The organism is Pseudomonas sp. Tof1, from assembly GCF_055390395.1.
The window spans coordinates 1-111,972 of record NZ_AP024344.1 but is presented as its reverse complement, the minus strand read 5'-3'; the positions used below and the strand labels follow the sequence as shown (position 1 = coordinate 111,972).

Here is a 111,972-nt window from a genome sequence, read left to right as displayed (position 1 = left end):
ACCTGCTGGCCGAGGCCAACCAGAACTGGGTCAGCCGCTGGGGCCACAGCATGCTGCGCCTGGTGATCTGCGCCCCCGGCCGGCCACGCGGGCCGGATTGCCGGCTGGACCTGGACCAGCACCTGGTGCTGTCCTACCGTGCCTTCGTCAACGATGTGCAGCTCTCGACCTGGGGCGGCCTGACCGGCGCCTACCCGTCGCGCCTGTTCGTGCTGCCGCTGGCCCAGGTCATCGACGAGTATACCAAGACCGAGCTGCGCAGCCTGGCCTCGGTACCGCTGAAACTGTCGCGCCGGGAAATCGAGGAAGTGGTCGAACATGCCGCCGAGATGCACTGGAGCTACGACGGCAACTACTACTTCGTGACCAACAACTGTGCGGTCGAGACCCTCAAGCTGTTGCGCAGCGGCACCGACAACGCCCAGCTCAAGGGCCTGGACAGCATCATGCCCAACGGCCTGCTGGAAGTGCTCAAGGGCAGGGGGCTGGCCGACACCAGCGTGCTCGACGACCCGCGCGAGGCCCTGCGCCTGGGCTATCGCTTCGACTCCTACCGGGACCGCTACCAGGCAATGTTCGAGGTGCTGAAACAGCATCTGCCGATCCAGCAGGAAACCGTCGAGGACTGGCTGACCCTGCGCCCGGCGGAACGCCGCCCCTGGTTCGCCCAGGCCGACCTGCGCACCAGCGCCGCCTTGCTGCTGCTGGAGCAGGCGGGTTACCGGCGGCAGTTGCTGCTGGCCCAGGACGAGGTCAAGCAGAAGTACCTCGGCGGGCGCGAGATCAAGGACGGCGGCATGGACCAGGCCAACCGCACGCTGCAGGCGATCCTCGCCAACAGCGGCTTCCTCAGCCGGCCGGCGGAGCTGCTGGGCAGCAGCGGCTATGGTCTGCCACAGCCGGGCGAATGGCAGCGCCTGGAGGCCGAGAGCGCCCAGCGCCAGCAACAGTTGCAGCGCCTGACCGGCGACCTCGACAAGGAAGTGCGCAAGCTGCTCGACCCCGCGCGCGAAGCCGAGATCGAGGCCAGCGAAGCCAACCTGAAGATGGTCGGCGAACACCTGCGCAGCCTGCACAAGGCGGCGGGTGGCCTGGAGTTACCTTAAAAGCTAGACCATCGCTATACGATCAAACCAATATCGCGTGCCTTGATGTCGTTGATGACAGATACCGACGTGGGCTCAAATCCCAGCGTTTTGACGAGAGATTTCATTTCTTTTTTCAACGCATCATTCAAGCCAGGCAGCTTCTCCTTGGGAGCACCAAGAATTATTAGCACAAGTTTGAAACCACACGAACCAATGTCTAATTCCTTCAGAGCCACCGGTAGTTCGGCAGCCGCGTCACCATGACGCCCAAGACATGAGGCGATGGTGAGCTGCACTGCATTCGTCAACTTCTGACGAATCTCCCCCATGAACATCGTAAAATCGCGCGGAATACTTGACTTCGCCTCCACAACCCAGGCTTCTTCCGCCCCCTTCGAAGAGGTCCTTACCAATACAAACTCGGCAATTTTCACCCCTTCTCCGGATTTTCTATAAACAGAGCTGCGTTCTATAGGGAAAAACTTGTCCTCGTCATAGGGGCCAAATCGCATACCAGACTCATCGAATAAAATACTCATCCCAGAGTGAGCTCCAGTTCTTGCTCGTAAAGCCTGATGGACTCGTCAATGATCGGGTTATCAGGAAGACCTGCCTGCAGATCATCGGACACCCAACGATCGCCAAGTGACGATAGGACAGGGATGGAGACATTGTTTCTTTGTGCTGCGAGGTACAACGCTTTCACAACAAAATAGGAATGGCTAGCGATAAAAAACTGAATGCCTCGCCCAGCAAGACTGACAATGATTTCTATCAATTTGCTAATAGCGACAGGGTGCAAAGCGGATTCAGGCTCGTCGATGAAGACCACCGAGTCAACTGAGAGGTAGCGGTTACCCAGTAATGTATCAAGAATCGAAATTTTCTTGATTCCCTCAGCCGTCGCACCAATCTGAAATTTTTGATTACCTTTCTTGAATTGCCAGCGGCTCGAACCACTGTCAAATTCAACCTTACCACCCAATATCTCTTCCAGGTTCTTTCGAGCTCTCGCAAACTGCGCGAAATTTCTACCGCTCGTAGGCGACAGACGGAGCGCTTTGGCCAAGTCGTAATAGGTATCATCGAAACCAAAGTCTTTATCGACTTCACGGCTTTTCAAGATAATATGCTGGAGAGAAAGTACTTCTTTCGGAGGCAAGAACACAGAGTTGCTTTCTCGCGGAGCAACATGATTTTCCAAAGAGTTGATGTTTTTCGTTGTATCCTTACCAAACCCATAACGAAATAAATTATCATCGACCTTAACTTTGCAAGACAGTGGACTATCTGAATTTTTTGCAACCAGATCACCAATTTTATCTGTCTGAAAAGTCCAATATAATTTGTCGGCCAGAATTTCCGCGGCACTACGCTGCTCATTTCCGCGCTGATACTCTTCGATAGTGCGCATAGTGCAATACAGGGCTTTGAGCAAGAAAGTTTTACCGCTGCCATTAGCACCAATAACCAGGTTGATATTAGAAAGATCACCCCAACTAATATCCTGCAAAGGTCCAAAATTTTTTAACTCAATGCTATTGAGCATCGGCTGAAGCTCCTCTCTAGCCCAGAACCAGAAAATGAGATTATCACTGCTGTCCTCTTACGGCCATCGTGCCCCAAAAGCAGCACCAGGATAAGTCTCACAAAACATTGCTATAGAGCTGGCTTGACCCTCCACACCTATCTACATATGCTCCCATTTGTCACGACACATTCGTGATCGGATTTGACGGTCCGGCTTCTAACGAGAGACGACGTACCCCTTGTACAGCCGCGTGGGCACCTTTGTGCCTGTAGTATGGCTTTATGGCGGCTGTGCGTGGGGCACCTTCGGGTGCGCCGGGTTTCTCGTTTCCGGTCCGTCAACCCGCGTACAGTTGCCACCCATTCGTTTGACGGCGTCTGGTGGCAGCCCAAAACGAGAGTCTGAATGATGAAAAACCCCACCAGCCACAAAGTCCTTTTCGGTCGCTACAGCGACACTGACGCCACACTTTTTAGCGTCAACACCGGTACTCCCCTAATAAATTTGCTTGAAAACGCGTCTATCGCCCTAGACTGCTCTTGCGCGCTAAACGAAGAGTTGGCCTGCGGAGACAGCGCCCATCGTCGTTCCTTGCAATGGGCGGCTCTGCAGTTGGACGAAATGGCCAAGGCCCTGATCGACGCAGCGGTGCTTGGAATACTTGCTGAGCAATCCGGGAGAGTTGAACGAACGCAATGATTACCACAAGCGCCAAGAGTCGGTCGTATCTCTGCAATACGACCTGAGCTCATCCAGCTTTCAGCCCCGAAAGCTGGCTGAAAGCTTCCCCCATTAGCATCGCCTCACCGCCGGCACCAGACCGGTCGGCCGGGACGTGCCCCACAGGCGCGCCCACGGCCCAATCAACAACAACAATGGTGATACCGATGTCCGCTACGACCCGCCTGTTCGCTGCAAATCCGCCCGTAACGCTCGCGATAGCCCCGCGCTGATCCCCCCAGCCGCTTCGCCTTTCCCTAGCCGCGTTACGTCCGGAGTACTCCCATGCTGACTTTCCTTGGCTTCGCCATGGTCATTACCTTCATGTACCTGATCATGACCAAGCGCCTGTCCGCGCTGATCGCCCTGATCATCGTGCCGATCCTCTTCGCCCTGTTCGGCGGTTTCGGGGGCACCATCGGCAAGATGATGATCGAAGGCATCACCAAACTCGCGCCGACCGGCGTGATGCTGATGTTCGCCATTCTCTATTTCGCCCTGATGATCGACTCCGGCCTGTTCGACCCGGCCGTGCGCAAGATTCTCAAGCTGGTCAAGGGCGACCCGCTGAAAGTTTCGGTCGGCACCGCGGTGCTGGCCCTGGTGGTCTCGCTCGACGGTGACGGCGCCACCACCTACATGATCTGCGTTGCCGCCATGCTGCCGCTGTACAGCCGCATCGGCATGAGCCCGCGGATCATGGCCGGGCTGATCATTCTCGCCGGCGGCGTGATGAACATGACCCCCTGGGGTGGCCCGACCGCCCGTGCCGCCAGTGCGCTGCACGTCGACCCGTCGGACATCTTCGTACCGATGATCCCGGCGATGTGCGCCGGCGTGCTGGCGATCCTGGTGATCGCCTACTTCTACGGCAAGCGCGAACGGGCCCGCCTGGGCGAGTTGCACATCCTCGGCGATGACATCGACCACAGCGAAATCAGCGTCTCGCAATTCCCCGAGGCGCGCCGGCCGAAACTGATCTGGTTCAACGGCGCCCTGACCCTGGGCCTGATGTGCGCACTGATCGCCGGCCTGCTGCCACTGCCGGTGCTGTTCATGGTCGCGTTCAGTATCGCCATGATCGTCAACTACCCTTGCCTGCAGCAGCAGAAGGATCGCATCGCCGCCCACGCCGGCAGCGTCCTGGCGGTGGTCGGGCTGATCTTCGCCGCGGGCATCTTCACCGGCATCCTGTCCGGTACCGGCATGGTCGACGCCATGTCCAAGAGCCTGCTGGCGGTGATCCCACCGGCACTCGGCCCGTACCTGGCGGTGATCACCGCACTGGCGAGCATGCCGTTCACCTTTTTCATGTCCAACGATGCGTTCTATTATGGCGTGCTGCCGGTACTGGCCGAAGCCGCCAGCCATTACGGCATCAGCGCCGTGGAAATGGCACGCGCCTCGATCGTCGGTCAGCCCGTCCACCTGTTGAGCCCACTGGTGCCGTCGACCTACCTGTTGGTGGCACTGGCCGGCATCGAATTCGGCGATCACCAGCGCTTCACCCTGAAATGGGCTGTACTGGTGTGTCTGTGCATACTGGTGGGCGCACTGCTGCTGGGGACATTCCCGCTCTTCGGCAGTCTATAACGACAACGATTCACCGCCAGCCCGGCGAGCGCCGCAGGGCTGGCCCAACACACGAGCAAAGGAACACACATGGATTGGCTGACCAACCCGGAAATCTGGGTGGCCTTCTTCACCCTGACCGCCCTGGAGATCGTCCTGGGCATCGACAACATCATCATGATCTCGATCCTGGTCAGCCGCATGCCCAAGCATATGCAGCAGCGCACCCGGATCTTCGGCCTGGCCCTGGCGATGATCACGCGGATCATGCTGCTGCTGTCGATCACCTGGGTCATGCGCCTGACCGCCGACCTGTTCGTGGTCTTCGGCCAGGGCATCTCCGGACGCGACCTGATCCTGTTCTTCGGCGGCCTGTTCCTGCTGTGGAAAAGCTCCCAGGAGATCTACCACGGCCTGGAAGGTGAGGACGAGACCGCCGACGACGAGCCCAAGGGCAAGGGCGGCAACTTCCTCTACACCATCATCCAGATCGCGATCATCGACATCGTGTTCTCCCTGGACTCGGTGATCACCGCCGTCGGCATGGTTTCCCATGTGCCGGTGATGGTCGCGGCCATCGTGGTGGCGGTGCTGGTGATGATGCTGGCCTCCAAGTCCATCGGCGACTTCATCGACAAGCATCCGTCGCTGAAGATGCTCGCGCTGTCGTTCCTGATCGTGGTCGGTACCGTGCTGATCGCCGAGGCCTTCGAAGTGCACGTACCCAAAGGCTATGTCTACTTCGCCATGGCGTTCTCGCTGGCCGTGGAGGCGATCAACATCAAGATGCGCACCGCGATGGCGAAAAAGAAGGCACAGAAGGATCCGGTGAAACTGCGCAAGGACATTCCGGGTCAATAAACCCGCAGCGCACCGAAGAAACAGGAAAGGGGCCCATGCATGGCCCCTTTCTTGCTTTTCATTCATGACAGTTTTGTTTCAGAAATGGCGACAGCCATGCGATGCTGGCGCTTGTCCCGATAGCCGGCTACAGCTTAAGGACAAGACGTAGAAAGGCACGCGATACCTTCAACTTGCCCCTCTGGGGCACCGGCATCCCAGGGGGCCCGACATGCTGACCCTGCTCAATCTGCTTTCCGCCGTGACCCTGCTGATCTGGGGCACGCACATCGTCCGCACCGGCATCCTGCGGGTCTACGGCTCCAACCTGCGCCAGGTGATCGGCCAGAACATGGCCAGGCGCCCGCTGGCCTTCGTCGCCGGCATTCTGGTCACCGCCCTGGTGCAGAGCAGCAACGCCACGGCGATGCTGGTGACCTCCTTCGTCGGCCAGGGCCTGATGGCATTGACCCCGGCCCTGGCAACCATGCTCGGTGCCGACGTCGGTACCGCGCTGATGGCCCGGGTGCTGACCTTCGACCTGTCCTGGCTGTCGCCGCTGCTGATCTTCCTGGGGGTGATCTTCTTCCTCTCGCGCAAGCAGACCCGCGCCGGTCAGCTCGGCCGTGTCGGCATCGGCCTGGGGCTGATCATCCTCGCCCTGCAACTGATCGTCGAAGCCGCCGCACCGATCACCCACGCCCAGGGCGTGAAGGTGGTGTTCGCTTCACTGACCGGCGATATCCTGCTCGATGCCCTGGTCGGCGCGCTGTTCGCGATGATTTCCTACTCCAGCCTCGCCGCCGTGCTACTCACCGCGACCCTGGCCGGTGCCGGGGTGATCGGCCTGCCGGTGGCCATCGGCCTGGTGATCGGCGCCAACATCGGCAGCGGCGTGCTGGCCTTCCTCAGTACCAGCATGCAGAACGCCGCCGGCCGCCAGGTCGCGCTCGGCAGCCTGCTGTACAAGCTGATCGGCCTGCTGCTGATCATTCCCGTGCTGACCCCGCTGGTGAACTGGCTCGACGGCCTGGACTTCAGCCCGCAGGAAACGGTGATCGGCTTTCATCTGCTCTACAACACCGTGCGCTGCCTGATCCTGCTGCCCAGCGTCGGACCGATGGCGCGGCTGTGCGCCTGGCTGCTGCCGGAACAACCGGAAACCAACGGCAAGCTCAAGCCCCGCCATCTCGACCTGGCGGCCCTCGCCACCCCCGGCCTGGCGCTGTCCAACGCCGCCCGCGAAACCCTGCGCATCGGCGACCTGATCGACAGCATGCTCGCCGCCATGCTCGACGTGCTGCGCGGCAAGCAGACCGCCGTGGCCATCGAGATGCGCCGCCTGAGCGATGACGTCGAAGTGCTCTACAGTGCGGTCAAGCTCTACCTGGCGCAGATGCCGCGCGAGGACCTGGGCGAACAGGACAGCCGGCGCTGGGCGGAGATCATCGAGCTGGCAATCAACCTTAAACTGGCAGCCGACCTGATCGAACGCATGCTGCGCAAGGTCCAGCAACAGAAGACCGCCAAGCGCCGCTCGTTTTCCGAGGATGGCCTGGAGGAACTGGCCGGCCTGCACAGCCAACTGATCGACAACCTGCGCCTGGGCCTGTCGGTGTTCCTCAGTTCCGACCCGGAAAGCGCCCGGCAACTGCTGCGGGAAAAACGCCGGTTCCGCGCCCAGGAGCGACGCCTGGCCCACGCCCACGTCAGCCGCCTGCAACGAAAGATCGTACAGAGTATCGAGACCAGTTCCCTGCATCTGGAGCTGATTGCCGACATGAAGCGTTTGAATTCGTTATTCTGCAGCAGCGCCTACGTGGTCCTGGAAACCTCCGAGACCGGGGCGCTGGCCTCGGAAGAAACAGCCGATATCACCCACTCGCCCTGAACGTCCACGGTTCGACCGTTGTCTGTGCGTAGGAACCCGTCCGCGGAAATTGGTTATGCGTTGCCTGCTGTTCGTTTGCCTGCTGTTCACGCTGATCCCCGCCCAGGCCCTTGATCGCTTCCAGGTCGAGGGCTACCAGTTACCCAACGGCCTGCAACTGCTGCTCAAACCGGGCAGCGAGCGTGGGCACGTGTCGATCCGGTTGGTGGTGGGCGTCGGTTTCGACGATTTCGCCTGTGCCGACAAGGAACTGCCGCACCTGCTCGAACACCTGCTGTTCAGCGGTATCGACGCCAGCGGCGAAGGCGGCCTGGAAGAACGCATGCAGGCCCTGGGCGGCGAATGGAACGCCTATACCAGTGACGCCGACACCACCTTCGTGATCGAGGCGCCGGCCGCCAACCAGCGCAGGATTCTCGACCTGCTGCTCGCCGTGCTGACCAGAACCCGCTTCAGCGATGCCGATATCGCCGCCGCCAAGCAAGTGGTCGAGCGCGAGGACGGCGGGCATTACTCGCACCTGCAACGCTGGCTGGACATTCAGCAGACCGGCCATCGCAGCAGCGAGCAGCTGGCCGTGGAGCTCGGGCTGAAATGCCGCGAGCGGGCAGGGGTCGCGGACCTCACCCGGGAACAGCTGGAGGCGCTGCGCAAGAACTGGTACGCACCGAACAACATGACCCTGATCATGGTCGGCGAGCTTGACCGCCTGCTGCCGGCCTATCTGGATCGGACCTTCGGCGCACTGGAGCCGGTGGAGCCCAACGATCACCTGCCGCTGCCGCAGATCCTGCACCATGCCGCCGCCGAGCGGGACCTGATCCGTGGCTGGGTCGGCAACGGCGCGAAGATCCATTGGCTGTTTCCCGAACCGGCACTGGAAGACCAGCCCGACGCGGCCGTCGACCTGCTCAAGGACTACCTGGACTGGGCGCTGTATCGCCAGTTACGCCTGGCCCACAGCCTGTCCTACGGGCCCTGGAGCGAGCGCGAAGTGCTCGGTGGCGTCGGTTTCTTCAGCCTCAATGCCGATGTCGAGCGGGACAATCTGGGCCAGGCCAGACAGGTGCTGGCCGACCTGAAGGCGCAGTTGCTCAGGGACGGCCTCGACCCGGCCACCTTCGCCCGCCTGCAGCAGGCCGCGATCGCCCGCCAGGCCTGGGCGGTGCAGGGCAACAGTGCGTTGGCCGACTATTACTGGGGCGCCCTGGGCGATTACGAGGACGGCCACTTCAGCAACCCGGCCAAGGCCCTGCAGGCGGTGACTCTCAAGCAGGCCAACCAGGCCCTGCGCAAACTGTTCGAACAACCGGGCTACCTGCGGGTCGAGAAGCCGCTGCTCAGCTATGACCAACTGATGTGGCTGGGTGCCAGCCTGCTGGCATTGCTGGTGCTGATTCCCCTGGGATGGCGGGCCTGGCGCCGGCGCTAGCCGCACCCCTGGCAGGAGCGGGCGTGTCCGCGAAAGCGCCCCCGAGGCCGCCAAGGGCTTCGCGGGCAAGTCCGCTCCCACCAAAGGGGCCTCCAGGGGTGCTGTCAGGCAGCGGGATCGCTCCCATCCCTGGCACTAAAACTGTATTGTGTCGGGCCATTTCGCACCCCAGTCCAGTGAACCACCGCATGACCAAGCTGACCCTTCTCATCCAGCGCGTCCTCGAACTGATGAAGCGTTACCCGGGAGCCATCGCCGCCTTCGGCTTCTGCTCGGGGATCGCCAGCTTCATCCTGGTCGACCGCCAGCAGAGCAAGGCCAGCCTGATCGCCATCGTGCTGTTGCTGAGCTGGGTCTGGCTGATGCTGGAAAACACCCTGACCCAACTGTTCAGCCGCCTGTTCAAGCGCGAAATCCCCGAACCGCTGCTGCGCTACGCCACGCAACTGATCCACCAGGAAAGCCTGTTCTTCGTCCTGCCGTTCTTCTTCATCACCACCACCTGGAACAGCGGCCAACTGATCTTCACCAGCCTGCTCGGCGCCGCGGCACTGGTGTCGATCACCGACCCGCTGTATTACAAATGGCTGGCGCCCAAGCGCTGGCTGCTGCTCGGCCTGCACACCCTGACGCTGTTCGCCGCCATGCTCACGGCGCTGCCGATCATCCTTCACCTGACCACCGCCGAAAGCTACAAGCTGGCCCTGGGTACCGCGCTGCTGCTGTCGATTCCGAGCCTGGCGGTGAGCCTGCCGCTGCGCAACCTGCGCGGCTGGCTGATGCTGGTCTGCGTGACCCTGGCCATCGGCGGTGCCGGCTGGCTGCTGCGCTCCTGGGTGCCACCGGCGACCCTGTGGATGACCGAAGTCGCGGTGACCCCGCAACTGCAGGACCGCACCCCCGGCGCCAGCCTGGAGCAGGTGGACGCCGCCCAGGTGCGCAGCGCCGGCCTCTATGCCTACACCTCGATCAACGCGCCACGGGGGCTGGATGAGCGGATCTACCATGTCTGGGAGTTCAACGGCCGTGAAGTCGACCGGATCGCCCTGGACATCCATGGCGGGCGCAAGGAGGGCTACCGGGCCTGGACCCACAAGCAGAACTTCCCCGCCGATCCCAGCGGCAGCTGGCTGGTACGGGTGCTGACCGAGGACGGGCAGATGCTCGGCGTGCTGCGTTTCGAGATCACCGGTCCGGCAAAGACCGCACAAGGGTCCTAGTGATGGATCAGGCTATCGTGCTATTACAGTGGTTTGCGTAAACGCCTGTTAAGCCCGGAAGCCCATGATCATCAGCACGACGGCCGGCAACGCCCAGCTGGACACCTCGACGAGCCCCGCACGGCTGCGGATCAGCGGTGACTGGACGCTGGCCCACTACAGCGTCCTGAAACGCCGCAGCGCCGAGCTGCTCGGCCACTATGACGCGAGCACCACCGTCGACCTGGACCAGTTGAGCGCCCTCGACACCGCCGGCGCCTCGCTGCTGGTGGAGCTGCTGGGCGCCCAGCGCCTCGGGCAACTGGCCGAGCACAGCGAACACCTGTCCGCCGCCGACCGCGCGCTGTTGCAGACCGTCTACTGCTCGCTGACCGACTTCTGCGTCCCGGTCAGGGAGCCGGAACAGGCCGCCGGCATGCAACTGCTCGAACGGATCGGCCGGGCCGTCGACCAGGTCTGGCAGGACACCCGGCAACTGCTCGGTTTCATCGGCCTGATCCTCGAAACCCTCGCTCGCGGTCTGCTGCGACCCTCGCGCTGGCGGCTCACGCCGATGGTCGCGCATATCGAGCAGACCGGCCTCGACGCCGCCCCGATCATCGCCCTGCTGACCTTCCTGGTCGGTGCCGTGGTGGCGTTTCTCGGCGCGACGGTGCTGGCCAGTTTCGGCGCCAGCATCTTTACCGTGGACCTGGTGGCGTTCTCCTTCCTGCGTGAATTCGGCGTACTGCTGACCGCGATCCTGATGGCCGGCCGTACCGCCAGCGCCTTTACCGCCCAGATCGGCTCGATGAAAGCCAACGAGGAGATCGACGCCATTCGCACCCTCGGCCTGGACCCCATGGAACTGCTGGTGCTGCCACGGGTGCTGGCACTGCTGATCGCCCTGCCGATGCTGACGTTCCTCGCCATGCTCTGCGGGATCGTCGGCGGAGGCGTGGTCTGCGCGCTGTCGCTGGGGATTTCGCCGGCGATGTTCCTGTCCCTGCTGCAGGCCGACATCGGCCTCCAGCATTTCCTGGTCGGCCTGGTGAAGGCTCCGTTCTTCGCCTTCCTGATCGCCGCGGTGGGTTGCCTGGAGGGCTTCAAGGTCAGCGGCAGCGCCGAATCGGTCGGGGCCCACACCACCTCCAGCGTGGTCCAGTCGATCTTCATCGTGATCGTGCTCGACGCCGTCGCCGCGCTGTTTTTCATGGAGATGGGCTGGTGAGCCGGGTAGCAAGGCCGCCCAGCGAGGCGGTGATCCAGGTTCGCGGGCTGTGCAACCGCTTCGGTGCGCAGAGCGTCCACGAAAATCTCGATCTCGACCTGTACAAGGGCGAGATCATGGCGGTGGTCGGCGGCTCCGGCACCGGCAAGTCGGTGCTGATGCGCAGCATCATCGGCCTGCGCCGGCCCAGCGACGGCCAGGTACGGGTGTTCGGCCAGGACCTGCCGAGTCTGCCGGAACAGGCCCGTTCGCAGGTCGAGCGGCGCTTTGGCGTGCTGTTCCAGCAGGGTGCGCTGTTTTCCTCGCTGACCGTGGTGGAAAACGTCGCCCTGCCACTGATCGAACACGCCGGCCTCAGCCGCGCCGACGCCGAACACCTGGCCTGCGTGAAACTGGCGCTGTCCGGCCTGCCGCTGTCGGCCGCCAACAAATACCCGGCGTCGCTGTCCGGTGGCATGATCAAGCGTGCCGCCCTGGCTCGCGCACTGGCCCTGGACCCGGACATCCTGTTCCTCGACGAGCCCACCGCCGGCCTCGACCCGATCGGTGCCGCCGCCTTCGACCAGTTGATCCTGACCCTGCGCGACGCCCTCGGCCTGAGCGTGTTCCTCATCACCCATGACCTGGACACCCTCTACACCATCACCGACCGGGTCGCAGTGCTGGCGCAGAAACGCGTGCTGGTGGCCGACGCCATCGACCGGGTCGCCGAAACCGACGACCCCTGGATTCACGAATACTTCCACGGCCCGCGGGGCCGCGCCGCCTTTGACGCGGCCACACCGCTCAAGGAGGGATGAGATGGAAACCCGTGCCCATCATGTGATGATCGGCCTGTTCAGCGTACTGGTGGTGCTCGGCGCGCTGCTCTTCGGCCTGTGGCTGGCCAAGTCCAGCGTCGACACCGCGTTCAAGGACTACGAAGTGGTCTTCAACGAGGCGGTCAGCGGCCTGTCCCGCGGCAGCCCGGTGCAGTACAGCGGGATCAAGGTCGGCGACGTGCTGCAACTGAGCCTCGACCCGAAAGATCCGCGGCGGGTACTGGCGCGCATCCGCCTGGTCGGCGACACCCCGATCAAGGAAGACACCCGGGCCAAGCTGGCGTTGACCGGGATCACCGGTACCTCGCTGATCCAGCTCAGCGGCGGTACCCCGCAGAGCCCCGAACTCAAGGGCAAGGACGGCAGGCTGCCGGAGATCATCGCCACACCGTCGCCGATTTCCCGCCTGCTCAGCGACAGCAGCGACCTGATGAGCGGCATCAACGTGCTGCTGCACAATGCCAATGAGCTGTTCTCCCAGCAGAACGTCGAGAACGTCAGCAAGACCCTGGACAACCTGCAACAGACCACCGGTGCCATCGCCGGCCAGCGCGACGACATCCGCCAGGTGCTGCAGCAGATGACCCAGGTCGGCAAGCAGGTCAGCGGTACCCTGGAGCAGACTTCGCAACTGATGCGCAACGCCAACAACCTGCTCGACAAGCAGGGCACCCAGGCCCTGGGCAGCGCCGAGCGGGCCATGCAGTCGCTGGAACGCAGCAGCGCGACCCTCGACAAACTGCTCGCCAGCAACCAGGACTCGGTCAACAGCGGCCTGCAAGGGCTCAACGAACTGGCGCCGGCGATCCGCGAGCTGCGTGAAACCCTGAGCAGCCTGCGCACCGTCTCGCAGCGCCTGAACGCCAACCCCAGCGGCTACCTGCTGGGCCGTGACAAGAACAAGGAATTCACTCCATGAGGCTTGCCCGTCGTGCCCTGAGTTACCTGACCCTGATCGCCGGCCTGACCCTGGGCAGCGCCTGCTCGATCCTGCCCGAAGCCGAGCCGGTGGACGTCTATCGGCTGCCGACCGCGCAGGGCAGCCAGGCGGCGTCTGCCGTCCAACCGGTCGAGTGGTCGTTGCGGATCGCCAAGCCGATTGCCGGCGAGGCCCTGAACAGCCCGAATATCGCCGTGGTGCCCCAGGGTGACCTGCTCAGCCACTACAAGGCCTCGCGCTGGAGCGACCCGGCCCCGGTGCTGCTGCGCAACCGCCTGCTCGACGCCTTCCAGCGTGATGGCCGGGTGCGCCTGCTGAGCACCGACGACAGCAACCTGCGCGCGGATTTCGAGCTGGGCGGTGAGTTGCAGGCATTCCAGACCGAGTATCACGGGCAGGACGCCGAGGTGGTGATCCGTTTCGATGCCCGGCTGGTGCGCGACAGCGACCAGCGGATTCTCGCCAGCCGGCGCTTCGAGGTGCGCCAGCCGCTGGGCGACAAGCAGGTACCCGCCGTGGTGGCCGGCTTTGGTCAGGCCGGGGACAAGCTGACGGGGCAGGTGATCGGCTGGGCGGTGCAGCAGGGCGGGATTTCAGCCAGACACTAGAAATTGCTTCGCGGGCTTGCCCGCGGACAGGGCTTCAGCCTCAGCCAAAGAACCAGTAGCAAACCCCGATCGCCGCCACCACCCCGGCCAGCTCTGCCAGCAGGGCACAGCCCACCGCATGACGGGCGCGCTGGATGTTCACCGCGCCGAAGTACACCGCCAGCACATAGAAGGTGGTCTCGGTGCTGCCCTGGATGGTCGCCGCCGCCAGCGCCGGGAAGCTGTCCACGCCCTGGGTCTTCATGGTTTCGATCAGCATCGCCCGGGCGGCACTGCCGGAGAACGGCTTGACCATCGCCGTCGGCAGCGCATCGACGAAACGCGTGTCCCAACCGGCCCACTGCACCAGGTGGCGAATGCCGTCGAGGCCGAAATCCAGCGCACCGGAGGCCCGCAGCACACCGATGGCGCAGAGCATCGCCACCAGGTACGGCAGCAGATTCTTCGCCACGTCGAAACCTTCCTTCGCGCCCTCGACGAAGGCCTCGTAGACCTTCACCTTGCGCAAGGCACCGATCACCAGGAACAGCATGATCAGGCCAAACAGCGTCAGGTTGCCAAGAATCGACGACAGGCTCGCCAGCGCCGTGGCCGACAACCCGGCCAGCACCGCCATGAAACCGCCGAGGAGCAACGCCCCGGCACCAGGTAGGCCAGCACCACCGGGTCCCACAGGCGCAGGCGCTGCACCAGCGCCACCGACAGCAGGCCGACCAGGGTCGAGGCACTGGTCGCCAGCAGGATCGGCAGGAACACCAGGGTCGGGTCCGGTGCGCCCTGCTGGGCGCGGTACATGAAGATGGTCACCGGCAGCAGGGTCAGCGACGAAGCGTTGAGCACCAGGAACAGGATCTGCGCATTGCTCGCCACGGTCTGGCTCGGGTTGAGCTCCTGCAGCGCGCGCATGGCCTTGAGCCCGATGGGCGTGGCGGCGTTGTCCAGGCCCAGGCCGTTGGCGGCGAAGTTGAGGGTGATCAGGCCGATGGCCGGGTGGCCGCGCGGCACTTCCGGCATCAGCCGGCTGAACAGCGGCCCGAGGGCCTTGGCCAGCCAGTCGACGATCCCGGCCTTTTCGGCGATGCGCAGGAAGCCGAGCCAGAGCGTCAGGGTGCCGAACAGCAGGACCATGACCTCCACCGACAGCTTGGCCATGGCGAAGATGCTTTCAACCATGCTGGCGAAGATCGCGTGATTGTCACCCACCAGCCATTGCGCCAGCGCCGAAACGGTCGCCACCACGAAAAAGCCAAGCCACAGGCCATTGAGCATCGGGAAAACTCCTTGAAGATGCGGCGAATGATAGCGGTCGGGCCAGAAACAACAAACCCCGGAAAGTCCGGGGTTCGTTGTTCGGTGAGGTGTTCCCACGCGGAGCGTGGGAACAATCGGGGGGTCAGGCCTTGCTGCGCCAGTGCGGCAGCGAGTTCCAGTAGCGCTCGCCCTTGGCCTCGTCATACAGACCTTCCCAACGGGCGATGACCAGGGCGGCCAGGGCGTTGCCGATCACGTTCAGGGCGGTACGCGCCATGTCCATGATGCGGTCGACACCGGCGATGAAGGCCAGGCCCTCCAGCGGAATGCCGACGCTGCCCAGGGTCGCCAGCAGCACCACGAAGGACACGCCCGGTACGCCGGCGATGCCCTTGGAGGTGACCATGAGGGTCACCACCAGCAACAGTTGCTGGCCGACGGACATGTCGATGCCGTAGAGCTGGGCGATGAAGATCGCCGCGATGCTCTGGTACAGGGTCGAACCGTCGAGGTTGAACGAGTAGCCGGTCGGCACCACGAAGCTGCAGATGGCCTTTGGCGCACCATAGGCTTCCATCTTCTCGATGATCCGCGGCAGGGCGGTTTCCGAGCTGGCGGTGGAATAGGCCAGGATCAGCTCGTCCTTGAAGATGCGCATCAGCCGGATCACCGAGAAACCGAACAGGCGGGCGATCAGGCCGAGCACCACGAAGGCGAACAGGAGGACGGCGACGTAGACCAGCACCACCAGCTTGGCCAGTGGCAGCAGCGAGGCGAAGCCGAAATTGGCCACGGTCACGGCGATCAGGGCGAACACACCGATCGGCGCGTAGTTCATGATCATGTGGGTGACCTTGAACATGGTTTCCGACACACCCTGGAACATTTTCACCAGCGGGTCGCGCAGCTCGGCCTGCAGGCTCGACAGACCGAGGCCGAAAATCACCGAGAAGAAGATGATCGGCAGCATCTCGCCACGGGCCATGGCCGCGATGATGTTCGACGGGATCAGGTTGAGGATGGTCTCGATGAACGCATGCTCGTGCTGTACTTCGGCGACAGTGGCCTTGTACTTGGAGATGTCCACGGTGCCCAGGGTGCTCATGTCGATGCCGGCGCCCGGGTGGACCACGTTGGCCAGCACCAGGCCGACGAGAATGGCGATGGTGGTGACGACCTCGAAGTAGATGATGGTCTTGAGGCCGATACGCCCCAGCTGCTTGGCGTCACCGACGCCGGCGATGCCGACCACCAGCGAGGAAATGACGATCGGGATCACGATCATCTTGATCAGGCGGATGAAGATATCGCCTGCCGGTTGCAGCACGTTACTGATCCACCAGGCCTTTTCCGCACTGAAATGGTTGAGCAGCGCACCGAGTGCAATCCCCAGTACCAGACCGATGAGGATCTGCCAGGCGAGGCTGAGCTTTGCCTTCTTCATCTTGTTACCCTTACTTCAAGTGGACTCGGGCCAATGCGTCCTGCCCGCACGCCCAGGCATGCGGGAAGTCCCCATCTGCCCCCCATGGAAGGTCACCGCCAGCAGGCCGGGAAGCTCGCTGGCTGGCAAAAAAGGGCGCAACTATTGCGGCGCGGGGATGGCACGTCTAATGCCGTAACCGTCTACCCCATGCCGAATCGGCATAACTTTTGTCCGACAATAGCTCATATCAAGGGGAGGCAAACAGGTCATTTCCGCCGCCATGATGGCCGTAATCCGGCCATCGCAGAGCGATTAGTATCGCTCGGCAAATGAGTAGGACAGCCTGGGAGTTTTCGAAAAACCCTACAGAATCGGGATTTGACCGGTACGACGGAAAAGGTTTTTCTGGATGTACGGTCAAGACTGGATTGGATCCGATACTAATCCGCACTTCATGTCCAAACGACATAAGACGACAGCAGTGGCAAACCGCAGGGACCGCCCCACGGCTTGCCGACTGCCGCCTTCGCCTGACCCGGCCCTTGCGCAGGTACTCCCTGTACCCGTAGGTCGCTCCGATCCTCAAGCAATCAGAGCATCCCGGCCCCCTGGTCATGCATTCGCCGTCCTCGGGCGATGCAGGGGTAGAAGCCCTCGACGGGCTCCTGCTCTTTCACTCTCTCGAACTCAGTACCAGTTCGGGTCCTTCTTCAGTTGCTCCCTCAACAGCCCCTGCATGCCTTCGTCCGGCTTGCCGAGGAAGCGATAGTCGGCATGGCGGGTTGGCGACTTGTCGGCCGGCAGGCCCGCAGGCACTTCCACCAGCATCGCGTAGGCGTGCTTCCTGTCGAAGCTGAAGGCGACGATCAGGCGCTTGTTGCGGCAACTGTCCGCGGTCTCGCAGAGCGGGCCGACCAGATACTGGTCGCCATCCTCTTCAACCGCAGTCATCTGTTCGGAACTGCCCGACAGGTTCATCACCCACTCGGGCAGGCGTTCCTCCTTGCGCACGACGTCCTGCCAGGCTTCGCGGTACTCGGGCGACGAACTCAGCAGTTCGTTGACCCGCGCCTGGCCGTCGTTGGCCGCCAGCGCCATGGCGCTGCTGCCCAGCAGCAGGGCAGCGGCCATGGTTTTCAGGGTTGGCTTGAACATGTTCAGCCTCGACCGCGACGACCGAACAGGAACGAAGCGATGAACATCACCAGGAACACGACAAAGAGAATCTTGGCGATACCTGTGGCGGTGCCGGCGATACCACCGAAGCCCAGTACCGCGGCGACAATGGCAATGATCAGGAATGTGATTGCCCAACTCAGCATGATGACTCTCCTTACCTTGGTCCTGCGATGTGTGGCTGTTGCCTTTACTGCGGGTTGTCACGCCAGGCCCGATGGCCGGCGCGTCCTGCCTAGAACACCCAACGATCCTGCCGTGGCAGCTCGTCCAGCGGTTCGGCCTGCTCCACCGGCGTCAGGCGGTAGGCGACCGGGTCGCTCGACGCACTGCCGATGGCGCTGAAATGGGTTTGCACGGGAGCCTGGAAAAACACCCGCGGGTGCTCGACAGTCGGCTGGGTCCAGCGCATGAACGCCTGGCCGACGACCAACGTGATCAGCAGCGCGAGGACAGCGAACAGCCCTTGCTGCACGTGGAGCGACGAGATACGCGATGGGGCGGCAAGTTGGCGATTCATCCTGAAACTCCTCCGACACTGTCTTTATCTTTATTCCTGGCTGGCGCGGCACGATGCCGGTCCAACCTTGCGCAAGAGGTACATTGCAGAGCGCATGCCAATTTTTTTGTCAGATAAAAACCAATAAAATCAGGCAGTTATAAACAAACACCGACTCACCCGGGCAGCATCCTGCACGATCCCCCGCTTAGGCGTCGTGCACAATGCACGACAGCCCCAGGGGACAGCGCCTAAGATGCAGGGAGAGCGACACGGCAAATCCGCCGGAATTTGCCGGACTGTCGGTTGTCGGAAGCAGAGACGACAAAAATTCCCCAAATCAGCGAGTTAGCAAACAGCGGCGGGGATGGTTACCCTGCACGCGCAGGTCACGGTCAAAACGGACCATGCAAGCTGCCCGAATCGCCCGGGGTCCATCGGCAACACACACATATATAAGGAGCGCGGGTGATGGAATCTGCCCCGGAACACCAAGGCCGTATTCTGCTGGTGGATGACGAGTCGGCCATCCTTCGCACTTTCCGCTATTGCCTGGAGGACGAGGGCTACAGCGTCGCCACGGCCAACAGCGCGGCCCAGGCCGACGCCCTGCTGCAGCGCCAGGTATTCGACCTGTGCTTCCTCGACCTGCGCCTGGGCGAGGACAACGGCCTTGACGTGCTGGCGCAGATGCGTATCCAGGCCCCGTGGATGCGGGTGGTGATCGTCACCGCCCACTCGGCGGTCGATACCGCCGTCGACGCGATCCAGGCCGGCGCCGCGGACTACCTGGTCAAGCCCTGCAGTCCCGACCAGTTGCGCCTGGCCACGGCCAAGCAACTGGAGGTCCGGCAACTGTCGGCGCGCCTCGAAGCCCTCGAGGGCGAGGTGCGCAAGCCCAAGGACGGCCTCGACTCCCACAGCCCGGCGATGATGGTGGTACTGGAAACCGCGCGCCAGGTCGCCAGCACCGACGCCAACATCCTCATCCTCGGCGAGTCCGGTACCGGCAAGGGCGAGCTGGCCCGGGCCATCCACGGCTGGAGCAAGCGCGCGAAGAAGTCCTGCGTCACCATCAACTGCCCGTCGCTGACCGCCGAGCTGATGGAAAGCGAACTGTTCGGCCACAGCCGCGGCGCCTTTACCGGTGCCAGCGAAAGCACGCTGGGGCGGGTCAACCAGGCCGATGGCGGGACCCTGTTCCTCGACGAGATCGGCGACTTCCCCCTGACCCTGCAACCCAAGCTGCTGCGCTTCATCCAGGACAAGGAATACGAGCGGGTCGGCGACCCGGTGACCCGTCGGGCCGACGTGCGCATCCTCGCCGCCACCAACCTCAACCTGGACGACATGGCACGCGAAGGGCGCTTCCGCGAAGACCTGCTCTATCGGCTCAACGTCATCACCCTGCACCTGCCGCCCCTGCGCGAGCGCAGCGAAGACATCCTGACCCTGGCCGACCGCTTCCTCGCGCGCTTCGTCAAGGAATACGCGCGCCCGGCCCGCGGCTTCAGCGAGGAGGCCCGCGAGGCGCTGGTCAACTACCGCTGGCCGGGCAATATCCGCGAGCTGCGCAACGTGATCGAGCGCGCCAGCATCATCTGCCCGCAGGAGCGGGTGGAAGTCAGCCACCTGGGCATGGGCGAGCAGCCGGTCAACAACGCCCCGCGCATCGGTGCGCCGATGAGCCTGGACGAGCTGGAGAAAGCCCATATCGGCGCGGTGCTCGCCACCAGCGACACCCTGGACCAGGCCGCCAAGACCCTGGGCATCGATGCCTCGACGCTGTACCGCAAACGCAAACAGTACAACCTGTGAGCCACGCCCGATGAAGCTTGCGATGAAGCTGCGCACCCGTCTGTTCCTGAGCATTTCGGCACTGATGACCGTGGCCTTGCTGGGGTTGCTGCTGGGGCTGGTCAGCGTGATGCAAATGGCCAAGAGCCAGGAGTCACTGATCCGCGACAACTTCATCACCCTCGACCTGGGGCTCAAGATGCGTCAGAGCCTGGGCGACCAGTTGGCCATGATGCTCAGCGAACATCCCGATCAGGCCGCCTTGCAGGCTTCACGCGAGCAATATTGGCAGTTGCTCCACGAAGGTATCAGGCACGAACAGGACAAGGACCTGCGCGGCGGCTTCGCCCAGGCCCGGATCGACTACGAAAACTTCCTGCAAGCCTTCGATTCCTTTGACAGGAAGGCCAGCAACAGCGAACTCGTCGAACGCTTCAACACCCTGCGCAACGGCCTGCTCAGCGCACACAAGGAGGCCCTGAACGATATCAGCGGCGCGGAAAGCTCCGCCCGCAGCAGCGCCATGCTGATCGCCGGGCTGCTCGGCCTGGTCGCCCTGGCGGTGCTGATCATCGGCTTCATCACCGCCCATGGCATCGCCCAGCGCATCGGCGTACCGATCGAGGCGCTGGTCAAGGCCGCCGATCGGATCGGCCAGGGCAACTTCGACGTCACCCTGCCGATTTCCTCGGCCTCCGAGATGAACCTGCTGACCCGGCGCTTCGGCCTCATGGCCGAGGCGCTGCGCCAACACCAGGCAACCAACATCGACGAACTGCTGGCCGGCCAGCAACGGCTGCAATCGGTGCTCGACAGCATCGACGACGGGTTGCTGATGATCGATCGCCAGGGCCATCTGGAGCACCTCAACCCGGTGGCCCAGCGCCAGTTGGGCTGGGACGCCGACCGCCTCGGCCAGGGCCTGGGCGAGGCCCTTGGCCGCCCGGAGTTCGACGAGCAACTGAGCCTGATCCTCCGGGGCGGCAGCCTCGAGCGGGCACCGGAAGACCTCGAAGTCGAGGTCGATGGCGAATCCCGCCTGCTGACCTACAGCCTGACGCCGGTCAGCCATCCCCAGGGCCACATCCTCGGCGCGGTGATGGTGCTGCACGACGTCACCGAACAGCGCGCCTTCGAACGGGTGCGCAGCGAGTTCGTCCTGCGCGCGTCCCACGAGCTGCGCACGCCGGTGACCGGCATGCACATGGCGTTCGGCCTGCTGCAGGAGCGCGTGCACTTCGATGCCGAATCGCGCGAAGCGGACCTGCTCAGTACGGTCAATGAAGAGATGCAGCGGCTGATGCAACTGATCAACGACCTGCTGAACTTCTCGCGCTACCAGAACGGCCTGCAGAAGCTCGCGCTGGCCCCTTGCGACATCGGCCAACTGCTGGAGAAGGCCCGCGAGCGTTTCACCGGCCAGGCCAACGACCAGGGCATCGAGCTGCTGATCGAGGTCCAGCCGCCATTGCCACGCCTGCATGCGGACCAGGCGCAGCTGGAGCGGGTGCTCGACAACCTGATCGGCAATGCCCTGCGCCACACCGCCAGCGCCGGGCAGATCCGCCTGCAGGCACGCCGGCATGGCGAACGGGTGATCATCAGCGTCGAGGACAATGGCGAAGGCATTGCCTATGGCCAGCAGGGGCGGATCTTCGAACCTTTCGTCCAGGTCGGGCGCAAGAAGGGCGGAGCAGGCCTGGGCCTGGCGCTGTGCAAGGAAATCGTCCAACTGCATGGCGGACGCATGGGCGTCTATTCACGACCGGGGCAGGGCACCCAGTTCTACATGGCGCTGCCGGTCTAGCCGTTCAGGCCTCGTCATCCAGCCGGCGGCTCGCCAGGCGCCGGCCACGGGTGATCATCTCGATGAACTGCACCGCGGTCAGTGCCTGGGCGAACAGCCAGCCCTGGCCGTAATTGACACCTTCGCTGCTGAGCAGCATGGCCTGGGACTCATATTCGATGCCCTCGGCGATCACCCGCAATTGCAGGGCATGGGCCATGCGGATGATATGCGGCGCCACGCCGCTGCTGGCCGCGTCATGGCCGAGGGCGTCGATGAACGCCTTGTCGATCTTCAGGCAGTCCACCGGCAGGGTCTGCAGGTAGGCGAGGCTGCAATAGCCGGTGCCGAAATCGTCGATCAGCACCTGGTGCCCGAGATTGCGCAGGGCCTGCAGGTTGTCCCGCGCCACCACCACGTCGATCAGGCCGCGCTCGGTGACCTCGAAGGCGATCTGCCGCGGCGACACCCGGTAGGCCCGCAAAAGCCGGCCGATGACCTCGGCGATGCGCGGCACCATCACATCGCAGGCCGCCAGGTTGACCGAAATATACAGCTGCGGATTGGCCCGCAGCGTCTGGCCGAGCTGTTCCAGCAGGCGCTGCAGGACAAAATCGGTGATCTGGCGGATCTGTCCGGTATCTTCCGCCAGGGGGATGAACAGGTCGGGGCTGGTCAATGTGCCGTCCGGGCGCCGCCAGCGGACCAGGGCCTCGGCACCGACGCAATGCCGGCTGCCGAGATCGAAGATCGGCTGGTAGAGCACCTGCATCTCTCCGCGGCGCAGCGCGCCCTGCAACTCGCCGTTGAGTGACTGGCGCTGCCGGGCGAGCTGCAGGGTCAAACCACCGATGCAGGTGGCAATCAGCAGGCTGGCGGACAGCAGCCACCACCACAGCGGGCTGAGGCGCAAGCGCATCGCACTGCGCGGGGCGACCATCACCAACTGATACTCGGGGGTGCTGGTCGGCATGCGATAGATCAGTTCGCGGTCGGTGGTCAGCAACGGATCACGGCCGCGGCTGCTCCAGCCTTGCGGCGGCCAGCTCTGCAGCGGCCCGAGCACCGGGATCGCCCGCCGACCATGATTGACCACCACCAGCAGGCTCGCGCCGGGCGGCAGCTCGACGACATCGCTCAGGTGGCCGCGGGAGGTCGAGACCCGGAAGCTGCCGCGCCCGAGCATCAGCGCCGCCAGGTTGTCGTTGGGCTCGGTCGAGGTGTTGAGCCAGTAGCTGTAGGTCGGGCCACGGATATCCGGCTCACGGTAGGAGATCTGCGAGTCCTGGCGCGGCCAGTTGGAACAGGACTCGATGGAGTCGATGTAGAAGGCCTCGTAGATGAAGCGGTAGCTGAAGCTCAACTGCTGCAGGGTTTCGATCATTCGCCCGTTGCAGCCCCGCAGCGGCTGCCCTTCGAGCACATCGAGGCCCTCGCGCAACTGGCCGAACAACTGCTCCAGGCGCTCGAGGAAACGCCGGCCCTGGGCGTTCATCTGCTCGCTTTCCTGCTGCCGGACCTGGCGCACGACCACACCCAGGCTGCCGCTCAGCAGCAGGACGGCACTGAGCGAGGCAGCCAGCAATGCCTGCGACCAGGGACGATGGAACCAGGCGCGCAACGTCTCACGGGAGGCCGGCATCATGGAATATCCGAAGGATTACCAATGAGTTATAGCAACTGATTGATAACATCGCCCGGACCGTCCGGCGGTGACGTTATTTTGACTGGTTGAGCACCTGCAGGATCGCCGCGCTTTGCGCATCAGCCACGCCATCGAAGCGCGCCGGGCGGAAATGCATCTGGAACGCCGCCAGCGCGTGACGCGTGCCCGCATCCCACTCGCCGGTCTGTGGCGTGGTGGTATAGCCCAGGTAGCGCAGCTGCTGCTGGAACCAGCTGGCACTCGGCAGCTGGTACGCGTACACCTGCTGCTGGCGGGCCACCGCCTGCTCGTTCGGCCAGACGCCCAGGCCCTCGGCGGCCAGGCGCTTCCAGGGAAACAGCGGGCCCGGGTCCTGCTTGCGCATCGGGGCGATATCGCTGTGGCCGATCACATGGCGGGGCTCGATGTTGTTGCGCTTGACGATGTCCTTGAGCAGCACGATCAACGCCTGGATCTGCGCTTCGCTGTAGGGGTACCAGACGCGCCCGGTCGGCGTCTCGCGGAACCCCGGGTTGACGATTTCGATACCGATGGAGCTGGAGTTCAGCCAGGTACGACCCTGCCACTCGCTTTCCCCGGCATGCCAGGCACGCTGGCTCTCATCCACCAGCTTGTAGGTGGTGGCCGGGTTGTTGTCGCCGATCAGGTAATGGCTGCTGACCTGGCCGTGGGTCAGCAGGCGCAACGAGTTTTCCATGTTCGCCGAGGTGTAGTGGACGATGACGAACTGCGCGCGGCTGTCGTGATTGACCGAGGGGTGGCTGGTGTCGAGGCGCGGACCGCTGGCGCAGCCCGCGAGCAACAGGGCCGCGCTGAGGAGAGGGAGCAATTTCATGACGGAAACGAAAACCAGGGCAGTAACGCTCTAGCATAACGTACCCCGGCCTCCGGTACCGGCCAAAGCAAGACTCTGTGACAAAACGACAGCTGCGGTTCAGCCGAGCTCCACCCGGTTGCGTCCGCCGTTTTTCGCCCGGTACAGCGCCTCATCGGCTCTTTTGAGCACATGATCGCTCCGTTCACCGGCCTTGAACGCCGACACGCCAAGGGACACGGTAATGGTCACCCGTTCGCCCCTGAAGTGGAAAGGGCAGGCCTCGACGGCCGCGCGCAGGTGCTCGGCCAGCTTGAGGCCGGTCGCCACCGGCGTCGCCGGCATCAGCAGGACGAACTCCTCGCCGCCGAAACGGGCGATGAAATCGCTGCCGCGCAGGTGCTTGCGCAGCACGGTCGCAATGATCTTCAGCACCTTGTCGCCGGCCAGGTGGCCGTAGCCATCGTTGATCCGCTTGAAATGGTCGAGGTCGAGAATGGCGATCAGCAGGGTATTACCGTGCTGCTGCCACTGCGCGACCTCGTGGTCCAGACGCTCGCTCCAGGCCGCCCGGTTCGGCAGGCCGGTGAGCGGGTCGATCAGGGCCTTCTGCCGTTGTTCCTCGAGGTGGTCGCGATAAACCTGGGCTTCCTGTTCCATATGCGCAACGCGCTCGGCCAGGCTCTGCAGGCGGCTGGCGACTTCCTGCTCGCGCACATTGCGCTCCTGCTGGTGGCGGTCCATGGTGCCCAGCAGGTCTTCGAGGCGGTTTTCCAGCACATGCTTGAGGCTGTCGAGGTCGGCGGCAGCCTGCACGCTGCTCTGCAGCCCATCGACGTGCTCACGCAACTGGCTATGCAGGTCGTTGGCCGCCGAACGGCCCTCGGCATGGCCTTCACTGGCCGCGCGCAAATTGCTCTGGAAGGATTCCAGGCGCTCGTTGAGCTGCTTGAGGTACACCTCGAACTCATGTTGCCCGCTGTCGTTGATCGCCAGCATCAGCACGGCCAGATCGTCGAGGATCGGCAGCAGTTCGTACCAGTTCAACCCGTGTTCGAGGCGATGACGCATGCCTTCGGCGTGGGGCCGGTGGCGCTCGGGCAGCACCAGCCCATCCAGCAGGCCCAGCAGCGTCGACTCGATGTGCTCGGCCACCGAACTGTAGGACGGCTCCGGCGACTCCGGCAGGGCGTAGAGCACGTCCTGGTCGTTATCCTCGGGATGAACCGCCGCCAGGGCTTCGGCCATCACCGGCGGCAGTGGCAGGCTGTCGAGGAAGGGCAGGGCGGGTGCCGGGGTGACGGCTTCGGGCTGCTCGGCGAGTGGGGCCTTGACCTGGGGTTCGGCCGCAGCCTGCGGCTCAACCGCCGCAGCCGTCTGCGCAGCCGACACGACCGGCGACGCTTCTGGCTCGACGGCACCGGCCACAGGCTCGGCCTCAGGCGTGACCACGGGTGGTTTGTAGGCCGCGACCTCGACGGGTGCGATCGTTGGCACGGCCTCGGCAACGGGCTCCATGACCGCTGCAGCCGGGGCTGGCTGTTCAACCGCCGGCGCAGCCGCGGCAGCAACGACGGGCTGGGCAACGGGAGCCACGGCCTCGACCGCAGGCGCCACAGGCGCGTCCGGTTCATCGTCCTCATCCGCCTCTGCCGAAGCGGGCACAGGTGTCGGCATCCCCGCCGCCGGTGCCACCGCCGGGGCGCTTTCAACGCTCGCCTCAGCCCCCTCCTTCGTGCCGAACAGGCGCTGCAGCAGGCCGGGCCGGGCCGGCTCGGCGGGGTGATCGAGTTCCGTCAGGATCTTGCCCTGCAGGTTGCTCAGTTCGCTGAGCAGCAGGGGCATCTCGCGGGCTTGGCTAACGCGGCCATCGAGCTGCTTGGCAAAGTTCTTCAGCGGCCGACGCACATCCCGCGGCAAGGGCAGAGCCTGCAGCTGGGTCACCAGCGCGGTCAGCGCGGTGCCCATCTGTTCGATCCGGGTTTCGCGCCGCTGCTCGGAGTCGAGCACGGCCTTTTCCAGGCGTGGCAGCAGGTTGGCCAGGGCCGCATCCATGTCATCGGTGCGGATCACCTCGCGCATTTCCTTCATGCACTGATCCACCGCCTTGTCGGTGCCTTCGGCCGCCAGGGTGCTGCGCACCAGCCCGCGCCGGAGCAGGTCGAGACGGGCGTCCCAACGCCGTTCGAGCTTTTCCTGTTGTTCGATGCTTTTGAGGTACTTCTCTTTCCAGCGCTCGGCTTCTTCGCTGCTCATTGCAGGGTGTCCGTGAGATTCAACGACTCAAGGCGGGCAACGTATCAGAACCGATGGATCCTGGCAGGCGAATTTCAACGGCAACCGGCAAATGGTCGGAAATCGGCTGCGCCAGTACCTCGACACGCTCCAGCGTCAGGCTCGGACTCAACAGGATATGGTCGAGGCAGCGCTGTGGACGCCAGCTGGGAAAGGTGGCCTCGACCTGCGGCGCAAGCAGCCCGAGGTCGCGCAAGGGCGAGTGCTGCAGCAGGTCGGCGGCATGGGTGTTCATGTCCCCATCAGCACCTGGTGCTTGAAGCCATCGATCAGCTCGCGGATATAGGCCAACTGCCGGGTCCGCGTACGCGCGCCCAGCGCCAGGTGCATCATGACCACCACCAGCGACTCCGGGCCCTCGCCGAAACGCACCAGGATCGCCCCGCGACCGGCCGGGCCGGGCAGTGGATGATCCTCGATCGCCCAGGGGCGCAGGCGGCTGAGCACGCCGTTGCTGTGCTGGGCCAGGCGGCCGAGATTGCGATTGAGTTGCTGGTACCAGTAGGGAAAGGCGCCGAGCTGCGCCAGGTGTTCGACCTGGTTGATGTAGCCCGAACGCAGGCTGCCACCATCGACCTCCTGCAGCGCCACCAGGTCGAAATCGCCGAGCAGGCTGCCGATCCTCTGCAGGTTGTCGGCGCGCCCGGTGTGCGGCAGCAGGTGCTGCCAGCCCCGGGTCAGGTAGTGTCGGTACCGCTGGGTGCTGATGCCGACCTGGATGTTGAAGCTGAGCAGCCTCAGGCGGTTGTCCGCCGGCAGGCCGCTGGATTGCAGATGGTGTTCATTGACCTTCGGCTGGTGAAGGCCAACGATGCGTTCCGATCCCCAGCGAGCCATGGCCGGGGCGCCTTACTTGCCGGCGGTCGCGCCGGCCGCCCGCTCCTTGGCGATCAGTTGGTCGGCGACGTTCAGTGCAGCCTCCGGCCCACCGGCGGTGCCGAGGTCGAAGCGATACTTGCCGTTGACGATCATGGTCGGTACACCGCTGATCTCGTACTTCTTGGCCAGTTCGCGCGCGGCAACGATCTTGCCCTTGATGGCGAAGGAGTTGTAGGTGGCCAGGAATTTCTCCTTGTCGACACCTTGGGTAGCGACGAAGTCGGCCATGTCTTCAGGCTCGAGCAGCTTTTTGCCTTCCTTCTGGATCGCGTTGAACACCGCCGAGTGCACCTTGGACTCGACGCCCATGGCGTCCAGGGTCAGGAACAGTTGGCCGTGCTTGTCCCATGGGCCGCCGAACATGGCGGGAATGCGCACGAAGTGCACGTCGGACGGCAGTTTCTCGATCCATGGGTTGATGGTCGGTTCGAAGGCGTAGCAATGCGGGCAGCCGTACCAGAACATCTCGACCACTTCGATCTTGCCAGGCTCCTGCACCGGCACCGGGGTCTTGAGTTCGACATAGGTCTTGCCGGCTTCGAGCGGCACGTCGGCGGCCTGGGCCGTCATGCCGAACAGGCTGGCGGTGACGAGTGCGGCGCTGAGGATCAGATTACGCATGCTTTACTCCTGGGTATTTAGAAGTCGCCTCCGTCGCGACCTGTAGTTTCTGACAGACCGAGCAGGCTCTTGGTTCGATTAGTGTAACGGCAGCGGCCACAAAAAAGGGCGGCCAGGGCCACCCTTTTATCCTTGCAACAAAGGATTAATCGATTATTAACGCGAACGCGCCGCGCCATTCATCGAGCGCACCTCAGTGCAGGCCCTGCACGTAGCTGGACACGGCCTCGATGTCCTTGTTGCTCAGCTTGGCGGCGATGCTCTGCATGATCTTGGTGTCGCCGTCGTTGGTCCGCACACCCTCGCGGAAATCGGTGAGCTGCTTGGCGACGTACTGGGCATGCTGGCCACCCAGGTGCGGGAAGCCGGCGGCGGCGTTGCCCGCGCCGTTGGGCGAGTGGCAACCGGTGCAGGACGGCATGCCCTGGTCGAGCTTGCCACCCCGGAACAGTTCTTCACCACGGGCGACGAGCTTCGGATCGGCTGCACCGACGCTGCCCTTCTGGCTGGCGAAGTAGGCGGCGATGTCGGCGAGGTCCTGATCGCTGAGGTTGGTCAGCAGGCCGGTCATTTCCAGGACGGTGCGCTTGCCGGACTTGATGTCGTGCAACTGCTTGTCCAGGTAACGCTCACCCTGGCCCGCCAGTTTCGGAAAGTTGGGCGCCATGCTGTTGCCATCAGGACCATGGCAGGCGCCACAGACAGCAGCCTTGGCCTGGCCGGCGGCGGCATCGCCGGCGGCATGGGCGAGACCGGTGATCCCCAGGGTCAACAGCAGACTCACGATCAATTTGTTCATCAGCTAATCCAATACGGCTAAGGGTTAAGAGTTATGGACCGGGCTTACTCGCTCATCCACTGGATGATGCTTCGGTAATCCTCGGTACTGCAGTCCATGCACAAACCACGCGGCGGCATCGCCTTGAAACCCTGAGTCACGTGTTGCACCAGCACATCCATGCCTTGGGCCATTCTTGGCTTCCACGCGGCCTGATCGCCCTTCTGTGGGGCCATCGGCAGCTGTCCGGCATGACAGGCACTGCAAACACGGTTGTACACGGCTTCCGGATCCTGTGCAGCCTGAGCGCCGTGAAGCGTGATCAGGACACTGGCAGCAAGCAGCCATCTGCTCATGAACCGAAGGTTCCAGTCATGAACTTCAGGGTTGGGAACGTGCCGCGTTCTAATGCGCAGCCTGGGTCAATCGCTCCCGCATGCGTCATCCTACGTCGGGACAAAGCACACACTAAATCTGCGGCATTATATACTGGCGCCCATGAAACGGAAACGACACAGCTTGTCGCGCCTCCCGGCACCGTCCACATTGGAAATCCCATGCAACTGAAAAACCCCATTCTCGGTCTGTGCCAGCAGTCCACCTTCATGCTCAGCGCCGCCAAAGTCGACCAGTGCCCGGACGACGCCGGTTTTGAAGTGGCCTTCGCCGGTCGTTCCAATGCTGGTAAATCCAGCGCGCTGAACACCCTGACCCACGCCAGCCTCGCGCGCACCTCGAAAACCCCGGGCCGCACGCAGCTGTTGAATTTCTTCAAGCTAGACGATGAACGCCGTCTGGTCGACCTGCCGGGCTACGGTTATGCAAAAGTCCCGATCCCGCTCAAGCAGCACTGGCAGCGTCACCTGGAGGCCTACCTGGGCAGCCGCGAGAGCCTCAAGGGCCTGATCCTGATGATGGACGTGCGCCACCCGATGACCGACTTCGACCGGCTGATGCTCGACTGGTCGATCGCCAGCGGCATGCCGATGCACATCCTGCTGACCAAGGCCGACAAGCTGACCTACGGCGCGGCGAAGAACACCCTGCTCAAGGTCCAGTCGGAAATCCGCAAGGGCTGGGGCGACACGGTGACCATCCAGCTGTTCTCGGCGCCCAAGCGCCTGGGCCTGGAAGAGGCCTACACGGTGCTGGCCGGCTGGCTGGGACTGATGGAGAACGGCGGCGAGGAAGAGGCGGAGTAATCCGCCGAGCGCTACCCTCGGTGGATGGCGGCGGTTCGGCCGCGAACGACCCGGATACCGCAGCGTACGCCAAACGGTCTGTGGTGTGTTCGGGCAAGGCAAAAGTGCGGCTCGAAAGCGGAGTTTAGTGGTCTAAATGAGCATTTCGAGCCGAGCTTTTAACGCAGCCCGAGCGCACCACAGGCCGTTTGGGGGATAAAAAAAACCCCGGACTTCGTATGGGGAGGGGAAGTTCGGGGTCCAAGCTCCGGACCGCTAGGGCGGGGTCCAGAATATCTGCCAACACTTAACACAACATAGGAGCATCGAAGGGCTTCACCAGCCATTCAGTAACTCTGAGTAGCCGTATCCCGATTTAGTTCAAAATATCTTCAAAAACTATTTGGCATAGCCACTGAAGGTTTCAGAACCAAACGCCCTTTGTGTTCTCTCGGGCACCTGCACCCCTTTGTGAGGGTGAGCAAGTCTTTCGGGCGCATTCGCGGGCAAGCCCGGCTCCTACAGTACGATGTTATCCACAACGTCGTGTACGACGCCCCCCCTGTAGGAGCCGGGCTTGCCCGCGAACCGCCGCAGGCGGCCATCCCCCTCGAACACCCGGAAAGGCCGCGATCAGTGCGCCTCGTCCCAGTTGTCGCCCACCCCGACCTCAACCAGCAACGGCACATCCAGCTGCGCCGCGCTGCTCATGTGCCCGCGGATCTGCTCGCTGACCTCGGCCACCAGGTCCTCGCGCACCTCCAGCACCAGTTCGTCGTGCACCTGGAGGATGACCTTGGCGTCCAGCCCGGAGCGGGTCAGCCAGTCGTCGACCTTGACCATGGCCTTCTTGATGATATCCGCCGCGGTACCCTGCATCGGCGCGTTGATCGCCGTGCGCTCGGCGGCCGCACGCTCCTGGGGCTTGTTGGAGTGGATGTCCGGCAGGTACAGCCGGCGGCCGAACAGGGTCTCGACATAGCCCTGCTCCGAGGCCTGGCCACGGGTGCGCTCCATGTACTCGCGCACCCCGGGGTAACGGGCGAAATACACGTCGATATAGGCCTTGGCGGTCTTGGTGTCGACGCCGATGTCCTTGCCCAGCTTCTGCGCGCCCATGCCGTAGATCAGGCCGAAGTTGATCGCCTTGGCGCTGCGTCGCTGGTCGGAAGTGACCTCACCCAGCTCGACCTTGAACACCTCGGCCGCAGTGGCCGTGTGCACGTCGAGGTTGTCGCGGAAGGCATTGAGCAGGCCTTCGTCCTTCGACAGATGAGCCATGATCCGCAGTTCGATCTGCGAATAGTCCGCCGCCAGCAACTTGTAGCCCTTGGGCGCGACGAATGCCTGGCGAATGCGTCGGCCTTCGGCGGTACGCACCGGAATATTCTGCAGGTTCGGGTCGCTGGAGGACAGCCGCCCGGTCGCCGCCACCGCCTGGTGGTAGGACGTGTGGATACGCCCGGTGCGCGGGTTGATCTGCTCCGGCAGGCGGTCGGTGTAGGTGCTCTTCAGCTTGCTCATGGAACGGTACTGCATCAGCACCCTGGGCAGCGGATAGTCGTCCTCGGCCAGCTTGGCCAGCACTTCCTCGGCCGTGGACGGCTGACCCTTGCCGGTCTTCTTCAGCACCGGCAAGCCGAGTTTCTCGTAGAGGATCACCCCCAACTGCTTGGGCGAACCGAGGTTGAATTCCTCGCCGGCGATCTCGAACGCCTGGCGCTCCAGTTCGACCATCTTGTTGCCCAGTTCGATGCTCTGTACACCCAGCAGGTCCTTGTCCACCAGCGCGCCCTGGCGCTCGATGCGCGCCAGCACCGGCACCAGCGGGATCTCGATATCGCTCAGCACGCTGGCCAGGCTCGGAATCGCAGCCAGTTGCGCATGCAGCGCCTGGTGCAGGCGCAGGGTCACATCGGCATCTTCGGCGGCGTAGTGGCCGGCCTGCTCCAGGGGAATCTGGTCGAAGGTCAGCTGCTTGGCGCCCTTGCCGGCGATGTCCTGGAAGCTGACGGTGTCGTAGTCCAGGTACTTCTTCGCCAGGCTGTCCATGTCATGCCGGGTCGCGGTGGAGTTCAGCACATAGGATTCGAGCATGGTGTCGAAGGCGATGCCACGCACGCTGATGCCGCACTCGGGATCGCCGCCGATGGCGCAGTTGGCGAGGATGTTCATGTCGAATTTGGCGTGCTGGCCGACCTTGAGCTTCTGCGGGTCTTCCAGCAGCGGCTTCAGCGCCAGCAGCACGCTGTCGCGGTCCAGTTGCTGCGGCACGCCGATGTAGGAATGGGCCAGCGGGATATAGGCCGCCTCATTGGCCTGCACGGCGAAGGACACGCCGACCAGTTGCGCCTGCTGGGCATCGATCCCGGTGGTCTCGGTGTCGAAGGCGAACAGTCTGGCCTCCTGCAGCTTCTTCAGCCAGACGTCGAAACGCGCCTGGTCGAGGATGGTTTCGTATTGCGGCTCGGCAGTCACGGGCGCGGTGCTTTCAGCCGCCACTTCCTCGACCGCCGCCGCGGTCGCCGCTGGCGCTGGCGCAGCAGCCTCCTGCAACCCGGCACGCTTGGCCTCGCGGTTCAGCTCGTCGAGCCAGCCCTTGAATTCCAGCGAGCTGTACAGCTCGATCAGTTTCTCGCGGTCCGGCTCGCCCAGGTGCAGGTCGTCCAGGCCGACCTCCAGCTCCACGTCGACCTTGATGGTCGCCAGCCGGTAGGACAGGAAGGCCATTTCCTGGTGCTCGAGCAGCTTGGCCGGCAGGGTCTTGGCCCCGCGGATCGGCAGGGTCGGCACCAGGTCGAGGTTGGCATACAGCTCCTTCAGGCCGCCGTTGACCCCCACCAGCAGGGCCACGGCGGTCTTCTCACCCACCCCCTTGACCCCGGGGATGTTGTCGGCGGAGTCGCCCATCAGCGCCAGCAGGTCGATGATCTGCTCGGGCGCGACACCGAACTTGGCCTTCACGCCCTCCACGTCCATGGACGTTTCGGACATGGTGTTGACCAGGGTGATATGGCCGTCGACCAGTTGCGCCATGTCCTTGTCGCCGGTGGAAATGATCACCGGGCGATTGGCCGCCGCGCTGCTGCGGGCCAGGGTGCCGATCACGTCGTCGGCCTCCACGCCTTCCACGCACAGCAGCGGGAAGCCCATGGCGCGTACGCTGGCGTGCAGCGGTTCGATCTGCACGCGCATCTCGTCGGGCATGCTCGGCCGGTTGGCCTTGTAGTCGGCGAACATTTCGTCGCGGAAAGTCCCGCCCTTGGCATCGAACACCACGGCGAACGGGCTGTCCGGGTACTGCTTGCGCAGGCTGCGGAGCATGTTCAGGACGCCCTTCACCGCCCCGGTGGGCACACCCTTGGAATTGGTGAGCGGCGGCATCGCGTGAAACGCGCGGTACAGGTATGAAGAACCGTCCACCAGGACGAGGGGAGCTTGGCTCATGAGTATGATCAACCTTTTCGGCGGGTCCGGCGGTAGAATGATGGGACCGTTGACGACAAAGGGACAAGGTTATCATGCGTACGCTCAATCGCCTGTTGTTGGCCGGCCTGTTTGCATTCACTCCGTTGGCGGCGATCGCCGCGGATGATGCACCCGCAGCCGATCCAGAAGTCACCATTCGCACGGAAGGCGACAAAACCATCCAGGAGTACCGGCAAAATGGCTTTCTGTACGCCATCAAGGTCACCCCGAAAGGGGGCAAGCCATACTTTCTGGTGCGCGCCGACGGAACTGATGCAAACTTCATCCGCTCGGATCAGCCCGATATGCTGATTCCGTCATGGAAGATCTTCGAGTGGAAGTAACCCTTTAACCCTCATCGGCGCCGGCTCGATCGCGGCGCCCGGACTGGCAGCTCTTAAACATGTCTGTGTTCACCCCGCTGGCTCGACCCGAGCTGGAAACCTTTCTCGCCCCCTACGGGCTCGGTCGCCTGCTCGATTTTCAGGGAATTGCCGCCGGCAGTGAAAACACCAATTTCTTCATCAGCCTGGAGCAGGGCGAGTACGTCCTGACCCTGGTCGAGCGCGGCCCGGTGCAGGAAATGCCGTTCTTCATCGAACTGCTCGACGTGCTCCATGACGCCGATCTGCCGGTGCCCTACGCCCTGCGTACCACCGACGGCCAGGCCCTGCGCGAACTGGCCGGCAAGCCGGCGCTGCTGCAACCGCGCCTGGCCGGCAAGCACATCAGGCAGGCCAACGCCCAGCATTGCGCCCAGGTTGGCGAACTGCTCGGCCACCTGCACCTGGCGACCCGCGGGCGGATCATCGAACGCAAGACCGACCGCGGCCTGGACTGGATGCTCGAGGAAGGCAACAAGCTGAAATCGCATCTGGACAGCGAGGCTCACGACCTGCTGGAAACCGCACTGGCGGAGATCGAGCGCTGCAAGGCACAGATCCTCGCCCTGCCACGGGCCAACCTGCATGCCGACCTGTTCCGCGACAACGCGATGTTCGAAGGCACGCACCTGACCGGCCTGATCGACTTCTACAATGCCTGCTCCGGGCCGATGCTCTATGACGTGGCGATCTCGCTGAACGACTGGTGCTCGGACGACAACGGCCTGCTCGACGGCCAGCGCGCCCGGGCCCTGCTGGGTGCGTATGCGGCGTTGCGGCCGTTCACCGCGGGCGAGGCCGAGCTGTGGCCGACGATGCTGCGGGTGGCGTGCGTGCGCTTCTGGCTGTCACGGTTGATCGCAGCCGAGTCCTTTGCCGGGCAGGACGTGCTGATTCACGACCCGATGGAGTTCCAGCTGCGGCTGGCGCAGCGGCAGCAGGTCAGCGTGCCGTTGCCGTTCGCGCTCTGATCGACAGAAATATACAGGGAGCTCAGGGGCCCATTCGCGCGGTTGGCGCGAATAGGCCGGCCCTGCCTACAAGGACTCCAGGCAGCCGGCTAAATCGTTACCGAGTTTTTCCAGCAACTGCTCATAGCCATGGGCACTCGCTGGCGTATAACCGCCCAACGCATCCAGTTCCGCCAGCTTCACCGGCAGCCCGGATACCAGCGTCTCGGCCAGCCGCGGCCGCAGCGGCGGCTCGCTGAACACGCAGGTCTTGCCCACCTCCTGCAAGCGCGCACGCATCGCCGCGACATGCTGGGCCCCCGGCTGCACCTCGGCCGCCACGCTGAAGACCCCGGCATGCCTGAGCCCATAGGCACTCTCGAAATAGTCGAACGCCTCGTGGAACACGAAATACGGCTTGTCCGCGACACCCGCCAGGCGCGCCTTGAGCCGCGCATCCAGGGCATCCAGGCGGCCGGCGAAAGCCTCGGCGTTGCGCCGGTAGCGCTCGGCGTTGGCCGGATCGGCCTTGGCCAGGTCCGCGGCCATGCGCGCGGCGATCACCCGCGCGTTGACGGTCGACAGCCACAGGTGCGCATCCAGCGAGCCCGGACGATGATCATGGTCATGCTCGTCGGCTTCTTCGGCATGGGAGTGGTTATCCTCGGCAAACCGGCGCAATTTCATGCCCGGCAGGTCCTGCACCGCAACGGTCGGCAGGCTGCGGCCCTTGAGCACCCGCGGCAGGAAGCTCTCCATGTCCGGACCGATCCAGTACAGCAGGTCCACCGACTGCACCTTGCGCACATCGGACGGCCGCAGCGCGTAGTTGTGCGGCGAGGCGCCCGGTGGCAACAGCACCTCGGGCGTCTCCACGCCGTCCTCGACCGCGGCGGCGATCAATTGCAGGGGCTTGATGCTGGTCAGCAGGCTGACCTGGGCCTGGACCGGTCCGATCACGAACAAACCGGCGCATATAGCGACAAAAAAGGCAAAAAGACGGGGCACGATGGACACTCAAGGCGGCAGGAACGGGTAACATAATAACGTCTCTCACAACAATCGTCGCCGCTCATGCCTAAAACCCCTCTCGCCAGCCGACCCCACGATCACTCTCACTGCGTGCACAGCGCGCTGTCCGAGGCCGATGCCCTGTGCGCGCGCCAGGGCCTGCGCCTGACCGCCCTGCGGCGGCGGGTGCTGGAGCTGGTCTGGCAGAGCCACAAGCCGCTGGGCGCCTACGACATCCTCGCCGTGCTCAGCGAGCAGGACGGCCGGCGCGCCGCGCCGCCGACGGTGTACCGTGCACTGGACTTCCTGCTGGACAACGGCCTGGTCCACCGCATCGCCTCACTCAACGCCTTCGTCGGCTGCAACAACCCGGAACACGCCCACCAGGGCCAGTTCCTGATCTGCCGCAACTGCCACGCGGCCATCGAGCTGGAGCAGAAGAGCATCAGCGACGCCATCGTCCAGAGCGCCAGGGACGTCGGTTTCGTCGTCGAGGGCCAGACCGTCGAGGTGGTCGGCCTCTGCTCGGGTTGCCAGGGGGCCTGATGAGCACTGCGCTGATTCGCCTCGACCAGGTCGGCGTGACGTTCGCCGGGCAGGACGTGCTGGACAACATCCACCTGAGCGTCGAACCGCGGCAGATCGTCACCCTGATCGGCCCCAACGGTGCCGGCAAGACCACCCTGGTGCGGGCCGTGCTCGGCCTGCTCAAGCCAAGCCGCGGCAGTGTCTGGCGCAAGCCGCGGCTGCGGGTCGGCTACATGCCGCAGAAGCTGCACGTCGACCCGACCCTGCCGCTGTCAGTGCTGCGCTTCCTGCGGCTGGTGCCGGGGGTCGACCGCGCCCGGGCACTGGCTGCCCTCAGCGAGGTCGGTGCCGAACAGGTGATCGACAGCCCGGTGCAGAGCATTTCCGGCGGCGAGATGCAGCGCGTGCTGCTGGCCCGGGCGCTGCTGCGCGAACCCGAGTTGCTGGTGCTCGACGAGCCGGTGCAGGGCGTCGACGTCGCCGGGCAAGCCGAGCTCTACAGCCTGATCACCCGCCTGCGCGACCGCCATGGTTGCGGGGTGCTCATGGTTTCCCACGACCTGCACCTGGTGATGAGCACCACCGACCAGGTGGTCTGCCTCAACCGTCACGTCTGCTGCTCCGGCCACCCCGAGCAGGTCAGCGGCGACCCGGCCTTCGTCGAGCTGTTCGGCAGCAACGCGCCGAGCCTGGCGATCTACCACCACCATCACGACCACGCCCATGACCTGCATGGCACGGTGGTCAGCGAAGAGGCCGCCCCGGCCCACGTCCACGTTCACGGAGATAGCTGCAAGCATGGCTGATTTTCTGCTCTACGCCCTGCTCGCAGGCCTGGCCCTGGCCGTGGTGGCAGGCCCCCTGGGGTCGTTCGTGGTCTGGCGGCGCATGGCCTATTTCGGCGACACCCTGTCCCACGCCGCCTTGCTCGGCGTGGCCCTGGGCTTCCTGCTGGACATCAGCCCGACGCTCGCGGTGACTGTCGGCTGCCTGCTGCTGGCCGTGCTGCTGGTGACCCTGCAACAGCGCCAGCCGCTGGCCTCCGACACACTGCTGGGGATTCTCGCGCCGAGCACGCTGTCCCTAGGCCTGGTGGTGCTGAGTTTCATGCATGAGGTGCGCATCGACCTGATGGCCTACCTGTTCGGCGACCTGCTGGCGATCAGCGGCACCGACCTGGCCTGGATCCTCGGCGGCAGCGCGGCGGTGCTGGCGCTGCTGGTCGCCCTGTGGCGGCCGCTGCTGGCGATCACCGTGCACGAGGAACTGGCGACCGTCGAGGGCCTGCCGGTGGCCTCGCTGCGCATGGCGCTGATGCTGCTGATCGCGGTGGTGATCGCCGTGGCGATGAAGATCGTCGGCGTGCTGCTGATCACCTCGCTGCTGATCATCCCCGCCGCAGCGGCCCAGCGGCACGCCCGCTCACCGGAGCAGATGGCCCTCGGCGCCAGCTTCCTGGGGGTCCTCGCGGTGTGCGGCGGGCTGGCGCTTTCGTGGTTCAAGGACACCCCCGCCGGCCCCTCCATCGTGGTGGTGGCGGCCGGGCTGTTTCTGCTGAGTTTTGTCCTGCCACGCAGAGGGGTGTAGACTTGCTCGTTTTTTGCGCAATTAGAGAGTCGCAGGAATGAAGCTTTCCGCCTCCCGTTATCTGCTCCTTGCCGCATTTTCCCTGCTGTTGGGTGCCTGCCAGAGCACTCCGCCGGCCGACACCGCCGTGCCCGATGCCCGGGCCACGGCGATTGCCGCGCTGGAGCAGAGCATCAACAGCAACGAACTGGCCACCGCCGAGGACCAACTGGCCGCCTTGCAGGCGCAGTCCGCGGACGACCCGCAACTGGTCCAGTACCAGCGGCAACTGGCCGAAGCCTACCTGCAGCGTAGCCAGATCGTGCTGCAGAAGGGCGACGTCAATGCCGCCGCCACCGCACTGAGCCGCGCCCGCGCCCTGATGCCCAAGGCCCCGGCCTTGACCGGCGGGGTCAACGGCGCCATCGCCCAGGCACGCAAGGCGGAGCTGGACAAGGCCGAGGCCGAGCTCCAGGCCGCCGAGGCCAGGCCGGCGGCCCGGGTGATCGACCCGAGCGCGCAAAGCAGCACCATCGCCCTGAACATCCAGGACATCGCGCTGCTGCGCAAGCAGATGGACGCGCTGGCGGCGGACGTGGTCAATTACCAGTGCGCAGTGACCTTCCAGGTGCCCCGGACCCAGGACTACCCGTGGCTGGCGACGCTGCTGGGCAAGCGGGTGAAGAAGCTCGACCCGAACTTCGAGCTGAAGATCGACAGGCAGATCGACCGCAAGGTGCAGGCCCAGGTCGTGCTGAGCCCGCGCAAGCCCTGAGCCCGCTGATCGCCAGCAAGCCCGGCGCCGACGCTATAGGAGCCGGGCGTGCCCGCGAATGGGCCCATCAGGCCGGCACCGCCTTGGCCCGCTCCTCCCGCTCCCACACCCGATGCCGGGCCAGCGCCGCGACGAAGGCCTCCAGCGCCTTGGCATCACTGCCCACCATCAGCCCCGCGTCCACCTGCAGATGCAGCTTCTCCAACAACACCTTCGCGTCCTCGTGCACGGCGATCGGCTTGAGATGCTTGTAGGCCTCCAACAGGTAGTGCTGGGCCACACCGTTGCCGCCAAGCGCCTTGACCGACTCGGCGCCACCCGGCACATACACCGCATCGAACGCCACTGACGGCAGGCCTTCCATCGAAGCGTCCACCGCCAGGCGCTCGCCCTGGGCGCTGGTGATCGCCGCCGAAGTCGGCCCGAGCAGCCGGGCATGGGCACCTTCCGCCGCCAACAACTGGCGCAGTGCCGCGATCGCCGCACCCTCGACGCCATTCGCCGCGAGGATCGCCACCTTGCGCGTCCTGATATGCCCCGCCAGCAGATTCGCCTGACTCAGCGCCGGCGACTGCTCCAGCGCAGTCTTGCGCGTTGCCACCGTGCCCGCCTGCGGCGCCGGCAGGCCAAGGTTGGCGGCGACCCGCGCGGCCAGTTCCAGGTCGATATTGGCCAGGATCTCGTTCACCTGCCGCGCACGGATGAACTCGCGTTCCACCTTGCCCAACTCGAAGCTGTAGGCGGCGATGATGTGCTCCTTCTCGTGCGGGCTCATGCTGTTGAAGAACAGCCGGGCCTGGGAAAAGTGGTCGGAGAAGGATTCGCTGCGCTGGCGGATCTTGGCCGCATCGATCCGCTCGGGGTAACTCTCGAAGCCACCGTCCCGGGCCGCCGGAGGGGTTTCACGGGGCCAGCCGCCATCGATCGAGTTGGGCTCGTAGGACGCCCGGCCCTTGTCGATCACCGTACGGTGCTGGGCGTCGCGCTGGCTGCTGTGGAAGGGTGCCAGCGGCCGGTTGATCGGCAACTCGTGAAAGTTCGGCCCACCCAGGCGGCTGATCTGGGTATCGGTGTAGGAAAACAGCCGGCCTTGCAGCAGCGGGTCGTTGGAGAAGTCGATCCCCGGCACGATATGCCCGGGGCAGAAGGCGACCTGCTCGGTTTCGGCGAAGAAATTGTCGGGATTGCGATCGAGCACCATCTTGCCCAGCGGTGTGATTGGCACCAACTCCTCGGGAATCAGCTTGGTCGGGTCAAGGATGTCGAAGTCGAAGCTGTGCTCGTCTTCCTCGGCAATCACCTGTACCCCCAGCTCCCACTCGGGGTAGTCGCCGCTCTCGATCGATTCCCAGAGATCGCGACGATGGAAGTCGGTGTCCTTGCCCGCCAGCTTCTGCGCTTCGTCCCAGACCAGCGAGCAGGTGCCGACGCTGGGCCGCCAGTGGAACTTGACGAAGCGCGAGCCACCCTCGGCATCCACCAGGCGGAAGGTGTGCACGCCAAAGCCCTGCATGCTGCGCAGGTTGCGCGGAATCGCCCGGTCGGACATGGCCCAGATCACCGCATGGGCCGACTCCGGCACCAGCGAGACGAAGTCCCAGAAGGTGTCATGGGCCGAGCCACCGGTGGGGATTTCATTGTGCGGCTCGGGTTTCACCGCGTGGACGAAATCGGGAAACTTGATCGCGTCCTGGATGAAAAACACCGGCACGTTGTTGCCGACCAGGTCGAAATTGCCTTCCGTGGTGAAGAACTTCACTGCGAAACCGCGGATGTCGCGCACGGTATCCCCGGAACCGCGGGGGCCCTGCACCGTGGAGAAACGCACGAACACCGGGGTCCTGATGGCGGGGTCCTGGAGGAAACCGGCCTTGGTCAACGCCGCATGGTTGCCGTAGCTTTGAAAGTAGCCATGGGCGGCGGTGCCCCGGGCATGCACGATGCGCTCGGGGATCCGCTCATGGTCGAAATGCGTGATCTTTTCACGCATGATGAAATCTTCCAGCAATGAAGGCCCGCGCGCGCCGGCTTTCAGGCTGTTCTGGTTATCGGCGACCTTCACCCCCTGGTTGGTACGCAACGCCTGGCCGCTGGCATCGGAGCGGAACGGCTCCAGGCTCTGCAGCTTGTCGTTGGTGTTGCCGCGATCCAGGGTGTCGGTGCCAGCCAGTTGGCTCTGGTTGGCCTTGGGTTTCTTGGTACTCATCAGACGGTTTCCTCGGTTACAGTCGCCGCAGAGCTGCCGGATGATCGACAGGGTCCCGGCGAACGGGATTCGAAGTGCCTAACGAGTGACTGCCGCGGGTCCGAAGCCGTTCCTTTTTTCTGACCACTGATCGTGTTATTGCCAAATCGCAGGTCGCATGCGAAATAAATGCTAATAGCATCTATACGGACAGGCTAAAATGCGCGCCCGGCTAACCGCTGACCCCTTTCCATTGCGCCCCACAAGGTTCGCTACGTGATCGAGTTTCATAACGTCCATAAAACCTACCGGGTCGCCGGTAAGGAAATTCCCGCCCTGCACTCGACCCACCTGCGTGTCGAGGCAGGCCAGGTGTTCGGGCTGATCGGCCATTCCGGCGCCGGCAAAAGTACCCTGCTGCGCCTGATCAACCGCCTGGAAGCGCCCAGCGGCGGCAAGATCATCGTCGACGGCGAGGAAATCACCGCGCTCGACGCCAATGGCCTGCGGCGTTTCCGCCAGCAGGTCGGAATGATCTTCCAGCACTTCAACCTGCTGGCCTCCAAGACCGTCGCCGACAACGTCGCGCTGCCGCTGACCCTGGCCGGTGAACTGTCCCGCCGGGAGATCGACCAGCGCGTCACCGAGCTGCTGCAGCGCGTCGGCCTGGCCGATCACGCGAAGAAATATCCGTCGCAACTGTCCGGCGGGCAGAAACAGCGCGTCGGCATCGCCCGCGCCCTGGCGACCAAGCCCAAGATCCTGCTGTGCGACGAGGCCACCAGCGCCCTCGACCCGCAGACCACCGCCTCGGTCCTGCAACTGCTGGCCGAGATCAACCGCGAGCTGAAACTGACCATCGTCCTGATCACCCACGAGATGGACGTGATCCGCCGTGTCTGCGATGTAGTCGGCGTGATGGACGCCGGCGTGATCGTCGAGCAGGGCCCGGTGGCCGATGTGTTCCTGCACCCCAAGCACCCGACCACCCGGCGCTTCGTCCAGGAAGACGAACAGATCGACGAGAACGAGCAGCGCAACGACTTCGCCCACGTGCCGGGGCGCATCGTGCGCCTGACCTTCCAGGGCGAAGCCACCTACGCGCCGCTGCTGGGCACCGTGGCCCGTGAAACCGGAGTCGACTACAGCATCCTCGCCGGCCGTATCGATCGCATCAAGGACACCCCGTACGGGCAACTGACGCTGGCCATCACCGGTGGCGACCTGGACGCCGCCTTCGCCCGCTTCACCGCGGCTGACGTCCATATGGAGGTACTGCGCTGATGGACCTGTTCCTGAGCTTTTTCGCCAACATCGACTGGTCGGACATCTGGGAAGCCACCGGCGACACCATGTTGATGCTTGGCGGCTCGCTGCTGTTCACCGTGCTGCTCGGCCTGCCGCTGGGCGTGCTGCTGTTCCTGTGCAGCCCGCGCCAACTGCTCGAGCACAAGCCGACCTACTCGGCGCTGTCGTTCGTGGTCAACGTGGTGCGTTCGCTGCCGTTCATCATCCTGCTGATCGTGCTGATCCCCACCACCGTGTTCCTCACCGGTACCTCGCTGGGCGTGGCCGGCGCCATTCCGCCGCTGGTGATCGGCGCCGCGCCGTTCTTCGCCCGGCTGGTGGAAACCGCGCTGCGCGAAGTCGACCGCGGCATCATCGAAGCGACCCAGGCCATGGGCGCGACCACCCGCCAGATCGTCTTCAATGCACTGCTGCCGGAGGCCCGTCCGGGCATCCTCGCGGCCATCACCGTGACGACCATCACCCTGGTAGGCTATACCGCCATGGCCGGTGTGGTCGGGGCCGGCGGCCTCGGCGACCTGGCAATCCGCTATGGTTACCAGCGGTTCCAGAACGATGTGATGCTGGTCACCGTGGTCATGCTGGTGGTGCTGGTGCAGGTCCTGCAGACCATCGGCGACAAGCTCGTGGCGCGGTTCTCCCGCAAGTAACGGGCAACACCCCAACGCTTTCGCAACCTACTGAATCGCCGGCCCGGGGCCGGCAGATGCCAAGCGGCATCTCACATGGAGTCGTTCGATGAAAAAACTGATCGCTGCCTTCGCCGCCGTCGCGGCGTTTTCCGCCAACGCCGCGCAAACCCTGAGCGTGGCCGCCAGCCCGGTGCCCCACGCGGAAATCCTCGAATTCGTCAAGCCAGTCCTGGCCAAGGAAGGCGTGGACCTGAAGGTCAAGGTCTTCACCGACTACGTGCAGCCGAACGTACAGGTCGCCGAGAAGCGCCTGGACGCCAACTTCTTCCAGCACCAGCCGTACCTGGATGAGTTCAACAAGTCCAAGGGCACCCACCTGGTCAGCATCGCCGGCGTACACGTCGAGCCGCTGGGCGCCTACTCCAGCAAGTACAAGAAGCTGGAAGACCTGCCAGGCGGCGCCACCGTGGTGATCCCGAACGACGCCACCAACGGCGGCCGGGCGCTGCTGGTGCTGGAAAAGGCCGGCCTGATCAAGCTCAAGGACGCGCACAACATCCTGTCGACGCCCAAGGACATCGCCGAAAACCCGAAAGACCTGAAATTCCGTGAACTGGAAGCGGCGACCATCCCGCGCGTGCTGACCCAGGTCGACCTGGCGCTGATCAATACCAACTACGCCCTGGAAGCCAAGCTCGATCCGTCCAAGGACGCACTGTTCATCGAGGGCAAGGACTCGCCTTACGTGAACATCCTGGTGGCCCGTCCGGACGACAAGGATTCGGACGCCCTGAAGAAGCTGGTTGCCGCGCTGCACAGCCCGGAAGTGAAGGCGTTCATCCTCGAGAAGTACAAGGGTTCGATCGTTCCGGCGTTCTGACCCCCAGGCCCATTCGCGGCGGTTCGGCGCCCCGACAAGCCCTGCTCCTACAAACGGCGCTGACCTGTGCCGATCGTTCCCACGCTCCGCGAGGGAACGATCAGCGCGGGCCGTTTCAGGCCTGCAGGCACTCCAGCAGGCAATCCAGCGCCGGCTGGCGCTGGGCGCGGCGCAATACCGCGATCAGCTGACGCTCGAAGGTCAGCTCGCCCAGCTCGATGACCCGCAACTGATCCACTCGCTGCAGCCAAAGCCCGGCCCTGGGCACCAGCGACACTCCCAGCCCGCATTCGACCATCCGCGCAATCGCCTCGATCTCGTCCAGCTCCAGCACATCACGCACCTGGATCCGTTGCTCGCGCAGGAACTGGCTGACCAGCCGCCCACCGAACGAACCCCGGTCATAACGCACGAACGGCTGCTCGGCGAGCAGTTGCCGCGGGTCGTCGCCCGTGACCTGCCGGGGCGCGATCAGTACGAAGGCCTCGCTGGCCAGGGGAATCGCCAGCAACTCCTTGGGCAGCTCGAATGGCGGCCGGATCAGCAACGCCAGGTCCAGCTCACCGGCATCGACCTGGCTCAGCAGGTTGAGCGACACCCCGGGCACCAGCTTCAGGTCGACCCGCGGCGCCGCCTCGCGGAACCTCGGCAGGGCCCGCGGCAGCAGGCCGGTCTGCACCGTGGCGATGGCGCCGATGCGCAGCTCGCCCTGCCATTGCGCAGCGGCCGTGGGTAACGCCATCGCGCGATACAGGCTGAGGATCTGCTCGGCCAGCGGCAACGCATGACGCCCGGCCGCGTTCAGCACCGCCGCCCGGCCGCTGCGGTCGAACAGGCGTACGCCGAGGTTCTGCTCCAGCACCCGCATCTGTGCGCTGACCGCCGACTGGGTCAGCCCCAACTGCTGCCCGGCGGCGACGAAGGTGCCTTCGCGGGCCACACGGATGAAGGTCTTGAGTTCTCGCAACATCAGGCTCGTCCAGGGAGATGAAACAGGCGGTGGAGGGCAGCATACGACAAAATAATTTGATCTCGACCGCAAGAATATGCGCTTTTCAACAAAATAATCGTCTCTAGACTGAAAGCTCCTTTCTCACTGATGGTACCCGCCATGGCGCTTTCTCCCTTTCATCTGGCCATTCCTGTCCATGACCTGGCCGCGGCCCGGCACTTCTATGGCGAAGTATTCGGCTGCCCCGAGGGGCGCAGCAGCGATCATTGGGTGGACTTCGATTTCTTCGGCCACCAGTTGGTGATCCACTACCAGGCCAGGACCGCGGCGCAGGAACAGGCCATGAGCAACCCGGTGGACGGTCATGATGTGCCGGTGCCACATTTCGGCGTCGTGCTGGGCTGGGCCGAGTGGGAGGCGCTGGCCGAACGGCTGCGGGCTCGCCAGACACGGTTCGTGATCGAACCCTACGTGCGCTTCAAGGGCCAGGTCGGCGAGCAGGCGACCCTGTTCCTGCTCGATCCCTGTGGCAATGCGCTGGAATTCAAGGCGTTCAAGGATATCGGGCAGTTATTTGCGAAATAGTCTAGCGGTGGCCTTTGGGGCCTCTTCGCGGCGATGCGGCGTCCCGACAAGCCCGCGAAGAGGCCCTCAAGGCCACAACACTAGTTGCGCTTGAGCATGTTCGGCAACTGCGCCACCAGCTTCTGGTTGTTCAGCGGCGCCCGAATGAACCCGCGCTGGTTGCCATCCGGCCCGACGATCGCCAGGTTGCCGCTGTGGTCGACGGTGTAGTTCGGCTTGCTGGTATCGGCCGGAATGAACGGAATGCTCACCGCATTCGCCAGCTTCTGCAGGTCCTCGATGGAGCCCGCCGTCAACCCGCGGAACTGCGGGTCGAAATACCCCAGGTACTGCTTGAGCTGCCTGGGGTTGTCCCGGTTGGGGTCGACACTCACCAGGATGATCTGCAGCTTGTCCACCGCGTCCCTGGGCAGTTCGCTCTTGATCTGCCGCAACTGCGCGAGGGTGGTCGGACAGATGTCCGGGCAGAAGGTGTAGCCGAAGAACAGCAGGGTCCACTTGCCCTTGAGCTGGTCGATCGACACCGGCTGGCCGTCCTGGTCGGTCATCTTCACGTCCGGCAGCGTGCGGCTCTGCGGCAGCAGGATGATGCCGGCATCGATCAGCGCGGTGGTATCGCCCTGGCCCTTGCCGTTGAGGACCTTGTTGACCGTCAGCCCCAGGATCAGGGCCACCACGGCGACGAGAATGAAAACGGTTTTCTGGGTTCGAGTCATAGGTTCAACAGTAGGTAGTGGTCGACGAGCAGCGCGATGAACAGCAGGAACAAGTACCAGATAGAGTACTTGAAGGCGCCGATCGCCGCCTGCGGCCGGCTGCCACGGTACAGCACCCAGGCCCATTGCAGGAAGCGCGCGCCCAGGCCCAGGGCGCAGAGCAGGTAGAGCACGCCGCTCATGTGGATCACGAACGGCAGCAGGCTGACCGCCAGCAGGACGCAGGTGTACAGCAGGATATGCACCTTGGTGTAGTGCTCGCCGTGGGTCACCGGCAGCATCGGGATATCGGCCTTGGCGTACTCCTCCTTGCGGTGGATCGCCAGGGCCCAGAAATGCGGCGGGGTCCAGGCGAAGATAATCAGCACCAGCAGCAGCGGCTCGGCGCCCAGGTGCCCGGTAGCCGCGACCCAGCCCAGCAGCGGCGGCGCCGCGCCGGCCAGGCCGCCGATCACGATATTCTGTGGTGTGGCGCGCTTGAGGAAACCGGTGTAGATCACTGCGTAGCCGAGCAGCGAGGCCAGGGTCAGCCAGGCGGTCAGCGGGTTGGTGAAGGCCAGCAGCAACGCCTGGCCGAGCACCGCCAGCAGCAGCGCGAAGGCCAGTGCCGCCGACGGCGAAACGCGGCCCTCGGCGAGCGGGCGCTTGTGGGTCCGGGCCATCACCGCGTCGATCCGCCGGTCCACCACATGGTTGACCGCCGCCGCGCCGGCCGCGCACAGGCCGATACCGAGGTTGCCGAACACCAGCACCGTCCACGGCACCCCGGCGCGCGTGGCGAGAAACATGCCCACCAGCGAGGTGATCAGCATCAGTACCACCACCTTGGGCTTGGTCAGCTCCAGATAGTCGCGCCAGATCGCCTGGCGGTGACGCTCGCCGGCTACAGTCGCCATGGCATCTCTCCCTTGATGGTGATGGGTCCGTGCACCGCCCCGCGGGGGCTGAGCCGCCAGCGGGCAGGCGCCTGCCGACGCACCCGCACCAGGGCGGTCCGCGCGTGATAGTTGACCAGCACCAGCGTCAGCAGCAGAAGCGCGCCGCCGGCGTTGTGGGCCACGGCCACCGGCAGGGGCAGGTGGAAATAGACGTTGCTCAGGCCCAGGCCGATCTGTGCCGCCAGGGCGCACAGCAGCAGCCCGGCCAGGCGGGTCATGCCGACCACCCGCAACTGCCAGGCCAGCCCCAGCAGCACCAGGGTCACCAGCAGCGCGCCAATGCGGTGGGTCAGGTGAATCGCCGTGCGGGCCTCGCTGTCGAGCTGGCCGCCCAGGTAGTTCGGGCCGATGTGCTGGGTCAGGTGAAAACCGTTGGCGAAGTCCGCCGCCGGCCACCATTGGCCATGGCAGGTCGGCAGGTCGATGCAGGCCACCGCGGCATAGTTGGAACTGACCCAGCCGCCGAGGGCGATCTGCAGGATCACCAGCAGCAGCCCGGCCGTTGCCCAGCGTTGCAGGCGCCGGGGCACCGCCAGCGCCGGCAACACGCCGGACAGGCGCAGGGTCAGCAGGAACAGCAGGCTCAAGGTGGCGAAACCGCCGAGCAGATGGCCGGTCACCACCTGCGGCCAAAGCTTGAGGGTCACCGTCCACATGCCGAACGCGGCCTGGGCGAGCACCACCGCCAGCAGGAACAGCGGCAGCTTCAGCGGCTGGCCTTCACGGCGCCGTTCCCTCCAGGAACGGGCCGCCAGGACGACGATCGCCAGGGCCAGGGTACCGGCGAAATAGCGGTGGATCATTTCGTTCCAGCCCTTGTGCGCCTCCACCGGCGAATCGGGGAAATGCAGTTCGGCATGGGCCAACTGGGCCTCGCTCTTGGGCACGCCGATGAATCCGTAGCAACCCGGCCAGTCCGGGCAGCCGAGGCCGGCATGGGTCAGGCGGGTGTAGGCACCGAGCAGCACGACGATCAGCGCCAGCAGGGTGGCAAACAGCGCGAGGCGGAATCCTGGCTTGGCCATGCCGTTCTCCTTAGCCGATGTTCGACAGTTTCAGCAGTTGGCGCAGGTCGTTGAGCAGGTCCTTGCCCTTGACCCGGGCGTCGTAGCGCAGCACCAGGTTGCCGTGGGGGTCGATGATCCACAGTTGTGGCGCGGCGGCGCCCCGGATCTGGCGGGTGTAGGCGGGCAGATCGAGGGCATAGCGTTGCAGTTGCGGATACTCGCGTTGCAGCTTGGCCGCGTAGTCGTCGGCCAGTGGCTGCGCGGTTGCGAGCGCGTGACTGGCCCGCGAGGCATCGCGTCCCAGGCCGATATGGATCTGCCGCGCCAGGTAGACCAATTGCTGGCAGTCCACCGAGCACGCCTGCGGCGCGGTCACCAGCAGTTGCCAGCGGGTCTCTTCGGCCTGTATCCCGAGGTCGGCACGGCCCTGGCCGTTGCCGATCAGTTCGCCGTGGTAGCTGCGGCCTTCCGGCACCCAGAACTGCAGCTTGTACATGCCGGTGGCCAGGAGCATCGGTCCGATGACCATCAGCACGATGAGGATCAGTTGCCAGCGACCACGGGCACGCACGCCCGGCTGACGTGGCTCAGTGGTGTCGAATGGATTCATGGCCGCTCCCATGCTGTTTCTCCCTTGCGTTATGCCATCCGAGATAGAGATAGAGACCGAACAGGGCCAGGGCCATGGCGAACCACTGCACGGCGTAGCCGAGGTGCTTTTCCGGCCCCATGCCTTCGGCCACTACCGGCCAGCCGGTTTCGTAGCTGCCGGGGCCGGGCTCCTGGCGCAGTTCGTAGGCGAAGCCGTCACGGCCCAGTTCCTTCCACAGCCTGTCCGGTTCGATCGCGGTCACCAGTCGCGGCCAGGCGGCATCGGCCGGGTCGGCGTGCAACTGGAAGGTCGCGCCCGGCGCCACGTAGACCCAGGCGTCGAGGTTCAGCACCTGCTCCGGCGTGCTGAACGACGGTGGGGTGCGCCGTTGCGGCCAGGGCAGCCAGCCACGGTTGACCAGCAACCAGAGCCCGCTGGCCTGGTCGTGGAACGGCTGGATGAGCTCGACGCCAACCCGGCCGTTGCGAATGCGGTTGTCCAGCAGGTAGCTGTGCTCGCCATCGAACTGGCCGCGCAGGCGCACCCGGCGAAAGGCCGGATCGGCCTTGTCGTGGAGCTGCCCGACGCTCAGCGGCTCGGCCATGCGCCGCTGGGCATGACTGTCGAGCAACACCCGCTTCTCCTCGCCACGGTGCAGTTGCCAGAAACCCAGCGACACCAGCACCGGCAGCAACAACAGCACCACCAGGGTCGGGGCCACGCCGGGACGAAAGTGCCTCATGCTGGCACCCCATGGACAGGAAGCGGGCTCGCTATACTCAAATACATGCGCATCTCCCCCCGGAGTCTCACCATGCTCAAAGCGGCGATAGTCCTGATGCTGATTGCCACGGTGGTCAGCCTGTTCAGCGGCCTGTTCTTTCTGGTCAGGGACGAGGGTCCGTCCCATCGCCTGCTGACCGCGTTGACCCTTCGTGTCGTCCTCGCCGCGGCCACCCTCGGCTTGATCACCTGGGGCTTCTACAGCGGCCAACTGGTCTCCAGCGCCCCCTGGTAGGCGGGCGCCGCGTTCACAGCACGTAGACGAAAACGAACAGACCGATCCAGACCACGTCGACGAAGTGCCAGTACCAGCTCGCCGCCTCGAAGCCGAACTGGTGCTCGGCGTCGAAGTGCCCGCGCAGGATGCGTACCAGCATCACGAACAGGATCAGCGTGCCGATGGTCACATGGGCACCGTGGAACCCGGTGAGCATGAAGAACGTCGCACCGTAGATGCCCGAACCGAGGGTCAGGCCCAGTTCGTGGTAGGCGTGCAGGTATTCCTTGGCCTGGAAGCCGAGGAACGCCAGCCCGAGCAGCACCGTCAGCGCCAGCCAGGCTTTCAGCGCGCCACGGTGGCCCTTCTTCAGGGCATGGTGGGCAAAGGTCACCGTCACGCTGGAGCTGACCAGCAGTACGGTGTTGAGCAGCGGCAGGCCCCACGGGCTGATGGTGCCCTTGGGTGACGGGAAGAGTTTCGGGTCCGGGTTGTCCAGCAGCGGCCAGGCTTTCTGGAACTCCGGCCAGAGCATATGGGCCAGGCCCTTGGCGCCACCTTCACCGGCCAGCCACGGCACCGACATGTGCCGCACGTAGAACAGCGCGCCGAAGAAGGCGATGAAGAACATCACCTCGGAAAAGATGAACCAGCTCATGCCCCAACGGAACGAACGATCCATCTGCGGGCTGTAGAGGCCGGAGCGGCTTTCCCTGATCACCGCGCCGAACCAGCCGAACAGCATGTAGGCCAGCAGCAGGCCGCCGACGAAGAAGATCAGCGGGCCATGGGATTCCGGGCGGGCCGCCTTGAGGTCGTTGAACCAGGTGCCCAGGCCGTAGACCGTGACCAGCAGGCCGAGGGTGGCGATGATCGGCCACTTGCTCTGGGCCGGGACGTAGTAATGCTCGTGGGTTGGAGTCGCCATCTATTGTTCTCCTTGTCGGGCACGCCGACTGGCCTACCCTCCCGAGTGGGCCCCGGGTGGGTTGTGGGCGGTGATGTCGAACAGCGTGTAGGCCAGCGTCAGGTGCTTCACATCCCTGGGCATGTCACGGTCAACGATGAAACGGACCGGCATCTCGACCCGCTCCCCGGGCTTGAGCGTCTGCTGGGTGAAGCAGAAACATTCGGTCTTGTGGAAATACACCGCCGCATTGCCCGGGGAAATGCTCGGGATGGCCTGGGCCTTCATCACCCGGTCGGTAGGGTTGTAGGCGACGAAGATCATCTCGTTCACGGCACCGGGGTGGACGTCGATCCGGTCGGCCTTGGGGTAGAACGCCCAGACCATGTCCACCGCGTTGGTGGAGAGGAACTGCACGCCGATCTGGCGCGAGGCATCCACCACCTGCTCACCCTCGTACTGGCCGGCGGTCTTGCCATTGATGCCGAACGCCTTGCACATCACGTCGTAGATCGGCACCAGGGCGAAGCCGAAGGCGAACATCGCCACCACCACCAGCAGCAGTCGGCTGACCAGGCGCCTGAGTGAAACCGAGTCGCTCATCGGACGGTCCTCCCGGTCACTTCACTTCCGGCGGCGTGGTGAAGGTGTGGTACGGCGCCGGCGACGGAATGCTCCACTCCAGGCCCTCGGCACCGTCCCACGGCTTGGCCGGCGCTGCCGGGCCGCCACGGATGCACTTGATGACGATGAACAGGAACAGCAACTGCGTGGTGCCGAACATGAAGCCACCGATCGACGAGACCATGTTGAAGTCGGCGAACTGCAGGTTGTAGTCGGGAATCCGCCGCGGCATACCGGCAAGGCCGACGAAGTGCATCGGGAAGAAGGTCAGGTTCATGCCGACGAACGACAGCCAGAAATGCAGCTTGCCCAGGGTTTCGTCGTACATGTGGCCGGTCCACTTCGGCAGCCAGTAGTAGGCCGAGGCGAAGATGCCGAAGATCGCCCCCGGCACCAGCACGTAGTGGAAGTGCGCCACCACGAAGTAGGTGTCCTGGTACTGGAAATCCGCCGGCGCGATCGCCAGCATCAGCCCGGAGAAGCCGCCGATGGAGAACAGGATGACGAACGCCACGGCGAACAGCATCGGCGTCTCGAAAGTCAGCGAACCCTGCCACATGGTGCTGACCCAGTTGAACACCTTCACCCCGGTCGGCACCGCGATCAGCATGGTCGCGTACATGAAGAACAGCTCGCCCACCAGCGGGATGCCGACCACGAACATGTGGTGCGCCCAGACGATGAACGACAGGAAGGCGATGCTCGCCGTGGCGTAGACCATCGAGGTGTAGCCGAACAGCGGCTTGCGCGAGAAGGTCGGGATGATCGCGCTGACGGCGCCGAAGGCCGGCAGGATCATGATGTACACCTCGGGATGGCCGAAGAACCAGAACACGTGCTGGAACAGCACCGGGTCACCGCCGCCGGCGGCACTGAAGAAACTGGTGCCGAAGTGGATGTCCATCAGCATCATGGTCACGCAGCCGGCCAGCACCGGCATCACCGCGATCAGCAGGAAGGCGGTGATCAGCCAGGTCCAGACGAACAGCGGCATCTTCATCAACGTCATGCCCGGGGCCCGCAGGTTGAGGATGGTCGAGACCACGTTGATCGCGCCCATGATCGAACTGATGCCCATCAGGTGGATGGCGAAGATGAAATAGGTGACGCTTTCCGGCGCGTAGGTGGTCGACAGCGGCGCATAGAAGGTCCAGCCGAAGTTCGGTCCGCCACCGGCGCTGAACAGGGTCGAGACCAGCAGGCCGAACGCCGCCGGCAGCAGCCAGAAGCTGAAGTTGTTCATCCGCGGCAGGGCCATGTCCGGCGCGCCGATCATCAACGGGATCATCCAGTTGGCGAGGCCGACGAAGGCCGGCATCACCGCGCCGAAGACCATCACCAGGCCATGCATGGTGGTCATCTGGTTGAAGAACGCCGGCTGCACGATCTGCAGGCCGGGCTGGAACAGCTCGGCGCGGATCACCATGGCGAACGAGCCGCCGATCAGGAACATGGCGAAACTGAACCACAGGTACAGCGTGCCGATATCCTTGTGGTTGGTGGTCAGCACCCAGCGCATCAGGCCCTTGGCGGGACCGTGGGCGTGGTCACCGGCGTGACCATGGTCATCGATCACAGCACTCATGTCCTGTCTCCTGCAGAGGTTTGAACCGGACGGCCCGGGAACACGATGGGCCCGGTCATTTGCTTTCTGCCTGTTTCAACGCCAGCACGTCTTTCGGCGTGACCATGTCGCCCTTGTTGTTGCCCCAGGCGTTGCGCTCGTAAGTGACGACCGCGGCGATATCGACTTCCGAAAGCTGCTTGCCGAAAGCCGCCATCGCGGTACCCGGCTTGCCGTGGAAGACCAGGCTCAGGTGGGCTTCCTTGGGCCCGGTGGCGATTTTCGAGCCCTTGAGCGCCGGGAACATCGGCGGCAGGCCCTGGCCTTCGGCCTGGTGACAGGCGACGCAGGTGGTGTGGTAGATCTTGTCGCCACGGGCCACCAGCTCGTCGAGGGTCCATTCCTTGCTGGTCAGCTCCTTGAGCTTGGCCGCCTCGGCCTTGCGCTCGGTCAGCCAGGCGTCGTAGTCGGCAGGGGATTTCACGTCGACGACGATGGGCATGAAACCGTGGTCCTTGCCGCACAGCTCGGCGCACTGGCCACGGTAGATGCCGGGCTTGTCGACCTTGGTCCAGGCCTCGTTGACGAAACCGGGGATGGCGTCGCGCTTGACCGCGAAGGCCGGCACCCACCAGGAGTGGATCACGTCGGCGGCGGTCACCAGGAAACGCACCTTCACCCCCGCCGGCAGCACCAGCGGCTGGTCGACCTCGAGCAGGTAGTGCTCGCCCTTGGCGGCCTGGTTGTGGATCTGGTCCTGGGGCGTGGCCAGGTTGCTGAAGAACTCGACGTCCTGGCCCAGGTACTTGTAGTGCCACTTCCACTGGTAACCGGTGATCTGGATGTCCACGTCCGATTCGCTGGTGTCGTACATCCTGATCAGCGTGGCGGTGGCCGGAATCGCCATGGCCACCAGGATCAGCAGCGGCACGACGGTCCAGAGGATCTCCACCGTGGTGCTTTCGTGGAAGCGGGCGGCCACCTGGCCGGTGGAGCGGCGGTGAATGATCATCGACCAGAACATCGCCCCGAAGACGATGACACCGATCACCACGCAGATCCAGAAGATGGTCATGTGCAGGTCGAAGACCGCGTGACTGACCTCGGTCGCCCCCTGCGTCATATTCGTGGTCCAGGCGGCTTGCGCCTGGCTGAATAACGACCACAACAGCAGGCCCATCCAGACCCGTGGATGTCGCATCATTGCGCGTTCCCCTTATCGTTCTTGTTATCCCGTCGGCTTTCACCTGGGGCAAAGGGGAATGGTCGGACTACGCACGCGGACCATTCGGTCTTGCCGAAACACAAAGCCGGACGTCATCAGCTAACTCCATACAAAACCGAGTATAGACAGCGACCGGGACCACGCAATGCAATACAAAAAATGAACCTGTCAGTTTCCTGAAAGCCACGAATGGCGTGGGCTGTAGCGAAATGATGGCAATTCAATATAACGCACGCATATAACCATGAAATAATTATTACAAATACGTCTTAACAGCTTTTATAACCCAGCTACCTTATGGTCTCCCTTTTTCCCTTTGTATTACCGACTGGAGCATTCATGAACACCGCCGCATTGCGCGAGCAAATACAACGTGCACATCAACACGAAGCCGAAACCGGCCAATTGACGCGACAACTGGAAGTTCAACTGCCGCACCTGCACCCTGCCATTCAATTACCGGAGATCGATGCCACGGGAGTCATGACCCGTTTTGTAACCGCCTACATCGAGCTGGTCCCTGACCTGCTGGATGCCGCCAATTCGGTCGCCCGCGAAGCGGGTATCGAATCGCAGATCAAACCTGTGCTGAAAATTGCCGAGCAGTTCTTCCTGCAACCGCCCAGCATTCTCGAAGGCCATGTCGGCCTCGACGGCCTGCTGGACGAAGCCTATCTGGCACATCGCCTGGTGGAGGAGGTCAACGATCTGTACATCGTGCATTTCGGCCAGTCGCTGATCCCGCTGAACACCACCGTGGCCAACCTGATCGCCCACCAGTTGATCGGCGAAGCGTTCGCCAACCAACTGGATGAAGCGGTGCATCACGCGGTCGATGAAATGCTCGACGAGGAGAGTTTCGCCCTCGAATCGGTGGAAGCCTATCGCGACCGCCTCAACAGCCCGGACACGGAAGCGGCGTGGAAACGCTGGCCTTGCCTGTCCCGCCAACTGGGTGTGGAGCTGGAACTGGAACAGCCCGCCGCCTGACCTTGCCGCTGCGCACCTAGACCGTCGACCCCACACCGGTCGTGGTGCGCAGGCGACCCTCCAGACGCCGTTTCAACCCACGGGATTCGATCACCAGCCGCGAGCCCTTGGCCGCGTTGGCGCGCCCCCATTCCTCGAGCAGTTCCAGGCAGGAATGGTCGATGTAGGTCAGGTTGCTCAGTGGCACATGCAGCGTGGTTCCCGGCGGCACCTTCGACAGCACCTGAGTCAGTACCGGCACCTTGAGAAAGGTCGCCGCCCCGGTCAGGCGCAGTTCCTGCTCGCCTTCACTCGGCAGGTCCACCAGGCTGACCTTCAGCCGCGAGGCCTTCCAGGCCAGCTTCGCCAGGGTCAGGCCGAAACCGATCAGCACGCCGGTCAGCAGGTCGGTGAAGACGATCGCCAATGCCGTCGCGGCATAGGTGAACATCGGCATCCGCCCGTAGCGGCCCAGGCTGCGGAAGACCTTGAGGTCGACCAGCTTCAACCCGGTGAACACCAGCACGCCGGCCAGGCTCGCCACCGGAATGCTCTGCAGCACGCTCGCCAGCAACAGCACGAAGGCCAGCAGCCAGAGGCCATGGAGCATGGTCGACAGGCGGGTGCGGGCGCCAGCCTGGACGTTGGCCGAACTGCGCACGATCACCCCGGTCATCGGCAATGCCCCAAGCAGGCCGCAGAGCATGTTGCCGACCCCTTGCGCCGACAGCTCGCGGTCGAAGTCGGAGCGCTGGCCGTCATGCATGCGGTCGACCGCCGCCGCCGAGAGCAGGGTTTCGGCACTGGCGATGAAGGCCACGGCAAAGGCCGCGACCAGGATCGCCGGGTCGGCCAGGTTGAGCAGGTCGGCCGGACGCAGCCAGTCGATGGCCTCGGCCAGGTTCTCCGGCACCTCCACGCGGCGTACCGGCAACGCCAGCACCAGGCTCACCAGGGTCGCCAGGCCCACGCCCAGCAGGGCGCCCGGCACGAAGCGCAGGCGCTGTGGCTTGAACTTCTCCCAGAGCCACATCACCAGGATCGTCAGCAGGCCCAGCAAGCCGGCCTGCCAGCCGATGCCGGCACCGACCAGCGGCAGGGCCTTGCCCAGGGCCTGGGGAAAGCCCAGCAGGTTGTCCAGGCCCGAAGGCAAGGGCGATGCGTCGAACATCACATGGATCTGCGACAGCACGATCAGCACGCCAATACCGGCGAGCATCCCGTACACCACGGCCGGAGCGGTAACCCGGAACCAGCAGCCCAGGCGCAGGCGCCCGGCGAGCAGTTGCAGCAGGCCGGCCAGCAGCAGGATCGGCCCGAGCATGGCGAGGCCATGCTGGCGCACCAGTTCGAACACCAGCACCGCCAGGCCCGCGGCCGGACCGCTGACCTGCAACGGCGAACCCGCCAGCCAGCCGACCACCAGGCCACCGACGATACCGGTGATCAATCCCTTGGCCGGCGGCACGCCGGACGCGATGGCGATTCCCATGCACAGCGGCAGGGCGACCAGGAACACCACCACGGAAGCCAGCAGCTCCCGGGGTAAAACAGCTTTCAGTTGCGCAGCACGCATGACGAATCTCCTGAGGATTTCTTCAGGCATGGCAAAGCCAGACCGCTCTGTGGCAGTCATGGCAGAACCTTATCGATTGAGAAGAGCTTTAGGCAGAAGTGACCTGTCCCGGCAATACCGCTCCCTTCTGACGACGTCGACGGCCGTCAAAAGGGCGAATACCGCCGAGCCCGGCTCTAGAAGCGTGCCTTGGGCGTCGCGCAGGGGATGGGGTGGGTGCCATCCAGAGGCAGGAAATCGCCCCGGTCCGCGTCGTAGGCTTTGATTTCGCTGGTTTCGATGTTGTACACCCAGCCATGGATGAACAGATGCCCGCTGGCGATGCGCGAGGCCACCGAAGGGTGGGTACGCAGGTGCTGCAGTTGGGCGATCACGTTCTCTTCGGTCACCACGTGCATGCTTTCACGTTCGTCGGCGCAATTGCAGTTGTCATGGACCATGGTGCGTGCCACCTCGGCATGCCGCAGCCAGGCCTTTACCGTGGGCATCTTGTCCAGGCTTTCAGGGTTCAGTACCGCGCGCATGGCGCCGCAGTCCGAGTGGCCGCAGATAATGATGTGCTGCACGCCAAGGGCGAGTACGGCGTACTCGATGGCGGTGGACACACCACCGTTCATCTGGCCGTAGGGTGGCACCACGTTGCCGACGTTGCGGGTGACGAACAGGTCGCCGGGGCCGGTCTGGGTGATGAGTTCGGGAACGATGCGCGAGTCGGCGCAAGTGATGAACATGGCCCGGGGAGCCTGGGCCGTGGCGAGTTTCTTGAAAAGTTCTTCCTGCTGCGGAAAGACTTCATGGTGAAAACGCAGAAAACCATCGACGATATGTTGCAGTGCTGCATCGGCGCTTTCGGTCTCGGGGAGCACTGAAGCCGACGCAGCCAACGGCTGTTTATCCTTGTCACTCATGATTCATCCTCTTTACGGGCGGATTTAAGGGGATTTTCCTGATTTGGCTTGCTCAGGGCCAGCGTTCTTCGGGTCAGCGCGCCCGATTCCTTGAACACTACCTGCAAAAACACAGGCCTGGTCACCATAACCGTGGAAACTTAACTCAAACTGAATCAGAGGCTCTAGGACGGGTGTTCCACATCACTCCCGAGGGACAGTCCCGACGCCAGCCATCACGAAGAAGCATTATATGGCATGCCTCATCCAAAGCTTACGTCAGAGCAGTGACATCTGCGCTCCCGGCGGGCAGAAAAGGCTGCAATCGAGGTTGAAACCGTCCCGGCGGTCCAGACCCAGGCGCTTGAGGGCCTTGGCGAAGCGCTGGGCGAGCAGGTCGGCGAACGGTCCCTCGCCACGCATACGCGCACCGAAGCGGCTGTCGTACAGCTCGCCGCCGCGGCTCTGGCGGATCAGGCTGAGGACATGGGCCGCACGCTGCGGGTAATGCGCGGCCAGCCATTCCTCGAACAGCGGCGCCACCTCCAGCGGCAGCCGCAACATCATGTAGGCCGCGCTCCGGGCACCGGCGGCATGGGCCTCGCCGAGCAGGCTTTCGAGTTCGCTGTCGTTGATCATCGGAATCATCGGCGAGCACAGCACGCCCACCGGAATGCCTGCCTCGCGCATCACCCGGATTGCCCGCAGGCGCGCCCTGGGTGCCGCGGCGCGGGGTTCGAGGATGCGCTTGAGTTCGTCGTCCAGGGTGGTCAGGCTGATCATCACCGCCACCAGCCGCTGCCGGGCCAGCTCCGCCAGCAGGTCGAGGTCACGCAGGATCAGCGCGCCCTTGGTCACGATCGTCACCGGATGCCGGTAACGCAGCAGCACTTCGAGGGTCTGCCGAGTCAGCCGGTGCTCGCGCTCGATCGGCTGGTAGGGGTCGGTATTGGAACCCAGGTTGATCGGCGCGCAGCGGTAGCCCGGTTTCGACAGCTGCTGTTCGAGCACCGCCGGCGCGTTGCTCTTGGCGATCAGCCGGGTCTCGAAATCCAGGCCCGGCGACATGTCCCAGTAGGCGTGGCTGGGCCGCGCGTAGCAGTAGATGCAGCCGTGCTCGCAACCGCGATAGGGGTTGATGGAGCGGTCGAAGGGCAGGTCCGGCGAGGTATTGCGGGTGATGATGGTCTTCGCCGTCTCGATGCGCACCTCGGTGCCCTGGGTTGGCGGCACCTCCTGGTACCAGCCGTCGTCCTCGACCACCGAGCGGCTCGGCGCGAAGCGGTTGTGCGGGTTGCTCGCGGTGCCACGACCGCGTGGCGGGAGAGGAGTGGACATTGGCGAAGCCCTTGACTGTATTTATATACAGTAATCGAGCAGGCGGGATCTGACCAGCACTCGCCGACCTGCGGGCTTCACCGACGAATCTTTGACATGAGCCTCACAGGCTTTTGATCCCTCGGGGGGCATGCTGCGTGCCAGTCTCCCCTCTCTCCCGGGTCACCCTGTCATGTCCATCACTCGTGCCCTCGCGATCCTGTGCATCACCCTGAGCAGCCTGTTCATGCTGGCCCAGGCCCAAGCCGACAGCACCTTCGTCCGCCCGCCCCAGTGGGCCCAGCCGGTCGGCGACAAATACAACCTGAACCAGATGAGCCCGACGCTCTACCGCAGCGCACTGCCGGACGCCGATGCCCTGCCGCTGCTGGAACAGCTGAAGATCGGCACGGTGATCAACTTCCTGCCGGAGTCGGACGCCAGCTGGCTGGTGACCCCCAACGTCAAGAAAGTGCAACTGCCCTACCGCACCAACCATGTCGACGACGCCGACGTGCTGGCCGCCCTGCGGGCGATCAGGGACGCCGAAGGCCACGGCCCGGTGCTGATGCATTGCAAGCACGGCTCCGATCGCACCGGCTTGATGGCGGCCATGTACCGGGTGGTCGTCCAGGGCTGGAGCAAGGAGGACGCCCTGGCCGAAATGACTCAGGGTGGCTTTGGCGAAAGTTCCCACCATAAGGACGGCATTCGCTACATGATGAAGGCCGATATCGACAAACTTCGCACGGCCCTGGCCAATGGCGATTGCAGCACCAGCCCATTCGCCACCTGCAATGTGCAGAACTGGTTCAAGTCAGCTTCGGCCAACGCCCACTGAGGGCGATGCCGGGCCGGCACTGACCCGTGGCGCCTTCAACGCCGAGCCGAACATCATCGCCGCCCACGCCGGGACCGAGCGCGGCCGGGCCGGGCCTGCAGGGTCACTTTCGGTACCCTGATCAGCGGTCTCGCCGTTCTGCACCTTGACCAGTTGCTCCATCAGGTCGATGAACTGCGGGTCGCTCGAGTCGCGCATGACGGCTTTCGCCGGTCGCCCGAGAAAGGCCGCGACGGATTCCGTCAACGAACGGATGGGCGCCGGAACAAACAGTTCCTCGCGCAGGCGACGGCCCTCCACGGCATCGAACAGCCCCTTTTCCACGAAACGGGCAAAGACCTCCGTAGCCAGTTCCAGTCCCCACAGATAGGTGAAATAGCGGGCCTCATAGCCCGTGACCAGGTGGGTGAAGGAGTAGATGAAACGGTCGGGCATCGGCTTGGGCCAATGGGCGAGGTTCTCCTGGGTCAGCGCGTGGATATTCGCGGTATCGACCGGCTGCAGCAGGTGCAGGAAAAAGTCCATGCCCGAATACATCAGTTGCATACTGTCATTCAGCCAGGTCTGGCTTTCCAGGAAGATCCGCAGGCGACGGGCCTGCTCGGTGGACAGGCTGGCCCCGGTCTGGTGGTGACGGCTCATGTCGACCAGGAAATCGACGTTGTAGCTCCAGCGTTCCATCAATCTGGAAAAAAACTCCCGCACATCCATCCCCGAATGCTCGCTGCACGACAACTGCCAGGTTTCCGACGTGTCGAGCAGTTGATACAGGCAATGCCCGAACTCGTGGAACAGGGTCCGCACCTGCCCGTGTTTCAGCAGCACGGGCGCACCTGCGCCATTGCCGGGCAGGGCACAGGACAACACCGCCACCGGCAGCTTCACTTCGCGCCCCTCGACCGACAGCAGGCGATGGGCAAGGGAAAACGTGGAGCCGGACTTGAACAGTTTCTGCTCGCGGGAAAACAGATCGAGAAACAGATAACCGAGGGTCTGCCCGGCTTCGCGGACCTCGAAGGCGCGCACGCTGGCGTGCCAGGTATCGAGCTGCGGGCGCTCGACGAACTCGATGCCGAACAGGCGCCTGGGCAGGTCGAACATCTTTTCCAGCACCCGTTCGAGTTCGAAATGGCGACGGAACTCGTCCTCATCCAGTGCCCCTTTGTGCAGGCGCCTCTTCTGCCCGTAGTACAGATAGTCCCAGGGTTGCAGGGGGGCGGGTGCCAATGAGGTCAGTTCTTCGCGCTCGGTGATCCAGGCGGGGGCCTTGCTCGCGATCTGCTGGTGGAGGAACCAGAGCACATGGGCCGGCTTGCGCACCGAAAGACGTTGCAGGGCCAGTTCGGCGAAACTGCCAAAGCCCAGCATCCGCGCCTGTTCCAGGCGCAGCCGCAGCAACTGTTCGAGCACCCTGCTGTTGTCGAAAGTCTTGCAGTCCGCCAGGCCCTGGTCGGAGGCCAGGGTGCCGCGTCGCTGGAACACCTGCTGGCGCAAGGCCGATGCCTGGGCGTAGGTCATGATCGTGCGGACCAGCTCCGGATCGCTCATGTCGATCTTCCAGCCCAGCAGTTGCTTGTCCTGATAGAGGGCCATGGCCGCCTTGTCGTGGCTGGACAGCCCGTCCAGCAGCGCCTCGTCCGCCACGTCGATCTGCCAGCTGGAACAGTCGGTGGCCGCGGCCACATTGCTGAGAAAGCGCAGGCGCAGTTCATCGGTCGTCTCGCCCAGTTCCCTGAACCGCTGGCGCTGCTCGGCGGGCAGCGCCATGCCATCCAGGCGGAAGCGCCGCAGGACCCTGTCGAGCAGGACCCGGCGCGGCCGACTGAACTGGCGGGCCAGCGGGCTGGCGGCCAGCTTCTGGTAGAGGGCGTACAGCTGCTCGTTGCCCCAGAGCAGTTGGTCGAACTGCACCTCGATGCGAAAACAGCGCACGAACGCCTTGTTCCACTTCGCCCCGGAACGCGCGCGGGACAGGGCCAGGAGGGTGCCGACACACCAGGCCATGCGCGCGCCGAGCGCGTCGAGCGGCACGACGAAATCATCCCAGGTGGGCAGCTCGCGCTGACTGACGAGGATCGCCTCGATGGTGCTGCGGGCCTCGTTGCGCACCTGCAGCATCGCCGGTACCAGGTGATGGGCGCGTATGGACGAGTAAGGCGGCAGTTCGCCACAGTGATGCAGCAGCGGGTTGTAGGTACCCATGGTCACTCCTTGAGAGACGCGGCCCCGGAACGGGACCACTCAAGGAGCGAGCCTAGGTGGCGCAAGCCTGGCGCTGGACCTACATAGATAGGCCCGGCGACCGCGATTACTCGCTCGGCTTTTTCAGCTTGGGATTGGGGAAGAACTGCACGGTTTGCACGGTCTTGTCGGCGACTTTCGCCGCCGGCGTATTGACCCGCGTGCTCAACTCCCTGGGCACCGACAGCCCCTGTTCGTTGAGCGTGTCGGCATAGCCGCACGCCACGCATTCACGGTGCGGAACGTCATCCTCGCTCCACATCATCAGCTTGTCCTGCTCGCTGCACGCCGGGCAGACCGCCCCGGCGATGAAGCGTTTCCTGGTCTTGGTCACGACTACCTCACTCATGCCGCCGCGTCCTCGCTCAGGCCGCTGTGGCGCAACAATGCGTCAATCGAAGGTTCACGGCCACGGAAATCGACGAACAGCACCATCGGTGCCTGGGAGCCACCGCGGGCGAGGATCGCTTCGCGGAACGCGCGACCGGTCCGGGCATTGAGCACGCCTTCTTCCTCGAACCGCGAGAAGGCATCCGCCGACAGCACCTCGGCCCACTTGTAACTGTAGTAGCCGGCCGCGTAGCCACCGGCGAAGATGTGCGCGAAGCTGTTGGGGAAGCGGTTGTAGGCCGGTGGACGCATCACCGAGACCTCGTTGCGCACCGCCTCCAGCACCTGGGCCACGCTGCGGCCGTCGCCGTGGGCAGCATGCAGTTCGAAATCGAACAGCGAGAACTCCAGCTGGCGCACCATCATCAGGCCGGACTGGAAGTTCTTCGCCGCGAGCATTTTTTCCAGCAGGTCCTGGGGCAGTGGCTCGCCCGTCTCGTAGTGGCCGGAGATCAGCGCCAGGCCTTCCGGCTCCCAGCACCAGTTCTCCATGAACTGGCTCGGCAGTTCCACCGCGTCCCAGGCCACGCCGTTGATACCGGATACCCCGGCATGCTCGACGCGGGTCAGCAGGTGGTGCAGGCCGTGGCCGAATTCGTGGAACAGGGTGGTCACTTCGTCGTGGGTCAGCAGCGCCGGCTTGCCGCTGTCGGCCGGGGCGAAGTTGCACACCAGGTTGGCCACCGGGCTCTGCAGCACACCATCGGCGGTGCGGCGACGGTCACGGGCACCGTCCATCCAGGCGCCGCCCCGCTTGTTCGCGCGGGCATACAGGTCGAAGAAGAAGCGTCCGACGTGCTGGCCGTTCTCCCTGATTTCGAACAGGCGGACATCCGGGTGCCAGGTATCGAAACCGGTCTGCTCGGCGATCTCGATGCCGTAGAGCTTCTGCACGATGGCGAACAGGCCGCCGAGCACCTTGTCGATCGGGAAGTAGGCACGCAGGGCTTCCTGGGACACGCTGTAGCGCTGCTCACGAAGCTTCTCGCCGTAGAAGCCGCTGTCCCAGCTCTGCAGTTCGGCACAGCCCTGCTCGGCAGCGTAGGCCTTGAGCTGTTGCAGGTCCTGGGCGGCGAACGGCTTGCTGCGCCTGGCCAGGTCGCGCAGGAAGGTCAGCACCTGGTCGCTGGAATCGGCCATCTTGGTCGCCAGGCTCAGTTCGGCGAAGCTGGCAAAGCCCAGCAGCTTGGCCAGTTCCTGGCGCAGGTCGAGAATTTCAGCCATCACCGGGCCGTTGTCGAACTGGCCGGCGTTGGGGCCCTGGTCGGAGGCGCGGGTGCAGTAGGCGGCGTAGACCTCTTCGCGCAGGGCGCGGTCTTCGGCGTAGGTCATCACCGCGTAGTAGCTGGGGAATTCCAGGGTGATCAGCCAGCCTTCCAGGCCCTTGGCCTGGGCCGCGGCGGCCATCTGCGCCTTGGCCGAAGCACTCAGCCCGGCGAGGGCGGCCTCGTCGGTGATGTGCTTGGTCCAGGCCTGGGTAGCGTCGAGCAACTGGTTGGAGAAGCGGCTGCCCAGCTCCGACAGCTTGCTCTGCACCTCGGCATAACGCTTCTGCTCGGCCTCGGGCAGGTCGATACCCGACAGGCGGAAGTCACGCAGCGAATGTTCGAGAATGGTTTTCTGCGCCACGTCGAAGCCGGCGGCCTCGGGGCTGTTGGCCAGGGCTTCGAAGGCCTGGAACAGCTCGCGGTTCTGGCCCAGCTCGGTGGAGTAGGCACTGAGCGCCGGCAGGCAGGCCTCGTAGGCTTCGCGCAGTTCCTGGCTGTTGCACACCGCGTTGAGGTGGCTGACCGGGCTCCAGGCGGCGCCCAGGCGGTCGTTGAGTTCGTCCATGGCCAGCACCAGGCCGGCCCAGCTCGGATTTTTCCCCTGGCTTTGCAGGATACCTTCGATGGCCTTGCGGTTGTCGGCGAGGATCTGCTCGATGGCCGGTTGCACGTGCTCGGCACGGATCGCCGAGAAGGGCGGCAGGTCGTAGGGCTGCAGAAGAGGGTTGTTCGCGCTCACGGTGGACACCTTGGCTGAAAAAACATGTAGGAACAAAGATGGGGCCATCTTAATTACAATCAATGCCCACCGCAGCTATCAGCAACAGAGAGAGTGCCTATCGTGACCCTTCGCACCTACCAGAACCACACGCCGTCCCTGGGTTCCAGGGCTTTTGTCGACCACTCGGCGGTGGTGATCGGCGATGTCGAGATCGGCGACGACAGTTCGATCTGGCCATTGACCGTGATCCGTGGCGACATGCACCGCATCCGCATTGGCGCCCGCACCAGCGTGCAGGACGGTTGCGTGTTGCACATCACCCACGCCGGGCCTTTCAACCCCGACGGCTTCCCGCTGCTGATCGGCGATGATGTGACCATCGCCCACAAGGTCATGCTGCACGGCTGCAGCATCGGCAGCCGGATCCTGATCGGCATGGGCAGTATCGTCATGGATGGCGCGGTGATCGAGGACGAGGTGATCGTCGGCGCCGGCAGCCTGGTGCCACCGGGCAAGCAACTGGCCAGCGGCTTTCTCTACGTCGGCAGCCCGGTGAAGCAGGTGCGGCCGCTGACGGAGAAGGAGAAGGCCTTTTTCACCTACAGCGCCGCGAACTACGTGAAGCTCAAGGATCAGCACATCGCCGAAGGCTACGACCGCGCCGAGTGAGCGTTTTCTGTACGGATTGGGACATTTCATGCACTACCAGACAATTCTGTTCGACCTCGACGGCACCCTGACCGACCCACGCGAGGGCATCACCCGCTCGATCCAGTTCGCCCTCGCCAAGCTGGGTATCGACGAGCCGGACCTGGGCAAGCTGGAACACTTCATCGGCCCGCCGCTGCTGCAGGCGTTCATGCAGTTCTACGGCTTCGACGAGGCCAAGGCCTGGGAGGCGGTGAATTTCTACCGCGAGCGCTTCAAAGTCACCGGCCTCTATGAAAACCGTGTGTTCGACGGTGTCGTGCCGCTGCTGGAAACCCTCGGCGGGCAAGGGCGCACACTGTATATCGCCACCTCCAAGCCCTGGGTGTTCGCCCGCGAGATCGCCCGGCATTTCGACTTCGCCCGGCACTTCAAGGTGATCTACGGCAGCGAGCTGGATGGCACGCGGACCGACAAGGTCGAGCTGATCGCCCACCTGGTCGCCGAGGAAGGCCTGGAACCGGGCGATACGCTGATGATCGGCGACCGCAAGCACGACCTGATCGGCGCGCGCCGCAACGGCCTGGCCGCGGCGGCGGTGGGTTACGGGTTCGGCAGCTTCGAGGAACTGAGTGCCGAGCAGCCGGCGTATCACTTCCAGACACTGGACGAGTTGCATCGGGCGTTTGTGTAGGGCCCGAGAGCGAGCCGCGCCGTTCGCGGGCAAGCCACGCGCCGATAGGGTTGTGCCACACGCTGGCCTCTCTGTAGGAGCGCGGCTTGCCCGCGAAGAGGCCGGTCAGCCCGGCATCAATTTCTGTAACGCCGCCTTTCTCGCCTCGGGCGGCATGGCCCCCAGCCTTTCCACCTCGGTGAAAAACGCCGGCCAATCGCCGTCGACCTGCCTGAACAGCGCCGCAAACGCCGGCACCCACTGGTCATACAGCCCGAACGGCAACAGCTTGGCGTTGTTCAGCGGCGTATTGATCCAGCCATCGTAGCGCTTGTCGCCGGCCCACTGCGTCGCCTGCAGCCGCCGGTATTCCTGGCGCAGGCGCTCGAACTCGGCGGCCTTGCGCGCGCGCATCCGCTCGGCCGGCAACGGCAGCGCGTAGAGCGCCTGCAGGCGCTTGCGGGTCTCCAGCACCAGGGCAATGAACTGGTCCTTCTGCTGCGTCTCGTTGCCCAGGGTCGCCGGCAACCCGCGCGCCGCCCGCCATTGCCGGGTACCTTCCTGCTCGACGAAATTGGCGTAGGACTCGTTGAACTCGGTGTCGTCCTTCACATAGAAGCGCTGGTGCGCCAGCTCATGGAAGATCAGCGTCGCCAGGCGCTCGTCGCCCCAGTTCATCATCGAGCTGAGGATCGGGTCATCGAACCAGCCCAGGGTCGAGTAGGCCTCGACCCCACCGATGTACACATCCAGGCCCTGCTGGCGCTGCAACGCGGCTTCGCCCCGGGCCGCGCCCTGGCTGTAGTAGCCGCGATAGGCGACACAGCCGGCGATAGGGAAACAGTGGCTCTGCGGCGTCAGGGAAAATTCCGGGGTGGCGAAGACATTCCACACCACGTAGGGCCGCCTGATATCGGCATACAGCCGATAGCTGCGGTTGTCCGGCAGATGCAGGTGCTGGCTGGCGAAGGCCCGCGCCTCTTGGGAACGGATCAGGTGCTCGCGCAGCGCCTGGGGACGGCTGGGATCGGCGATCACCTGCGCCACCGGTTCACGGGCGCGCAGCAGGCTCAGTTGGCCGCTGGCCAGCTGGCTGTAGTAGTCCAGGCTGCTGCAACCGCCCGCGAGCAGCAGCAGGCCTGCCAGACCGAGGCGTAGAAGGGGAGCGAATGGCCGGTGCGGCATGCGGATCATCCAGTCGGGGTTTGCGCCAAGACTATCGCGCGTGACGAAACATGTTCCATGAAGATTGGCCACATTCAGGCAAAAGCGTCCAGCCAAGACCACTGATCACAGGTATGCTGAACCCCTGTCATCAAGCGAAATCCATCATGCGCAAGCTGCTGACCTTCCTTGCCCTCGCCAGCCTCGGCGGCTGTGCCGGACCGCTGCCGGCGGTCGACCCGAACATGGCCTGGATCGACCTGGGGACCCGCACCGGCACCCTGGTCATGGCCGAAACCCTGGACAGGAAGCGCCTCGACGACGGGCGCTTCTTCCAGGTGACACCCGGCCCCATGAGCTGACCGTGCGCTTCGACTACGACGTGTACATTGGCGGCATGGCGATGAACACCGACCCGCTGCAGCGAATCTGCTACATCAGCGTGTCCTACCCGAACTTCGAGGCAGGACGGCGTTATCACCTGGAAGGGGTTGCCCTGGGGTTCCAGGCCAATGCCCGACTGTATGACGACAAGGGCGTACAGATCGCCTCGGATGAACGAGTGATCTGCATGCCCTAGGGGCCTCAGGTATCGTTTTTCTGGTAGATGATCGCCTTGGTGCCGTTTTCACAGGTACCGACCACCATCGCCACGTCATGCTTCTCGGCTTCCTCCCGGGAGACGATCTCCAGGGTGTAGGAAGGTACGGCGTTGGCCTGGATCTTCACCTCGATCTCGTTTTTCAACTCCTGGCAGTCCTTCGGGGCCGCCAGGGCCTGCGTCGCCAGCGCGCAACAGAAAATGCCCAGGGCAATGCGTTTCATGATCAGACTCCTTCTGGCGGCAACGCGTCGCAAGGGCGTACGCAATCAGTTGCCGCATACCGATTCGACCACAAACGGGAGAATCAAGTTCTGACTCGCCTCACAACCTGTGATAACGGAGCCACACGTGGGCGCCGGTTCCCTCCATGAAAGCACAACCCTGTGGGGCCAACTTCTTGGGGCAATCCGGAGATCGCCAAAAGCTTCGCGGAGGAATCCAGCTGCCACAGGTCATGTTCCGCGAAGTCAGCCCAGCAGGGTCGCGTCCAGGCTGATCTTCGCGTTCAGCACCTTGGACACCGGGCAACCCTCCTTGGCCTTCTGGCTCAGCTCATCGAACTGCTGCTGGCTGGCACCCGGGATCTTCGCCTTGAGAATCAGGTGCACCGCGGTAATGGCAAAACCGCCATCCACCTGGTCCAGCGTCACCTCGGCGTGGGTGTCGATGCTGTCGGCCTTGAGCCCGGCCTCGCCGAGAATCATCGAGAAGGCCATGGAAAAGCACCCGGCATGGGCCGCGCCGATCAGTTCCTCGGGGTTGGTGCCCCGGCCACCCTCAAAGCGTGCCTTGAAGCCATAGGGTGCCTCGCGCAAGACACCGGTTTCGGTGGAAATGGAGCCGATACCGGTTTTCAGGTCGCCTTCCCAGTGAGCCGAGGCTTTCTTCGTGATACTCATGGACTGTCTCCTCAAAAGCGACGCGGGGGTTCGCGCCAGACCAAAATTTTGAGAATAGTCGGCCTCTCAAAGTTCATCTTGTAGGAGTCGTCTTTGATTTCTGCAGGCTAAAAACTCAGACTGCTCTTGAAACTCGGGTATATGCCCATATTGCCCAGAACACCGACAGGTCCTTCGCCGCGTATCGCAAGCCTGTCCCTCAAACAGGAGTAACAGGCTTATGAAGCGCTTGTCCGACGTGAAGTTTTCCACCCTCGACCTGGTACCGGTGCGCCAGGACGGCAGCCCGGCGCAGTCGCTGCGCAACTCGCTGGACCTGGCCCGGCATGTGGAAAAGTGGGGCTTCAACCGGTTCTGGGTCGCCGAGCACCACAACATGGACGGCATCGCCAGCTCGGCCACCTCGGTGCTGCTGGCCTATCTCGCCGGCGGCACCTCGAGCATTCGTGTCGGCTCCGGCGGGGTGATGCTGCCCAACCATGCGCCACTGGTGATCGCCGAACAGTTCGGCACCCTGGAAAGCCTCTATCCCGGGCGGATCGACCTGGGCCTGGGCCGGGCACCCGGTTCCGACCAGATGACCGCCCACGCCCTGCGCCGCGAGCGCTCGGGCAGTGCCGACGACTTTCCCGAAGACGTCGCCGAGCTGATGAAGTACCTCGGCCCGCGCACCCCCGACCAGCGCGTGATCGCCGTCCCCGGTACCGGCACCCAGGTGCCGGTCTGGCTGCTCGGTTCGAGCCTGTTCAGCGCGCAACTGGCCGGCGAGCGCGGCCTGCCCTACGCCTTCGCCTCGCATTTCGCCCCGCGCTACATGCATGAGGCGATCCGCGTCTATCGCAACCACTTCAAGCCTTCGCAGGTGCTCGACAAGCCCTACGTGATGCTCGGCGTGCCGCTGGTGGCGGCCGACAGCGACGAGCAGGCCGACTACCTGGCAACCTCGGTCTACCAGCGCATCCTCGCGCTGATGCGCGGCCAGAGCCTGGTGCAGCGGCCGCCGGTACAGAGCATGGACGGCCTGTGGCTGCCCCATGAGAAAGAGGCCGTGGCCAGCTTCCTCGGCCTGGCGATGGTCGGCAGCCCGCAGAAGATCCGCGCCAAGCTGGAGGTGCTGATCGAGCACACCCAGGCCGACGAACTGATCTTCACCTGTGACCTGTACGAACACGCCGATCGCCTGCACTCCTACGAGCTGCTGTCGCAGGTGATGAAGGGCTGAAACCCGATCGACGCCCATGAAAAAGCCGGCGCATTGCGCCGGCCCTGATGCTGCGAACGCTTACTTGCGCTTGTAGGTAATGACCTTGGTACCGGCTTCGCAGGTGGCCACCACCTTGCCGTCGGCGCCTTTCTCGCCGGTGGCGCGATCCAGGATCTGCAGCGAATAGCCATGCACGCCCTTGGACTCCAGCTTGTCCTTGATCTCCCTTTCCAGCTCGTCACATGGCTTGCCTGCCGCAAGGGTCGTTCCCGCGACACTCAACAAACCCAGCGCCAAAATCAGCTTCTTCATCGGTCACATTCCCTGGTCGTATCAAAAAAAGTGCGTCGGCTTTTGGGCGACGCACAGGAGGCTCGATTGGAGCCTTCTGTATAGCAAGCTATATGGCAGTCGGCCAGTGGACTAGTTCACAAGTGCCAGCATTTACTCAACTGTTGGCGATCTTGAAGCCGACCTTGAGGGTCACCTGGAAGTGTGCCGCCTTGTTGTCGCGGATATGCCCGCGGGTATCGACCACCTCGAACCACTCCAGGTGCTTGAGACTCTTGCCGGCTTCGGCCAGGGCGTTGTTGATCGCTTCCTCGATGCTGTTGGGCGACGAACCGACCAGTTCGATCTTCTTGTAGGTGTGATGATCACTCATGCTGCTCTCCTTGGGCTTGCGGGCTGTCAGGGACAGCCTAGCAGTGATTTTCCAGAGGGCCCGGATGGGGTCGGCACAGCGGATTGCAGATTTTCTGCACTTTCGCCAACCGGTGCAGTCGGACTTCACAGACGCCATCCATCACTGAGAGGAGAGCCGATATGGCCAGTTCATCGTTGCGTAAAGCTGCACTGCAAAGCATGGAAGCGGAGATCGAGAGCCTGCTCAAGTCCCTGGAAAGCCTGAAGGACGACGCCTCGGACGAATCGCGCAAGACCCTCAAGGCCCTCAGGAGCAACGCCGAAAGCGCCCTGCGCCATTCGCGGCACCTGCTCAGCGACGCCTACGAGGAGGTCAAGGTGAAGACCCGCGAGACCGGGATCGCCACCCGTGACTACGCCCAGGAGCATCCATGGACCACGGCGGGCGTGGCAGTCGGTGCGTTGGGTCTGCTGGCGGCCTACCTGCTGTGCAAGCGCGGGGATTGAGGCCGGTCAGGCACCTTTTTCCAACTCGGCCTTGAGCCACTGCGCCAACTGCAGGGCGCGGCCATCCACGGCCCGCCCCGGCAACCACAAGGCCAGTCGCCCGGGGTTTCGTTGAAGCCCCACGGCGCGACCAGCCGACCAGCGCGCAAGTCATCGGCCACCAGCGCCTGCGGCGCGATCGCTACCCGAGCCCGGCCACCGCCGCTTCCAGCAGGTAATACAGGTGCTCGAAGCCCTGTCCGTACTTCAACCCGGACGCCTCGATACCATTACTCCTTGCCCAGCTCGGCCAGGCCTGCGGGCGCGAACTGGTATACAGCAGCGGCTCGCCCACCAGTGCGCGGGCCGGCGCCTGGCGCAGGGCCGCATAATGGGAAAAATGCGGGCTCATCACCGGCCCGATGCGCTCGCAGGCCAGCTCATGCACCTGCATGTCCGCCGGCCACGGTGGCTCGGCGAACAGCAGCAGGGCATCCAGCCCCGGCTTGCGGGGGTCCAGGTCGCCCTCGCCGGCGGACAGGTGCAGGCGCAGGTCCGGCAAATCGGCATTCAGCCGCCCGAGCCGCGGGATAAACCAGCGCGCCAGCAGGCTGCCGGAGCAACCGAGGACGAACGGTGCATCGCTCGAATCGCGGGTCAGTTCGGCGCAGACCGAACGCATCCGCTCGAACGCCTCGGCGCTGGCATCGCGCAGGCGGATGCCGGCATCTGTGAGTTTCAGGCCGCGCCCATCCTTGACGAACAGGCTCAGCCCCAGGTGTTCCTCCAGCACCTTCAGTTGCCGGCTGACCGCACCGTGGGTCACGTGCAGCTGTTCGGCAGCCTGGCTGACGCTGTTCAGGCGGGCCGTGGCTTCGAAGGCGCGCAGGGCATTGAGCGGGGGCAGGTCGCGGCTCATGATATCTGTGAGTTTTCCTGACAGGTTACGGCGATCTTATCGGTTTTCATCCACGCCTGTCATGGTTAGAGTGAAGCCATCGATCATTCCATCGCCCACCTGGAGCCTCCCATGACCCAGTCCACCCTGCGCAACGGCCCCGATGCCCATGGCCTGTTCGGCGCATTCGGCGGCCGCTACGTGGCTGAAACCCTGATGCCGCTGATCCTCGACCTGAACCGCGAATACGAGGCGGCCAAGGCCGACCCGGCGTTCATCGAGGAACTGGCCTACTTCCAGCGCGACTACGTCGGCCGTCCCAGCCCGCTGTACTTCGCCGAACGCCTGACCGAACATTGCGGCGGCGCGAAGATCTACCTCAAGCGCGAAGAGCTGAACCACACCGGCGCGCACAAGATCAACAACTGCATCGGCCAGATCCTGCTGGCACGGCGCATGGGCAAGAAACGCATCATCGCCGAGACCGGCGCCGGCATGCACGGCGTGGCCACCGCCACCGTGGCTGCGCGCTTCGGCCTGCAATGCGTGATCTACATGGGCACCACCGACATCGAGCGCCAGCAGGCCAACGTGTTCCGCATGAAGCTGCTGGGCGCCGAGGTGATCCCGGTGGTCGCCGGCACCGGCACCCTCAAGGACGCCATGAACGAAGCGTTGCGCGACTGGGTGACCAACGTCGACAGCACCTTCTACCTGATCGGCACCGTCGCCGGCCCGCACCCGTATCCGGCCATGGTCCGTGACTTCCAGGCCGTCATCGGCAAGGAAACCCGCGAGCAGTTGCAGGCCCAGGAAGGGCGCCTGCCCGACAGCCTGGTGGCGTGCATCGGCGGCGGTTCCAACGCCATGGGCCTGTTCCACCCGTTCCTCGATGACACCAGCGTCGAGATCATCGGCGTCGAGGCGGCCGGCCACGGCATCGAGACCGGCAAGCACGCCGCCAGCCTGAACGGCGGCGTACCGGGCGTGCTGCATGGCAACCGGACCTTCCTGCTGCAGGACGACGACGGCCAGATCATCGACGCCCACTCGATTTCCGCCGGTCTGGACTACCCCGGCATCGGCCCGGAACACGCCTGGTTGCACGACATCGGCCGCGTCCAGTACACCTCGATCACCGATGACGAAGCCCTGGCCGCGTTCCACCAGTGCTGCCGCCTCGAAGGCATCATTCCGGCCCTGGAGAGCTCCCACGCCCTGGCCGAAGTCTTCAAGCGCGCGCCGAACCTGCCCAAGGATCACCTGATGGTGGTCAACCTGTCCGGTCGCGGTGACAAGGACATGCAAACCGTCATGCACCACATGCAACAGTCCCAGCAGGAGAAACACTGATGAGCCGCCTGCAAGCCCGCTTTGCCGAGCTGAAACAACAGAACCGCGCCGCCCTGGTGACCTTCGTCACCGCCGGCGACCCGGGCTACGACACCTCCCTGGCGATCCTCAAGGGGCTGCCCAAGGCCGGTGCCGACGTGATCGAGCTGGGCATGCCCTTCACCGATCCGATGGCCGACGGCCCGGCGATCCAGTTGGCGAACATCCGCGCCCTGGCTGCCAAGCAGAACCTGGCGAAAACCCTGCAGATGGTTCGCGAGTTCCGCGCCGAGAACAACGACACCCCGTTGGTACTGATGGGTTACTTCAACCCGATCCACTACTACGGCGTGGCACGCTTCATCGAAGAGGCCAAGGCCGCCGGTGTCGACGGCCTGATCGTGGTCGACCTGCCGCCGGAGCATAACGGCGAACTGTGCGACCCGGCCCAGGCCGCCGGCCTGGACTTCATCCGCCTGACCACCCCGACCACCGACGACGGCCGCCTGCCGACCGTCCTCAATGGCAGTTCCGGCTTTGTCTACTACGTCTCGGTCGCGGGCGTGACCGGTGCCGGCTCGGCCACCCTGGAACATGTCGAAGAGGCGGTCAGCCGCCTGCGCCGCCACACCGACCTGCCGATCAGCATCGGCTTCGGCATCCGTACCCCGGAACAGGCCGCCGCCATCGCCCGCCTGGCGGACGGTGTGGTGGTCGGTTCGGCCCTGATCGACCAGATCGCCAAGGCCGAAACCGGCGAACAGGCCGTCGATGGCGTGCTGAGCCTGTGCGCGGCGCTGGCGGAAGGGGTGCGTGGCGCGCGCCACTGATTCGCCGAATAGTCGCTACATCAAAGGGCTTCAGTGCTACAGCGCTGAGGCCCTTTTTCATGGGCGTAAAAGTCCTTTCCCTACCAAGTATTCAGAGACGCTAACCGATTCACCGGCGATGGGCGTTTATTGGCAGAATTCCCTTCTACAAGCGCCAACCATTGAACGCTCGTACCGCCTTTTAAACGGTGGATCGCGCCAGTCCTAACGTGCTGGATCGTCTCGACTTCAAGAATGGGCCATCATGACACGTCCCCTTGCCTCCCTTTCAAGTTCATCAACTATTCCTCCCGGCATGTTACAAAGCGAGCAGTCGGGGAAAAACTATAAAGCCAACCAGCAATTGCAAGATGGCAAGAACGTTCCCGCTCAAGCAGGGCCCAACGCACAGATAAATTTTCTCAACAAGCAACGCGCGGAGATGCTAGAACTCAAGGCTAAGGCTGCTTTATTACAGGTAAAAAACCAACCCAAGAAAGTTTTTTTGAGCTATTCAAAAAAAGACAGTCAATTTGTCGTCAGCGATAATCTGAATTTTAGAAAAAAACTGGCTATCAAGCTTGGGCTCAGCGACGGTGGATATTCAAGCGCCCCCTTCAACCCAAAATTTCACAACATTGCCAACCCTGGTCAAAGAGTCAAAATCGAGGATTTGATCGAACGTTTGGATAACAGTCAACAGCGCGTCACTTCAGAAATAAAACTTAACGAAACTCTCAACTCAGGGAATAAGTTGGACGATATTGGTGAACCTCCACCAGCACCCGGCAACCTGAAGTTTGTCAAACAAGAAGGCTCGCCCCCTGAAACATCACCGCCTGTCAAGCCACCACGCAACTTTGAATATAGCGCTCCCGCCCAGGATATTCGAGCCGAACGGTCAACGACAGCTGCTGGCCTACCTAATGAAAGTTCCGATACCGAAGACTCCACAGACAGAGAATTTGATGAGCTATATAACTCATACACAGCGCTTGCTCAAATGTCTGCTGACGCCAGAGACAAAGAATTTGACGAAATATTCGGATACGAACAAACAGCGCCTGGTAGCCAGGGCGCGTCATTATCATTAGCCAACCCTGGACACTCTGAAGCCGACAAGGGTGCCGTGCCAATCCGACCACCGCGAAAGAGAGATGCTCTGAACGATCAGAAAAAAAACCAGAGCCCCTCTGAAGATAGGTTAACAGGAATAAAGAAAGGTCACGTTAAAAACCTCATCTCTCGCTATGAGGAGCTGAACACGGACAATTCGGATAAATCGCCTGGCACAAGATAATTCATCGGACTTTTCCAAAGCGACAGAAAAGAGATCATTGCCAGCAGCAATCAGCCGCCCTGGTGACCTTCGTCACCGCCGGCGACCCGGGCTACGACACCTCCCTGGCGATCCTCAAGGGGCTGCCCAAGGCCGGTGCCGACGTGATCGAGTTGGGCATGCCCTTCACCGACCCAATGGCCGACGGCCGCCTGCCCACCGTCCTCAATGGCAGTTCCGGCTTCGTCTACTACGTCTCGGTAGCCGGCGTGACCGGTGCCGGCTCGGCCACCCTGGAACACGTGGAGGAGGCGGTCAGCCGCCTGCGCCGCCACACCGACCTGCCGATCAGCATCGGCTTCGGCATCCGTACCCCGGAACAGGCGGCCGCCATCGCCCGCCTGGCGGACGGCGTGGTGGTCGGTTCGGCCCTGATCGACCAGATCGCCAAGGCCGAAACCGGCGAACAGGCCGTCGATGGCGTGCTGAGCCTGTGCGCGGCGCTGGCGGAAGGGGTGCGTGGCGCGCGCCACTTATCCAGCGAATAGTCGCTACACCCAAGGGCTTCAGTGCTACGGCGCTGAGGCCCTTTTTCATGGGCGTCATAAAACTTTGCCTACCTGGAATTCAGAAGTGATCGCCGATTCGTTGATAAAGAGCGATTGCTGAAAGCGCCGTTCGATATCGGCGCCCGAGTATTCCAACTGGTAGCTCGCGTCGACTCACAACATGAAAACTCAAACAGGAACAAAGGACCCTATATATGCCTCCCCCAATCAAAATGTCAGCCCCAGGCTTGTTGGCAGTTAGAGAAAACTCTATAAAATCTGCCGAAGCCAGTATTGAATATTATAAAAACCAAAACACCTTCATTGACAAGTTGATCAGCACCGTCAACTGCCAACCTCAAAAAGGTTTTCTTAAATTAGACAAAGAAAATAGCCCTTACCTAAATGAAAAGCTAACCATAGGAATAATAACGGGAAAACACAGAATAGAAAACTCAAGACTACCCGAGAACATCAGAAATCTTGGTATAGATCTGAAGTTCGGAAAAATGACATCCCGAGCAGATATCATCTCAAAACTTGAGAACAGAAAGAGCGAAAACAAACATGGCATTGAAACAAACAAGTTAATAATAAAAAACAACAGGAAAAAAATAGCTGAAGCATTGGCAACTCAAAAAGAAAAACCCTCTGAAAAAACTGAAATCCAACAAGAAAAAAACAATATTCCCTCAACAGAAAATCCAGCCCAAAATACCTCAAAGCTCTCGATAATATTAGAAGGAGGTGAATCCACCTTTAATGAGAGGAAGCCTGAATCCAGCAATCCAAAAAAACCGAAACCATACCCAAGAAATATACATTTCAATAGAGTTTCTCCCACATTGCTTATAGAGAAACCCGCTCAGGGAAAAACAAACAATACCATTCAGGGCGGAAATACAGCCAATCCCAGTAAAGGTATGGGGCCATCCAACACAACCGAAGAACAGACTGGAAATTCTCAATTAAAACCACCGAAGGATTTTTTAAATTTCTGGTTGAGGGATAGCGGCAAACCTTTAAATAAAACAGCCAACAAACCCTTCTCCAGAAACCCCAGCACCTGATTAATCAAGTTACAAACAGGAGTTCCCTGAAAATAGCAACCCTTAAAAATATACAAAAACGGGGACTGATTTATTTTCTCTAATGGAAGCAAAAACAATCCGACTCTATAAAGCGAATGCCTAGCTAACTTAAAACTTTCAGGAGCCTGGCCATCGGTGGCAAGGGCTCCTACGTTTTACTTTTTCACGAAGGAACAAAAATGCCGTTTGGAATCGGAAAAAGAAATATTCAAAATATCCTCAATGCCCCCCGTGACCTCAGTAACTGCCAGAAAGAAATCAATAATTTGAAGAAAGGGCTTGAGCATGTGCGTAACCGGGAAAGAATATTTCTCGAACAGAAAGATCGAATCAAAGAACACCGGGCCATTGCCAATGAATTGCTAGAAGCCATCTCCAAGGCCGAGCCGCACTGTAAATCCTACCGAAAGTACACATCACCCTGGAGGCTAAGCGAAAACCAACGACCGTTCGTACGCTTTAAAAATGGACGTATACATATCACGCCACGAATGGGAGCCAGACTATATTGGCTAACCAAGATCGACAGGGTCTTCAATACGGATTTCACAAGGGCACCTTCAAATAATGATGGCGGCTACGATAAAGCTTCTGCCCGCATAAGCAAGCTCAATGAATATACGGGTGCCAGGATCAACAGTGTATGTAGTCGAAATGACCTAAGCGTACTTAAGGAAATATCGAGTGTTAATATACAAGAACAGGCCTTGGTCAGTAATGTTGCCAGCATGGAAAAATATGAAAAAGCCTTGGGTGAAAAACAATCAGAAGAACAAGTATACCAGGACAAAGTCGCAATCAAGCAGGAGATGACAAAAGCCGCCTTCGAGCTCTTCGCCAAACCGGGAGCCGTCGATTACCTCAACAACGAGAAGACGAGTAAGAAGCCGTCACTTCCAGAAACCCTCAAGAATATTTCTCGCAAGGATCTAAACCAGCTCTTGAATGACGGTTTTTCAGCGCAGGTGTCCGAACAAACCGGCAGCTACCGTTACGAAGAGCTTCTATCACCCAGGGAAATCGCGTTCTACCAGAACCGGGTGGAGGATAAAACCTCCGCGCCCATCAACAAGTTCATGCCTGTAGATCCTCCTGCGCCAGCTCGAACAGATGCCAACGTTGTCTTTATCATCACTGGTACACCCGGCGAAGCGCAGATCGGGGAGACCCGCTACAAGGTGTTCAGGCAAGGCTGTCGATACACGACTACGTCGATAGAAAAAGCAGAGGATGGCAGGACTCATATCTACCTGAAGCAGGAAAAAAGCTCGGCATTGAAAAGTTGAGCCAGGAGGGCTCTTGCTGCTGTTGCAGCACGACGAAAAGCGCCTCTAAGCAGCCGAAGGTAAAGCTCCTGATACAAAGGAATCTATACCTTTCCACACAGACTAAATGGCAAGACCCGTGAGGTTTGAAGGCCCGTCTTCGAACCTCCTTTCGCTGTATGGGCTGTAGTGAGGAAAGCCATGATGAAAATGTCCAAACACCTGGTCGCCGGCCTGGGTGTGTTGATACTCGGTGCCAGTCCGCTGTTGCAGGCGGCACCGGCCTAGTCTCGGGAGCTGGCTTGAGCGCCTCATCGGCGGGAAGAGTTAACCCCCAGGCGACCATCCGGGGGAGATCAGAAGATCGACAGATCCAGCGGCCGCACCGCCCCCATCCAGATAGCATGATCGCGGTGATCCGCCAGGTCATCGCCCGTCAGGGGGTGGGTGAATATCACCAACCCCTGGCGATTGAGCGCCAACCACGGCACCACCGCGCCAAACTGCTCGGCGTCGAAGGCCAGTTGGCAGCTCCAGTCCGGGTGCGGCCCCACCAGCCGCTCATGCACCCGCCCCATCTTCAGCGGGAATGTCGCCGCCGCCCGCTCGCACAACTCACGGGCCTGGTCGAGGGTCGAGGCATCGAAATAGACATGGGCGTGGTAACCCTTGATTGCTGGCATACCGCTCTCTTTCAAAAACTCTGATCGATCCCCCACGCTACACCGCAATCGACGGCAAGCCCAGCCCCACCAGCGATTGCGCACTGCTGGCCTGCTCGGCCATCAGCCAGTCGAAGAACCGCTGGATCAACACCCCGCGCCGTTTGCGCGGCGGCAGCACCACGTAGTAACCGAAGGTCGACAGCACCGTCTGGTTGATCGGCCGGCACAACAGGCCCTGCTCCAGCAGGTTATCCACAAGGTGCCGCCAGCCGATGGCCACGCCCTGGCCGCCGATCGCCGCCTGGATCAGCAGCGTGTAGTTGTCGAAGCGCAGTTGCCCCGGTGCCGGCGCGCTGGTCAGGCCCAACTCGCGAAACACCCCGGCCCAGTCGAACCAGTGGCTGCTGTTCTCGCCCTTGAGGTGCAGCAAGGGAAACTCCAGCAACGCCTCGGTCGCCAGCGGCCGCTCGCGGCCCTGGAGCAACTGCGGGCTGCACACCGGGAACACTTCCTCGCTGAACAGCCAGTGGCTTTCGCCCTGCTTGAAGCGGCCCTGGCCAAACAGCACGGCCACGTCGATGTCGCTGCGCAGCATGTTGTGGCTGCGCTCGCTGGTCACCAGGCTGACATCGACCAGCGGGTTGGCCGCATGGAAACGGTGCAGCCGCGGCATCAGCCAGTACGCGGCGAAGGCGAAGTCGGTGGCGACCTGCAGCACCTCATGCCGGCTATGGGCAGTTACCGCACTCAGGCCACTGTCGATGCTCTGCAGGCCCGCCTGGACCTGCTCGAACAGCAGCAGGCCGGCCTCGGTCAGTTCGATGCCCCGGTAAATGCGGTCGAACAGCCGTGTCGCCAGCTGTTCCTCCAGGCGCTTGATCTGCTGGCTGATCGCCGGCTGGGTAGTGCCCAGCTCGACCGCCGCGGCGGTGAAACTGCGATGACGGGCCGCCGCTTCGAACACCCGCAGCAGGTCGAGAGACAACTCACCCAGCGCATCAAACATAAGCGGTACTTATCCTAGTCATTGTGTGGCATGGGCTTTACCGTCCGAGGGCAAAGGCCACATGCTCGATCGCAGCACTATCGCATAACAATTGACTATGGAACGCCGCGATACCATGAAGCGCAAGAACATTCTCTTCATCATGGCCGACCAGATGGCCGCGCCGCTGTTGCCCCTCTACGGCCCATCGCCGATCAAGCTGCCGAACCTGAGCCGCCTGGCCGCCGAGGCGGTGGTGTTCGATGCCGCCTACTGCAACAGCCCGCTGTGTGCCCCTTCGCGCTTCACCCTGGTCAGCGGCCAGTTGCCAAGCAGGATCGGCGCCTACGACAACGCCGCCGATTTCCCCGCCGACGTTCCGACCTACGCCCACTACCTGCGTCGCCTGGGCTACCGCACCGCGCTGTCGGGCAAGATGCACTTCTGCGGCCCCGACCAGCTCCACGGCTACGAGGAACGCCTGACCAGCGACATCTACCCGGCGGATTACGGCTGGGCGGTGAACTGGGACGAACCGGACGTGCGCCCCAGCTGGTACCACAACATGTCCTCGGTGTTGCAGGCCGGGCCCTGCGTGCGCACCAACCAGCTGGACTTCGATGAAGAGGTGGTGTTCAAGGCCCAGCAGTACCTGTTCGACCATGTGCGCGAAGGCGGCGACCGGCCCTTCTGCCTGACCGTGTCGATGACCCATCCCCACGACCCGTACACCATTCCCAAGGCGTTCTGGGACCTGTACCGCGACGAGGACATCCCGCTGCCGCACACGCCGGCCCAGGCCAGCCTCGACCCGCACTCGCAGCGCCTGCTCAAGGTCTACGACCTGTGGGACAAGCCGCTGCCTGTGGATAAGATCCGCGATGCGCGCCGCGCCTACTTCGGCGCCTGCAGCTACATCGACAGCAACGTCGGCAAGCTGCTGCAGACCCTGGAAGACATCGGCCTGGCCGACGACACCCTCATCGTGTTCTCCGGCGACCACGGCGACATGCTGGGCGAGCGCGGGCTCTGGTACAAGATGCACTGGTTCGAGATGTCCGCCCGGGTACCGCTGCTGATCAGCGCACCGGGGCAGTTCGCCGCCAAGCGGGTCGGCGCCGCCGTGTCCACCGCCGACCTGCTGCCGACCCTGGTGGAACTGGCCGGCGGCCGCGTGCAGGCCGACCTGCCGCTGGACGGCCGCTCGCTGCTGCCACACCTGGCGGGCGAGGGCGGGCACGACGAGGTGTTCGGCGAATACATGGCCGAAGGCACCGTCAGCCCGCTGATGATGATCCGCCGCGGTGCGTACAAGTTCATCTACAGCGAAGACGATCCCTGCCTGCTCTACGATATCCACAACGATCCACGGGAAGAGGAAGACCTCAGCCAGTCACCGCAGCACCAGCCACTGTTCAACGACTTCCTGGCCGAAGCCCGGGCGAAATGGAACATCCCGGCGATCCACCAACAGGTGCTCGCCAGCCAGCGACGCCGGCGCTTCGTCGCCGACGCCCTGACCCTCGGAAAGCTGAAGAGCTGGGACCACCAGCCGATGGTAGACGCCAGTCAGCAATACATGCGCAACCATATCGACCTCGACGATCTGGAGCGCAAGGCCCGTTATCCACAACCCTGCCAAAACCAATAACGAACACAAGGGGAAGCCATGAAGAAGTTATCCACAATCCTCTGCGCCGGGCTGCTGGCCGCGAGCAGCCTGGGCGCCCATGCCGACCCAGCCTGCGACACGGTGAAAATGGCCGATCCGGGCTGGAGCGACATCGCCGCGACCAACGCCATCGCCAGCCTGCTGCTCGAAGGCCTGGGCTACAAGGCCAAGGTCGACACCCTGGCGGTGCCGATCACCTACGGTGGCCTCAAGGATGGCCAGGTGGACGTGTTCCTCGGCAACTGGATGCCGGCGCAGCAGGGCTTCCATGACAAGTTCATCGCCAACGGCGATGTCACGCAACTGGCGAAGAACCTCGAAGGCACCGAATTCACCCTGGCGGTCCCGGACTACGTGTGGGACGCCGGCGTGCATGACTTCGCCGACCTGCACAAGTTCGCCGACAAGTTCGACAAGAAGCTCTATGGCATCGGCTCCGGCGCACCGGCCAATGCCTCGCTGGCACAGATCATCAAGAACGACGAGTTCGACCTGGGCCAGTGGAAGCTGGTGGAGTCCAGCGAGCAGGCGATGCTGGCCGAGGTCGGCCGGTCGATCAAGAAACAGAAGTTCGTGGTGTTCCTCGGCTGGACGCCGCACCCGATGAACGTGCAGATCAAGATGCATTACCTCAAGGGCGGCGAGAAGTACTTCGGCGACAGCGGAAGCGTCTATACCGTGACCCGCAAGGGTTATGCACAGGCCTGTCCGAACGTCGGCAAGCTGTTTGCCAACCTGGGCTTCACCCTCGACATGGAAAACAGCATCATGGCCGAGGTGGCGAACAGGAAGCTGAGCAATGCCGACGCGGCCAGGGCCTGGATCAAGGCCAACCCGGCGGTGCTGGACAAGTGGCTGGACGGGGTGAAGACTGCGGATGGCCAGGATGGGCTGGCGGCGGTGAAGGCCAGGCTCTGAGCTTCGGGCTGCCTGATTCATCTGTTACCGATCATTCCCACGCTCCGCGTGGGAATGACTCTCTGGACGCTCGGCGTCCGCTCTTGTGACCCACAGCGTCACAGGCCGCATTCCCACAGGGAGCGTGGGAACGACCAACGATCACCAGGCCTTCTGGCACACTGCCCCCGACACGACTCATCCAACCGAGAACCCCATGGGCCGGACCAACCGCCACGCATTCCTGCCATTTCTCAGCTGGCTGCCCCGGCAGAGCCGCGCCAGCGTCAGCCGTGACCTGGTCGTCGGCCTGAGCGGCGCCATCCTTGCCCTGCCGCAATCGGTGGCCTACGCCCTGATCGCCGGCCTGCCGCCGGAGTACGGCCTGTACGCGGCCATCGTGCCGGTGCTGATCGCCTGCCTCTGGGGCTCGTCCTGGCACCTGATCTGCGGGCCCACCGCGGCGATCTCCATCGTCCTGTTCGCCAGCGTCAGTCCGCTGGCCGTGCCCGGCAGCCAGGACTACATCACCCTGATCCTGCTGCTGACCTTCATCGCCGGGATCTTCCAGTGGCTGCTGGGCCTGCTGCGCTTCGGCGCCCTGGTGAACTTCGTTTCGCATTCGGTGGTGCTCGGCTTCACCCTCGGCGCCGCCGTGGTGATTGCCCTCGGCCAATTGCCCAACCTGTTGGGCATCGATGTTCCCAACCAGGCCACCGCGCTCAATAGCCTGCTGGCGCTCATGCAGCATATCGGCGAAATCGACCGGCCTTCGCTGGCGCTAGGGCTCGGCACGCTGGTGGTCGGCCTGCTGCTCAAGTCGCTGCTGCCGCGCTGGCCGACGTTGCTGATCACCCTGGTGCTGGCCAGCCTGCTGGTCTGGCTGTGGCCGGCGATGTTCGGCCACGTGCAACGGGTCGAGGGTTTCGTCGGGCGCCTGCCGCCGTTCAGCCCGTTGCCGCTGGATCTGGAAGCTGTGCTGCGGCTGCTGCCCAGCGCCGTCGCCGTGGGCATGCTCGGGCTGGTGACGAGCCTGTCGATCGCCCGCTCGTTGTCCGCCCGCTCGCAGCAGTTGCTCGATGCCAATCAGGAAGTGCGTGCCCAGGGCCTGTCGAATATCGTCGGCAGCCTGTTTTCCGGCTACCTGTCCGCCGGTTCGTTCACCCGCGCCGCCCTCAGTTACGAGGCCGGAGCCTGCTCACCGCTGGCCGGGGTGTTCTCGGCACTGTGGGTGGCGCTGTTCGCGGTGTGCGGCTCGGCGCTGATCGCCCACATCCCGATTCCGGCCATGGCCGGCAGCATCCTGCTGATCAGTTGGGGGCTGGTGGATCACCGCGGCATCCGCGCACTGTTGCGCGTCAGCCATGCCGAGTTCGCGGTGATGTCACTGACCTGCGTGGCGACCCTGCTGCTGGAGCTGCAGACGGCGATCTATGCCGGGGTGCTGGCCTCGCTGTTCTTCTACCTCAAGCGCACCTCGCAACCCCGGGTGCAGCACTGGCGCGACGGTGACGAAGAGGTGCTGCGGGTCGGCGGGTCGATCTTCTTCGGCGCCAGCCATTACCTGCAGGTGCGCCTGCAGCGGTTGAAAGGGCCGCGGGTGGTGATCGAAGCGCAGCAGATCAACTTCATCGACTATTCCGGGGTGGAGATGCTGCACCAGGAGGCGCGCCGGCTGGCGCGGGAGGGGCGCAGCCTGACGTTGAGGAAGGCACGGGCGCAGGTGGTCGAGGAGTTGGTCAAGCTCGAGGGTGTGGATAGGTGCCCGATCCGTTTCGAGGATTGAGCACGCTCTCCTGATGCACCGCCGTTCCCATGTACAACGCTACCCCTTGTAGGAGCCGGGCTTGCCCGCGAACCGCCAAAGGCGGCCATTCATCCCGAAGCAGTGTGGCGCCGGTAAAATCGCCTTCGCGGGCAAGCCCGGCTCCTACAGGGGCTGCGGCGATTGATGATCGTTCCCACGCCAAGCGTGGGAACGATCGAAGTTTGACCGGGAAAGAGTATCTACAAGGTTCGCGGTAACTTGTGGAATTCAGGCAGCCAGCAGGCGCCGCAACTCGGCCAGCACCGGCGCCGTGTCCGGGCGCACGCCACGCCACAGCTCGAAGGCAACCGCCGCCTGTTCGGCGAGCATGCCCAGGCCATCCAGGGCCACCGCCGCCGATTGCGCGCTGGCCCAGCGGCAGAATGCGGTCGGTTCCTTGCCGTACATCATGTCGTAGCAAACGGTCTTGCCGGGTTCGACCAGGCTCGGCGCAATCGGCGGCACATCGCCGGACAGGCTGGCCGAGGTGGCGTTGATGATCAGATCCACCGGCTCGCGCAACCACTCGAAACCGCTGGCGGACACCGGCCCCAGATCGGCGAACAGCTCGGCCAGCAGCTCGGCCTTCTCGACGGTGCGGTTGGCGATCACCACCGACGCCGGTTGCTGCGCCAGCAATGGCTCCAGGGCACCGCGTACCGCGCCGCCGGCCCCCAGTAGCAGGATGCGCTGGCCTTGCAGGCTGAAGCCGGCGTTGACCTCAAGATCGCGCACCAGCCCGGCACCGTCGGTGTTGTCGCCCAGCAGGCTGCCATCGGCCAGTTTGCTCAGGGTATTCACCGCGCCGGCTCGCCGCGCCCGGTCGGTCAGGCTGTCGGCCAGGCGGAAGGCCTCTTCCTTGAACGGCACGGTGACGTTGGCGCCACGACCTTCCTGGAAGAACGCCCGGGCACAGCCGGAAAAATCGTCCAGCGGCGCCAGCAGCGTGCTGTAGTCCAACCGCTGGCCGGTCTGTTCGGCGAACAGGCGGTGGATCAGCGGCGACTTGCTGTGGCCGATGGGATTGCCGAAGACAACGTAACGATCCATCAAACAGGGTCCTGTCGGGGCTGGCGGGCCAGCGGTCAGATCAATAGGGTGGGAATTCGGTCGTTGCGGGCTAAACCGCCAGCCAATCCCGATCCTGCAGGAAGTACTCGGTCAACCGCGCCTCTTCGCTACCCGGCTCGGCCTTCCAGTCGTAACCCCAGCGCACCTGCGGCGGCAGCGACATCAGGATCGACTCGGTACGCCCACCCGATTGCAGGCCGAACAGGGTGCCACGGTCGTACACCAGGTTGAACTCCACATAACGCCCACGGCGGAATTCCTGGAACTGGCGCTGCTGCTCGGTCCAGGCCTGCGCCTTGCGCCGCTGCACGATCGGCAGGTAGGCCTCGATGTAGGCATCGCCGATCGCCCGCATGAAGGCGAAGCAGGTGTCGAAGTCCCACTCGTTCAGGTCGTCGAAGAACAGGCCACCGATGCCCCGCGGTTCGTTGCGGTGCTTGATGTGGAAATAGCTGTCGCACCAGGCCTTGTAGCGCGGGTAGACATCCGCCCCGAACGGCGCGCAGGCCTGTTCGGCGACACGGTGCCAGTGCACGCAGTCTTCCTCGTTGCCGTAGTAGGGCGTCAGGTCGAAACCGCCGCCAAACCACCAGACCGGCTCTTCGCCTTCCTTCTCGGCGATGAAGAAGCGCACGTTGGCGTGGGAGGTCGGCACATACGGGTTGTGCGGGTGGATCACCAGGGACACCCCCAGCGCCTCGAAGCCGCGCCCGGCCAGTTCCGGCCGGTGGGCACTGGCCGAAGGCGGCAGGCCGGCACCGAAGACGTGGGAGAAATTCACGCCACCTTTCTCGATGACCTGGCCGTCGGCGATCACCCGGGTCCGTCCGCCGCCACCGGCAGGGCGGGTCCAGGCGTCTTCGACGAAACGCGCACCGCCATCCTCGGCTTCCAGCGCAGCGCAGATACGGTCTTGCAGGTCGAGCAGGTAGGCTTTAACGGCTTCGGTGCGGGTAGTCATGGCATCACCTGGAATCGGGCAAAGCTACGCGGCAGATCTGACGTGCCGGCGGCAAAAGGCCCGTAGCATAACACCGTGCCCGTGACAGTCGCAGTTGACGAAGGTCAAGCGAAGGAGTCCGATAGGGGATCTTCAGGCTTTGCAAGAAATCATTTCAAGGAGCGTATCGATGGCCAAGCGAATCCAGTTCCGTGCCCATGGCGGCCCCGAAGTCCTCGAGTATGTGGACTACACCCCCGCCGAACCGGGACCACAGCAGGTCAGGGTGCAGAACAAGGCGATCGGCCTGAACTTCATCGACACCTACTGGCGCAGCGGCCTGTACGCACCGCCGAGCCTGCCTTCCGGGCTGGGCGGCGAGGGCGCCGGGATCGTCGACGCGGTGGGCAGCGAAGTGACCCGCTTCAAGGTCGGCGACCGGGTCGCCTATGGCACCGGGCCGCTGGGCGCCTACAGCGAGTTTCACCTGCTGCCGGAGGCGCATCTGGTGAAGCTGCCGGAGCAGATCGACTTCGAGCAGGCCGCCGCGGTGATGCTCAAGGGCCTGACCGTGCAGTACCTGCTGCGCCAGACCCACGAACTCAAGGCCGGTGAAACCGTGCTGTTCCATGCCGCCGCCGGCGGGGTCGGGGCACTGGCCTGCCAGTGGGCCAAGGCCATCGGGGCGAAGCTGATCGGTACCGTGAGCTCGGCGCAGAAGGCCGCCTATGCCAAGTCCCTGGGGGCCTGGGAAACCATCGACTACAGCCATGAGGATGTGGTGAAGCGGGTGCTGGAGCTGACCGATGGCAAGAAGGTTCCGGTGGTGTACGACGGGGTCGGCAAGGATACCTGGACGACGTCCCTGGATTGCCTGTCACCGCGGGGCCTGCTGGTGAGCTTCGGCAACGCTTCGGGGCGGTGGAAGGCGTCAACCTGGGGATTCTGTCGGCCAAGGGCTCGCTGTACGTGACCCGGCCGACCCTGGGCACCTACGCCAGTAACCCACAGCAGTTGCAGGCCATGGCCGACGAGTTGTTCGGGCTGGTGATCGGTGGCCAGTTGAAGGTCGAGATCGGCGCGCGCTACGGGTTGGCCGAGGCGGCCAAGGCGCAAACCGAGCTGGCGGGGCGGCGGACGACCGGGTCGACGGTGTTGCTGCCCTGAGGTCGTGGGGGATGGCCGCTGCCTGGCAGCAGCGGTTCGCGGGCAAGCCACGCTCCTACAGGCATGGCGTCGTGCACTTGTATCGTGTGCACCCAATACCTGTAGGAGCAGGGCTTGCCCGCGAACCGCCGCGAAGGCGGCCTCAGGGACCAGTGAGAACTACGACGGACGCACCACCTTGCCCGTCGCCAGATCGCGGATCAGGCTCGGGTTCTTGCGCCCGCCCAGGCTGCCACCCAGTACCAGGTCCAACTGCCCGCCGAAGTACTGCTGCACCCGCAACCGGGTCCTGGCCGACGGCCGGCCCTGGGGGTTGGCGGAGGTGGAGATCAGCGGCCCGACCAGCGAGCACAGATCCCGCACCAGCGGGTGGTCGCTGACCCGCACGGCCACGGTGTCATGGCGGCCAGTGACCCACTCCGGCAGCAGGTCCTGGTGCGGCACCAGCCAGGTGTTGGGCCCCGGCCAGGTACTGGCCATGCGGTCGACCCACTCCTGCGGGAATTCCTCGAAGAGGAAATCGAACTGGCGGATATTGTCCGCCACCAGGATCAACCCCTTGTCCACCGAACGATTCTTGAGCGCCAGCAACCGATCCACCGCCTCTTCGTTCCAGGGATCACACCCCAGCCCCCAGACCGCTTCGGTTGGATAGGCAATCACCGCTCCTGCGCGAACTTCTCGTGCGGCTTCTTGCACACGCCAACTCTTGACCATCGCTTGCTCTCCGGATTCAACGCTGTCGGCAGTTTACCTCAGGTCGGGCTACGCGCTAACCAGCGTCCGCCGTCGCTGGCCACCCGGCCTTCCAGTTCCAGCTCGGTCAGGCTCGCCAGGACCCGCGCCAGGCTCCAGCCACAGGCCCGGGCCAAGGCCTCGCTGGTCTGCGGCGCGGCATGCAGCAGGGCCAGCAGCGGGTGCGTGGGCGCCTCGGGCAGTACGCTGGCCGGCATGCGCTGCCAGCCCCGCAGGTTCTGCAGGATATCGTCGACCGTTTCCACCAGCACCGCACCGTCGCGAATCAACTGGTGACAGCCACGCGCGGCCGGGTGATGGATGGAGCCGGGAATCGCATAGACCTCTCGCCCCTGTTCCGCCGCCAGCCGGGCGGTGATCAGCGAGCCGCTGCCGACGCTGGCCTCGACCACCACTACGCCGAGGGACAGGCCGCTGATGATCCGGTTGCGCCGGGGGAAATTGCCGGGTTGGGGGGTGGTGTCCAGGGGAAACTCGGAAACCACGGCGCCGCCCTGGTCGATCATGGCCCGGGCCAGGGCGCGATGCCGCTGTGGATAAAAATTCTCGATGCCGGTGCCGAGCACGCCCACCGTCAGCCCGCCAACGTCCAGTGCGGCCTGGTGGGCAGCGCCATCGATGCCCAGGGCCAGGCCGCTGGTGATGACAAAACCGGCGGCGGCCAGGCTGCGGGAGAAGGCCGCGGCGGTATCCATGCCCGGTCGCGAGGCACGTCGGCTACCGACCAGCGCCAGTTGCGGCTTGTCCAGGATCGTCGGCTCGCCGGCGACGAACAACAGCGGCGGGGCATCGTCCAGTTCGGCCAGCAGGGCCGGGTAGGCGGCCTGGTCCCACATCAGCAAATGCTGCTCCGGCCGCTCTAGCCAGGCCAATGCAGCGCTGGCGCCATCGCGCACGGCCGGGCTGCGGCGCGCCTCGGCGCTGCTCGCGGGCAGCCCCAGCGAGCGCCAGGCCGCAGCCGGGGCACTCAGGGCGGAAGAGGCCGAACCAAAGGTTTCGATCAGTTGGCGGAAGCGCCTGGGGCCGATTTCCGGCAGGCGATGCAGCCGCAGGCGGGCTTCCAGCTCCGCCGGCGACAGGGTATTGCACACAGACTGTGACATCAGCTCATCCTTGATCCGTGGCAGTCGTGATCAAGTAGGACAAGCTGTGGATAACTCTGTGAGTAACCTGTTCAGCAAGCGGTCGCAGATACTGCGACAGCCGTTACGGATTGCGTACCTTGTCCTGCACCGCCAGCGACCGCGTGGCATTGAGTACCAAACCATAGCTGAGCTTTTCGTAGGTGCGGAACACCATCAACAGGCCGGAACGCTCGTCGGGAATCTTCACCGGCTGCCCGGTGACCCGGTCGCGGACCGTCTCGCCGGTCTTGAACACCGCGAGAACATTGCCTTCGGCCAATCCGTCGCGGCGTCCCTTGTCGATCGTGACCACGTCCATGACGCCGATCTGTGTAACACCTCGTGGCACATCTATGATCACGCCGTTGACCTGGGACTGCGGCGCGCTCGGCATGAAGGTCGAGGTGATCGGCCGTTCCTCGCTGACGAACAGCCGGTCGCCCAGGCGCACTTCCTCGGTGGTACGGCGCAGGGTCAGGGTGCCGACATCGCCTTCGGTGGCCAGCAGTTCGCCGGTGCCGATGTCGTCGGCGTTGATGCCGAGGAACTCCTTGGTCTGCGGGTCGGTGTAGACCTTGCCCTGGCGGAACAGGCCGTACACGTTGTGCGTCGGGTCGAATGCGCCGCGCGCGTAGATCCGGTCGCCCATGCCGCTGAGCACCCGCTCGTTGCTGCCGGCGAGGATGTACGGGGCACGCTTGAACGCCTCGACGCTGTCGACGATGCGGTTGCTCAGCAGGAAGGCGTTGATCTTTTCCAGCGGAATGCTCGGAATCGCCTCGGCCACCGCCGAGCGGCGCACCTGTGGCGACAGCTTGATGGTGCCGCGCGACGCACCGCGCTCGACCACCAGCCGCGGCTGGCCGTCGACGAACTGCAGGGTCAGGGTGTCGCCGGGGTAGATCAGGTCGGGGTTGGCGATCTGCGGGTTGGCGTGCCAGATCTGCGGCCACTGCCAGGGCTCGCGAAGAAACTTTCCGGAAATATCCCACAGCGTATCGCCGCGCACCACGGTGTAGCGCTGTGGATAACCATCCTTGAGTTGCACTTGCGCCTGCGCGACACCGGTAAAGGCCAGCAGCAGGGCGAGTAGTGTTTTCCTCATGCAGTGAATCCCTTTATCATGTGTCTTCGCGTGAAACGCCAGAGCCCCCGCGGCTCGCTCCCAGGGAGAACGTTTTACAACGGTAGCCGATCCCGCCGGGATGTTTCGGCAGCCGTCTCTGACTTTACCTCACATGTGCAGCAAATACGCCTATGGCCATTTTAAACATCCTCGAATTCCCAGACCCGCGCCTGCGCACCATCGCCAAACCCGTGGCCGAGGTGGACGACAAGGTTCGGCAACTGATCGATGACATGTTTGAAACCATGTACGAAGCCCCGGGCATCGGCCTAGCCGCGACCCAGGTCAACGTGCACCAGCGTATCGTGGTCATGGACCTGAGCGAGGATCGCAGCGAGCCACGGGTGTTCATCAACCCCGAGTTCGAGCCGCTGACCGAAGAGAAGGACCAGTACCAGGAAGGCTGCCTGTCGGTACCGGGTTTCTACGAAAACGTCGACCGCCCGACCCGCGTGCGCATCAAGGCACTGGACCGCGACGGCAAGCCGTTCGAACTGGAAGCCGATGGCCTGCTGGCGGTGTGCATCCAGCACGAATGCGACCACCTCAACGGCAAGCTGTTCGTCGATTACCTGTCTACGCTCAAGCGCGACCGGATCAAGAAGAAGCTGGAAAAGCAGCACCGCCAGAACGCCTGATCCCCCCACCGACTCTGTCCTGTAGGAGCCGGGCTTGCCCGCGAAGCTTTTAGCGCTCTCAAGGGCCATTCGCGGACAAGCCCTGCTCCTACAGAAAGTGGCATTCATAATGTCCTGTCCTCTCTCAAGCGAGCCCTCCCATGACTGAGCCACTGCGCATCGTCTTTGCCGGCACTCCCGAATTCGCCGCCGAACACCTCAAGGCCCTGCTCGACAGCCCCCATGAGATCGTCGCGGTCTACACCCAGCCGGACCGGCCGGCCGGGCGCGGACAGAAGCTGATGCCCAGCCCGGTCAAGCAGTTGGCGCTGAAGCATGGCATCAGCGTCCTGCAACCGCCGACCCTGCGCAACGCCGACGCCCAGGCCGAACTGGCGGCGTTCAAGCCGGACCTGATGGTGGTGGTCGCCTATGGCCTGATCCTGCCGCAGGTGGTGCTGGATATTCCGCGCCTGGGCTGCATCAACAGCCACGCCTCGCTGCTGCCGCGCTGGCGCGGTGCGGCACCGATCCAACGGGCGGTGGAAGCCGGCGACACGGAAAGTGGCGTCACCGTGATGCGCATGGAAGCCGGCCTGGACACCGGGCCGATGCTGCTCAAGACCGTCACCCCGATCAGCGCCGAAGACACCGGCGGCAGCCTGCATGACCGCCTGGCCGAACTCGGCCCGCCCGCGGTCATCCAGGCCATCGCCGGCCTGGCTGCCGGCACGCTGGTCGGCGAGGTGCAGGACGACAGCCTGGCGACCTACGCCCACAAACTGAACAAGGACGAGGCGCGCATCGACTGGCAGCGCCCGGCCGTCGAGCTGGAGCGGCTGATCCGCGCGTTCAACCCGTGGCCGATCTGCCACAGCAGCCTCGATGGCGAAGCCCTGAAAGTACTGGCCGCCCGCACCGCCGAGGGGCAGGGCCAGCCGGGCGAAATTCTCGCCGCGAGCAAGGACGGGCTGATCGTCGCCACCGGTAACGGCGCGTTGTGCCTGACCCGCCTGCAACTGCCCGGCGGCAAGGCGCTGAACTTCAGCGACCTGTTCAACAGCCGCCGGGAGAAATTCGCCCTCGGTACGGTACTCGGCCAATGAACCCGCGCCTGGCCGCAGCCAAGGCCCTGGCCGCCGTGCTCAGCGGCAAGGCCTCGCTCAACAGTTCGCTGCCGGCGCAACTGGACAAGGTCGAGGCCCGCGATCGCGGCCTGACCCAGGACCTGGCGTTCGGCGCCGCCCGCTGGCAGCCACGGCTGGCGGCGCTGGCGACCAGGCTGCTGCAGAAGCCCTTCAAGGCCGCCGATGCCGATGTCGAGGCGTTGTTGCTGGTGGGCCTCTACCAGTTGCTCTATACGCGCATCCCGGCCCACGCCGCCATCGGCGAAACCGTCGGTTGCGCCGACAAGCTGAAGAAACCCTGGGCCAAGGGCCTGCTCAACGCCGTGTTGCGCCGCGCCCAGCGCGAAAGCACCGAGCTGCTGGCCGAGCTGGAGCGCGACCCGGTGGTGCGTACCGCCCACCCGCGCTGGCTGCAGAAGTCGCTGAAAGCCTTCTGGCCCGAGCAGTGGGAAGCCATCTGTGCGGCGAACAACGCCCATCCGCCGATGATCCTGCGGGTCAACCGCCGCCATCACAGCCGCGACGCCTACCTCAGGCTGCTGGGTGACGCCGCCGTTGCGGCCCGGCCGTGCGACTACAGCCGCGACGGCATCGTCCTCGACGAAGCCTGCGATGTGCGCAACCTGCCGGGCTTTGCCGAAGGCTGGATCAGCGTCCAGGACGAAGCCGCGCAACTGGCCGCCGACCTGCTGGACCTAGCTCCCGGCCAGCGGGTGCTGGACGCCTGCTGCGCGCCGGGCGGCAAGACCTGCCATATCCTCGAAGCCCAGCCGCAACTGGCCGGGGTGGTCGCTGTCGACCTGGAGGCCAAGCGCCTGCTGCGGGTACGCGAGAACCTCGACCGCCTGGGGCTGGAGGCCGAACTGATCGCCGCCGATGGTCGCGACACCGCCAGTTGGTGGGATGGCAAGCCGTTCCAGCGCATCCTGCTCGACGCGCCCTGTTCGGCCACCGGCGTGATCCGCCGCCATCCGGACATCAAGCTGACCCGCCAGGCCGACGACATCGCCGCACTGGCCAGCCTGCAGGGTGAGCTGCTGGACGCCATGTGGGCCACCCTGGAAGTCGGCGGCATCCTGCTCTACGCCACCTGCTCGACCCTGCCGACGGAAAACACCGAGGTGATCGAGGCGTTCCTGGCACGCACCTCCGGTGCCCGCGAGCTGGATATCCCCGGCAGCTTCGGCGTCAGGCAACCCCATGGCCGGCAACTGCTGGCGCAGGAAGGCGGCCATGATGGTTTCTATTACGCCAAACTGATCAAGATCGCGGCCGCGCGCGGCTGACCGGGTCGAAACGGAGCTGCTACCCGATGAAAATCATCATTCTCGGCGCAGGACAGGTCGGCGGGACGCTGGCCGAACACCTGGCCAGCGAAGCCAACGACATCACCGTGGTCGACACCGATGGCGAGCGCCTGCGCGACCTCGGCGACCGCCTGGACATCCGTACCGTGCAGGGCCGCGCCTCGTTTCCGACGATCCTGCGCCAGGCCGGCGCGGACGATGCCGACATGCTGGTGGCGGTGACCAACAGCGACGAGACCAACATGGTCGCCTGCCAGGTGGCCCATACGCTGTTCCACACCCCGACCAAGATCGCCCGGGTACGCGAGTCGGCCTACCTGACCCGCACCGAGCTGTTCGACAACGACGCGATCCCGGTGGACGTGCTGATCAGCCCGGAACAGGTGGTCACCAACTACATCAAGCGCCTGATCGAAACCCCCGGCGCCCTGCAGGTGATCGACTTCGCCGAGGGCAAGGCCCAGTTGGTGGCGATCAGGGCCTACTACGGCGGCCCGCTGGTGGGCCAGCAACTGCGCCAACTGCGCGAGCACATGCCGAATGCCGACACCCGCGTGGCGGCGATCTTCCGCCGCGACCGGCCGATCATGCCTCGCGGCGATACGGTGATCGAGGCCGACGACGAAGTGTTCTTCATCGCCGCCAAGGCGCACATTCGCGCGGTGATGAGCGAGATGCGCCGGCTCGACGAGAGCAACAAGCGCATCGTCATCGCTGGCGGCGGGCAGATCGGCGAGCGCCTGGCCGAGGCGATCGAAAGCCGCTACCAGGTGAAGATCATCGAGATGAGCGCCGCCCGTTGCCGGCAGTTGTCCGACACCCTCGACAGCACCGTGGTGCTGCAGGGCAGCGCCTCGGACCGCGACCTGCTGATGGAAGAGAACATCAACGATGCCGACCTGTTCCTGGCGCTGACCAACGACGACGAGGCCAACATCATGTCCTCGCTGCTGGCCAAGCGGATGGGTGCGAAGAAGGTCATGACCATCATCAACAACCCGGCCTACGTCGACCTGATCCAGGGCGGCGACATCGACATCGCCATCAGCCCGCAACTGGCGACCATCGGCACCCTGCTGGCCCACGTACGCCGTGGCGATATCGTCAGCGTGCACTCGCTGCGCCGGGGTGCGGCGGAGGCCATCGAGGCGATCGCCCATGGCGACATGAAGTCGAGCAAGGTGATCGGCCGGGCCATCGAGGACATCGCACTGCCGCCGGGCACCACTATCGGCGCGATCATCCGCGACGAGGAAGTGCTGATCGCCCACGACGACACGGTGATCCAGGCCGGCGACCATGTCATCCTGTTCCTTGTGGATAAGAAGCACATCCGCGATGTGGAGAAGCTCTTCCATGTCGGCCTGAGCTTTTTCTGAGATATTGCGACAACACGGAAAGGACCTGCCTCATGCTCGAATCACTGGAGAAGATGCTCGCCAAGGGTGTGGATAACCCGCTGCTGCGCTTCGGCCTGGGCAAGGGTTACCTGGATCTTGGCGACCACGCCCGCGCCGCCGAACACCTGCAGCGCTGCGTCACCCTCGACCCCAGGTACTCGGCCGCCTGGAAACTGCTGGGCAAGGCCCATCAGGGCGCCGGGGACGTGGTCGCCGCGAGGCAGGCCTGGGAACACGGCCTGGAAGCCGCCCGTGCCCATGGCGACAAGCAGGCGGAAAAGGAAATGACGGTGTTCCTGAAGAAGCTGGAGAAGGCTGCGCTCAAAGATCGATGAAGCGCAGGCCGATGCCTTCGGCGTCGACCCGGATCACTTCCATGCGAATGCGCGGCGCGGCCACCGGCAGGTCCTGTACCTGGCCGTAGACCACCGCCCCGGTGGGCAGCCGCGACAACCCCGGATGCTGCACGTAGACACCCTGGCTGGACAGATTGCGCGTATGCCCCAGGCATTCGCCTATGCTCGGGTGCTGGATCTTGATGCGCAGATAGTTCTTGTTCTCGGACATCTGATGCGCCCTTGGATAAACCGCTGTGGATAAATCATCGACGATTTTATCCACAGACCCCACCGATAAGTTGTTTCAGTACCAGCGCTGCTCACCCGCCGGACGCTTCTTGAAGCGTTTCATGCTCCACATGTACTGGCTCGGATAGGCCCGCACGTAGCGCTCGACCACCTTGCTCATGGCCGCGGCCGAGACTTCGGCATCGGTGCTGTACATCTCCTCTGGCGCCGCTTCGAGGATCACCTTGAAGCCCGAACCATCGGGCAGGCGCAGCGCGTGCAGGAACACCCCGACCGCCTTGCCGCCGGCGAGCATGTTCGGCACGAACTTGCTGGTCAGGGCCTGGGTACCGAGGAACGGCACGAACACCCCAGCGGACTCGGCCGGCTCCGGGTCGGCGGGGATGCCCACCGAGCCGCCCTTGCGCACTTCCTTGATGACGCTGAGGATGCCTTCCTTGGTCGAGGCCGCCACGCGGTTGCCCAACTGCACCCGCTGCTTGCGCAGCAGTTCGTCGACCGCCTTGAGCTTGGGCGGACGGTAGAAAATGATCGGTTTGCACTGGCTGCAGTAGAAGTGATTGAGCACTTCCCAGTTGCCCAGGTGGCTGGTGATGCCGACCACGCCCTTGCCCGAGGCCAGCGCCTCCTTGAGCACGTCGAGGCCTTCGACCTCGCGCACCAGCGCGATCGAGCGCTCGGCCGGCCAGATCCAGGCGCAGGCGCTTTCGGTCAGGGACTTGCCGATATCCTTGAGGCTCTGTCCGACCAGTTGTTCGCGAGCGACCGGATCGAGTTCGGGAAAACACTTGGCCAGGTTGATCCGCACCACGTCGCGGGAACGGTTGGGCAGCTTCCACATCACCCAGCCGATGGCCGAGCCGACACGCTGCACGGCACGCCAGGGCAGCATCGCGAACAACCGCAACGCCCCCACCAGCATGGCGCCTTTAAACTTTTCCACAGGTCACTCCCGGTGTGCTTGGCTAATCGTCAGCCGGCTATTGTAGCCGTGGCGCGGCCAGCGCGGCATAGCTATCACAATCGGTGGTGTGGTCCATGACCATGCCCGAGGCCTGCATGAACGCGTAGCAGATGGTCGGGCCGACGAAGCCGAAGCCGAGCTTCTTCAGCGACTTGCTCATGGCCTCGGCCTCGGGCGTGACGGCCGGTACCTCGCTGCGATCGCGGAAATGGTGGATCTGCGGCACGCCGCCGACGAAGGACCAGAGCAGCGTCACCGGGTCCTCCAGCTGGAGCCAGGCGCGAGCATTGCGCCGCGCCGCCTCGAGCTTCAGGCGGTTGCGCACGATCCCCGGATCGAGCAGCAGGGTTTGCAGGTAGTCATCGCTCATGTCAGCGACTTTCCGCACATCGAAACCGAACAGAACCTTACGGTAGTGCTCGCGTTTTTTCAGGATGGTGATCCACGAAAGCCCGGCCTGGAACCCTTCGAGCAAAAGCAACTCGAACAGTCGCTGCCCATCGCGCAGCGGTACGCCCCACTCCCGATCGTGGTAGTCCATGTACAGGGGATCATCGTTGCACCAAAAGCAGCGTGGCATAAGGCTCCAGGGAGGCGGAGGCGCGACCTAATCGGGTATACTCCCGCCTTTTGAATCGCAGCCCAAGTAACAGGTGAATTTCGTGAGCCAGCCTACGCCAGCCGTGCGTACCTTCCAAGACTTGATTCTCGCCCTCCAGCAATACTGGGCCGAGCAAGGTTGTGTGGTACTTCAGCCCTACGATATGGAAGTAGGCGCCGGGACTTTCCATACCGCCACGTTCCTGCGCGCCATCGGCCCGGAAACCTGGAACGCCGCCTACGTACAGCCCAGCCGTCGCCCGACTGACGGCCGCTATGGCGAGAACCCGAACCGCCTGCAGCACTACTACCAGTTCCAGGTGGTGCTCAAGCCCAACCCGGACAACTTCCAGGAGCTGTACCTGGGCTCGCTCAAGGCCGTCGGCCTGGACCCGCTGGTGCACGACATCCGCTTCGTCGAGGACAACTGGGAATCGCCGACCCTCGGCGCCTGGGGCCTGGGCTGGGAAGTCTGGCTCAACGGCATGGAAGTCACCCAGTTCACCTACTTCCAGCAGGCCGGCGGCATCGAGTGCTACCCGGTCACCGGCGAAATCACCTACGGCCTCGAGCGCCTGGCGATGTACCTGCAGGGCGTCGATTCGGTCTACGACCTGGTCTGGGCCGACGGTCCGTTCGGCAAGGTGACCTACGGCGACGTGTTCCACCAGAACGAGGTGGAGCAGTCGACCTACAACTTCGAACACGCCAACGTCGAGAAGCTGTTCGAACTGTTCGATTTCTATGAAAGCGAAGCCAAGCGCCTGATCGAGCTGGATGAGCCGCTGCCGTTGCCGAGCTATGAAATGGTCCTCAAGGCCTCGCACACCTTCAACCTGCTGGATGCACGCCGGGCCATCTCGGTGACCGCGCGTCAGCAGTACATCCTGCGTGTGCGCACCCTGGCGCGTTCCGTCGCCCAAGCCTACCTGCTGGCACGTGCCAAGCTGGGCTTCCCGATGGCAACCCCGGACCTGCGTGATGAAGTGTTGGCTAAGTTGGAGGCGGCACAATGAGTGCGCAAGATTTTCTGGTAGAACTGGGCACTGAAGAACTGCCACCCAAGGCCCTCAATACCCTGGCCGAGGCGTTCCTGGCCGGTATCGAGAAAGGCCTGCAGGCCGCCGGCCTGAGCTTCGAAGCCAAGCAGGTCTACGCCGCGCCACGCCGCCTGGCGGTGGTGCTCAAGCAACTGCAGACCCAGCAGCCGGACCGCAGCATCAACCTCGACGGCCCGCCACGCCAGGCCGCCTTCGATGCCGAGGGCAACCCGACCCAGGCCGCCCTGGGCTTCGCCAAGAAGTGCGGCGTCGAGCTGAGCGAGATCGACCAGAGCGGGCCGAAGCTGCGCTACAGCCAGAACATTCCGGGCAAACCGACCGCCAGCCTGCTGCCGACCATCGTCGAGGACTCGCTGAACGACCTGCCGATTCCCAAGCGCATGCGCTGGGCCGCGCGCAAGGAAGAGTTCGTGCGTCCGACCCAGTGGCTGGTGATGCTGCTCGGTGACCAGGTCATCGACTGCACCATCCTCGCCCAGAAGGCCGGTCGCGAGTCCCGTGGCCACCGTTTCCACCACCCGGAAAACGTCCGTATCGGCTCGCCGGCCAGCTACCTCGACGACCTGCGTGCCGCCTACGTACTGGCCGACGCCAACGAGCGTCGCGAGCTGATCAGCAAGCGCACCACCGAGCTTGCAACGATGCAGGAAGGCACGGCGATCATGCCGGCGGACCTGCTCGACGAAGTGACGGCACTGGTGGAGTGGCCGGTGCCGCTGGTGTGCTCGTTCGAGGAACGTTTCCTCGAAGTGCCACAGGAAGCCCTGATCACCACCATGCAGGACAACCAGAAGTACTTCTGCCTGCTGGACGTCGATGGCAAGCTGCTGCCGCGCTTCATCACCGTGGCCAACATCGAGAGCAAGGATCCGAAGCAGATCATCGCCGGTAACGAGAAGGTCGTGCGCCCACGCCTGACCGACGCCGAGTTCTTCTTCAAGCAGGACAAGAAGCAGCCGCTGCAGGATTTCAACCTGCGCCTGCAGAACGTGGTGTTCCAGGAGAAGCTGGGCAGCGTCTACGACAAGGCCGAGCGTGTCTCGAAGCTGGCCGCGTTCATCGCCCCGCGCATCGGCGGCGACGCCCAGCGTGCGGCCCGGGCAGGCCTGTTGTCCAAGTGCGACCTGGCCACCGAGATGGTCGGCGAGTTCCCGGAGATGCAAGGCATCGCCGGCTACTACTACGCCCTCAATGACGGCGAGCCGGAAGACGTCGCCCTGGCCCTGAACGAGCAGTACATGCCACGTGGTGCTGGTGCCGCCGAACTGCCAAGCACCCTGACCGGTGCCGCGGTGGCGATCGCCGACAAGCTCGACACCCTGGTCGGGATCTTCGGTATCGGCATGCTGCCGACCGGCAGCAAGGACCCCTACGCCTTGCGCCGTGCCGCCCTGGGCGTGCTGCGCATCCTGATCGACAAGAAACTCGACCTCGACCTGATCGAGACCGTGGCCTTCGCGGTCAACGCGTACGGAGCCAAGGTCAAGGCCGCGGGCCTCTCCGACCAGGTGCTGGAGTTCATCTTCGACCGCCTGCGTGCCCGTTACGAGGACGAAGGCATCGACGTCGCCACCTACCTGTCGGTGCGTGCCCTGAAGCCGGGCTCGGCCCTGGACTTCGACCAGCGCGTCCAGGCGGTGCAGAAGTTCCGTCAGTTGCCGGAAGCCGCCGCCCTGGCCGCGGTGAACAAGCGTGTATCGAACCTGATCAGCAAGGCCGAACCGACCATTTTCTCGACAGTCGATCCGAAGTACTTCGACAACGCGAAAGAGTTCTCCATGCACTCGGCCATCCAGCAAGCCGACAAGGACGTCCAGCCGCTGATGGAGAAACGCGAGTATGCCGAGGCACTGGCACGCCTGGCCGCCCTGCGCGAATCCGTCGATGCCTTCTTCGAAGCGGTCATGGTCAACGCCGAGAACGAAGACGTGCGCAAGAACCGCTACGCCTTGCTTGCACGTCTGCGCGGGTTGTTCCTCAACATCGCCGACATTTCGCTGCTAGGCTGAGGACGCGACTTGAAGCTGCTGATACTCGATCGCGACGGGGTGATCAACCAGGACTCCGACGCCTACATCAAGTCGGTGGAGGAGTGGATTCCGATCCCCGGGTCGATCGAAGCCATCGCGCAGTTGAGCAGGGCGGGCTGGACGGTCGCCGTGGCGACCAACCAGTCCGGCATCGCCCGCGGCTACTACGACCTCGCGACCCTGGACGCCATGCACGAGCGCCTGCGCTCGCTGGTGGCGCAACAGGGTGGCGAGCTCGGGCTGGTGGTGTATTGCCCCCATGGGCCGGACGAGGGCTGCGATTGCCGCAAGCCCAAGCCGGGCATGCTCAGGACCATCGCCGCGCATTATGGCGTTGAACTGGCTAGGCTATGGTTTGTCGGCGACAGCCTCGGTGACCTGGAGGCCGCCAGCGCCGTCGATTGCCAGCCCGTTCTGGTAAAGACCGGCAAGGGCGAAAAGACCCTGGGGAAAACCCTGCCGGTGGGCACGCTGATCTTTGACGATCTGGCGGCCATCGCGGCTGAGCTTATCCACAACTAGCGCCTTTCTGACTTCCTGATCAAGGACTGTTCAGGGGTTCACTTATTAACAGGCGGGCAATGCCCGCAACGGTAAATGTCGCTATGTCGATCCTGCAGGCCATCAGAACCTTTTTCTTTTACCTGCTGCTGGGCACCAGTTCGCTGCTGTGGTGCTCCCTGAGCTTTTTCGTCGCGCCGTTCCTGCCGTTCAAGGCGCGCTATCGCTTCATCAACGTGTACTGGTGCCGCTGCGCGCTGTGGCTGACCAAGGTATTCCTGAATATCCGGGTCGAGGTGCAGGGTGCACACAACGTTCCCGAGCGGCCCTGCGTGATTCTGTCGAACCACCAGAGCACCTGGGAAACGTTCTTCCTGTCGGCCTATTTCTCGCCCTTGAGCCAGGTGCTCAAGCGTGAGTTGCTCTACGTGCCGTTCTTCGGCTGGGCCATGGCCATGCTGCGGCCGATCGCCATCGACCGGGACAACCCGAAGGAAGCGCTCAAGCACGTGGCGAAAAAGGGCGATGAGTTGCTCAAGGACCACACCTGGGTGCTGATCTTTCCGGAGGGCACTCGCGTGCCCTACGGTACCATCGGCAAGTTTTCCCGCGGTGGTACGGCGCTGGCGGTGAATGCCGAGCTGCCCGTGCTGCCGGTAGCCCACAATGCCGGCAAATTCTGGCCGAAGACCGGTTGGGCGAAGAAACCGGGCACCATCACCGTGGTGATCGGCGCCCCGATGTACGCCGAAGGCACCGGCCCACGGGCCATTGCCGACCTGAACGAGCGGGTCCAGGCCTGGAACGAGAACGCCCAGCGTGAGATGGGTTCACTGCCGCCGGTAGCGGCTGCCGAAGCACCCAGTGCCGCCTGACCGATCTGTGGATAACTTGTGCACAAGATTTTGATATTTCTTGAAATAGTCACGTAAGTAGATGATTTATATACTTATTTCTCTGTATGACTGTTCAACGAAAATCGTGCATAAGTTTTTTTCGAGCAATAAAAAAACCGGCTTTCATGCCGGTTTTTTCATGCCTGTGAATCTCTCAGACCTTGTCGATATCCACATCCCGGGTTTCTTTCAGGCAGAACAGCCCGACCACCAGGCTCACGCCGGTGATCAGCACCGGATACCAGAGGCCATAGAAGATATCCCCGGTGTAGACCACCAGGGCGAACGACACGGTCGGCAGGAAGCCACCGAACCAGCCGTTACCGATATGGTAGGGCAGGGACATGGAGGTGTAGCGGATCCGGGTCGGGAACAGTTCGACCATCACCGCCGCCAGCGGACCGTAGGTCATGGTCGCGATCAGGATCAGCAGCACGATCAGCAACACCACCATCGGCTGGTTCACCGTCGCGGCCTCGGCCTTGGCCGGGTAGCCGGCCTGGCTGATCGCCGCGCGCATGGCCGCCTCGTCGAAGCCGTTGATCTTCTGCGCGCCCACGGTGACCGTCACCTCGCTGCCCGCTGCAGCCGACTGGGAACTGTAGGGCAGGCCCTGCTTGACCAGGAAGGTCTTGACCTTGTCGCAGGGGCTGTCGAAACGCGCCTTGCCCACCGGGTCGAACTGGAAGGTGCAGCCGGCCGGGTCGGCCGTCACCACGATCGGTGCCTGCCGGCTGGCGGCATCGATCTGTGGGTTGGCGTAATGGCTGAGGGCCTTGAACAGCGGGAAGTAGCAGACCGTCGCCAGCAGCAGGCCCATCATCAGGATCGGCTTGCGCCCGATCTTGTCCGAAAGCCAGCCGAACAGCACGAAGAACGGCGCACCGATCACCACGCTGATGATCAGCAGGGTGTTGGCCTGGCCCGGGTCCATCTTGAGCATCTGGGTCATGAAGAACAGGACATAGAACTGCGCGGTGTAGAAGGTCACCGCCTGCCCGGCATTGATACTGAAGAGGGCGGTGAGAACGATCTTCAGGTTCTGCCAGGAGCCGAAGGACTCACGGATCGGTGAATGGCTGGCCTTGCCCTGGGCCTTCATTTTCACGAAGGCCGGTGACTCGTGCATGCTCATGCGAATCCAGGTGGAAATAGCCAGCAGGACGATCGACAGCAGGAACGGCAGCCGCCAGCCCCAGGTTTCGAACTGGTCACCGCTGATGTAGCGGCTGGCCAGGACCACCAGCAGCGACAGCAACAGGCCGAGGGTGGCCGTGGACTGGATCCAGCCGGTGTGGAAACCGCGCTTGCCGGCCGGCGCGTGTTCGGCCACGTAGGTCGCGGCGCCGCCGTACTCGCCCCCCAGCGCCAGGCCCTGGAGCATGCGCAGCAGCACCAGGATGATCGGCGCGGCGATGCCGATACTGGCGTAGGTCGGCAGCAGGCCGACGGCGAAGGTCGACAGGCCCATCAGTATGATGGTCATGAGAAAGGTGTACTTGCGGCCGATCATGTCCCCCAGCCGGCCGAACACCAGCGCACCGAAGGGCCGCACCAGGAAGCCGGCGGCGAAGGCCATCAGGGCGAAGATGAACGCCGTGGTGTCGTTGACCCCGGCGAAGAACTGCTTGCTGATGACGGCGGCCAGGGCACCGTAGAGAAAAAAGTCATACCACTCGAAAACCGTCCCGAGGGATGACGCAAAAATGATCCGGCGCTCTTCCTTGCCGCTGCTGGCGGAAACAGACGCCGACTGTTGCTGGATGTAGTCCGACATGAGTGATGTCCTCGGCCTCGTGGGCCACAGTGATTATTCTTGTTGTTCCACTGTGGACTCCGGCTGACTGCCACCGGAGTCCGTGTCTTGCTCGTTACCGATCTTCCTTTTGACCGCTCCTGTCATCCGCCTGAACAGCGCAATACGCACCGCCTGCTCCTACAGGATTGTGGATAACTGCGCCGCAGGCGTCCGGACATCTGCCAGGATCATCTGCGCCGCCTTCTCGGCAATCATCACCGTGGGCGAACAGGTATTGCCCGAGGTGATCTGCGGCATGATCGAGGCATCGGCCACTCGCAGGCCCGGTACCCCATGCAACCGCAAGCGGGCATCGACGACGTCCTGCACGCCGTGGCCCATGCGACAGGTACCCACCGGGTGAAAGATGGTGGTGCCGATCTTCGCCGCCGCTTCGTGCAGCTGTTCCTCGCTTTGCAAGGCCGGGCCGGGCAGGTACTCCTCGGGGGCAAAGCGCCGCAGGGCAGGGGAGGCGACGATGCGTCGGGTCAGGCGAATCGCCTCGGCGGCGACCTTCAGGTCCTCGGGGTCACTGAGGTAATTGGGGTCGATCAGCGGAGCAGCGCCCGGATCGGCCGAACGGATGTCGATGCGCCCGCGGCTCTGCGGACGCAGATTGCACACCGAAGCAGTGAACGCCGGAAAGCGATGCAGCGGCTCGCCAAAGCGCTCCAGCGACAGCGGCTGCACGTGGTATTGCAGGTTCGCCGACGTCTGCTCCGGGCTCGATTTCACGAACGCGCCCAGTTGACTCGGCGCCATCGCCAACGGACCACTGCGGTCGTAGAGATATCGCAGGCCCATGCCGGTCTTGCCCCACAAGCTATTGGCCATCTGGTTGAGGGTCCGGGCATTGCTGAGCTTGTAGATCAGCCGCAATTGCAGGTGATCCTGCAGGTTGCCGCCGACCCCCGGCAGTTCGTGGCGCACGCCGATCCCCAGGCTCTCCAGCAGCGGTCGCGGGCCGATCCCGGAACGTTGCAGAATCCCCGGCGAACCGACCGAACCGGCACACAGGATGATTTCCCGACGGGCCGGGAACAGATGTTCTTCGCCTTGCCAGCGCGCCAGCACCGACGTTGCCCGACCTTTTTCCAAGTTGACCCGGTCGACCTGCACGCCGGTGAGGACGGTCAGGTTGGGGCGCTTGAGTACCGGCCGCAGGAACGCCTTGGCCGAATTCCAGCGTACCCCGGAGCGCTGGTTGACCTGAAAGTATCCACAGCCCTCATTATCCCCCGTATTGAAATCACTGACACTGGCGATACCGTTTTCAGCAGCCGCCTCACGGAACGCATCGAGAATCGGCCAGGAATAACGCTGCTGTTCCACCCGCCACTCACCGGTGTCGCTGTGGAACTCCCCACTGCCGCCGAAGTGATTTTCGCTGTGCTTGAACAGCGGCAACAGGTCCTTCCAGGCCCAGCCCGGATTGCCCTGTTCGGCCCAGCGGTCATAGTCGTGGGCCTGGCCACGCATATAGATCATGCCATTGATCGAGGAACAGCCACCGAGCACCTTGCCCCGTGGATAACTCAGGCTGCGGCCCTGCAGGCCGGGTTGCGATTCGGTCTTGAAGCACCAGTCGGTGCGTGGGTTGCCGATGCAGAACAGATAGCCGACGGGGATGTGGATCCACGGGTAGTTGTCCCGGCCACCGGCTTCGAGCAGCAGCACGTTGTTGCTCGGGTCGGCGGACAGCCGATTGGCCAGCACGCAGCCAGCTGGCCCGGCACCGACGATCACGTAGTCATAAGGCAAATGGGCAGATGCCATGAGGACCTCGCCTTTATTGTTCTTGTATCAGCCCATGTTATTGATTAGTTTCGGGATGAAAACCTTCGTTTTTGCGCAAGTGCTGTGCGTTTTCAAGCAGGCAGGTGAACCCCACGATTCACAAGGAAGCTCAATGTTTGACTGGAACGATCTGCGTTTTTTTCTCGAACTGCAGCGCAGCGGCCGCCTGCTGACCGCGGCCAAGCGGTTGAATACCACCCACAGCACCGTGGCCCGGCATATCGAGACCATCGAGCAGAGCCTGGGCACCGCGCTGTTCGTCCAGCATGCCCAGGGCTACGAGCTGACCCCCGCCGGCCAGGCCCTGCTCAAGCATGCCGAAGCCATGGAAAACGTGGCACTGCTGGCCCAGGAAGAGATCACCCAGGCCATCGCGCCGCTGGGCAAGATCCGCCTGGGGGTCACCGAAGGCATCGGCATCATGTTTCTCACTTCGCGCCTGGGGGCGCTGTTCGAGCGCTATCCGGGGCTGGAGGTGGAACTGGTGGCAGTACCGCGCTTCATCAGCATCCTCAACCGCGAGGCCGAGATCAGCATCCATCTGGACCGCCCCCACGCCGACATGCTGATCACCCGCAAGCTCACCGACTACCGCCTGGCCCTCTACGCCAGCCCGGCCTACCTGGCCCGGGCGCCCCGCCTGGAAACCCGTGACGATCTCTCGGAGCACCAGTGGATCGGCTATGTGGATGACCTGCTGTTCAGCCAGGAGCTGCTGTTCCTCGACGACTTCTGCCGCTCGCCGAACGTGACCCTGCGCAGCACCAGCGTGGTCGCCCAGCAGATCGCCGCCCGGGCCGGACTGGGCATTGCGGTGTTGCCCAACTACATGGCCAAGGATGATCCGGAGCTGGTGCGGGTACTGCCGCAGGAGACGATCCAGCGCAGCTACTGGATCAGTACCCGCCGGGAGTTGCACAAGTCGGTGCGGTTGCGGGTGGTGTGGGATTTTCTGTTGGCGCTGTGTGCCCAGGAACAAGCGGTGTTGCTGGCCGAATGAGGCAATAAGAAAGCCCGCTTGCGCGGGCTTTCTTGAGCAGCGAACCACCGGGAATCAGAAGTCCAGGTTGGCCACCGACAGGGCATTGCTCTCGATGAAGTCGCGGCGTGGTTCGACCGCATCGCCCATCAGGGTGTTGAAGATCTGGTCCGCCGCGATGGCGTCTTCGATCGTCACTTTCAGCATCCGGCGAACGGTCGGATCCATGGTGGTTTCCCACAGCTGGTCCGGGTTCATCTCACCCAGCCCCTTGTATCGCTGGATGGTGTGGCGCTTGGTACTTTCAGCCATCAGCCAGTCCAGGGCTTCCTTGAACTCGCTCACGGCCTTCTTGCGTTCGCCACGCTGGATGTAGGCACCCTCGTCGAGCAGCGAGCTCAGTTGGGCGCCCAGGGTGACCACGGTCTTGTAGTCGTTGCTGCCGAAGAAGTCGCGGTTGAAGGTGACGTAGCTCGACAGGCCATGGGAGATCAGTTCCACCTCCGGCAGCCAGACGTTACGCTCACGGTCTTCGCGCAGGCTGGTCTTGTAGACCAGGCCGGACTTCTCGCTCAGGCGCAGGCGGGCATCGTACTTGGCCAGCCATTCCTGCATCGCCGAATGATCGCCCAGTTGCTCAAGGCTTACCGCCGGCAGGTAGATGAAGTGCTCGGTCAGCTCCTGTGGATAGATACGCGACAGGCGCTTGAGGGTCTTCATCACCATGCGGAAGTCATTGACCAGACGCTCCAGCGCCTCGCCGGAAACACCCGGCGCGTCTTCATTCAGGTGCAGGCTGGCGTCTTCGAGAGCCGACTGCGTCATGTATTCTTCCATGGCGTCGTCGTCCTTGATGTACTGCTCCTGCTTGCCTTTCTTCACCTTGTACAGCGGTGGCTGGGCAATGTAGATGTAACCGCGCTCGATCAGCTCCGGCAACTGACGGAAGAAGAAGGTCAGCAGCAGGGTACGAATGTGCGAACCGTCGACGTCAGCATCGGTCATGATGATGATGTTGTGATAACGCAGCTTCTCGATGTTGTACTCTTCGCGGCCGATGCCACAACCCAGCGCGGTGATCAGCGTGCCCACTTCCTGGGACGAGATCATCTTGTCGAAACGGGCCTTCTCGACGTTGAGGATCTTGCCCTTGAGCGGCAGGATCGCCTGGGTCCGACGGTTACGACCCTGCTTGGCGGAACCGCCTGCGGAGTCACCCTCCACCAGGTACAGTTCGGAAAGGGCAGGGTCCTTCTCCTGGCAGTCAGCCAGTTTGCCCGGCAGGCCGGCGATATCCAGCGCACCTTTGCGGCGGGTCATCTCACGGGCCTTGCGCGCCGCTTCACGGGCACGAGCGGCATCGATCATCTTGCCGACCACCAGCTTGGCTTCGTTGGGGTTCTCCAGCAGGAAGTCGGAGAAGTACTTGCCCATTTCCTGCTCGACCGCACCCTTGACCTCCGACGACACCAGTTTGTCCTTGGTCTGGGAACTGAACTTCGGATCCGGCACCTTGACCGAGATGATCGCCGTCAGGCCTTCACGCGCATCGTCACCGGTGGTGGCGACCTTGTGCTTCTTCGCCAGACCTTCCTGTTCGATGTAGTTGTTCAGGTTGCGGGTCAGTGCGGAGCGGAAGCCCACCAGGTGGGTACCGCCATCACGCTGAGGAATGTTGTTGGTGAAGCACAGCAGGTTTTCGTTGAAGCTGTCGTTCCACTGCAGAGCGATTTCCACGCCGATGCCGTCTTCACGCTGGATGTTGAAGTGGAACACCTGGTTGACCGTGGTCTTGTTGGTGTTCAGGTATTCAACGAAGGCACGCAGGCCACCCTCGTATTTGAACATCTCTTCCTTGCCGGTGCGCTCGTCACGCAGCAGGATGCCGACGCCGGAGTTGAGGAAGGACAGCTCGCGAATCCGCTTGGCCAGGATGTCCCAGCTGAAGTGGATGTTCTTGAAGGTTTCGGCGGAAGCCTTGAAGTGGATCTGGGTACCTGTGGTTTCGCTGTCGCCAACGATAGCCATCGGTGCCTGGGGTACGCCGTGGACATAGGTCTGTTCCCAGATCTTGCCGCTACGGCGGACGGTCAGTACCAGCTCTTCGGACAGGGCGTTCACCACCGACACACCCACACCGTGCAGGCCGCCGGATACCTTATAGGAGTTGTCGTCGAACTTACCGCCGGCGTGCAGCACGGTCATAATGACTTCGGCTGCGGAGACGCCTTCCTCCTTGTGTACATCGACCGGGATGCCGCGGCCGTTGTCGCGAACGGAGATCGACTCGTCCGGGTGGATAGTGACGCAGATGTCGTCGCAGTAACCAGCCAGCGCTTCGTCGATGGAGTTGTCGAGCACCTCGAACACCATGTGGTGCAGACCGCTACCATCATCGGTGTCGCCAATGTACATACCGGGACGTTTGCGTACGGCATCCAAACCTTTCAGCACCTTGATGCTGTTCGAGTCGTACGTATTTTCTTCGCTCATGCCTTCACTCCCGATGGTCGTGGGTCTGGGTGATACAGCCCTGTTCCACGTGGAACAGCGCAACTGGCGTTTCCGTCTGCCAGCCTTCCCTCAGTAATTCGTGGTCTACACAGGTGATGAACACCTGGCAGCGTAATTCTTCAAGCAAACGACATAGTGCGCGGCGGTGCTGGTCGTCCAGTTCGGACGGCAAGTCATCCACCAGATAAATACATTGCCCGCGCCGGGCCTGGCTCACCAGGTGTCCCTGGGCAATGCGCAACGCGCAGACCACCAGTTTCTGCTGCCCCCGCGACAGAATGTCCGCGGCGTTGTGTGCGCCCAATCGAAGACGCAAGTCAGCTCGCTGTGGTCCAGCCTGGGTATGGCCCATCTGCTGGTCCCGCTGCAGGGAGGAGGCGAGCACGGCGCTCAGCTCTTTTTCCTTGTCCCAGCCACGGTAATAGCTCAGCGTCAGCCCCTCGAGTTCGACTAGCTCGCTCAAGGTCTGCTCAAAGACTGGTTTCAAGGCTTTGATATAGGCGCGGCGGTATTCATCGATTTCGGCACTGGCCAGGCACAGTTCCCGGTCCCAGGCCGCTTGCGAAGCGGCGTCAAGTGTACCATGCCGCAGCCACGAGTTCCGCTGCCGGAGGGCCTTCTGCAGGCGCTGCCAGGTCGACATGAAGCGCGGTTCCACGTGGAACACTCCCCAGTCGAGGAACTGCCGACGAATCTTCGGCGCCCCCTCCAACAGACGGAAGCTGTCGGGGTTGATCAACTGCAGCGGCAGGATTTCCGCCAACTGCGCGGCGCTCCTGGCGTTCTGCCCGTCGATGCGGATCTGGAATTCCCCCTGGCGATCGCGGGATATCCCCAAGGCGCTCTGCCCACCCTCGGCCAGTTCGACCTGGCCGAACACCGTACAGGCCAACTGCTCGTACTGGATCACCGGCAGCAGACGGGTGCTGCGGAACGAACGGGCCAGCCCCAGCAGGTGGATGGCTTCCAGCACGCTGGTTTTGCCGCTGCCGTTGGCGCCGTAAAGGATATTGATACGCGGGGAGGGGGAGAAGGTCACCGGGTGCAGGTTGCGCACCGCGGTGACCGAAACACGGCTGAGGGACATCTAGCGTGTGCTGAACATATGAAGGAGGGGCACGGTTACAGGCGCATCGGCATGACGACGTAGGCCGAGTCATCGTTGTCCGATTCCTGCAGCAGCGCACTGCTGTTGGAATCGGACAGGATCAGGCGCACCTGCTCGGTGGTCATCACGCCCAGCACGTCCAGCAGGTAGCTGACGTTGAAGCCGATTTCCAGGGAGCCGCCGTTGTAATCGACGCCCACTTCTTCTTCCGCCTCTTCCTGCTCGGGGTTGTTGGCCTGGATCTTCAATTGGCCGCTGGCCAGTTGCAGACGGATACCGCGGTACTTCTCGTTGGACAGGATCGCGGTACGGCTGAAGGCTTCGCGCAGTGCCTGGCGGTCGCCCAGTACCAGCTTGTCCCCGCCTTTTGGCAGGACGCGCTCGTAGTCGGGGAACTTGCCGTCGACCAGCTTGGAGGTGAAGGTGAACTCACCGGTGGTGGCGCGGATGTGGTGCTGACCCAGCACGATGCTGACGTTGCCTTCCGGCTCGGTGAGCAGGCGGGCCAGTTCCAGGATACCCTTGCGCGGCACGATCACCTGGTGACGATCCTGCTGGCCGATGTCGGCCTGCATGGAGCACATCGCCAGGCGGTGGCCGTCGGTAGCCACGGCACGGATCACGCCGGCGGACACTTCCAGCAGCATGCCGTTGAGATAGTAACGCACGTCCTGCTGGGCCATGGCGAAGCTGGTGCGCTCGATCAGGCGACGCAGCTTGCTTTGCTCCAGGCTGCAGGTCAGCGAACCCGGGCCTTCTTCCACAGTCGGGAAATCGTTGGCAGGCAGGGTCGACAGGGTGAAGCGGCTGCGGCCGGCCTTGACCACCAGTTTCTGCTCGTCGACCTTGATGTCGATCAGGGCATCGTTCGGCAGGCTCTTGCAGATATCCATCAGCTTGCGCGCCGGTACGGTGATCTCACCGGGTTCGGCAGGCTCTTCGAGCTGGACGCGGCCGACCAGTTCGACTTCGAGGTCGGTACCGGTCAGCGACAGCTGCTGGCCTTCGACGACCAGCAGCACATTGGAGAGCACCGGCAAGGTCTGGCGGCGCTCGACGACGCCTGCGACCAGTTGCAGGGGTTTCAACAGGGCTTCGCGTTGAATGGTGAAATGCATGGTCTAGTCCCTTGCCTTAATAAGCTGCGCTGCAATTCTCAAGTGGTCAGTGTACGCAGCAGGTTCTTGTAGTCCTCGCGGATGTCCGCGTCGGATTCCTTTAGTTCGTTGATCTTGCGGCATGCGTGCAAGACAGTGGTGTGGTCGCGCCCACCAAACACATCGCCGATTTCCGGCAGGCTGTGGTTGGTCAATTCCTTGGACAGGGCCATGGCGACCTGACGCGGACGAGCGACCGAGCGCGAACGGCGCTTGGACAGCAGATCGGAAATCTTGATCTTGTAGTACTCGGCCACGGTCCGCTGGATGTTATCCACAGACACCAGCTTGTCCTGCAGGGCCAGCAGGTCCTTCAGCGATTCGCGGATCAGCTCGATGGTGATCTCTCGCCCCATGAAGTGCGAGTGGGCGATCACCCGCTTCAGTGCGCCTTCGAGTTCGCGTACGTTGGAGCGAATACGCTGGGCAATGAAGAACGCCGCGTCATGGGGCAGTTCGACCTTGGCCTGGTCGGCCTTCTTCATCAGGATCGCCACGCGGGTTTCCAGCTCGGGCGGCTCCACCGCAACGGTCAGGCCCCAGCCGAAACGCGACTTCAGGCGCTCTTCCAGGCCTTCGATTTCCTTGGGATAGCGGTCACTGGTGAGAATCACCTGCTGGCCGCCTTCGAGCAAGGCGTTGAAGGTGTGGAAAAACTCTTCCTGGGAACGCTCCTTGCGTGCGAAGAACTGAATGTCGTCGATCAGCAGGGCGTCCACCGAACGGTAGAAGCGCTTGAACTCGTTGATGGCGTTCAACTGCAGCGCCTTGACCATGTCGGCGACGAAACGCTCCGAATGCAGGTAGACCACCTTGGCATTCGGGTTCTTCTTCAATAGATGGTTACCCACAGCATGCATCAAGTGGGTCTTACCGAGACCGACGCCACCATACAGGAACAGCGGGTTGTAGCCATGCTTGGGGTTGTCCGCCACCTGCCACGCCGCAGCGCGGGCCAGCTGGTTGGACTTACCCTCGACGAAGTTCTCGAAGGTGAAGGTACGGTTCAGGTAACTGGTGTGCTTGAGTGCGCCCTCGACCTGGACCGTGCGCTGTTCGGCACGTACCGGAGCCTGCTGCGCAGCGGCGCCGGCCATCGGATCGAAACTGTCGCGGGACGGCTCTTCGCTGGCCTCCGCCACTTCCTTCTGGCTGGCGGGTGGCGGGGTCGGCGTTGCCACCGGTGCAGTCGGTGTAGCCGCCGCGGCGGCAGCCGCACTGGCGGCCAGGGCCTGGGAAGCCGCGGCAGCCAGAGGAGCATTCGGTGCAGCACGCGGCGCCGAACTGCGTTTGCTGCCTATTAATAAGGAAAGGGCAGGCGCCATGCCGTTGCCATGCTCGTTCAGCAGTTCAAGCAAACGTCCCAGGTACTTTTCGTTCACCCAGTCGAGCACAAAACGGTTCGGTGCATAGACACGCAACTCGTCGCCTTCGGCTTCGACCTGTAGTGGACGGATCCAGGTGTTGAATTGCTGGGCAGGCAGCTCATCACGCAGAAGCTCCACGCACTGCTGCCAAAGTTCCACTGACACGGATATCCCCTAAGTTGAAAGCCGGTAAGGCAAAAACAAGCGGCCATTGTACCGGCAGGCCGAGCACTTATCCACACGTCGATTGCAGGCAGAGCCCGGCGAATCAATCTCTTATCTGTGAACAAGGCGACCAGCGGTATGTGAATAAGCCCTGTGGATAACAGCCCTTGAGGGCGTTGCACAAGTGTGATCGA

At 63.5% G+C, this 111,972-nt stretch carries 102 protein-coding genes and 5 pseudogenes (1 of these 107 only partly in view); 52 read left to right on the top strand and 55 right to left on the bottom strand.

What is annotated here, in order from left to right:
* Positions 1-1,106, top strand: the 3' portion of a protein-coding gene (locus tag ACZ5KU_RS00535; protein ID WP_464736710.1) for a DUF7844 domain-containing protein. The gene continues 856 nt to the left of window position 1, outside the view; only the last 1,106 of its 1,962 coding nucleotides appear in the window; its start codon lies off the left edge, out of view; it ends in the stop codon at positions 1,104-1,106.
* A 14-nt stretch (positions 1,107-1,120) separates the two neighbouring features.
* Here ACZ5KU_RS00535 and ACZ5KU_RS00530 read toward each other — a convergent pair whose 3' ends face one another.
* Positions 1,121-1,627: a hypothetical protein gene (locus tag ACZ5KU_RS00530; protein WP_054059147.1), complete on the bottom strand. Its 507-nt coding sequence runs from the start codon at positions 1,625-1,627 to the stop codon at positions 1,121-1,123.
* Positions 1,624-2,637: an AAA family ATPase gene (locus tag ACZ5KU_RS00525; RefSeq protein ID WP_054063368.1), complete on the bottom strand. Its 1,014-nt coding sequence runs from the start codon at positions 2,635-2,637 to the stop codon at positions 1,624-1,626. Before ACZ5KU_RS00525 ends, ACZ5KU_RS00530 begins: the two co-directional genes overlap by 4 nt.
* Before the next feature lie 387 nt (positions 2,638-3,024).
* Between ACZ5KU_RS00525 and ACZ5KU_RS00520 the strand changes: the two genes are divergently transcribed.
* The 10 genes from ACZ5KU_RS00520 to ACZ5KU_RS00475 all read left to right on the top strand — a co-directional run bounded on the left by ACZ5KU_RS00520 (position 3,025) and on the right by ACZ5KU_RS00475 (position 13,873).
* On the top strand, positions 3,025-3,318 hold the full coding sequence (locus ACZ5KU_RS00520) for a DUF3077 domain-containing protein (protein ID WP_464736709.1): 294 nt from the start codon (positions 3,025-3,027) through the stop codon (positions 3,316-3,318).
* 306 nt (positions 3,319-3,624) lie between these two features.
* Positions 3,625-4,932 (top strand): CitMHS family transporter, encoded by a 1,308-nt coding sequence (locus ACZ5KU_RS00515; protein ID WP_054059149.1) that lies wholly within the window; start codon positions 3,625-3,627, stop codon positions 4,930-4,932.
* A 69-nt stretch (positions 4,933-5,001) separates the two neighbouring features.
* Positions 5,002-5,772: a TerC family protein gene (locus tag ACZ5KU_RS00510; protein WP_054059150.1), complete on the top strand. Its 771-nt coding sequence runs from the start codon at positions 5,002-5,004 to the stop codon at positions 5,770-5,772.
* A gap of 211 nt (positions 5,773-5,983) precedes the next feature.
* Positions 5,984-7,642, top strand: a complete 1,659-nt coding sequence (locus ACZ5KU_RS00505; protein ID WP_054059151.1) for a Na/Pi cotransporter family protein — start codon at positions 5,984-5,986, stop codon at positions 7,640-7,642.
* Between the two features lie 55 nt (positions 7,643-7,697).
* A complete protein-coding gene (locus ACZ5KU_RS00500) occupies positions 7,698-9,074 on the top strand; it encodes a M16 family metallopeptidase (RefSeq protein WP_054063370.1) in 1,377 nt (458 codons plus the stop codon).
* A gap of 188 nt (positions 9,075-9,262) precedes the next feature.
* A complete protein-coding gene (locus ACZ5KU_RS00495; RefSeq protein WP_464736708.1) occupies positions 9,263-10,294 on the top strand; it encodes a DUF5924 family protein in 1,032 nt (343 codons plus the stop codon).
* A gap of 64 nt (positions 10,295-10,358) precedes the next feature.
* Positions 10,359-11,504 (top strand): MlaE family lipid ABC transporter permease subunit, encoded by a 1,146-nt coding sequence (locus tag ACZ5KU_RS00490; RefSeq protein WP_464736707.1) that lies wholly within the window; start codon positions 10,359-10,361, stop codon positions 11,502-11,504.
* The gene (locus ACZ5KU_RS00485) at positions 11,501-12,304 is read left to right on the top strand and encodes an ABC transporter ATP-binding protein (protein WP_054059155.1); all 804 of its coding nucleotides are present in this window, start codon (positions 11,501-11,503) and stop codon (positions 12,302-12,304) included. The genes ACZ5KU_RS00490 and ACZ5KU_RS00485 overlap by 4 nt, the downstream gene beginning before the upstream one ends.
* Before the next feature lies 1 nt (position 12,305).
* Positions 12,306-13,244 carry an MlaD family protein gene (locus tag ACZ5KU_RS00480; RefSeq protein WP_054059156.1) on the top strand — a complete coding sequence of 313 codons (939 nt, stop codon included), beginning with the start codon at positions 12,306-12,308 and terminating at the stop codon, positions 13,242-13,244.
* Positions 13,241-13,873, top strand: a complete 633-nt coding sequence (locus ACZ5KU_RS00475) for an ABC-type transport auxiliary lipoprotein family protein (protein ID WP_054059157.1) — start codon at positions 13,241-13,243, stop codon at positions 13,871-13,873. Before ACZ5KU_RS00480 ends, ACZ5KU_RS00475 begins: the two co-directional genes overlap by 4 nt.
* 40 nt (positions 13,874-13,913) lie before the next feature.
* Here the strand turns inward: ACZ5KU_RS00475 and ACZ5KU_RS00470 are convergent.
* The 5 genes and pseudogenes from ACZ5KU_RS00470 to ACZ5KU_RS00450 all read right to left on the bottom strand — a co-directional run bounded on the left by ACZ5KU_RS00470 (position 13,914) and on the right by ACZ5KU_RS00450 (position 18,246).
* Positions 13,914-15,142, bottom strand: a pseudogene (locus ACZ5KU_RS00470) (nucleoside recognition domain-containing protein).
* A 124-nt stretch (positions 15,143-15,266) separates the two neighbouring features.
* On the bottom strand, positions 15,267-16,568 hold the full coding sequence (gene gltP / locus ACZ5KU_RS00465) for a glutamate/aspartate:proton symporter GltP (protein WP_054059159.1): 1,302 nt from the start codon (positions 16,566-16,568) through the stop codon (positions 15,267-15,269).
* Between the two features lie 669 nt (positions 16,569-17,237).
* Complete coding sequence (locus ACZ5KU_RS00460) at positions 17,238-17,705, bottom strand: inhibitor of vertebrate lysozyme family protein (protein WP_054063373.1); 468 nt, start codon at positions 17,703-17,705, stop codon at positions 17,238-17,240.
* Between the two features lie 2 nt (positions 17,706-17,707).
* Positions 17,708-17,872, bottom strand: coding sequence for a DUF1328 domain-containing protein (locus ACZ5KU_RS00455; protein ID WP_017902664.1), 165 nt, complete (start codon positions 17,870-17,872; stop codon positions 17,708-17,710).
* 89 nt (positions 17,873-17,961) lie between these two features.
* Positions 17,962-18,246: a hypothetical protein gene (locus tag ACZ5KU_RS00450; protein WP_054059161.1), complete on the bottom strand. Its 285-nt coding sequence runs from the start codon at positions 18,244-18,246 to the stop codon at positions 17,962-17,964.
* Positions 18,247-18,696: 450 nt separating this feature from the next.
* Here ACZ5KU_RS00450 and algB point away from each other — a divergent pair, with 450 nt between their 5' ends.
* On the top strand, positions 18,697-20,043 hold the full coding sequence (gene algB / locus ACZ5KU_RS00445) for a sigma-54-dependent response regulator transcription factor AlgB (protein ID WP_054059162.1): 1,347 nt from the start codon (positions 18,697-18,699) through the stop codon (positions 20,041-20,043).
* Positions 20,044-20,053: 10 nt separating this feature from the next.
* Positions 20,054-21,829 carry an ATP-binding protein gene (locus ACZ5KU_RS00440; RefSeq protein ID WP_054059163.1) on the top strand — a complete coding sequence of 592 codons (1,776 nt, stop codon included), beginning with the start codon at positions 20,054-20,056 and terminating at the stop codon, positions 21,827-21,829.
* A 4-nt stretch (positions 21,830-21,833) separates the two neighbouring features.
* Here ACZ5KU_RS00440 and ACZ5KU_RS00435 read toward each other — a convergent pair whose 3' ends face one another.
* The 7 genes and pseudogenes from ACZ5KU_RS00435 to ACZ5KU_RS00405 form a co-directional block, all read right to left on the bottom strand.
* Positions 21,834-23,450: an EAL domain-containing protein gene (locus ACZ5KU_RS00435; protein ID WP_054063500.1), complete on the bottom strand. Its 1,617-nt coding sequence runs from the start codon at positions 23,448-23,450 to the stop codon at positions 21,834-21,836.
* A 76-nt stretch (positions 23,451-23,526) separates the two neighbouring features.
* Positions 23,527-24,309, bottom strand: a complete 783-nt coding sequence (locus ACZ5KU_RS00430; RefSeq protein WP_054059164.1) for an N-acetylmuramoyl-L-alanine amidase — start codon at positions 24,307-24,309, stop codon at positions 23,527-23,529.
* A 99-nt stretch (positions 24,310-24,408) separates the two neighbouring features.
* Positions 24,409-26,544: a GGDEF domain-containing protein gene (locus ACZ5KU_RS00425; protein ID WP_464736706.1), complete on the bottom strand. Its 2,136-nt coding sequence runs from the start codon at positions 26,542-26,544 to the stop codon at positions 24,409-24,411.
* 19 nt (positions 26,545-26,563) lie between these two features.
* Positions 26,564-27,420: pseudogene (locus tag ACZ5KU_RS00420) on the bottom strand (endonuclease/exonuclease/phosphatase family protein).
* Between the two features lie 12 nt (positions 27,421-27,432).
* Complete coding sequence (locus ACZ5KU_RS00415; protein WP_054061259.1) at positions 27,433-28,083, bottom strand: thiol:disulfide interchange protein DsbA/DsbL; 651 nt, start codon at positions 28,081-28,083, stop codon at positions 27,433-27,435.
* Between the two features lie 193 nt (positions 28,084-28,276).
* A complete protein-coding gene (locus ACZ5KU_RS00410; RefSeq protein WP_054061260.1) occupies positions 28,277-28,882 on the bottom strand; it encodes a c-type cytochrome in 606 nt (201 codons plus the stop codon).
* 44 nt (positions 28,883-28,926) lie between these two features.
* A complete protein-coding gene (locus tag ACZ5KU_RS00405; protein WP_054061261.1) occupies positions 28,927-29,217 on the bottom strand; it encodes a c-type cytochrome in 291 nt (96 codons plus the stop codon).
* 201 nt (positions 29,218-29,418) lie between these two features.
* Here ACZ5KU_RS00405 and yihA point away from each other — a divergent pair, with 201 nt between their 5' ends.
* Entirely contained in the window at positions 29,419-30,063 is a 645-nt protein-coding gene (gene yihA, locus ACZ5KU_RS00400) for a ribosome biogenesis GTP-binding protein YihA/YsxC (protein WP_054061262.1), read from the top strand.
* 612 nt (positions 30,064-30,675) lie between these two features.
* On the opposite strand, the gene polA is transcribed toward yihA, so the two are convergent.
* On the bottom strand, positions 30,676-33,489 hold the full coding sequence (gene polA / locus ACZ5KU_RS00395; RefSeq protein WP_054061263.1) for a DNA polymerase I: 2,814 nt from the start codon (positions 33,487-33,489) through the stop codon (positions 30,676-30,678).
* A gap of 74 nt (positions 33,490-33,563) precedes the next feature.
* On the opposite strand from polA, the gene ACZ5KU_RS00390 reads away from it, so the two are divergent.
* The gene (locus ACZ5KU_RS00390) at positions 33,564-33,854 is read left to right on the top strand and encodes a DUF2782 domain-containing protein (protein ID WP_054061264.1); all 291 of its coding nucleotides are present in this window, start codon (positions 33,564-33,566) and stop codon (positions 33,852-33,854) included.
* 59 nt (positions 33,855-33,913) lie between these two features.
* Positions 33,914-34,864: a homoserine kinase gene (locus ACZ5KU_RS00385; protein WP_464736705.1), complete on the top strand. Its 951-nt coding sequence runs from the start codon at positions 33,914-33,916 to the stop codon at positions 34,862-34,864.
* A gap of 66 nt (positions 34,865-34,930) precedes the next feature.
* Here the strand turns inward: ACZ5KU_RS00385 and ACZ5KU_RS00380 are convergent, their stop codons facing one another.
* Positions 34,931-35,860, bottom strand: a complete 930-nt coding sequence (locus tag ACZ5KU_RS00380; RefSeq protein ID WP_054063380.1) for a zinc ABC transporter substrate-binding protein — start codon at positions 35,858-35,860, stop codon at positions 34,931-34,933.
* Between the two features lie 57 nt (positions 35,861-35,917).
* Between ACZ5KU_RS00380 and zur the strand changes: the two genes are divergently transcribed.
* Genes zur through ACZ5KU_RS00360 form a run of 4 tightly spaced genes read left to right on the top strand, consistent with a single transcriptional unit; the run spans position 35,918 to position 38,723 of the window.
* The gene (gene zur / locus ACZ5KU_RS00375) at positions 35,918-36,400 is read left to right on the top strand and encodes a zinc uptake transcriptional repressor Zur (protein WP_054063381.1); all 483 of its coding nucleotides are present in this window, start codon (positions 35,918-35,920) and stop codon (positions 36,398-36,400) included.
* Entirely contained in the window at positions 36,400-37,188 is a 789-nt protein-coding gene (znuC, locus tag ACZ5KU_RS00370) for a zinc ABC transporter ATP-binding protein ZnuC (RefSeq protein WP_054061499.1), read from the top strand. The genes zur and znuC overlap by 1 nt, the downstream gene beginning before the upstream one ends.
* On the top strand, positions 37,181-37,969 hold the full coding sequence (gene znuB, locus ACZ5KU_RS00365; RefSeq protein WP_054061498.1) for a zinc ABC transporter permease subunit ZnuB: 789 nt from the start codon (positions 37,181-37,183) through the stop codon (positions 37,967-37,969). Before znuC ends, znuB begins: the two co-directional genes overlap by 8 nt.
* A gap of 37 nt (positions 37,970-38,006) precedes the next feature.
* A complete protein-coding gene (locus ACZ5KU_RS00360; protein ID WP_054063383.1) occupies positions 38,007-38,723 on the top strand; it encodes a PA5502 family lipoprotein in 717 nt (238 codons plus the stop codon).
* Positions 38,724-38,790: 67 nt separating this feature from the next.
* Here the strand turns inward: ACZ5KU_RS00360 and katE are convergent, their stop codons facing one another.
* Positions 38,791-40,929 carry a catalase HPII gene (gene katE, locus ACZ5KU_RS00355; RefSeq protein ID WP_464736704.1) on the bottom strand — a complete coding sequence of 713 codons (2,139 nt, stop codon included), beginning with the start codon at positions 40,927-40,929 and terminating at the stop codon, positions 38,791-38,793.
* A 255-nt stretch (positions 40,930-41,184) separates the two neighbouring features.
* Here katE and ACZ5KU_RS00350 point away from each other — a divergent pair, with 255 nt between their 5' ends.
* The 3 genes from ACZ5KU_RS00350 to ACZ5KU_RS00340 all read left to right on the top strand — a co-directional run bounded on the left by ACZ5KU_RS00350 (position 41,185) and on the right by ACZ5KU_RS00340 (position 43,728).
* Positions 41,185-42,192, top strand: a complete 1,008-nt coding sequence (locus tag ACZ5KU_RS00350; RefSeq protein WP_464736703.1) for a methionine ABC transporter ATP-binding protein — start codon at positions 41,185-41,187, stop codon at positions 42,190-42,192.
* A complete protein-coding gene (locus ACZ5KU_RS00345; protein ID WP_054063385.1) occupies positions 42,192-42,866 on the top strand; it encodes a methionine ABC transporter permease in 675 nt (224 codons plus the stop codon). Before ACZ5KU_RS00350 ends, ACZ5KU_RS00345 begins: the two co-directional genes overlap by 1 nt.
* Before the next feature lie 88 nt (positions 42,867-42,954).
* Positions 42,955-43,728, top strand: a complete 774-nt coding sequence (locus ACZ5KU_RS00340; protein ID WP_054058285.1) for a MetQ/NlpA family ABC transporter substrate-binding protein — start codon at positions 42,955-42,957, stop codon at positions 43,726-43,728.
* A 115-nt stretch (positions 43,729-43,843) separates the two neighbouring features.
* On the opposite strand, the gene ACZ5KU_RS00335 is transcribed toward ACZ5KU_RS00340, so the two are convergent.
* Positions 43,844-44,698: a LysR family transcriptional regulator gene (locus tag ACZ5KU_RS00335; RefSeq protein ID WP_054063386.1), complete on the bottom strand. Its 855-nt coding sequence runs from the start codon at positions 44,696-44,698 to the stop codon at positions 43,844-43,846.
* Between the two features lie 141 nt (positions 44,699-44,839).
* On the opposite strand from ACZ5KU_RS00335, the gene ACZ5KU_RS00330 reads away from it, so the two are divergent.
* Positions 44,840-45,265, top strand: a complete 426-nt coding sequence (locus ACZ5KU_RS00330; RefSeq protein ID WP_416771190.1) for a VOC family protein — start codon at positions 44,840-44,842, stop codon at positions 45,263-45,265.
* A gap of 80 nt (positions 45,266-45,345) precedes the next feature.
* Here ACZ5KU_RS00330 and ACZ5KU_RS00325 read toward each other — a convergent pair whose 3' ends face one another.
* The 5 genes from ACZ5KU_RS00325 to ACZ5KU_RS00305 are packed head-to-tail and all read right to left on the bottom strand — an operon-like array spanning position 45,346 to position 49,260.
* On the bottom strand, positions 45,346-45,981 hold the full coding sequence (locus ACZ5KU_RS00325; protein ID WP_054060596.1) for an SCO family protein: 636 nt from the start codon (positions 45,979-45,981) through the stop codon (positions 45,346-45,348).
* Complete coding sequence (cyoE, locus tag ACZ5KU_RS00320; protein ID WP_464736702.1) at positions 45,978-46,877, bottom strand: heme o synthase; 900 nt, start codon at positions 46,875-46,877, stop codon at positions 45,978-45,980. The genes ACZ5KU_RS00325 and cyoE overlap by 4 nt, the downstream gene beginning before the upstream one ends.
* Entirely contained in the window at positions 46,865-47,944 is a 1,080-nt protein-coding gene (locus tag ACZ5KU_RS00315; RefSeq protein ID WP_054063389.1) for a COX15/CtaA family protein, read from the bottom strand. Before ACZ5KU_RS00315 ends, cyoE begins: the two co-directional genes overlap by 13 nt.
* Before the next feature lie 10 nt (positions 47,945-47,954).
* The gene (locus ACZ5KU_RS00310) at positions 47,955-48,548 is read right to left on the bottom strand and encodes a hypothetical protein (RefSeq protein WP_054057602.1); all 594 of its coding nucleotides are present in this window, start codon (positions 48,546-48,548) and stop codon (positions 47,955-47,957) included.
* Positions 48,514-49,260: an SURF1 family protein gene (locus ACZ5KU_RS00305; RefSeq protein ID WP_054057603.1), complete on the bottom strand. Its 747-nt coding sequence runs from the start codon at positions 49,258-49,260 to the stop codon at positions 48,514-48,516. Before ACZ5KU_RS00305 ends, ACZ5KU_RS00310 begins: the two co-directional genes overlap by 35 nt.
* A gap of 72 nt (positions 49,261-49,332) precedes the next feature.
* On the opposite strand from ACZ5KU_RS00305, the gene ACZ5KU_RS00300 reads away from it, so the two are divergent.
* Positions 49,333-49,536, top strand: a complete 204-nt coding sequence (locus ACZ5KU_RS00300) for a twin transmembrane helix small protein (RefSeq protein ID WP_054063391.1) — start codon at positions 49,333-49,335, stop codon at positions 49,534-49,536.
* 13 nt (positions 49,537-49,549) lie between these two features.
* On the opposite strand, the gene ACZ5KU_RS00295 is transcribed toward ACZ5KU_RS00300, so the two are convergent.
* Genes ACZ5KU_RS00295 through coxB form a run of 4 tightly spaced genes read right to left on the bottom strand, consistent with a single transcriptional unit; the run spans position 49,550 to position 53,817 of the window.
* Positions 49,550-50,446: a cytochrome c oxidase subunit 3 gene (locus ACZ5KU_RS00295; protein WP_054057605.1), complete on the bottom strand. Its 897-nt coding sequence runs from the start codon at positions 50,444-50,446 to the stop codon at positions 49,550-49,552.
* Between the two features lie 33 nt (positions 50,447-50,479).
* On the bottom strand, positions 50,480-51,028 hold the full coding sequence (locus ACZ5KU_RS00290; protein ID WP_054057606.1) for a cytochrome c oxidase assembly protein: 549 nt from the start codon (positions 51,026-51,028) through the stop codon (positions 50,480-50,482).
* Positions 51,029-51,044: 16 nt separating this feature from the next.
* A complete protein-coding gene (gene ctaD / locus ACZ5KU_RS00285) occupies positions 51,045-52,634 on the bottom strand; it encodes a cytochrome c oxidase subunit I (protein ID WP_054057607.1) in 1,590 nt (529 codons plus the stop codon).
* Positions 52,635-52,689: 55 nt separating this feature from the next.
* Positions 52,690-53,817, bottom strand: coding sequence for a cytochrome c oxidase subunit II (coxB, locus tag ACZ5KU_RS00280; protein ID WP_054057608.1), 1,128 nt, complete (start codon positions 53,815-53,817; stop codon positions 52,690-52,692).
* Between the two features lie 360 nt (positions 53,818-54,177).
* Here coxB and ACZ5KU_RS00275 point away from each other — a divergent pair, with 360 nt between their 5' ends.
* Positions 54,178-54,828, top strand: coding sequence for a hypothetical protein (locus tag ACZ5KU_RS00275; protein WP_054057609.1), 651 nt, complete (start codon positions 54,178-54,180; stop codon positions 54,826-54,828).
* Between the two features lie 16 nt (positions 54,829-54,844).
* Here the strand turns inward: ACZ5KU_RS00275 and ACZ5KU_RS00270 are convergent, their stop codons facing one another.
* From ACZ5KU_RS00270 to ACZ5KU_RS00260, 3 genes are all read right to left on the bottom strand, one after another.
* Positions 54,845-56,383: a SulP family inorganic anion transporter gene (locus ACZ5KU_RS00270; protein ID WP_054063392.1), complete on the bottom strand. Its 1,539-nt coding sequence runs from the start codon at positions 56,381-56,383 to the stop codon at positions 54,845-54,847.
* A 176-nt stretch (positions 56,384-56,559) separates the two neighbouring features.
* Positions 56,560-57,291: a carbonic anhydrase gene (locus tag ACZ5KU_RS00265; protein WP_054063393.1), complete on the bottom strand. Its 732-nt coding sequence runs from the start codon at positions 57,289-57,291 to the stop codon at positions 56,560-56,562.
* Positions 57,292-57,549: 258 nt separating this feature from the next.
* A complete protein-coding gene (locus ACZ5KU_RS00260; RefSeq protein WP_054057611.1) occupies positions 57,550-58,608 on the bottom strand; it encodes a PA0069 family radical SAM protein in 1,059 nt (352 codons plus the stop codon).
* A 172-nt stretch (positions 58,609-58,780) separates the two neighbouring features.
* Between ACZ5KU_RS00260 and ACZ5KU_RS00255 the strand changes: the two genes are divergently transcribed.
* Entirely contained in the window at positions 58,781-59,428 is a 648-nt protein-coding gene (locus ACZ5KU_RS00255; protein WP_054063394.1) for a phosphatase domain-containing protein, read from the top strand.
* Here the strand turns inward: ACZ5KU_RS00255 and ACZ5KU_RS00250 are convergent.
* The 3 genes from ACZ5KU_RS00250 to prlC form a co-directional block, all read right to left on the bottom strand.
* The gene (locus ACZ5KU_RS00250; protein WP_464736701.1) at positions 59,405-61,630 is read right to left on the bottom strand and encodes a M3 family metallopeptidase; all 2,226 of its coding nucleotides are present in this window, start codon (positions 61,628-61,630) and stop codon (positions 59,405-59,407) included. The two genes, ACZ5KU_RS00255 and ACZ5KU_RS00250, sit on opposite strands and share 24 nt — an antisense overlap.
* A 106-nt stretch (positions 61,631-61,736) precedes the next feature.
* The gene (locus ACZ5KU_RS00245; protein ID WP_054057613.1) at positions 61,737-62,018 is read right to left on the bottom strand and encodes a YheV family putative zinc ribbon protein; all 282 of its coding nucleotides are present in this window, start codon (positions 62,016-62,018) and stop codon (positions 61,737-61,739) included.
* A complete protein-coding gene (prlC, locus tag ACZ5KU_RS00240) occupies positions 62,015-64,114 on the bottom strand; it encodes an oligopeptidase A (RefSeq protein WP_464736700.1) in 2,100 nt (699 codons plus the stop codon). Before prlC ends, ACZ5KU_RS00245 begins: the two co-directional genes overlap by 4 nt.
* A 54-nt stretch (positions 64,115-64,168) precedes the next feature.
* Between prlC and ACZ5KU_RS00235 the strand changes: the two genes are divergently transcribed.
* Positions 64,169-64,717, top strand: a complete 549-nt coding sequence (locus ACZ5KU_RS00235) for a gamma carbonic anhydrase family protein (RefSeq protein WP_054063397.1) — start codon at positions 64,169-64,171, stop codon at positions 64,715-64,717.
* A 28-nt stretch (positions 64,718-64,745) separates the two neighbouring features.
* Positions 64,746-65,390, top strand: coding sequence for an HAD family hydrolase (locus ACZ5KU_RS00230; protein WP_054057616.1), 645 nt, complete (start codon positions 64,746-64,748; stop codon positions 65,388-65,390).
* 105 nt (positions 65,391-65,495) lie between these two features.
* On the opposite strand, the gene ACZ5KU_RS00225 is transcribed toward ACZ5KU_RS00230, so the two are convergent.
* A complete protein-coding gene (locus tag ACZ5KU_RS00225; protein WP_054057617.1) occupies positions 65,496-66,554 on the bottom strand; it encodes an aminopeptidase in 1,059 nt (352 codons plus the stop codon).
* 146 nt (positions 66,555-66,700) lie between these two features.
* On the opposite strand from ACZ5KU_RS00225, the pseudogene ACZ5KU_RS00220 reads away from it, so the two are divergent.
* Positions 66,701-67,113, top strand: a pseudogene (locus tag ACZ5KU_RS00220) (PA0061/PA0062 family lipoprotein).
* Positions 67,114-67,118: 5 nt separating this feature from the next.
* Here ACZ5KU_RS00220 and ACZ5KU_RS00215 read toward each other — a convergent pair.
* Both ACZ5KU_RS00215 and ACZ5KU_RS00210 read right to left on the bottom strand, forming a co-directional pair.
* The gene (locus tag ACZ5KU_RS00215; protein WP_054063398.1) at positions 67,119-67,358 is read right to left on the bottom strand and encodes a DUF1161 domain-containing protein; all 240 of its coding nucleotides are present in this window, start codon (positions 67,356-67,358) and stop codon (positions 67,119-67,121) included.
* Positions 67,359-67,604: 246 nt separating this feature from the next.
* Positions 67,605-68,036, bottom strand: a complete 432-nt coding sequence (locus tag ACZ5KU_RS00210) for an OsmC family protein (RefSeq protein WP_054057619.1) — start codon at positions 68,034-68,036, stop codon at positions 67,605-67,607.
* 220 nt (positions 68,037-68,256) lie between these two features.
* Between ACZ5KU_RS00210 and ACZ5KU_RS00205 the strand changes: the two genes are divergently transcribed.
* Positions 68,257-69,258: an LLM class flavin-dependent oxidoreductase gene (locus ACZ5KU_RS00205; RefSeq protein WP_416771174.1), complete on the top strand. Its 1,002-nt coding sequence runs from the start codon at positions 68,257-68,259 to the stop codon at positions 69,256-69,258.
* Between the two features lie 60 nt (positions 69,259-69,318).
* On the opposite strand, the gene ACZ5KU_RS00200 is transcribed toward ACZ5KU_RS00205, so the two are convergent.
* Positions 69,319-69,552 (bottom strand): DUF1161 domain-containing protein, encoded by a 234-nt coding sequence (locus ACZ5KU_RS00200; protein WP_054057621.1) that lies wholly within the window; start codon positions 69,550-69,552, stop codon positions 69,319-69,321.
* Between the two features lie 136 nt (positions 69,553-69,688).
* Complete coding sequence (locus ACZ5KU_RS00195) at positions 69,689-69,904, bottom strand: dodecin (protein ID WP_017902537.1); 216 nt, start codon at positions 69,902-69,904, stop codon at positions 69,689-69,691.
* A gap of 161 nt (positions 69,905-70,065) precedes the next feature.
* On the opposite strand from ACZ5KU_RS00195, the gene ACZ5KU_RS00190 reads away from it, so the two are divergent.
* Entirely contained in the window at positions 70,066-70,392 is a 327-nt protein-coding gene (locus tag ACZ5KU_RS00190; RefSeq protein ID WP_017902536.1) for an ElaB/YgaM/YqjD family protein, read from the top strand.
* Here the strand turns inward: ACZ5KU_RS00190 and ACZ5KU_RS00185 are convergent.
* Positions 70,365-71,290: pseudogene (locus ACZ5KU_RS00185) on the bottom strand (LysR family transcriptional regulator). The gene ACZ5KU_RS00190 and the pseudogene ACZ5KU_RS00185 sit on opposite strands and share 28 nt — an antisense overlap.
* Before the next feature lie 111 nt (positions 71,291-71,401).
* Between ACZ5KU_RS00185 and trpB the strand changes: the two are divergent.
* The 6 genes from trpB (at position 71,402) to ACZ5KU_RS00155 (ending at position 77,614) form a co-directional block, all read left to right on the top strand.
* Positions 71,402-72,622, top strand: a complete 1,221-nt coding sequence (trpB, locus tag ACZ5KU_RS00180; protein WP_054061180.1) for a tryptophan synthase subunit beta — start codon at positions 71,402-71,404, stop codon at positions 72,620-72,622.
* Positions 72,622-73,431, top strand: coding sequence for a tryptophan synthase subunit alpha (gene trpA, locus ACZ5KU_RS00175; protein ID WP_416771169.1), 810 nt, complete (start codon positions 72,622-72,624; stop codon positions 73,429-73,431). The genes trpB and trpA overlap by 1 nt, the downstream gene beginning before the upstream one ends.
* 244 nt (positions 73,432-73,675) lie before the next feature.
* A complete protein-coding gene (locus tag ACZ5KU_RS00170) occupies positions 73,676-74,710 on the top strand; it encodes a hypothetical protein (protein WP_152974559.1) in 1,035 nt (344 codons plus the stop codon).
* Positions 74,710-75,237 (top strand): geranylgeranylglyceryl/heptaprenylglyceryl phosphate synthase, encoded by a 528-nt coding sequence (locus ACZ5KU_RS00165; protein WP_464737449.1) that lies wholly within the window; start codon positions 74,710-74,712, stop codon positions 75,235-75,237. The genes ACZ5KU_RS00170 and ACZ5KU_RS00165 overlap by 1 nt, the downstream gene beginning before the upstream one ends.
* 215 nt (positions 75,238-75,452) lie before the next feature.
* Positions 75,453-76,307, top strand: coding sequence for a hypothetical protein (locus ACZ5KU_RS00160; RefSeq protein ID WP_152974525.1), 855 nt, complete (start codon positions 75,453-75,455; stop codon positions 76,305-76,307).
* Positions 76,308-76,507: 200 nt separating this feature from the next.
* A complete protein-coding gene (locus ACZ5KU_RS00155) occupies positions 76,508-77,614 on the top strand; it encodes a hypothetical protein (protein ID WP_464736699.1) in 1,107 nt (368 codons plus the stop codon).
* A 335-nt stretch (positions 77,615-77,949) separates the two neighbouring features.
* Here ACZ5KU_RS00155 and ACZ5KU_RS00150 read toward each other — a convergent pair whose 3' ends face one another.
* Positions 77,950-78,276 carry a DOPA 4,5-dioxygenase family protein gene (locus ACZ5KU_RS00150; protein WP_054061331.1) on the bottom strand — a complete coding sequence of 109 codons (327 nt, stop codon included), beginning with the start codon at positions 78,274-78,276 and terminating at the stop codon, positions 77,950-77,952.
* 37 nt (positions 78,277-78,313) lie between these two features.
* Positions 78,314-79,264, bottom strand: a complete 951-nt coding sequence (locus ACZ5KU_RS00145; protein ID WP_054063406.1) for a choline sulfate utilization transcriptional regulator — start codon at positions 79,262-79,264, stop codon at positions 78,314-78,316.
* A gap of 115 nt (positions 79,265-79,379) precedes the next feature.
* On the opposite strand from ACZ5KU_RS00145, the gene betC reads away from it, so the two are divergent.
* The 3 genes from betC to ACZ5KU_RS00130 all read left to right on the top strand — a co-directional run bounded on the left by betC (position 79,380) and on the right by ACZ5KU_RS00130 (position 83,598).
* Positions 79,380-80,894: a choline-sulfatase gene (gene betC, locus ACZ5KU_RS00140; protein WP_464736698.1), complete on the top strand. Its 1,515-nt coding sequence runs from the start codon at positions 79,380-79,382 to the stop codon at positions 80,892-80,894.
* An 18-nt stretch (positions 80,895-80,912) separates the two neighbouring features.
* On the top strand, positions 80,913-81,833 hold the full coding sequence (gene choX, locus ACZ5KU_RS00135; protein WP_273824868.1) for a choline ABC transporter substrate-binding protein: 921 nt from the start codon (positions 80,913-80,915) through the stop codon (positions 81,831-81,833).
* 196 nt (positions 81,834-82,029) lie between these two features.
* Entirely contained in the window at positions 82,030-83,598 is a 1,569-nt protein-coding gene (locus tag ACZ5KU_RS00130) for a SulP family inorganic anion transporter (RefSeq protein WP_464736697.1), read from the top strand.
* 249 nt (positions 83,599-83,847) lie between these two features.
* On the opposite strand, the gene aroE is transcribed toward ACZ5KU_RS00130, so the two are convergent.
* Both aroE and hemF read right to left on the bottom strand, forming a co-directional pair.
* A complete protein-coding gene (aroE, locus tag ACZ5KU_RS00125; protein WP_054063410.1) occupies positions 83,848-84,669 on the bottom strand; it encodes a shikimate dehydrogenase in 822 nt (273 codons plus the stop codon).
* Between the two features lie 70 nt (positions 84,670-84,739).
* Positions 84,740-85,651, bottom strand: coding sequence for an oxygen-dependent coproporphyrinogen oxidase (hemF, locus tag ACZ5KU_RS00120; RefSeq protein WP_419737192.1), 912 nt, complete (start codon positions 85,649-85,651; stop codon positions 84,740-84,742).
* 169 nt (positions 85,652-85,820) lie between these two features.
* Here hemF and ACZ5KU_RS00115 point away from each other — a divergent pair.
* Positions 85,821-86,797: pseudogene (locus tag ACZ5KU_RS00115) on the top strand (NADPH:quinone reductase).
* 159 nt (positions 86,798-86,956) lie between these two features.
* Here ACZ5KU_RS00115 and tsaC read toward each other — a convergent pair.
* The 3 genes from tsaC to ACZ5KU_RS00100 form a co-directional block, all read right to left on the bottom strand.
* Positions 86,957-87,514 carry an L-threonylcarbamoyladenylate synthase type 1 TsaC gene (gene tsaC / locus ACZ5KU_RS00110; protein WP_054061270.1) on the bottom strand — a complete coding sequence of 186 codons (558 nt, stop codon included), beginning with the start codon at positions 87,512-87,514 and terminating at the stop codon, positions 86,957-86,959.
* A gap of 38 nt (positions 87,515-87,552) precedes the next feature.
* Positions 87,553-88,656 (bottom strand): DNA-processing protein DprA, encoded by a 1,104-nt coding sequence (gene dprA / locus ACZ5KU_RS00105; protein ID WP_464736696.1) that lies wholly within the window; start codon positions 88,654-88,656, stop codon positions 87,553-87,555.
* A 103-nt stretch (positions 88,657-88,759) separates the two neighbouring features.
* On the bottom strand, positions 88,760-89,782 hold the full coding sequence (locus ACZ5KU_RS00100; protein WP_054061568.1) for a LysM peptidoglycan-binding domain-containing protein: 1,023 nt from the start codon (positions 89,780-89,782) through the stop codon (positions 88,760-88,762).
* Between the two features lie 152 nt (positions 89,783-89,934).
* Here ACZ5KU_RS00100 and def point away from each other — a divergent pair, with 152 nt between their 5' ends.
* From def to ACZ5KU_RS00075, 5 genes are all read left to right on the top strand, one after another.
* Positions 89,935-90,441 carry a peptide deformylase gene (gene def, locus ACZ5KU_RS00095; protein WP_054063414.1) on the top strand — a complete coding sequence of 169 codons (507 nt, stop codon included), beginning with the start codon at positions 89,935-89,937 and terminating at the stop codon, positions 90,439-90,441.
* Between the two features lie 140 nt (positions 90,442-90,581).
* The gene (gene fmt / locus ACZ5KU_RS00090; protein WP_464736695.1) at positions 90,582-91,526 is read left to right on the top strand and encodes a methionyl-tRNA formyltransferase; all 945 of its coding nucleotides are present in this window, start codon (positions 90,582-90,584) and stop codon (positions 91,524-91,526) included.
* The gene (rsmB, locus tag ACZ5KU_RS00085; RefSeq protein WP_464736694.1) at positions 91,523-92,833 is read left to right on the top strand and encodes a 16S rRNA (cytosine(967)-C(5))-methyltransferase RsmB; all 1,311 of its coding nucleotides are present in this window, start codon (positions 91,523-91,525) and stop codon (positions 92,831-92,833) included. The genes fmt and rsmB overlap by 4 nt, the downstream gene beginning before the upstream one ends.
* A 26-nt stretch (positions 92,834-92,859) precedes the next feature.
* On the top strand, positions 92,860-94,233 hold the full coding sequence (gene trkA, locus ACZ5KU_RS00080) for a Trk system potassium transporter TrkA (RefSeq protein WP_054056410.1): 1,374 nt from the start codon (positions 92,860-92,862) through the stop codon (positions 94,231-94,233).
* A gap of 32 nt (positions 94,234-94,265) precedes the next feature.
* Positions 94,266-94,589, top strand: coding sequence for a tetratricopeptide repeat protein (locus ACZ5KU_RS00075; protein WP_464736693.1), 324 nt, complete (start codon positions 94,266-94,268; stop codon positions 94,587-94,589).
* Here ACZ5KU_RS00075 and ACZ5KU_RS00070 read toward each other — a convergent pair.
* From ACZ5KU_RS00070 to ACZ5KU_RS00060, 3 genes are all read right to left on the bottom strand, one after another.
* Entirely contained in the window at positions 94,576-94,821 is a 246-nt protein-coding gene (locus ACZ5KU_RS00070) for a PilZ domain-containing protein (RefSeq protein WP_054056412.1), read from the bottom strand. The genes ACZ5KU_RS00075 and ACZ5KU_RS00070 overlap by 14 nt on opposite strands.
* A gap of 75 nt (positions 94,822-94,896) precedes the next feature.
* Positions 94,897-95,784, bottom strand: a complete 888-nt coding sequence (locus tag ACZ5KU_RS00065) for a lysophospholipid acyltransferase (protein ID WP_054056413.1) — start codon at positions 95,782-95,784, stop codon at positions 94,897-94,899.
* 37 nt (positions 95,785-95,821) lie between these two features.
* A complete protein-coding gene (locus ACZ5KU_RS00060; protein WP_416771151.1) occupies positions 95,822-96,385 on the bottom strand; it encodes a DNA-3-methyladenine glycosylase I in 564 nt (187 codons plus the stop codon).
* 82 nt (positions 96,386-96,467) lie between these two features.
* Between ACZ5KU_RS00060 and glyQ the strand changes: the two genes are divergently transcribed.
* The 4 genes from glyQ (at position 96,468) to ACZ5KU_RS00040 (ending at position 100,872) form a co-directional block, all read left to right on the top strand.
* Positions 96,468-97,421 carry a glycine--tRNA ligase subunit alpha gene (gene glyQ / locus ACZ5KU_RS00055; RefSeq protein ID WP_054056415.1) on the top strand — a complete coding sequence of 318 codons (954 nt, stop codon included), beginning with the start codon at positions 96,468-96,470 and terminating at the stop codon, positions 97,419-97,421.
* Positions 97,418-99,475: a glycine--tRNA ligase subunit beta gene (gene glyS, locus ACZ5KU_RS00050; RefSeq protein ID WP_464736692.1), complete on the top strand. Its 2,058-nt coding sequence runs from the start codon at positions 97,418-97,420 to the stop codon at positions 99,473-99,475. Before glyQ ends, glyS begins: the two co-directional genes overlap by 4 nt.
* 9 nt (positions 99,476-99,484) lie before the next feature.
* A complete protein-coding gene (gene gmhB, locus ACZ5KU_RS00045) occupies positions 99,485-100,018 on the top strand; it encodes a D-glycero-beta-D-manno-heptose 1,7-bisphosphate 7-phosphatase (RefSeq protein WP_464736691.1) in 534 nt (177 codons plus the stop codon).
* An 83-nt stretch (positions 100,019-100,101) separates the two neighbouring features.
* Positions 100,102-100,872, top strand: a complete 771-nt coding sequence (locus ACZ5KU_RS00040; RefSeq protein WP_054056418.1) for a lysophospholipid acyltransferase family protein — start codon at positions 100,102-100,104, stop codon at positions 100,870-100,872.
* 175 nt (positions 100,873-101,047) lie between these two features.
* Here the strand turns inward: ACZ5KU_RS00040 and ACZ5KU_RS00035 are convergent, their stop codons facing one another.
* Together ACZ5KU_RS00035 and ACZ5KU_RS00030 are read right to left on the bottom strand one after the other, a co-directional pair.
* Positions 101,048-102,670 (bottom strand): MFS transporter, encoded by a 1,623-nt coding sequence (locus ACZ5KU_RS00035; protein WP_054056419.1) that lies wholly within the window; start codon positions 102,668-102,670, stop codon positions 101,048-101,050.
* Between the two features lie 159 nt (positions 102,671-102,829).
* Positions 102,830-104,467, bottom strand: coding sequence for a GMC family oxidoreductase (locus ACZ5KU_RS00030; protein ID WP_464736690.1), 1,638 nt, complete (start codon positions 104,465-104,467; stop codon positions 102,830-102,832).
* 133 nt (positions 104,468-104,600) lie between these two features.
* On the opposite strand from ACZ5KU_RS00030, the gene ACZ5KU_RS00025 reads away from it, so the two are divergent.
* The gene (locus tag ACZ5KU_RS00025) at positions 104,601-105,488 is read left to right on the top strand and encodes a LysR family transcriptional regulator (RefSeq protein ID WP_464736689.1); all 888 of its coding nucleotides are present in this window, start codon (positions 104,601-104,603) and stop codon (positions 105,486-105,488) included.
* Positions 105,489-105,542: 54 nt separating this feature from the next.
* Here the strand turns inward: ACZ5KU_RS00025 and gyrB are convergent, their stop codons facing one another.
* The 4 genes from gyrB to dnaA are packed head-to-tail and all read right to left on the bottom strand — an operon-like array spanning position 105,543 to position 111,778.
* The gene (gene gyrB, locus ACZ5KU_RS00020; protein WP_054056422.1) at positions 105,543-107,960 is read right to left on the bottom strand and encodes a DNA topoisomerase (ATP-hydrolyzing) subunit B; all 2,418 of its coding nucleotides are present in this window, start codon (positions 107,958-107,960) and stop codon (positions 105,543-105,545) included.
* A gap of 4 nt (positions 107,961-107,964) precedes the next feature.
* On the bottom strand, positions 107,965-109,068 hold the full coding sequence (recF, locus tag ACZ5KU_RS00015; RefSeq protein ID WP_054056423.1) for a DNA replication/repair protein RecF: 1,104 nt from the start codon (positions 109,066-109,068) through the stop codon (positions 107,965-107,967).
* A gap of 35 nt (positions 109,069-109,103) precedes the next feature.
* The gene (dnaN, locus tag ACZ5KU_RS00010) at positions 109,104-110,207 is read right to left on the bottom strand and encodes a DNA polymerase III subunit beta (protein ID WP_054056424.1); all 1,104 of its coding nucleotides are present in this window, start codon (positions 110,205-110,207) and stop codon (positions 109,104-109,106) included.
* 38 nt (positions 110,208-110,245) lie between these two features.
* Positions 110,246-111,778, bottom strand: coding sequence for a chromosomal replication initiator protein DnaA (dnaA, locus tag ACZ5KU_RS00005; protein WP_054056425.1), 1,533 nt, complete (start codon positions 111,776-111,778; stop codon positions 110,246-110,248).
* Positions 111,779-111,972 lie beyond the last annotated feature (194 nt).

What these genes read in the sequence shown, in the direction of transcription:
- ACZ5KU_RS00530 (WP_054059147.1), bottom strand. Translation starts at nt 1,627, where the DNA reads ATGAGTATTTTATTCGATGAGTCTGGTATGCGATTTGGCCCCTATGAC.
- ACZ5KU_RS00525 (WP_054063368.1), bottom strand. Translation starts at nt 2,637, where the DNA reads ATGCTCAATAGCATTGAGTTAAAAAATTTTGGACCTTTGCAGGATATT.
- ACZ5KU_RS00520 (WP_464736709.1), top strand. Translation starts at nt 3,025, where the DNA reads ATGATGAAAAACCCCACCAGCCACAAAGTCCTTTTCGGTCGCTACAGC.
- ACZ5KU_RS00515 (WP_054059149.1), top strand. Translation starts at nt 3,625, where the DNA reads ATGCTGACTTTCCTTGGCTTCGCCATGGTCATTACCTTCATGTACCTG.
- ACZ5KU_RS00510 (WP_054059150.1), top strand. Translation starts at nt 5,002, where the DNA reads ATGGATTGGCTGACCAACCCGGAAATCTGGGTGGCCTTCTTCACCCTG.
- ACZ5KU_RS00505 (WP_054059151.1), top strand. Translation starts at nt 5,984, where the DNA reads ATGCTGACCCTGCTCAATCTGCTTTCCGCCGTGACCCTGCTGATCTGG.
- ACZ5KU_RS00500 (WP_054063370.1), top strand. Translation starts at nt 7,698, where the DNA reads ATGCGTTGCCTGCTGTTCGTTTGCCTGCTGTTCACGCTGATCCCCGCC.
- ACZ5KU_RS00495 (WP_464736708.1), top strand. Translation starts at nt 9,263, where the DNA reads ATGACCAAGCTGACCCTTCTCATCCAGCGCGTCCTCGAACTGATGAAG.
- ACZ5KU_RS00490 (WP_464736707.1), top strand. Translation starts at nt 10,359, where the DNA reads ATGATCATCAGCACGACGGCCGGCAACGCCCAGCTGGACACCTCGACG.
- ACZ5KU_RS00480 (WP_054059156.1), top strand. Translation starts at nt 12,306, where the DNA reads ATGGAAACCCGTGCCCATCATGTGATGATCGGCCTGTTCAGCGTACTG.
- ACZ5KU_RS00475 (WP_054059157.1), top strand. Translation starts at nt 13,241, where the DNA reads ATGAGGCTTGCCCGTCGTGCCCTGAGTTACCTGACCCTGATCGCCGGC.
- gltP (WP_054059159.1), bottom strand. Translation starts at nt 16,568, where the DNA reads ATGAAGAAGGCAAAGCTCAGCCTCGCCTGGCAGATCCTCATCGGTCTG.
- ACZ5KU_RS00460 (WP_054063373.1), bottom strand. Translation starts at nt 17,705, where the DNA reads ATGTTCAAGCCAACCCTGAAAACCATGGCCGCTGCCCTGCTGCTGGGC.
- ACZ5KU_RS00455 (WP_017902664.1), bottom strand. Translation starts at nt 17,872, where the DNA reads ATGCTGAGTTGGGCAATCACATTCCTGATCATTGCCATTGTCGCCGCG.
- ACZ5KU_RS00450 (WP_054059161.1), bottom strand. Translation starts at nt 18,246, where the DNA reads ATGAATCGCCAACTTGCCGCCCCATCGCGTATCTCGTCGCTCCACGTG.
- algB (WP_054059162.1), top strand. Translation starts at nt 18,697, where the DNA reads ATGGAATCTGCCCCGGAACACCAAGGCCGTATTCTGCTGGTGGATGAC.
- ACZ5KU_RS00440 (WP_054059163.1), top strand. Translation starts at nt 20,054, where the DNA reads ATGAAGCTTGCGATGAAGCTGCGCACCCGTCTGTTCCTGAGCATTTCG.
- ACZ5KU_RS00435 (WP_054063500.1), bottom strand. Translation starts at nt 23,450, where the DNA reads ATGCCGGCCTCCCGTGAGACGTTGCGCGCCTGGTTCCATCGTCCCTGG.
- ACZ5KU_RS00430 (WP_054059164.1), bottom strand. Translation starts at nt 24,309, where the DNA reads ATGAAATTGCTCCCTCTCCTCAGCGCGGCCCTGTTGCTCGCGGGCTGC.
- ACZ5KU_RS00425 (WP_464736706.1), bottom strand. Translation starts at nt 26,544, where the DNA reads ATGAGCAGCGAAGAAGCCGAGCGCTGGAAAGAGAAGTACCTCAAAAGC.
- ACZ5KU_RS00415 (WP_054061259.1), bottom strand. Translation starts at nt 28,083, where the DNA reads ATGCGTAATCTGATCCTCAGCGCCGCACTCGTCACCGCCAGCCTGTTC.
- ACZ5KU_RS00410 (WP_054061260.1), bottom strand. Translation starts at nt 28,882, where the DNA reads ATGAACAAATTGATCGTGAGTCTGCTGTTGACCCTGGGGATCACCGGT.
- ACZ5KU_RS00405 (WP_054061261.1), bottom strand. Translation starts at nt 29,217, where the DNA reads ATGAGCAGATGGCTGCTTGCTGCCAGTGTCCTGATCACGCTTCACGGC.
- yihA (WP_054061262.1), top strand. Translation starts at nt 29,419, where the DNA reads ATGCAACTGAAAAACCCCATTCTCGGTCTGTGCCAGCAGTCCACCTTC.
- polA (WP_054061263.1), bottom strand. Translation starts at nt 33,489, where the DNA reads ATGAGCCAAGCTCCCCTCGTCCTGGTGGACGGTTCTTCATACCTGTAC.
- ACZ5KU_RS00390 (WP_054061264.1), top strand. Translation starts at nt 33,564, where the DNA reads ATGCGTACGCTCAATCGCCTGTTGTTGGCCGGCCTGTTTGCATTCACT.
- ACZ5KU_RS00385 (WP_464736705.1), top strand. Translation starts at nt 33,914, where the DNA reads ATGTCTGTGTTCACCCCGCTGGCTCGACCCGAGCTGGAAACCTTTCTC.
- zur (WP_054063381.1), top strand. Translation starts at nt 35,918, where the DNA reads ATGCCTAAAACCCCTCTCGCCAGCCGACCCCACGATCACTCTCACTGC.
- znuC (WP_054061499.1), top strand. Translation starts at nt 36,400, where the DNA reads ATGAGCACTGCGCTGATTCGCCTCGACCAGGTCGGCGTGACGTTCGCC.
- znuB (WP_054061498.1), top strand. Translation starts at nt 37,181, where the DNA reads ATGGCTGATTTTCTGCTCTACGCCCTGCTCGCAGGCCTGGCCCTGGCC.
- ACZ5KU_RS00360 (WP_054063383.1), top strand. Translation starts at nt 38,007, where the DNA reads ATGAAGCTTTCCGCCTCCCGTTATCTGCTCCTTGCCGCATTTTCCCTG.
- katE (WP_464736704.1), bottom strand. Translation starts at nt 40,929, where the DNA reads ATGAGTACCAAGAAACCCAAGGCCAACCAGAGCCAACTGGCTGGCACC.
- ACZ5KU_RS00345 (WP_054063385.1), top strand. Translation starts at nt 42,192, where the DNA reads ATGGACCTGTTCCTGAGCTTTTTCGCCAACATCGACTGGTCGGACATC.
- ACZ5KU_RS00340 (WP_054058285.1), top strand. Translation starts at nt 42,955, where the DNA reads ATGAAAAAACTGATCGCTGCCTTCGCCGCCGTCGCGGCGTTTTCCGCC.
- ACZ5KU_RS00335 (WP_054063386.1), bottom strand. Translation starts at nt 44,698, where the DNA reads ATGTTGCGAGAACTCAAGACCTTCATCCGTGTGGCCCGCGAAGGCACC.
- ACZ5KU_RS00330 (WP_416771190.1), top strand. Translation starts at nt 44,840, where the DNA reads ATGGCGCTTTCTCCCTTTCATCTGGCCATTCCTGTCCATGACCTGGCC.
- ACZ5KU_RS00325 (WP_054060596.1), bottom strand. Translation starts at nt 45,981, where the DNA reads ATGACTCGAACCCAGAAAACCGTTTTCATTCTCGTCGCCGTGGTGGCC.
- cyoE (WP_464736702.1), bottom strand. Translation starts at nt 46,877, where the DNA reads ATGGCGACTGTAGCCGGCGAGCGTCACCGCCAGGCGATCTGGCGCGAC.
- ACZ5KU_RS00315 (WP_054063389.1), bottom strand. Translation starts at nt 47,944, where the DNA reads ATGGCCAAGCCAGGATTCCGCCTCGCGCTGTTTGCCACCCTGCTGGCG.
- ACZ5KU_RS00310 (WP_054057602.1), bottom strand. Translation starts at nt 48,548, where the DNA reads ATGGGAGCGGCCATGAATCCATTCGACACCACTGAGCCACGTCAGCCG.
- ACZ5KU_RS00305 (WP_054057603.1), bottom strand. Translation starts at nt 49,260, where the DNA reads ATGAGGCACTTTCGTCCCGGCGTGGCCCCGACCCTGGTGGTGCTGTTG.
- ACZ5KU_RS00300 (WP_054063391.1), top strand. Translation starts at nt 49,333, where the DNA reads ATGCTCAAAGCGGCGATAGTCCTGATGCTGATTGCCACGGTGGTCAGC.
- ACZ5KU_RS00295 (WP_054057605.1), bottom strand. Translation starts at nt 50,446, where the DNA reads ATGGCGACTCCAACCCACGAGCATTACTACGTCCCGGCCCAGAGCAAG.
- ACZ5KU_RS00290 (WP_054057606.1), bottom strand. Translation starts at nt 51,028, where the DNA reads ATGAGCGACTCGGTTTCACTCAGGCGCCTGGTCAGCCGACTGCTGCTG.
- ctaD (WP_054057607.1), bottom strand. Translation starts at nt 52,634, where the DNA reads ATGAGTGCTGTGATCGATGACCATGGTCACGCCGGTGACCACGCCCAC.
- coxB (WP_054057608.1), bottom strand. Translation starts at nt 53,817, where the DNA reads ATGATGCGACATCCACGGGTCTGGATGGGCCTGCTGTTGTGGTCGTTA.
- ACZ5KU_RS00275 (WP_054057609.1), top strand. Translation starts at nt 54,178, where the DNA reads ATGAACACCGCCGCATTGCGCGAGCAAATACAACGTGCACATCAACAC.
- ACZ5KU_RS00270 (WP_054063392.1), bottom strand. Translation starts at nt 56,383, where the DNA reads ATGCGTGCTGCGCAACTGAAAGCTGTTTTACCCCGGGAGCTGCTGGCT.
- ACZ5KU_RS00265 (WP_054063393.1), bottom strand. Translation starts at nt 57,291, where the DNA reads ATGAGTGACAAGGATAAACAGCCGTTGGCTGCGTCGGCTTCAGTGCTC.
- ACZ5KU_RS00260 (WP_054057611.1), bottom strand. Translation starts at nt 58,608, where the DNA reads ATGTCCACTCCTCTCCCGCCACGCGGTCGTGGCACCGCGAGCAACCCG.
- ACZ5KU_RS00255 (WP_054063394.1), top strand. Translation starts at nt 58,781, where the DNA reads ATGTCCATCACTCGTGCCCTCGCGATCCTGTGCATCACCCTGAGCAGC.
- ACZ5KU_RS00250 (WP_464736701.1), bottom strand. Translation starts at nt 61,630, where the DNA reads ATGGGTACCTACAACCCGCTGCTGCATCACTGTGGCGAACTGCCGCCT.
- ACZ5KU_RS00245 (WP_054057613.1), bottom strand. Translation starts at nt 62,018, where the DNA reads ATGAGTGAGGTAGTCGTGACCAAGACCAGGAAACGCTTCATCGCCGGG.
- prlC (WP_464736700.1), bottom strand. Translation starts at nt 64,114, where the DNA reads ATGGCCCCATCTTTGTTCCTACATGTTTTTTCAGCCAAGGTGTCCACC.
- ACZ5KU_RS00230 (WP_054057616.1), top strand. Translation starts at nt 64,746, where the DNA reads ATGCACTACCAGACAATTCTGTTCGACCTCGACGGCACCCTGACCGAC.
- ACZ5KU_RS00225 (WP_054057617.1), bottom strand. Translation starts at nt 66,554, where the DNA reads ATGCCGCACCGGCCATTCGCTCCCCTTCTACGCCTCGGTCTGGCAGGC.
- ACZ5KU_RS00215 (WP_054063398.1), bottom strand. Translation starts at nt 67,358, where the DNA reads ATGAAACGCATTGCCCTGGGCATTTTCTGTTGCGCGCTGGCGACGCAG.
- ACZ5KU_RS00210 (WP_054057619.1), bottom strand. Translation starts at nt 68,036, where the DNA reads ATGAGTATCACGAAGAAAGCCTCGGCTCACTGGGAAGGCGACCTGAAA.
- ACZ5KU_RS00205 (WP_416771174.1), top strand. Translation starts at nt 68,257, where the DNA reads ATGAAGCGCTTGTCCGACGTGAAGTTTTCCACCCTCGACCTGGTACCG.
- ACZ5KU_RS00200 (WP_054057621.1), bottom strand. Translation starts at nt 69,552, where the DNA reads ATGAAGAAGCTGATTTTGGCGCTGGGTTTGTTGAGTGTCGCGGGAACG.
- ACZ5KU_RS00195 (WP_017902537.1), bottom strand. Translation starts at nt 69,904, where the DNA reads ATGAGTGATCATCACACCTACAAGAAGATCGAACTGGTCGGTTCGTCG.
- ACZ5KU_RS00190 (WP_017902536.1), top strand. Translation starts at nt 70,066, where the DNA reads ATGGCCAGTTCATCGTTGCGTAAAGCTGCACTGCAAAGCATGGAAGCG.
- trpB (WP_054061180.1), top strand. Translation starts at nt 71,402, where the DNA reads ATGACCCAGTCCACCCTGCGCAACGGCCCCGATGCCCATGGCCTGTTC.
- trpA (WP_416771169.1), top strand. Translation starts at nt 72,622, where the DNA reads ATGAGCCGCCTGCAAGCCCGCTTTGCCGAGCTGAAACAACAGAACCGC.
- ACZ5KU_RS00170 (WP_152974559.1), top strand. Translation starts at nt 73,676, where the DNA reads ATGACACGTCCCCTTGCCTCCCTTTCAAGTTCATCAACTATTCCTCCC.
- ACZ5KU_RS00160 (WP_152974525.1), top strand. Translation starts at nt 75,453, where the DNA reads ATGCCTCCCCCAATCAAAATGTCAGCCCCAGGCTTGTTGGCAGTTAGA.
- ACZ5KU_RS00155 (WP_464736699.1), top strand. Translation starts at nt 76,508, where the DNA reads ATGCCGTTTGGAATCGGAAAAAGAAATATTCAAAATATCCTCAATGCC.
- ACZ5KU_RS00150 (WP_054061331.1), bottom strand. Translation starts at nt 78,276, where the DNA reads ATGCCAGCAATCAAGGGTTACCACGCCCATGTCTATTTCGATGCCTCG.
- ACZ5KU_RS00145 (WP_054063406.1), bottom strand. Translation starts at nt 79,264, where the DNA reads ATGTTTGATGCGCTGGGTGAGTTGTCTCTCGACCTGCTGCGGGTGTTC.
- betC (WP_464736698.1), top strand. Translation starts at nt 79,380, where the DNA reads ATGAAGCGCAAGAACATTCTCTTCATCATGGCCGACCAGATGGCCGCG.
- choX (WP_273824868.1), top strand. Translation starts at nt 80,913, where the DNA reads ATGAAGAAGTTATCCACAATCCTCTGCGCCGGGCTGCTGGCCGCGAGC.
- ACZ5KU_RS00130 (WP_464736697.1), top strand. Translation starts at nt 82,030, where the DNA reads ATGGGCCGGACCAACCGCCACGCATTCCTGCCATTTCTCAGCTGGCTG.
- aroE (WP_054063410.1), bottom strand. Translation starts at nt 84,669, where the DNA reads ATGGATCGTTACGTTGTCTTCGGCAATCCCATCGGCCACAGCAAGTCG.
- hemF (WP_419737192.1), bottom strand. Translation starts at nt 85,651, where the DNA reads ATGACTACCCGCACCGAAGCCGTTAAAGCCTACCTGCTCGACCTGCAA.
- tsaC (WP_054061270.1), bottom strand. Translation starts at nt 87,514, where the DNA reads ATGGTCAAGAGTTGGCGTGTGCAAGAAGCCGCACGAGAAGTTCGCGCA.
- dprA (WP_464736696.1), bottom strand. Translation starts at nt 88,656, where the DNA reads ATGTCACAGTCTGTGTGCAATACCCTGTCGCCGGCGGAGCTGGAAGCC.
- ACZ5KU_RS00100 (WP_054061568.1), bottom strand. Translation starts at nt 89,782, where the DNA reads ATGAGGAAAACACTACTCGCCCTGCTGCTGGCCTTTACCGGTGTCGCG.
- def (WP_054063414.1), top strand. Translation starts at nt 89,935, where the DNA reads ATGGCCATTTTAAACATCCTCGAATTCCCAGACCCGCGCCTGCGCACC.
- fmt (WP_464736695.1), top strand. Translation starts at nt 90,582, where the DNA reads ATGACTGAGCCACTGCGCATCGTCTTTGCCGGCACTCCCGAATTCGCC.
- rsmB (WP_464736694.1), top strand. Translation starts at nt 91,523, where the DNA reads ATGAACCCGCGCCTGGCCGCAGCCAAGGCCCTGGCCGCCGTGCTCAGC.
- trkA (WP_054056410.1), top strand. Translation starts at nt 92,860, where the DNA reads ATGAAAATCATCATTCTCGGCGCAGGACAGGTCGGCGGGACGCTGGCC.
- ACZ5KU_RS00075 (WP_464736693.1), top strand. Translation starts at nt 94,266, where the DNA reads ATGCTCGAATCACTGGAGAAGATGCTCGCCAAGGGTGTGGATAACCCG.
- ACZ5KU_RS00070 (WP_054056412.1), bottom strand. Translation starts at nt 94,821, where the DNA reads ATGTCCGAGAACAAGAACTATCTGCGCATCAAGATCCAGCACCCGAGC.
- ACZ5KU_RS00060 (WP_416771151.1), bottom strand. Translation starts at nt 96,385, where the DNA reads ATGCCACGCTGCTTTTGGTGCAACGATGATCCCCTGTACATGGACTAC.
- glyS (WP_464736692.1), top strand. Translation starts at nt 97,418, where the DNA reads ATGAGTGCGCAAGATTTTCTGGTAGAACTGGGCACTGAAGAACTGCCA.
- ACZ5KU_RS00040 (WP_054056418.1), top strand. Translation starts at nt 100,102, where the DNA reads ATGTCGATCCTGCAGGCCATCAGAACCTTTTTCTTTTACCTGCTGCTG.
- ACZ5KU_RS00035 (WP_054056419.1), bottom strand. Translation starts at nt 102,670, where the DNA reads ATGTCGGACTACATCCAGCAACAGTCGGCGTCTGTTTCCGCCAGCAGC.
- ACZ5KU_RS00030 (WP_464736690.1), bottom strand. Translation starts at nt 104,467, where the DNA reads ATGGCATCTGCCCATTTGCCTTATGACTACGTGATCGTCGGTGCCGGG.
- ACZ5KU_RS00025 (WP_464736689.1), top strand. Translation starts at nt 104,601, where the DNA reads ATGTTTGACTGGAACGATCTGCGTTTTTTTCTCGAACTGCAGCGCAGC.
- gyrB (WP_054056422.1), bottom strand. Translation starts at nt 107,960, where the DNA reads ATGAGCGAAGAAAATACGTACGACTCGAACAGCATCAAGGTGCTGAAA.
- recF (WP_054056423.1), bottom strand. Translation starts at nt 109,068, where the DNA reads ATGTCCCTCAGCCGTGTTTCGGTCACCGCGGTGCGCAACCTGCACCCG.
- dnaN (WP_054056424.1), bottom strand. Translation starts at nt 110,207, where the DNA reads ATGCATTTCACCATTCAACGCGAAGCCCTGTTGAAACCCCTGCAACTG.